97 protein-coding genes, 1 rRNA gene and 5 pseudogenes are annotated in these 114,554 nt (G+C 71.9%); 67 read left to right on the forward strand and 36 right to left on the reverse strand.

All coding sequences use genetic code 11. From position 1 onward, the window contains the following. Positions 1-210 precede the first annotated feature (210 nt). From rrf to ACIQNU_RS35920, 3 genes are all read left to right on the forward strand, one after another. A 5S ribosomal RNA gene (gene rrf, locus ACIQNU_RS35910) occupies positions 211-327 on the forward strand. Positions 328-557: 230 nt separating this feature from the next. Continuing rightward, complete coding sequence (locus tag ACIQNU_RS35915; RefSeq protein ID WP_401374765.1) at positions 558-1,664, forward strand: hypothetical protein; 1,107 nt, start codon at positions 558-560, stop codon at positions 1,662-1,664. After that, positions 1,643-2,440: a tetratricopeptide repeat protein gene (locus ACIQNU_RS35920; RefSeq protein ID WP_401374755.1), complete on the forward strand. Its 798-nt coding sequence runs from the start codon at positions 1,643-1,645 to the stop codon at positions 2,438-2,440. Before ACIQNU_RS35915 ends, ACIQNU_RS35920 begins: the two co-directional genes overlap by 22 nt. 3 nt (positions 2,441-2,443) lie before the next feature. Here the strand turns inward: ACIQNU_RS35920 and ACIQNU_RS35925 are convergent, their stop codons facing one another. Then, positions 2,444-3,757 carry a DUF1015 family protein gene (locus tag ACIQNU_RS35925; RefSeq protein ID WP_401374496.1) on the reverse strand — a complete coding sequence of 438 codons (1,314 nt, stop codon included), beginning with the start codon at positions 3,755-3,757 and terminating at the stop codon, positions 2,444-2,446. A gap of 124 nt (positions 3,758-3,881) precedes the next feature. On the opposite strand from ACIQNU_RS35925, the gene ACIQNU_RS35930 reads away from it, so the two are divergent. Further along, on the forward strand, positions 3,882-4,910 hold the full coding sequence (locus tag ACIQNU_RS35930) for an HAD hydrolase-like protein (protein ID WP_401374499.1): 1,029 nt from the start codon (positions 3,882-3,884) through the stop codon (positions 4,908-4,910). Between the two features lie 210 nt (positions 4,911-5,120). Here ACIQNU_RS35930 and ACIQNU_RS35935 read toward each other — a convergent pair whose 3' ends face one another. After that, positions 5,121-5,468 carry an SCP2 sterol-binding domain-containing protein gene (locus tag ACIQNU_RS35935; protein WP_401374501.1) on the reverse strand — a complete coding sequence of 116 codons (348 nt, stop codon included), beginning with the start codon at positions 5,466-5,468 and terminating at the stop codon, positions 5,121-5,123. Positions 5,469-5,510: 42 nt separating this feature from the next. Between ACIQNU_RS35935 and ACIQNU_RS35940 the strand changes: the two genes are divergently transcribed. The 5 genes from ACIQNU_RS35940 to ACIQNU_RS35960 all read left to right on the forward strand — a co-directional run bounded on the left by ACIQNU_RS35940 (position 5,511) and on the right by ACIQNU_RS35960 (position 11,103). Further along, positions 5,511-5,918, forward strand: coding sequence for a hypothetical protein (locus ACIQNU_RS35940; RefSeq protein WP_401374503.1), 408 nt, complete (start codon positions 5,511-5,513; stop codon positions 5,916-5,918). Between the two features lie 7 nt (positions 5,919-5,925). Then, the gene (locus ACIQNU_RS35945) at positions 5,926-6,741 is read left to right on the forward strand and encodes a TlyA family RNA methyltransferase (protein ID WP_401374506.1); all 816 of its coding nucleotides are present in this window, start codon (positions 5,926-5,928) and stop codon (positions 6,739-6,741) included. Continuing rightward, positions 6,738-7,646 (forward strand): NAD kinase, encoded by a 909-nt coding sequence (locus tag ACIQNU_RS35950; RefSeq protein ID WP_401374509.1) that lies wholly within the window; start codon positions 6,738-6,740, stop codon positions 7,644-7,646. The genes ACIQNU_RS35945 and ACIQNU_RS35950 overlap by 4 nt, the downstream gene beginning before the upstream one ends. Before the next feature lie 290 nt (positions 7,647-7,936). After that, the gene (recN, locus tag ACIQNU_RS35955; protein WP_401374511.1) at positions 7,937-9,682 is read left to right on the forward strand and encodes a DNA repair protein RecN; all 1,746 of its coding nucleotides are present in this window, start codon (positions 7,937-7,939) and stop codon (positions 9,680-9,682) included. A 296-nt stretch (positions 9,683-9,978) separates the two neighbouring features. Further along, the gene (locus tag ACIQNU_RS35960) at positions 9,979-11,103 is read left to right on the forward strand and encodes a glycosyltransferase family 4 protein (RefSeq protein WP_401374514.1); all 1,125 of its coding nucleotides are present in this window, start codon (positions 9,979-9,981) and stop codon (positions 11,101-11,103) included. 347 nt (positions 11,104-11,450) lie between these two features. On the opposite strand, the gene ACIQNU_RS35965 is transcribed toward ACIQNU_RS35960, so the two are convergent. The 3 genes from ACIQNU_RS35965 to ACIQNU_RS35975 form a co-directional block, all read right to left on the reverse strand. Further along, on the reverse strand, positions 11,451-13,088 hold the full coding sequence (locus tag ACIQNU_RS35965) for a PucR family transcriptional regulator (protein ID WP_401374516.1): 1,638 nt from the start codon (positions 13,086-13,088) through the stop codon (positions 11,451-11,453). 81 nt (positions 13,089-13,169) lie between these two features. Next, positions 13,170-13,385 carry a DUF6243 family protein gene (locus ACIQNU_RS35970; RefSeq protein WP_401374518.1) on the reverse strand — a complete coding sequence of 72 codons (216 nt, stop codon included), beginning with the start codon at positions 13,383-13,385 and terminating at the stop codon, positions 13,170-13,172. 61 nt (positions 13,386-13,446) lie between these two features. Next, on the reverse strand, positions 13,447-15,255 hold the full coding sequence (locus tag ACIQNU_RS35975; RefSeq protein ID WP_401374757.1) for a glycoside hydrolase family 15 protein: 1,809 nt from the start codon (positions 15,253-15,255) through the stop codon (positions 13,447-13,449). Between the two features lie 470 nt (positions 15,256-15,725). Here ACIQNU_RS35975 and ACIQNU_RS35980 point away from each other — a divergent pair, with 470 nt between their 5' ends. From ACIQNU_RS35980 to ACIQNU_RS36040, 13 genes are all read left to right on the forward strand, one after another. Then, positions 15,726-17,384 carry a CTP synthase gene (locus ACIQNU_RS35980; protein WP_401374521.1) on the forward strand — a complete coding sequence of 553 codons (1,659 nt, stop codon included), beginning with the start codon at positions 15,726-15,728 and terminating at the stop codon, positions 17,382-17,384. A 99-nt stretch (positions 17,385-17,483) separates the two neighbouring features. After that, entirely contained in the window at positions 17,484-18,110 is a 627-nt protein-coding gene (locus ACIQNU_RS35985; protein ID WP_401374524.1) for an NUDIX domain-containing protein, read from the forward strand. Positions 18,111-18,304: 194 nt separating this feature from the next. Continuing rightward, on the forward strand, positions 18,305-20,422 hold the full coding sequence (locus tag ACIQNU_RS35990; protein ID WP_401374526.1) for a tetratricopeptide repeat protein: 2,118 nt from the start codon (positions 18,305-18,307) through the stop codon (positions 20,420-20,422). 144 nt (positions 20,423-20,566) lie between these two features. After that, entirely contained in the window at positions 20,567-21,682 is a 1,116-nt protein-coding gene (ald, locus tag ACIQNU_RS35995) for an alanine dehydrogenase (protein ID WP_401374529.1), read from the forward strand. Between the two features lie 364 nt (positions 21,683-22,046). Continuing rightward, complete coding sequence (locus ACIQNU_RS36000; RefSeq protein WP_401374531.1) at positions 22,047-23,213, forward strand: ParA family protein; 1,167 nt, start codon at positions 22,047-22,049, stop codon at positions 23,211-23,213. Beyond that, complete coding sequence (locus ACIQNU_RS36005; RefSeq protein WP_401374534.1) at positions 23,198-23,842, forward strand: hypothetical protein; 645 nt, start codon at positions 23,198-23,200, stop codon at positions 23,840-23,842. Before ACIQNU_RS36000 ends, ACIQNU_RS36005 begins: the two co-directional genes overlap by 16 nt. A 49-nt stretch (positions 23,843-23,891) precedes the next feature. Further along, positions 23,892-24,821 carry a segregation and condensation protein A gene (locus ACIQNU_RS36010; RefSeq protein ID WP_401374536.1) on the forward strand — a complete coding sequence of 310 codons (930 nt, stop codon included), beginning with the start codon at positions 23,892-23,894 and terminating at the stop codon, positions 24,819-24,821. Positions 24,822-24,853: 32 nt separating this feature from the next. Continuing rightward, on the forward strand, positions 24,854-25,522 hold the full coding sequence (scpB, locus tag ACIQNU_RS36015) for an SMC-Scp complex subunit ScpB (protein ID WP_401374759.1): 669 nt from the start codon (positions 24,854-24,856) through the stop codon (positions 25,520-25,522). Then, positions 25,522-26,691, forward strand: a complete 1,170-nt coding sequence (locus ACIQNU_RS36020) for a pseudouridine synthase (RefSeq protein ID WP_401374539.1) — start codon at positions 25,522-25,524, stop codon at positions 26,689-26,691. Before scpB ends, ACIQNU_RS36020 begins: the two co-directional genes overlap by 1 nt. Before the next feature lie 130 nt (positions 26,692-26,821). After that, positions 26,822-27,550: a maleylpyruvate isomerase family mycothiol-dependent enzyme gene (locus tag ACIQNU_RS36025; RefSeq protein WP_401374542.1), complete on the forward strand. Its 729-nt coding sequence runs from the start codon at positions 26,822-26,824 to the stop codon at positions 27,548-27,550. 255 nt (positions 27,551-27,805) lie between these two features. Beyond that, positions 27,806-28,585, forward strand: coding sequence for an NUDIX hydrolase (locus ACIQNU_RS36030; protein ID WP_401374545.1), 780 nt, complete (start codon positions 27,806-27,808; stop codon positions 28,583-28,585). Beyond that, positions 28,582-29,631: an ADP-ribosylglycohydrolase family protein gene (locus ACIQNU_RS36035; protein WP_401374547.1), complete on the forward strand. Its 1,050-nt coding sequence runs from the start codon at positions 28,582-28,584 to the stop codon at positions 29,629-29,631. Before ACIQNU_RS36030 ends, ACIQNU_RS36035 begins: the two co-directional genes overlap by 4 nt. Beyond that, positions 29,628-30,413: a DNA polymerase beta superfamily protein gene (locus tag ACIQNU_RS36040; protein WP_401374550.1), complete on the forward strand. Its 786-nt coding sequence runs from the start codon at positions 29,628-29,630 to the stop codon at positions 30,411-30,413. The genes ACIQNU_RS36035 and ACIQNU_RS36040 overlap by 4 nt, the downstream gene beginning before the upstream one ends. Here the strand turns inward: ACIQNU_RS36040 and ACIQNU_RS36045 are convergent. Next, positions 30,391-31,104 carry a DNA polymerase beta superfamily protein gene (locus ACIQNU_RS36045; protein WP_401374552.1) on the reverse strand — a complete coding sequence of 238 codons (714 nt, stop codon included), beginning with the start codon at positions 31,102-31,104 and terminating at the stop codon, positions 30,391-30,393. The genes ACIQNU_RS36040 and ACIQNU_RS36045 overlap by 23 nt on opposite strands. Before the next feature lie 165 nt (positions 31,105-31,269). On the opposite strand from ACIQNU_RS36045, the pseudogene ACIQNU_RS36050 reads away from it, so the two are divergent. The 6 genes and pseudogenes from ACIQNU_RS36050 to der all read left to right on the forward strand — a co-directional run. Next, positions 31,270-31,719 (forward strand): annotated as a pseudogene (locus tag ACIQNU_RS36050) (YidB family protein); the annotation flags it as partial. 187 nt (positions 31,720-31,906) lie between these two features. After that, positions 31,907-32,269 carry a chorismate mutase gene (gene aroH, locus ACIQNU_RS36055; protein ID WP_401374554.1) on the forward strand — a complete coding sequence of 121 codons (363 nt, stop codon included), beginning with the start codon at positions 31,907-31,909 and terminating at the stop codon, positions 32,267-32,269. Continuing rightward, the gene (locus ACIQNU_RS36060) at positions 32,266-33,351 is read left to right on the forward strand and encodes a prephenate dehydrogenase (protein ID WP_401374556.1); all 1,086 of its coding nucleotides are present in this window, start codon (positions 32,266-32,268) and stop codon (positions 33,349-33,351) included. The genes aroH and ACIQNU_RS36060 overlap by 4 nt, the downstream gene beginning before the upstream one ends. Before the next feature lie 246 nt (positions 33,352-33,597). Continuing rightward, positions 33,598-34,290 (forward strand): (d)CMP kinase, encoded by a 693-nt coding sequence (cmk, locus tag ACIQNU_RS36065; protein WP_401374558.1) that lies wholly within the window; start codon positions 33,598-33,600, stop codon positions 34,288-34,290. Further along, positions 34,287-34,958 (forward strand): lysophospholipid acyltransferase family protein, encoded by a 672-nt coding sequence (locus tag ACIQNU_RS36070; protein ID WP_401374561.1) that lies wholly within the window; start codon positions 34,287-34,289, stop codon positions 34,956-34,958. The genes cmk and ACIQNU_RS36070 overlap by 4 nt, the downstream gene beginning before the upstream one ends. A gap of 95 nt (positions 34,959-35,053) precedes the next feature. Beyond that, complete coding sequence (gene der, locus ACIQNU_RS36075; protein ID WP_401374564.1) at positions 35,054-36,529, forward strand: ribosome biogenesis GTPase Der; 1,476 nt, start codon at positions 35,054-35,056, stop codon at positions 36,527-36,529. Between the two features lie 52 nt (positions 36,530-36,581). On the opposite strand, the gene ACIQNU_RS36080 is transcribed toward der, so the two are convergent. Beyond that, a complete protein-coding gene (locus ACIQNU_RS36080) occupies positions 36,582-37,013 on the reverse strand; it encodes a hypothetical protein (RefSeq protein WP_401374566.1) in 432 nt (143 codons plus the stop codon). Between the two features lie 143 nt (positions 37,014-37,156). Further along, positions 37,157-37,942: a hypothetical protein gene (locus ACIQNU_RS36085; protein ID WP_401374568.1), complete on the reverse strand. Its 786-nt coding sequence runs from the start codon at positions 37,940-37,942 to the stop codon at positions 37,157-37,159. Between the two features lie 435 nt (positions 37,943-38,377). On the opposite strand from ACIQNU_RS36085, the gene ACIQNU_RS36090 reads away from it, so the two are divergent. The 3 genes and pseudogenes from ACIQNU_RS36090 (at position 38,378) to ACIQNU_RS36100 (ending at position 41,697) form a co-directional block, all read left to right on the forward strand. Then, positions 38,378-39,652: a glycosyltransferase family 4 protein gene (locus tag ACIQNU_RS36090; RefSeq protein ID WP_401374570.1), complete on the forward strand. Its 1,275-nt coding sequence runs from the start codon at positions 38,378-38,380 to the stop codon at positions 39,650-39,652. Beyond that, positions 39,649-40,557 carry a hypothetical protein gene (locus ACIQNU_RS36095; RefSeq protein WP_401374572.1) on the forward strand — a complete coding sequence of 303 codons (909 nt, stop codon included), beginning with the start codon at positions 39,649-39,651 and terminating at the stop codon, positions 40,555-40,557. Before ACIQNU_RS36090 ends, ACIQNU_RS36095 begins: the two co-directional genes overlap by 4 nt. Positions 40,558-40,647: 90 nt before the next feature. Then, positions 40,648-41,697, forward strand: a pseudogene (locus tag ACIQNU_RS36100) (helix-turn-helix transcriptional regulator). A 46-nt stretch (positions 41,698-41,743) separates the two neighbouring features. On the opposite strand, the pseudogene ACIQNU_RS36105 reads toward ACIQNU_RS36100, so the two are convergent. Beyond that, positions 41,744-43,318, reverse strand: a pseudogene (locus tag ACIQNU_RS36105) (cbb3-type cytochrome c oxidase subunit I); the annotation flags it as partial. A gap of 458 nt (positions 43,319-43,776) precedes the next feature. Here ACIQNU_RS36105 and ACIQNU_RS36110 point away from each other — a divergent pair. Next, complete coding sequence (locus ACIQNU_RS36110; protein ID WP_401374574.1) at positions 43,777-43,992, forward strand: I78 family peptidase inhibitor; 216 nt, start codon at positions 43,777-43,779, stop codon at positions 43,990-43,992. A gap of 124 nt (positions 43,993-44,116) precedes the next feature. Here ACIQNU_RS36110 and ACIQNU_RS36115 read toward each other — a convergent pair whose 3' ends face one another. Continuing rightward, on the reverse strand, positions 44,117-45,133 hold the full coding sequence (locus ACIQNU_RS36115; protein ID WP_401374576.1) for a phosphatase PAP2 family protein: 1,017 nt from the start codon (positions 45,131-45,133) through the stop codon (positions 44,117-44,119). Between the two features lie 541 nt (positions 45,134-45,674). Here ACIQNU_RS36115 and ACIQNU_RS36120 point away from each other — a divergent pair. Then, positions 45,675-47,378, forward strand: coding sequence for an MFS transporter (locus tag ACIQNU_RS36120; RefSeq protein WP_401374579.1), 1,704 nt, complete (start codon positions 45,675-45,677; stop codon positions 47,376-47,378). A 498-nt stretch (positions 47,379-47,876) separates the two neighbouring features. Here ACIQNU_RS36120 and ACIQNU_RS36125 read toward each other — a convergent pair whose 3' ends face one another. Next, positions 47,877-48,320 carry a cell division protein SepF gene (locus ACIQNU_RS36125; protein WP_401374581.1) on the reverse strand — a complete coding sequence of 148 codons (444 nt, stop codon included), beginning with the start codon at positions 48,318-48,320 and terminating at the stop codon, positions 47,877-47,879. A gap of 290 nt (positions 48,321-48,610) precedes the next feature. On the opposite strand from ACIQNU_RS36125, the gene ACIQNU_RS36130 reads away from it, so the two are divergent. The 7 genes from ACIQNU_RS36130 to ACIQNU_RS36160 all read left to right on the forward strand — a co-directional run bounded on the left by ACIQNU_RS36130 (position 48,611) and on the right by ACIQNU_RS36160 (position 57,841). After that, positions 48,611-49,792, forward strand: coding sequence for a DUF5685 family protein (locus ACIQNU_RS36130; RefSeq protein ID WP_401374583.1), 1,182 nt, complete (start codon positions 48,611-48,613; stop codon positions 49,790-49,792). Between the two features lie 506 nt (positions 49,793-50,298). Then, on the forward strand, positions 50,299-52,074 hold the full coding sequence (locus ACIQNU_RS36135) for an FAD/NAD(P)-binding protein (RefSeq protein WP_401374585.1): 1,776 nt from the start codon (positions 50,299-50,301) through the stop codon (positions 52,072-52,074). 73 nt (positions 52,075-52,147) lie between these two features. After that, positions 52,148-53,236, forward strand: coding sequence for an LLM class flavin-dependent oxidoreductase (locus ACIQNU_RS36140; RefSeq protein WP_401374587.1), 1,089 nt, complete (start codon positions 52,148-52,150; stop codon positions 53,234-53,236). Positions 53,237-53,711: 475 nt separating this feature from the next. Continuing rightward, complete coding sequence (locus tag ACIQNU_RS36145) at positions 53,712-54,611, forward strand: S1 family peptidase (RefSeq protein WP_401374589.1); 900 nt, start codon at positions 53,712-53,714, stop codon at positions 54,609-54,611. A 104-nt stretch (positions 54,612-54,715) separates the two neighbouring features. Next, the gene (locus ACIQNU_RS36150; protein ID WP_401374592.1) at positions 54,716-55,357 is read left to right on the forward strand and encodes a hypothetical protein; all 642 of its coding nucleotides are present in this window, start codon (positions 54,716-54,718) and stop codon (positions 55,355-55,357) included. Between the two features lie 114 nt (positions 55,358-55,471). After that, positions 55,472-56,461, forward strand: a complete 990-nt coding sequence (locus ACIQNU_RS36155; protein ID WP_401374594.1) for a slipin family protein — start codon at positions 55,472-55,474, stop codon at positions 56,459-56,461. Positions 56,462-56,758: 297 nt separating this feature from the next. Continuing rightward, positions 56,759-57,841, forward strand: a complete 1,083-nt coding sequence (locus ACIQNU_RS36160; protein WP_401374597.1) for a S1 family peptidase — start codon at positions 56,759-56,761, stop codon at positions 57,839-57,841. A 310-nt stretch (positions 57,842-58,151) separates the two neighbouring features. Here ACIQNU_RS36160 and ACIQNU_RS36165 read toward each other — a convergent pair whose 3' ends face one another. Further along, positions 58,152-59,195: a DUF3533 domain-containing protein gene (locus tag ACIQNU_RS36165; RefSeq protein ID WP_401374599.1), complete on the reverse strand. Its 1,044-nt coding sequence runs from the start codon at positions 59,193-59,195 to the stop codon at positions 58,152-58,154. Positions 59,196-59,383: 188 nt separating this feature from the next. Here ACIQNU_RS36165 and ACIQNU_RS36170 point away from each other — a divergent pair, with 188 nt between their 5' ends. Then, positions 59,384-62,932, forward strand: a complete 3,549-nt coding sequence (locus tag ACIQNU_RS36170) for a DNA polymerase III subunit alpha (RefSeq protein ID WP_401374602.1) — start codon at positions 59,384-59,386, stop codon at positions 62,930-62,932. Next, positions 62,929-63,903: a hypothetical protein gene (locus tag ACIQNU_RS36175; protein ID WP_401374605.1), complete on the forward strand. Its 975-nt coding sequence runs from the start codon at positions 62,929-62,931 to the stop codon at positions 63,901-63,903. The genes ACIQNU_RS36170 and ACIQNU_RS36175 overlap by 4 nt, the downstream gene beginning before the upstream one ends. Positions 63,904-63,925: 22 nt before the next feature. Here ACIQNU_RS36175 and ACIQNU_RS36180 read toward each other — a convergent pair whose 3' ends face one another. After that, complete coding sequence (locus ACIQNU_RS36180) at positions 63,926-64,300, reverse strand: cupin domain-containing protein (RefSeq protein WP_401374607.1); 375 nt, start codon at positions 64,298-64,300, stop codon at positions 63,926-63,928. A 153-nt stretch (positions 64,301-64,453) separates the two neighbouring features. Between ACIQNU_RS36180 and ACIQNU_RS36185 the strand changes: the two genes are divergently transcribed. Together ACIQNU_RS36185 and ACIQNU_RS36190 are read left to right on the forward strand one after the other, a co-directional pair. Further along, a complete protein-coding gene (locus tag ACIQNU_RS36185) occupies positions 64,454-64,882 on the forward strand; it encodes a MarR family winged helix-turn-helix transcriptional regulator (protein ID WP_401374761.1) in 429 nt (142 codons plus the stop codon). A 181-nt stretch (positions 64,883-65,063) separates the two neighbouring features. Further along, positions 65,064-65,924 (forward strand): esterase/lipase family protein, encoded by an 861-nt coding sequence (locus ACIQNU_RS36190; protein ID WP_401374610.1) that lies wholly within the window; start codon positions 65,064-65,066, stop codon positions 65,922-65,924. A gap of 22 nt (positions 65,925-65,946) precedes the next feature. Here ACIQNU_RS36190 and ACIQNU_RS36195 read toward each other — a convergent pair whose 3' ends face one another. Together ACIQNU_RS36195 and ACIQNU_RS36200 are read right to left on the reverse strand one after the other, a co-directional pair. Beyond that, positions 65,947-67,005 carry a lytic polysaccharide monooxygenase gene (locus tag ACIQNU_RS36195; protein WP_401374611.1) on the reverse strand — a complete coding sequence of 353 codons (1,059 nt, stop codon included), beginning with the start codon at positions 67,003-67,005 and terminating at the stop codon, positions 65,947-65,949. A gap of 156 nt (positions 67,006-67,161) precedes the next feature. After that, positions 67,162-67,869: a response regulator gene (locus ACIQNU_RS36200; protein WP_401374613.1), complete on the reverse strand. Its 708-nt coding sequence runs from the start codon at positions 67,867-67,869 to the stop codon at positions 67,162-67,164. 159 nt (positions 67,870-68,028) lie between these two features. Between ACIQNU_RS36200 and ACIQNU_RS36205 the strand changes: the two genes are divergently transcribed. From ACIQNU_RS36205 to ACIQNU_RS36220, 4 genes are read left to right on the forward strand one after another with little or no spacing between them, the layout of a single operon-like run. Further along, positions 68,029-69,012 carry a Bug family tripartite tricarboxylate transporter substrate binding protein gene (locus ACIQNU_RS36205; protein WP_401374615.1) on the forward strand — a complete coding sequence of 328 codons (984 nt, stop codon included), beginning with the start codon at positions 68,029-68,031 and terminating at the stop codon, positions 69,010-69,012. Beyond that, on the forward strand, positions 69,009-69,542 hold the full coding sequence (locus tag ACIQNU_RS36210) for a tripartite tricarboxylate transporter TctB family protein (RefSeq protein ID WP_401374618.1): 534 nt from the start codon (positions 69,009-69,011) through the stop codon (positions 69,540-69,542). The genes ACIQNU_RS36205 and ACIQNU_RS36210 overlap by 4 nt, the downstream gene beginning before the upstream one ends. Next, the gene (locus ACIQNU_RS36215) at positions 69,543-71,039 is read left to right on the forward strand and encodes a tripartite tricarboxylate transporter permease (RefSeq protein ID WP_401374621.1); all 1,497 of its coding nucleotides are present in this window, start codon (positions 69,543-69,545) and stop codon (positions 71,037-71,039) included. It abuts the gene before it with no gap. Next, positions 71,036-71,503 carry a GNAT family N-acetyltransferase gene (locus tag ACIQNU_RS36220; RefSeq protein ID WP_401374624.1) on the forward strand — a complete coding sequence of 156 codons (468 nt, stop codon included), beginning with the start codon at positions 71,036-71,038 and terminating at the stop codon, positions 71,501-71,503. Before ACIQNU_RS36215 ends, ACIQNU_RS36220 begins: the two co-directional genes overlap by 4 nt. 52 nt (positions 71,504-71,555) lie before the next feature. On the opposite strand, the gene ACIQNU_RS36225 is transcribed toward ACIQNU_RS36220, so the two are convergent. Then, positions 71,556-71,699, reverse strand: coding sequence for a hypothetical protein (locus ACIQNU_RS36225; RefSeq protein ID WP_401374626.1), 144 nt, complete (start codon positions 71,697-71,699; stop codon positions 71,556-71,558). Between the two features lie 108 nt (positions 71,700-71,807). Between ACIQNU_RS36225 and ACIQNU_RS36230 the strand changes: the two genes are divergently transcribed. Then, positions 71,808-73,358 carry a trifunctional class I SAM-dependent methyltransferase/NUDIX hydrolase/VOC family protein gene (locus ACIQNU_RS36230; RefSeq protein ID WP_401374628.1) on the forward strand — a complete coding sequence of 517 codons (1,551 nt, stop codon included), beginning with the start codon at positions 71,808-71,810 and terminating at the stop codon, positions 73,356-73,358. A 28-nt stretch (positions 73,359-73,386) separates the two neighbouring features. On the opposite strand, the gene ACIQNU_RS36235 is transcribed toward ACIQNU_RS36230, so the two are convergent. Next, entirely contained in the window at positions 73,387-73,908 is a 522-nt protein-coding gene (locus ACIQNU_RS36235; protein WP_401374631.1) for a DUF402 domain-containing protein, read from the reverse strand. Next, on the reverse strand, positions 73,889-74,818 hold the full coding sequence (locus ACIQNU_RS36240; RefSeq protein ID WP_401374635.1) for a GNAT family N-acetyltransferase: 930 nt from the start codon (positions 74,816-74,818) through the stop codon (positions 73,889-73,891). Before ACIQNU_RS36240 ends, ACIQNU_RS36235 begins: the two co-directional genes overlap by 20 nt. Positions 74,819-74,888: 70 nt before the next feature. On the opposite strand from ACIQNU_RS36240, the gene ACIQNU_RS36245 reads away from it, so the two are divergent. Beyond that, positions 74,889-75,263 (forward strand): GntR family transcriptional regulator, encoded by a 375-nt coding sequence (locus ACIQNU_RS36245; RefSeq protein ID WP_401374637.1) that lies wholly within the window; start codon positions 74,889-74,891, stop codon positions 75,261-75,263. Between the two features lie 111 nt (positions 75,264-75,374). Here ACIQNU_RS36245 and ACIQNU_RS36250 read toward each other — a convergent pair whose 3' ends face one another. Then, a complete protein-coding gene (locus ACIQNU_RS36250) occupies positions 75,375-76,469 on the reverse strand; it encodes a DUF5925 domain-containing protein (RefSeq protein ID WP_401374640.1) in 1,095 nt (364 codons plus the stop codon). A 378-nt stretch (positions 76,470-76,847) separates the two neighbouring features. Beyond that, positions 76,848-78,059 (reverse strand): S8 family peptidase, encoded by a 1,212-nt coding sequence (locus tag ACIQNU_RS36255; RefSeq protein WP_401374643.1) that lies wholly within the window; start codon positions 78,057-78,059, stop codon positions 76,848-76,850. Between the two features lie 312 nt (positions 78,060-78,371). On the opposite strand from ACIQNU_RS36255, the gene ACIQNU_RS36260 reads away from it, so the two are divergent. Beyond that, entirely contained in the window at positions 78,372-79,181 is an 810-nt protein-coding gene (locus tag ACIQNU_RS36260) for an SGNH/GDSL hydrolase family protein (RefSeq protein ID WP_401374645.1), read from the forward strand. A gap of 19 nt (positions 79,182-79,200) precedes the next feature. Here ACIQNU_RS36260 and ACIQNU_RS36265 read toward each other — a convergent pair whose 3' ends face one another. Further along, the gene (locus tag ACIQNU_RS36265; protein WP_401374648.1) at positions 79,201-80,919 is read right to left on the reverse strand and encodes a serine/threonine-protein kinase; all 1,719 of its coding nucleotides are present in this window, start codon (positions 80,917-80,919) and stop codon (positions 79,201-79,203) included. A 333-nt stretch (positions 80,920-81,252) separates the two neighbouring features. Here ACIQNU_RS36265 and ACIQNU_RS36270 point away from each other — a divergent pair, with 333 nt between their 5' ends. Beyond that, positions 81,253-81,522 (forward strand): hypothetical protein, encoded by a 270-nt coding sequence (locus ACIQNU_RS36270; protein WP_401374651.1) that lies wholly within the window; start codon positions 81,253-81,255, stop codon positions 81,520-81,522. 225 nt (positions 81,523-81,747) lie between these two features. On the opposite strand, the pseudogene ACIQNU_RS36275 reads toward ACIQNU_RS36270, so the two are convergent. The 3 genes and pseudogenes from ACIQNU_RS36275 to ACIQNU_RS36285 all read right to left on the reverse strand — a co-directional run. Continuing rightward, positions 81,748-82,158, reverse strand: a pseudogene (locus ACIQNU_RS36275) (ABC transporter permease); the annotation flags it as partial. A gap of 186 nt (positions 82,159-82,344) precedes the next feature. Continuing rightward, positions 82,345-82,734: pseudogene (locus ACIQNU_RS36280) on the reverse strand (ABC transporter permease); the annotation flags it as partial. Continuing rightward, positions 82,731-83,705 (reverse strand): ATP-binding cassette domain-containing protein, encoded by a 975-nt coding sequence (locus ACIQNU_RS36285; RefSeq protein WP_401374653.1) that lies wholly within the window; start codon positions 83,703-83,705, stop codon positions 82,731-82,733. The gene ACIQNU_RS36285 and the pseudogene ACIQNU_RS36280, both read right to left, overlap by 4 nt. A gap of 63 nt (positions 83,706-83,768) precedes the next feature. On the opposite strand from ACIQNU_RS36285, the gene ACIQNU_RS36290 reads away from it, so the two are divergent. Further along, positions 83,769-84,473, forward strand: coding sequence for a TetR/AcrR family transcriptional regulator (locus tag ACIQNU_RS36290; RefSeq protein WP_401374655.1), 705 nt, complete (start codon positions 83,769-83,771; stop codon positions 84,471-84,473). Positions 84,474-84,539: 66 nt separating this feature from the next. Here ACIQNU_RS36290 and ACIQNU_RS36295 read toward each other — a convergent pair whose 3' ends face one another. The 3 genes from ACIQNU_RS36295 to hmgA all read right to left on the reverse strand — a co-directional run bounded on the left by ACIQNU_RS36295 (position 84,540) and on the right by hmgA (position 87,969). Next, positions 84,540-85,763 carry a type ISP restriction/modification enzyme gene (locus ACIQNU_RS36295; protein ID WP_401374658.1) on the reverse strand — a complete coding sequence of 408 codons (1,224 nt, stop codon included), beginning with the start codon at positions 85,761-85,763 and terminating at the stop codon, positions 84,540-84,542. 62 nt (positions 85,764-85,825) lie between these two features. Further along, positions 85,826-86,575, reverse strand: a complete 750-nt coding sequence (locus ACIQNU_RS36300; RefSeq protein WP_401374661.1) for a GntR family transcriptional regulator — start codon at positions 86,573-86,575, stop codon at positions 85,826-85,828. A 65-nt stretch (positions 86,576-86,640) separates the two neighbouring features. Next, the gene (gene hmgA / locus ACIQNU_RS36305) at positions 86,641-87,969 is read right to left on the reverse strand and encodes a homogentisate 1,2-dioxygenase (protein WP_401374662.1); all 1,329 of its coding nucleotides are present in this window, start codon (positions 87,967-87,969) and stop codon (positions 86,641-86,643) included. Positions 87,970-88,075: 106 nt separating this feature from the next. Here hmgA and ACIQNU_RS36310 point away from each other — a divergent pair, with 106 nt between their 5' ends. From ACIQNU_RS36310 to ACIQNU_RS36340, 7 genes are all read left to right on the forward strand, one after another. Continuing rightward, positions 88,076-88,615 (forward strand): hypothetical protein, encoded by a 540-nt coding sequence (locus tag ACIQNU_RS36310; RefSeq protein WP_401374665.1) that lies wholly within the window; start codon positions 88,076-88,078, stop codon positions 88,613-88,615. 173 nt (positions 88,616-88,788) lie between these two features. Continuing rightward, positions 88,789-89,454, forward strand: coding sequence for a TetR family transcriptional regulator (locus tag ACIQNU_RS36315; protein ID WP_401374666.1), 666 nt, complete (start codon positions 88,789-88,791; stop codon positions 89,452-89,454). Between the two features lie 93 nt (positions 89,455-89,547). Further along, a complete protein-coding gene (locus tag ACIQNU_RS36320) occupies positions 89,548-91,872 on the forward strand; it encodes a molybdopterin oxidoreductase family protein (protein ID WP_401374669.1) in 2,325 nt (774 codons plus the stop codon). Between the two features lie 122 nt (positions 91,873-91,994). Continuing rightward, positions 91,995-93,488, forward strand: a complete 1,494-nt coding sequence (locus tag ACIQNU_RS36325; protein WP_401374671.1) for a CitMHS family transporter — start codon at positions 91,995-91,997, stop codon at positions 93,486-93,488. 3 nt (positions 93,489-93,491) lie between these two features. Then, positions 93,492-94,865, forward strand: coding sequence for an MFS transporter (locus ACIQNU_RS36330; protein WP_401374674.1), 1,374 nt, complete (start codon positions 93,492-93,494; stop codon positions 94,863-94,865). Then, positions 94,862-96,250 carry an aldehyde dehydrogenase family protein gene (locus ACIQNU_RS36335; RefSeq protein WP_401374677.1) on the forward strand — a complete coding sequence of 463 codons (1,389 nt, stop codon included), beginning with the start codon at positions 94,862-94,864 and terminating at the stop codon, positions 96,248-96,250. Before ACIQNU_RS36330 ends, ACIQNU_RS36335 begins: the two co-directional genes overlap by 4 nt. Before the next feature lie 32 nt (positions 96,251-96,282). After that, on the forward strand, positions 96,283-97,383 hold the full coding sequence (locus tag ACIQNU_RS36340; RefSeq protein ID WP_401374679.1) for a Zn-dependent alcohol dehydrogenase: 1,101 nt from the start codon (positions 96,283-96,285) through the stop codon (positions 97,381-97,383). Between the two features lie 313 nt (positions 97,384-97,696). Here ACIQNU_RS36340 and ACIQNU_RS36345 read toward each other — a convergent pair whose 3' ends face one another. The 3 genes from ACIQNU_RS36345 to ACIQNU_RS36355 form a co-directional block, all read right to left on the reverse strand. Next, on the reverse strand, positions 97,697-98,755 hold the full coding sequence (locus ACIQNU_RS36345; RefSeq protein ID WP_401374682.1) for a DMT family transporter: 1,059 nt from the start codon (positions 98,753-98,755) through the stop codon (positions 97,697-97,699). Positions 98,756-98,834: 79 nt separating this feature from the next. Next, positions 98,835-99,578 carry an ArsR/SmtB family transcription factor gene (locus ACIQNU_RS36350; protein WP_401374685.1) on the reverse strand — a complete coding sequence of 248 codons (744 nt, stop codon included), beginning with the start codon at positions 99,576-99,578 and terminating at the stop codon, positions 98,835-98,837. Between the two features lie 72 nt (positions 99,579-99,650). After that, the gene (locus ACIQNU_RS36355; protein WP_401374687.1) at positions 99,651-100,295 is read right to left on the reverse strand and encodes a TetR/AcrR family transcriptional regulator; all 645 of its coding nucleotides are present in this window, start codon (positions 100,293-100,295) and stop codon (positions 99,651-99,653) included. Between the two features lie 83 nt (positions 100,296-100,378). Here ACIQNU_RS36355 and ACIQNU_RS36360 point away from each other — a divergent pair, with 83 nt between their 5' ends. From ACIQNU_RS36360 to ACIQNU_RS36370, 3 genes are all read left to right on the forward strand, one after another. Then, positions 100,379-101,530 (forward strand): acyl-CoA dehydrogenase family protein, encoded by a 1,152-nt coding sequence (locus ACIQNU_RS36360; protein WP_401374690.1) that lies wholly within the window; start codon positions 100,379-100,381, stop codon positions 101,528-101,530. A gap of 108 nt (positions 101,531-101,638) precedes the next feature. Continuing rightward, positions 101,639-101,944 (forward strand): YiaA/YiaB family inner membrane protein, encoded by a 306-nt coding sequence (locus tag ACIQNU_RS36365; RefSeq protein ID WP_401374692.1) that lies wholly within the window; start codon positions 101,639-101,641, stop codon positions 101,942-101,944. Between the two features lie 58 nt (positions 101,945-102,002). Further along, complete coding sequence (locus ACIQNU_RS36370; RefSeq protein WP_401374695.1) at positions 102,003-102,653, forward strand: TetR/AcrR family transcriptional regulator; 651 nt, start codon at positions 102,003-102,005, stop codon at positions 102,651-102,653. Between the two features lie 10 nt (positions 102,654-102,663). Here ACIQNU_RS36370 and ACIQNU_RS36375 read toward each other — a convergent pair whose 3' ends face one another. Then, positions 102,664-103,125, reverse strand: a complete 462-nt coding sequence (locus tag ACIQNU_RS36375) for a MaoC family dehydratase (protein WP_401374698.1) — start codon at positions 103,123-103,125, stop codon at positions 102,664-102,666. 152 nt (positions 103,126-103,277) lie between these two features. On the opposite strand from ACIQNU_RS36375, the gene soxR reads away from it, so the two are divergent. After that, positions 103,278-103,802, forward strand: a complete 525-nt coding sequence (gene soxR, locus ACIQNU_RS36380) for a redox-sensitive transcriptional activator SoxR (RefSeq protein ID WP_401374700.1) — start codon at positions 103,278-103,280, stop codon at positions 103,800-103,802. Between the two features lie 98 nt (positions 103,803-103,900). Here the strand turns inward: soxR and ACIQNU_RS36385 are convergent, their stop codons facing one another. Further along, positions 103,901-104,497 carry a hypothetical protein gene (locus ACIQNU_RS36385; RefSeq protein ID WP_401374703.1) on the reverse strand — a complete coding sequence of 199 codons (597 nt, stop codon included), beginning with the start codon at positions 104,495-104,497 and terminating at the stop codon, positions 103,901-103,903. A gap of 289 nt (positions 104,498-104,786) precedes the next feature. Between ACIQNU_RS36385 and ACIQNU_RS36390 the strand changes: the two genes are divergently transcribed. After that, positions 104,787-107,699 (forward strand): penicillin acylase family protein, encoded by a 2,913-nt coding sequence (locus ACIQNU_RS36390; RefSeq protein ID WP_401374705.1) that lies wholly within the window; start codon positions 104,787-104,789, stop codon positions 107,697-107,699. Positions 107,700-107,756: 57 nt separating this feature from the next. Here the strand turns inward: ACIQNU_RS36390 and ACIQNU_RS36395 are convergent, their stop codons facing one another. Further along, a complete protein-coding gene (locus ACIQNU_RS36395; protein ID WP_401374708.1) occupies positions 107,757-108,995 on the reverse strand; it encodes an exo-beta-N-acetylmuramidase NamZ domain-containing protein in 1,239 nt (412 codons plus the stop codon). A gap of 1,209 nt (positions 108,996-110,204) precedes the next feature. Here ACIQNU_RS36395 and ACIQNU_RS36400 point away from each other — a divergent pair. Together ACIQNU_RS36400 and ACIQNU_RS36405 are read left to right on the forward strand one after the other, a co-directional pair. After that, the gene (locus tag ACIQNU_RS36400) at positions 110,205-110,978 is read left to right on the forward strand and encodes an SDR family oxidoreductase (protein WP_401374710.1); all 774 of its coding nucleotides are present in this window, start codon (positions 110,205-110,207) and stop codon (positions 110,976-110,978) included. Positions 110,979-111,144: 166 nt separating this feature from the next. Further along, a complete protein-coding gene (locus ACIQNU_RS36405) occupies positions 111,145-111,738 on the forward strand; it encodes a TetR/AcrR family transcriptional regulator (protein ID WP_401374713.1) in 594 nt (197 codons plus the stop codon). A 14-nt stretch (positions 111,739-111,752) separates the two neighbouring features. On the opposite strand, the gene ACIQNU_RS36410 is transcribed toward ACIQNU_RS36405, so the two are convergent. The 3 genes from ACIQNU_RS36410 to ACIQNU_RS36420 form a co-directional block, all read right to left on the reverse strand. Next, positions 111,753-112,982 carry an acyl-CoA dehydrogenase family protein gene (locus ACIQNU_RS36410; RefSeq protein WP_401374715.1) on the reverse strand — a complete coding sequence of 410 codons (1,230 nt, stop codon included), beginning with the start codon at positions 112,980-112,982 and terminating at the stop codon, positions 111,753-111,755. Positions 112,983-112,988: 6 nt separating this feature from the next. Beyond that, the gene (locus ACIQNU_RS36415) at positions 112,989-114,020 is read right to left on the reverse strand and encodes a phosphotransferase family protein (RefSeq protein ID WP_401374717.1); all 1,032 of its coding nucleotides are present in this window, start codon (positions 114,018-114,020) and stop codon (positions 112,989-112,991) included. Between the two features lie 158 nt (positions 114,021-114,178). Then, positions 114,179-114,475, reverse strand: coding sequence for a hypothetical protein (locus ACIQNU_RS36420; protein WP_401374720.1), 297 nt, complete (start codon positions 114,473-114,475; stop codon positions 114,179-114,181). Between the last annotated feature and the right edge of the window lie 79 nt (positions 114,476-114,554).

The raw sequence follows: 114,554 nt of genomic DNA on the forward strand, positions 1-114,554 counted from the left end.
GTTGATAGGCCAGATCTGGAAGCCCTGTAAGGGGTGGAGGTGACTGGTACTAATAGGCCGAGGGCTTGTCCTCAGTTGCTCGCGTCCACTGTGTTTGTTCTCAGACAACGAACAGTTGTGCTGGCTGAACAGTTTCACTACTTAATTGAAGAGTGTGCTTGTTCGCTGCCCTGTTCAAACCCCGTTGAAAAACGGGGCGACTGATAGGGTTTCGGTGGTCATAGCGTAAGGGAAACGCCCGGTTACATTCCGAACCCGGAAGCTAAGCCTTTCAGCGCCGATGGTACTGCAGGGGGGACCCTGTGGGAGAGTAGGACGCCGCCGAACAATTTTTGAGGACCTCTGGTCCCAGCGTTCATGCTGGGGCCAGAGGTCCTTTTTTGTTTTGCCAAGGCGCGCCGGGTACCCGGCTGCGTAAGAATGACTGCGGTACCTAAGACAGGAGTCACCCATGTCCACCAACTCTCCCGACGACCGACCCGAGCGCGAGCAGCGCCGGCGGGACAGCGGTGACCGCGGGGGATACCGAGGGGGACCGCGTCGCGACAACGACCGTGGTGGGTACGGCCGTTCAGACGATCGAGGCCGCGATGACCGTGGCCGTGACAACCGTGGTCGGGACGATCGCGGGCGTGATGATCGTGGTCGGGACGATCGCGGTCGTGGGCGTGACGGTGACCGGGATCGCGGCAGCCGGCCCTCTGGTGACCGCCGTGACAGTGGGGACCGTGGTGGGCGCCCGCCGTTCCGACGTGATGATCGGCCGAGCGGGCCGCGCCGCGATGACCGGTCGAGTGGACCTCGGCGGGACGACCGCCGGGACGATCGTGACCGTGGCTTCCGCAGGGACGGCGACCGGCCGACCTATCGACGTGACGACCGTCGCGATGACCGGCGTACCGATGATCGCCGCTCCGATGACCGCCGTACTGACGATCGGCGTGGGGGTGACCGTCCCGGGTTCCGGCGTGACGGTGATCGGCCTCCGTTCCGGCGCGATGACCGTCGGGATGACCGGCGTGACGGCGATCGCGGTGGGTTCCGGCGGGACAACGATCGTCGGGATGACCGGCGCGATGGTGATCGTGGTGGGTTCCGGCGGGACGACAGTCGTGGCGGTGGTGGGGATCGTCCGGGGTTCCGGCGTGACGGTGACCGGCCCACGTACCGGCGGGATGACCGGCGGGATGACCGCCGTACCGATGACCGGCGTGATGGTGATCGGCCTCCGTTCCGGCGTGATGACCGTCGGGATGACCGGCGTGACGGTGACCGTGGTGGGTTCCGGCGGGACAACGATCGTCGGGATGATCGGCGCGATGGTGATCGTGGTGGGTTCCGGCGGGACGACAGCCGTGGGGGTGGTGGGGATCGTCCGGGGTTCCGGCGTGACGGTGACCGGCCCACGTATCGGCGTACCGACGATCGGCGTGACGGCGATCGGGGTGGGTTCCGGCGGGATGACAGTCGCGGCGGTGGCGGTGGCTATCGCGGGCGGGACGATCGTGGGCCTCGGCGTGATGACAGCCGTGGGCGGCCCGGTGGGTTCCGGGGCCGGGACGACCGGCACGGTGGTGACGAGCGACGCGGTGGCGGGCGGTTCCGCGATGAGCGGGAGCGTGACCGTGAGCCCATCAAGCGGCTGCCGATCCCGGAGGACGTGACGGGCGAGGAGATCGACCGTGACGTACGGCAGGAGCTGCAGAGCCTGCCCAAGACGCTCGCCGAGGACGTCGCCAAGAACCTGGTGATGGTGGCGCGGCTCATCGACGAGGACCCCGAAGGCGCGTACGGATACGCCAAGGTCGCCCTGCGGCTCGCCTCGCGCGTCGCGGCCGTACGGGAAGCCACCGGCTTCGCCGCGTACGCGACCCAGAAGTACAGCGAAGCGCTCGCCGAGTTCCGGGCCGCACGGCGCATGACCGGCGGTGTCGAGTTGTGGCCCCTGATGGCGGACTGCGAGCGAGGGCTCGGGCGACCCGAGAAGGCACTCGACATGGCCGGCGCGCCCGAGGTGCAGAAGCTCGACAAGGCCGGACAGGTCGAGATGCGGCTCGTGACGGCCGGGGCCCGGCGTGACCTGGGGCAACTCGAAGCCGCCATCGTCACGCTCCAGAGCCCCGAGCTGGCGTCGAACTCGATCCAGCCGTGGACCGCGCGCCTGCGGTACGCCTACGCCGACGCACTGTTGGAGGCGGGGCGTGAGGACGAGGCACGTGAGTGGTTCGCCAAGGCTGTCGAGTCCGACAAGGACGGCAGCACGGACGCCTCCGACCGGCTCGCCGAGATGGACGGTGTCGAGTTCGTCGATGCGCTGGGCGAGGACGAGGACGGCCCCGTGGGCGCCCACGACGACGACGTTTCAGATGACGACGGTGACAAAGGCGATCACGATGAGGATGATGACGACGAGGACGGCGGGGAGCGTCGCGGCGTCTGACCGTCATCCGGCGAGGCTGCGCAGGACCAGACCCGTCGCCGGCTTCGGGCCGAACGACGTGGACTTGCGCGGCATCGTCACCCCCTGACGAGCCAGGTCCCGTACGACCTCCTCGCGCACCGGGTGCAGCAGCACGGCCGTGCCACCGTCGCGTTCCGCCTTCGCGACGGTGGCCGCGGTGTCGTGGATGTAGGCGATCTGGTCCGGCGTATCAGGAATGTGCCAGACATGGTCGAGCAGCGTGCTGTGCAGCACAGTCGCGTCCAGCGTGCGCCACGCGCGCGGGCGGTCCTGCGGGACGGTACCCGCCAGCAGGTCGGGCGCCGGACGGTCGACCAGGTGGAACCCGCCGTCGCCCGCCAGAACGAACGCGTTCCCTTCGGCGGCTGCCTCTCCAAGACGCTCCAACGCGCGCGTAAGAGGGCCTTCCACCGTACGGACGCGGAACAGGCCGTCGAGCGCCATCAGCGCCTTGGGGACGGGCAGCCGGTGCAGGAGACGGTGGATCGCGCGGACGCGGAGCGGGTAGCGGGCCGTGTCGACCAGGAGGACCAGACCGTAGTCCCACGGGCTCGGTGAACGGTGTTCCGTGCGCAGCCGCAGGTAGGTCGCCCAGCGGTGGTGGCCGTCCGCGATGAGCGCCTGGTGGCGGGCGAGGTCCGTCCGGATCTCGGTGACCTCCGCCGGGTCCGTCACGGCCCACAGGCGGTGATGGAAGCCGTCCTCCGTGGTCGTCGCCAGCAGTGGCGTACGGAGCACGGTGCGCTCGATGACTGCGGCGGCTGTTGGCTTCGCCGTACCCGCGGCCTCGTTCTCGCTGCGGTACGTCAGCAGCAGTGGCTCCAGATTGGCTGCCGTCGCCCGCATCAGGGCCGCGCGGTCGGCGACCACGGGCGGCATGACGTCCTCATGCGGCAGGACCACCCCCTCCTCGGCCTCCGAGAGGCGCAGGGCACCGATGACGCCGCGCTGAAGCATGTCTCCCTGGCTCTGCTCGTACACGTACAGGCCCGGCTCGGCGTCCGGCGCGAGGATTCCTTCCGACAGCCACCTGCCCAGCGTGTCCGCCGCCAGCTCGGTGCGGGCGGTCGGCGAGGTGGCCTGCGGAAGGATCAGACGGACGATGTTGTACGGATCCGCCGACTCCAGATGCAGCAGACCGTCCGGCCGTACCACCACGTCGTACGGCGGTGACGTCACCGCGGAGAGGCTGCCGACCCGCTCGGGGACATACCGCACGCCTTGGAACGGGGCCAGATCCAGGCCCTGGCCTGCGGGTTCGTGTGCACGATTGTCCGCGGTACCTGCGTCATCCATTGAGGCATCGTATGTGTGTCAGTGCCGTGCGGGATGATCGGGAGTGGCGAGGAACGCCGACTAGCGCCGACGGGTGCCGACGAGTGCCGACGAGCGAGTGTCGACCAGCAAGGAGCACAGCGTAATGACCCAGACCGTCAGGACACGGCCCGAGGGCAGCGAGCGTGCGCTGAGCACGGCGTACGACACGGCACTGCTCGACCTGGACGGTGTGGTGTACGCGGGAGGGAACGCCATCGCGCACGCCGTCGACTCACTCGGCACGGCACACGCGCAGGGCATGCGACTCGCCTACGTCACCAACAACGCGTTCCGGACTCCGGACGTCGTGGCCGCGCACCTCACCGAGCTGGGTATACCGACGGGTGCTTCGGACGTCATCACGTCGGCGCAGGCCGTGGCTCGGCTCATCAGCGAGCAAGTGCCTGCGGGCGCACGCGTGTTGGTCATCGGCGGGGAAGGGCTACGGGTCGCTCTGCGGGAGCGCGGGCTGACACCCGTCGAGTCGGCCGACGACGATCCGGCGGCGGTCGCGCAGGGGTACGGGGGGTTGGAGCTGCCGTGGGGACGGTTCGCGGAGGCGGGTTACGCCATCGCGCGCGGGGTGCCCTGGTTCGCGTCCAACACCGATCTGACGATTCCCAGCGGCCGGGGGATCGCGCCCGGGAACGGGGCTGCCGTCGAGGTCGTACGGATCGCCACTGGTGCCGAGCCGCAGGTCGCGGGGAAGCCGCTGCCTCCGATGCATCGGGAGACGATTCTGCGGACCGGTGCGGTTCGGCCGATTGTCGTGGGGGATCGGTTGGACACTGATATCGAGGGTGCTTTCAACGGGGGTGTCGATTCGCTGCTCGTTCTGACCGGGGTCACCGATGCCTTGCGGTTGCTTGGCGCGGCGCCTGAGCATCGGCCGACCTATGTTGACGCGGATCTGCGGGGGTTGTTGACCGGGCAGCCTGATGTGGTGGCGGAGGGTGGGGGGTTCCGGTGTGGCGGGTGGACGGCGACCGCTGGGGAGGAGGGGCTGGAGCTTGAGGGGGGCGGGGAGGCGCTTGATGGGTTGCGGGCGTTGTGTGGGGCGGCTTGGACGGCTGGTGGGGGGCGGGGGTGCCTGTTGGATGGGGGGAAGGCTGTGGGGCGGTTGGGGTTGTAGGGGGTGCAGGGGGGTGTGTAGGGGGGTGTCCGTGGGGGGTCTGCGGGGGCTTGCGGGGGCGGGCGCCTGCCGCGTGCGGGTGCCGGCGCTTGCCGTGTTGGCGTCCGCGTCCGCGTCGGGGGGGGAGGGGTTCGAAATGCGCGAGGTTGTGCGGGGCGCACAAGGGGCGTGCGGGGGGCGCGCGTACCGAGGGTGGTACGGAGAGGGAGGTCAGAGGAGGGTTCTGAGGCGGAACAAATCGCGAAGGCTCGCCTCCAGGCGGACCCGGCCCGAACCCCACGCCTTCGCGAAGTTCAGGTCCCCGTCGACCAGAGAGACCAAGTCGTCACCGGTCATCGCCAACCGGATTTCCGCCCTCTCCGGCGGCGGCCCCTGCACGGTGTCGAGCACCCTGATCCGGCCATCCTTGAGACGGCCGAGGATCGTCACGTCCAGGTCGGTGATACGGCAGCTCAACGAACGGTCCAGCGCCGCCGCGCTGCGTACGTCGCCTTCAGCGGTGGCCAGACTGTCCGAGAGTTTGTCGAGTGCGGCGCGGCACTCATCCAAGGTCGCCATCGCGACCGACGGTACCCCAGTGCTTCGGGGTAGCGTCGGGGCATGAGCAGCGACTCCCCGTGGGCCCCGGAACCCCACACACCGGAGCCCAGCGGTCCGCCCGACGCCGTACGGGCCGCTTCCGGCTTCGCCGAGGCCGGCGGGCTTTCGGCCGGCGACGAGACACAGAGCAGGGGGGAGGCCCCGCCCCCGCCCCCGCCCCCTCCCCCCTCCCCCTCCGCCCCCTCCCCGCTTCAGATCGAACGTGTCCCCACCGGCAGTGCCGACGTCGATGTGCAGCTCGGGCGGCTTGCTGATGCCGATCATCTCGCCACGGACGGGCACATCGAGGTGTACGAGGATGTGCACCGAGGGCTGCGGGACACGCTCACCGCGCTGGATTCCCGGCCCGGCCCTTCCGCGCCCGTGCCTCAGCGGGCGCCGTCATCTTCGTACGACCACAGGAGCTGAACCCAACGTGGCAGGAGTGGCACGCCGCCGCCTCGACGCCGAACTCGTCCGCAGGAAGCTCGCCCGCTCCCGTGAGCAGGCCGGTCAGCTGATCGCCGCCGGACGGGTGACCGTCGGCGGGAGCACCGCGAGCAAGTCCGCGACCCAGGTCGAGACCAGCGCCGCCATCGTCGTCACGCCCGACGACAACGACCCCGACTACGTCTCCCGCGGCGGGCACAAGCTCGCCGGTGCCCTCGCTGTCTTCGTACCGCGGGGGCTGCGGGTCGAAGGGCGGCGTGCCCTGGACGCGGGTGCCTCCACGGGGGGCTTCACCGATGTGCTGCTGCGGGCCGGCGCGAGCCGGGTCGTCGCCGTCGACGTCGGGTACGGGCAACTCGCCTGGTCTCTCCAGAGCGATGAACGCGTCACCGTCAAGGACCGTACGAACGTACGCGAGTTGACGTTGGAGGCGATCGACGGAGTGCCGGTGGATCTGGTCGTCGGGGATCTCTCCTTCATTCCGCTGGGGCTGGTGCTGCCCGCTCTTGTCCGCTGTGCCGCGCCGGACGCGGATCTGGTGATGATGGTCAAGCCGCAGTTCGAGGTGGGTAAGGAACGTCTGGGCAGCGGTGGTGTCGTCCGCAGCCCCGAACTGCGGGCCGAGGCCGTGCGCGGTGTCGCCCGGCAGGCCGCCGGTCTGGGGCTGGGAGTGGAGGGCGTCACCGCCAGTCCGCTGCCCGGACCGTCCGGAAATGTCGAGTACTTTCTGTGGCTGCGGGCCGGGGCACCGGACCTCGATCCCGCGGATGTTGACCGTGCAGTGGCGGAGGGGCCGCGTTGACACAGACCCAAGCTCGTACCGTTTTCCTCCTTGCGCACACCGGACGGCCGGCGGCCATCCGCAGTGCCGAACTCGTCGTTCAAGGGCTCCTCCGCTGTGGTCTCGGGGTACGGGTTCTGGAGGCGGAGGCGACCGATCTGCCTCTGCCGCCGTCCGTCGAACTGGTCCAGGAGGCGACCCCCGAATCCCTCGACGGATGCGAACTGCTCATCGTGCTCGGCGGTGACGGGACGCTGTTGCGCGGCGCCGAGTTCGCCCGCGCATCCGGGGTGCCGATGCTCGGTGTCAACCTCGGCCGGGTCGGCTTCCTCGCGGAGGCCGAGCGGGACGACCTCGACAAGGTCGTCGACCGGGTCGTGACCCGCTCGTACGAGGTCGAGGAGCGGATGACCGTCGATGTCGTCGTGCACCGCAACGGCGATGTCGTGCACACCGACTGGGCCCTCAACGAGGCCGCCGTGCAGAAGGTGTCACCCGAGCGGATGCTCGAAGTGGTCCTGGAGGTCGACGGCCGGCCGGTGACGGGCTTCGGCTGTGACGGCATCGTGTGCGCGACGCCCACCGGCTCCACCGCGTATGCCTTCTCGTCCGGGGGACCCGTCGTGTGGCCCGAGGTCGAGGCGCTGCTGATGGTGCCGATCAGTGCGCACGCCCTGTTCGCCAAGCCGTTGGTCACGTCGCCGGACTCCGTGCTCGCCGTGGAGGTGCAGCCGCACACGCCGCACGGGGTGCTGTGGTGCGACGGCCGGCGGACGGTGGAGCTGCCCGCCGGGGCGCGGGTGGAGGTCCGCAGAGGTGCGGTGCCGGTGCGGCTGGCGCGGCTGCACCATGCGTCGTTCACGGATCGGCTCGTCGCCAAGTTCGCGCTGCCGGTGTCCGGGTGGCGGGGGGCGCCGCAGCACTGAGGGAGCGGGGGCAGGGGGTGTCGGGTGGGGTGTGGGGTTCGTGGGGTTCGTGGTCATGTGTCCACGGTGGGGGGTCGGGGTGGGGTGGGACCATGAGGTGGGCCGCAATGTTGGATTGTGGAAAACCTCAGTGACGACCACAGCGGAGGTCGCGGTCGGCTCCTTGCATCCCCTCGTCCCCGGGCCCACCCCAGCGGGTGACAGCGGGTCCGGGGTGGCGTCCGTCACCTGCGTCTTCGTGGAAGTGGGGCAGGGGCCGTCGCACACCGGGGCCGTGACCTCGTAAGGTCATGTCCGTGTTGGAGGAGATGCGGATACGGTCGCTCGGAGTCATCGACGACGCGGTCGTGGAGCTGTCGCCAGGCTTCACCGCCGTGACCGGTGAGACCGGTGCGGGCAAGACGATGGTGGTCACCAGCCTCGGCCTGCTGCTCGGCGGGCGCGCGGACCCGGCCCTGGTACGGATCGGCGCCAGGGCGGCGGTCGTGGAGGGGCGGATCAGTGTGCCCCCGGGCGCCTCCGCGGTGGTCCGGGCGGAGGAGGCGGGCGCCGAGCTGGACGACGGTGCGCTGCTGATCAGCCGTACCGTTTCCGCCGAAGGGCGCTCCCGTGCGCACCTCGGGGGGCGTTCGGTGCCCGTCGGGCTGCTCGCGGAACTCGCCGAGGACCTGATCGCGGTGCACGGCCAGACCGACCAGCAGGGGCTGCTCAAGCTCACCCGGCAGCGCCAGGCGCTCGACCGGTACGCGGGGGACGCGGTGTCCGTGCCGCTCGCGAAGTACGCCGCCGCCTACCGCAGGCTGCGCAAGCTGACGAACGAACTCGACGAGATCACCACGCGCGCGCGGGAGCGTGCGCAGGAAGCGGATCTGCTGCGGTTCGGTCTGGACGAGATCGCCGCCGTCGAGCCGCGCGCGGGCGAGGACGTGGAACTCGCCGCCGAGGCCGAACGCCTCGGACACGCCGAAGCCCTGGCGTCCGCCGCCACGGTCGCCCACGCGGCGCTCGCCGGGAACCCGGAGGACCCCGAGGGCATCGACGCGGCGACGCTCGTCGCGGGCGCGCATCGCGCGCTGGAGGCGGTCCGTTCGCACGACACGGCGCTGGCCGCGCTCGCCGAGCGGATCGGTGAGGTCGGGATCCTGCTGGGTGATGTGGCGGGCGAGCTGGCCGGTTACGCCGACGACCTGGACGCCGATCCGCTGCGGCTGGCCGCCATCGAGGAGCGGCGCGCCGCGCTGACCCAGCTGACCCGCAAGTACGGCGGTGACGCGCAGGACAGCGCGTCGGTGCTCGCCTGGGCCGAGCAGGGCTCCGTGCGGCTCCTCGAACTCGACGGCGACGACGAGCGCATCGGCGAACTCACCGCCGAGCGTGACGCGTTGCGCGGGGAACTCTCCGGGCTCGCGCAGGCGCTCACCGACGCGCGCGTGGAGGCCGCCTCACGGTTCGCCGCCGCCGTCACCGAGGAGCTGGCCTCCCTCGCGATGCCCCACGCGCGCGTGACGATCGACATCCGCCAGAACGACGACCCCGACGGCGTCGAGGCCGGTGGGCGGACCGTCGCGTACGGGCCGACAGGTGTCGACGAGGTCGAGCTGCTGCTCGCGCCCCACCCGGGGGCGCCGCCGCGGCCCATCGCCAAGGGCGCGTCCGGCGGTGAGCTGTCGCGGGTGATGCTCGCCGTGGAGGTCGTCTTCGCGGGCACCGACCCCGTGCCGACGTACCTGTTCGACGAGGTCGACGCGGGGGTCGGCGGCAAGGCGGCCGTCGAGATCGGGCGCCGTCTCGCCAGGCTCGCCAGGTCCGCGCAGGTCGTCGTCGTCACCCACCTTCCGCAGGTCGCGGCGTTCGCCGACCGGCAACTGCTCGTCGAGAAGACCAACGACGGTTCGGTGACCAGGTCGGGTGTGAAGGTCCTGGAGGGCGAGGACCGCATCCGTGAGCTGTCCCGGATGCTCGCGGGCCAGGAGGACTCGCAGACGGCGCGCGCGCACGCGGAGGAACTTCTCGCCACGGCACGGGCCGACCACTGAACCTCGGTGCCGGAGTGTGTCGTACCTGAGGTGTGTCGTACCTGAGGCGTAGGAGGCAGTGGACGTACGGGGGATCGGGGGCGGGTTTTCGCGGGCAGTGATCGGTGTGTTCTCTCACTCAAGTGGGTGATCGACCGTGGCATGTCCCCCGTGCCTTGCCGCGTCCGGGCCGTGCGCGGTGCCGGAACGCCCGTACGGAATGGCATCCTTGGCGCGACACTTCTTCCGGTCTTCCGGTACGACTTGCTGTACGTTCCTTCGCGACCGTCCCCCGCCGAAACAGGAGTTCCGTCCCCGTGAGCAGCCATGTGCCGCACGGCCAGACGCCGTTGCGTACCGTGCAAGTGCTCGGCGGTGGCAGCGCGGGCAGCAGCGCGCATGTGAGGTCGCTGGCCGCCGGGCTCGTCGCCCGGGGTGTACGCGTCACCGTGTGCGCCCCCTCCGACGTGGGACGCGCGTACGGATTCGGTGACGTCGGGGCCCGGCACGTGCCCGTGGCGCGGCGCAGCGACCCCACCACCGTCGCGGCGCTCCGCGCGATCTGCGCCGACGCGGACGTGGTGCACGCGCACGGGCTGAACGCGGCCGTCCGCGCCGTTCTCGCGCTCAGTGGGCGACGCGTCCCGCTGGTCGTGACCTGGCACACGCGCATGCCGGTCGACGGCGCACGCGCGCGGGTGGTGCGGCTGCTCGAACGCCGTGTGGCACGGACCGCGACCGTGGTGCTCGGTACCTCGTCCGACCTGGTCGACCGGGCCCGCAGCCAGGGCGCGCGTGACGCACGGCTCGCCGCCGTCGCGCTGCCCGCGTCGCGGGTGCCCGTCGCCGAGCCCGAAGGCGGCGGTCCCGATCGGCTGCACCACAAGGCCCGTGCCGACCTCGGTGCCATCGGCCGGCCCCTGCTGATGGCCGTCGGATCGCTGGACGAGCACCGGGGCTACGAGACGCTTCTGGACGCCGCGCGCGCGTGGCGGGGGCTCGACCCCGCGCCGCTGCTCGTCATCGCGGGAGAGGGGCCGTTACGGGGCCTGCTCCAGCGGCGTATCGAGGACGAGGAGCTGCCGGTGCGGCTCGTGGGGCGGCGGGACGATGTGTCCGAGCTGCTTGCCGTCGCCGATGTCGCCGTCGTGGCGAGCCGGTGGGAGTCGCGGTCGGTGCTCGCGCAGGAGGCGTTGCGTGCGGGGGTGCCGCTCGTCGCTTGTGCGGTGGGGGGTACGCCCGAGGTGGTGGGCGACGCGGCCGAGTTGGTGCCGTACGGGGACGCGGAGGCGTTGGCCGAGGCGGTGGAGCGGGTGTTGGTGGTGCCGGGGCGGAGGGAGTGGCTGCGTGAGCGGGGCCTTGCGCAGGCGGCGTCGTGGCCCAGTGAGGATGAGACGGTGGCGCAGGTGCTGAGCGTGTACGACGAGTTGACGCAGACCTGAGGATCGACCTCGCCGGTCGGGCCTCCTGCCCCCGTGCCTTGGGCTGGGTTCTCTGTCCGGGGCGCCGGTGTGTGGGGCTGTGCCCACCCGTTCCGCCGTGCGGAACGCCTGCCCACAGCGGGAGCGGGTGGCTCCATAGCGGGAGCGGGGCGGGGGCCGGTGCGTGGAGTGGGTGGGGATTCGGCGTGCGGAACGCCTGTCCGCAGCGGGGGTGGGGTGGCTCTGTAGCGGGGGCGGGGCGATGTGTGGGGTGGGGGTTCGTCGTGGGGAACGGCTGCCCACGGCAGGTCGGGCGGGGACTGTTGCCAACGGATGCGCCAGTGGCTGGGGACGGCCTGCCAGTTGGCTCAGGACGGTTCAGACGTGTGGCGTTGGGCTCTCAGGGCCAGGCTCAGGGCCAGGACCGTCTGGGGGTCGTCCAGGTCGGTGCCCAGGAGGTCGCCGATTCTGGCTAGGCGGTTGTAGAGGGTTTGTCGGTTCAGGTGGAGTTCGCGGGCCGTTTCCGCCTTGCGGCCCGCGTGTGCCAGGTAGGTCCGCAGCGTCGGCAGCAGCGGCGGCTTCGAGCGCCGGTCGTGGTCCCGCAGGGGGCCGATCGCGCGGTCCACGAAGGCCGCCAGGTCCGGATGGTCCCGTAGCCGCCACAGCAGCAGGTCGATGTCGAGGCGCCGCGCGTCGTACCAGGGGCGGTCCGTCAGGCCCTGGGCCGCTGTCGCCGTCTCCGCCGCGTGCCGCAGTCCGGCGGAGGCCGCCGCCCAGCCGCCGGGGACGCCGACGACGACGATGGGGGGCTGGGCGCCGGGGCGCTGCATGCCGGCGCGTTCCACACCGGCCCGCAGGGCCGCCGCGACCCGGTCGGCGACCGCTGTGCGTTCGGTCTCCGAGCGGAGGCCGAGGAGGAGCGGTACGCGGCCCTCCACGGGCCGTACGCCCAGGAGGACGGGTACGCCCACCGAGGCGAGTTCCTCGGCGACGGCGCGGGCGAGGACGGCCCAGCCGCCGCCCGCCGACAGGCCGCTGCCCTCCGGCAGCCGCATGACGACGGGCAGCAGCGGTGTGGCGCCCGGTTTGAAGCCGAGTACGCGCGCCTGCGCGGGCGCGTCGTCGGCGGCGATGCGGCCCTCGGCGAGGTCGGTGAGGAAGTCGCCGCGGCCCCGCGCCGCCAACTCCTCCTCCTGGCGGGCCTGCATGAGCACCACGGCGAGACTGCTCGCCGCCCGTTCCGCCGCGATCCGGTGCACCGGCGCCAGCGGGGCGGCGACCGGGAGGAGCACCATACGCGCGCGTACCGAACCGGTGCCGGGGCCGCCGCCGGGTACGTCGACCAGGAGGGTGCCCGCGGGAGGGCCCTCCTCGCGCGCGGGGCGCCCGCCGCGCAGCCCCTCCCAGATCTGCAAGGGGTCGGCGCCCTCGGTGCCCGCGCCCGCCGCGTACAGGAGCTGGCCGTCCGGGGTCTCCAGGAACACCGGGTTGCCGCTGAACTCCGCGAGGACGGCGAGGACCTGCGGTACCCCGCCGCCGCCGAGCAGCGCCTGGGTGCAGCGCCGGTGGACCTCCTCGGCGCGCTGCAACAGCGCGTAGTGGCCGTTGACGATCTCGGTGTGGATCTCCTCGGTGACGGTGACGAACGCCACTTCGCGGTGCAGTTGCACCAGCGGCAGCCCGGCCGCCCGCGCGGTCTCGACGAGCGCGGCGGGCAGCCGGGTGAAGCGCGGGCCGAGTTCGACGACGAGGGCGGCGATCCCGCGCTCGGCGAGCTTGCGGACGAAGGCGCGCTGGTCGGCGGGGCGGGTACCGAGGCCGAGGCCCGTGGTGAGCAGCAGCTCGCCGCCCTTGAGGAGCGACGCGATGTTCGGTACCTCGCCCGCGTGCACCCACCGCACCGTGCGCTGAAGCCGGTCCGCGCCCGCGACGACCTCCGGGAGGCCGCCGCGCAGCCCCGGCAGCTCCAGCGCCCGCTGTACGGTGATTCCGCCCTGAGTGTCCATGGTGGGGACGCTACCTTTCCGGGCGCCGGCCCGTGTCACCGCAGGTCACACCCGCCGCGTCAGCCCTGCGGCGGCGGTGCGTCAGCTCTGCGCGGTGCCGTCGCCCGTCTGCCCGGCGTCCTCAGCCGCGCCTGCTTTCTCGCGCATCTTGCGCACCAGCTCCGCCTTCCGGTCGGCCGCACCCTGGCGGTCGAGGTTGCGGTGCGGGCCGTGGTTCTGCCGTTCGGCGCGGGACAGCTTCTTGCGCTGGCCGCCGCCCATGCCCACGGGGTTGTTGATGTTCTTGCTCACGGTCACGGATTCTCCGGTAATGGTGTGAAGTGGTCCACGGATTCAGCGGTGGGGGACGGGGCAGGTCCTACCCCCCGTACGCCCCCGACGCCGTCAGCCGCAGCGCGGTGTCGATCAGGGGGACGTGGCTGAAGGCCTGCGGGAAGTTGCCGACCTGGCGCTGGAGGCGCGGGTCCCACTCCTCGGCGAGCAGCCCGAGGTCGTTGCGCAGGCTCAGCAGCTTCTCGAACAGTTTGCGGGCCTCGTCGACGCGGCCGATCATCGCGAGGTCGTCGGCGAGCCAGAACGAGCAGGCGAGGAACGCGCCCTCGTCGCCCTCCAGGCCGTCCACGCCCGCGTGCTCGCCTGCCGTCGGATAGCGCAGGATGAAACCGTCCGACGTCGACAGCTCCCGCTGGATCGCCTCGATGGTGCCGATGACGCGTTTGTCGTCGGGCGGCAGGAAACCCATCTGCGGGATCAGCAAAAGCGACGCGTCCAGCTCCTTGGAGCCGTAGGACTGCGTGAACGTGTTGCGTTCCTTGTCGTAGCCCTTCTCGCACACGTCGCGGTGGATGTCGTCGCGCATCTCGCGCCACTTCTCCAGCGGGCCGTCCGCGTCACCGGACTCGATGAGCTTGATGGTGCGGTCCACGGCGACCCAGGCCATCACCTTGGAGTGCACGAAGTGGCGGCGCGGGCCGCGGACCTCCCAGATGCCCTCGTCGGGCTGGTCCCAGTGGTCCTCCAGGTACTGGATCAGCCGGAGCTGGAGCAGCGACGCGTAGTCGTTGCGGGCCAGGCCCGTCATATGGGCGAGGTGCAGGGCCTCGGTGACCTCGCCGTAGACGTCGAGCTGGAGCTGGTGGGCGGCGCCGTTGCCGACGCGTACGGGCGTCGAGTTCTCGTAGCCCGGCAGCCAGTCCAGCTCGCTCTCGCCGAGTTCCCGTTCGCCCGCGATGCCGTACATGATCTGCAGGTTCTCGGGGTCGCCCGCGACGGCGCGCAGCAGCCACTCGCGCCAGGCGCGGGCCTCCTCGCGGTAGCCGGTGCGCAGCAGCGACGACAGGGTGATCGCGGCGTCCCGCAGCCAGGTGAAGCGGTAGTCCCAGTTGCGGACGCCGCCGATCTCCTCCGGCAGGGACGTCGTCGGCGCCGCGACGATGCCGCCGGTCGGCGCGTACGTCAGCGCCTTCAGCGTGATCAGGGAGCGGACGACGGCCTCCCGGTAGGGGCCGTGGTACGTACAGTGCTCGACCCATTCGCGCCAGAAGTCCTGCGTCGCCTCCAGGGACTGCTCCGGCTCGGGGAGTGCCGGCTGGTCCTTGTGCGAGGGCTGCCAGGAGATCGTGAACGCGATGCGGTCGCCGGGCGCGACGGTGAAGTCGGAGTACGTCGTCAGGTCCTTGCCGTAGGTGTCGACGTCGGTGTCCAGCCACACCGAGTCGGGTCCCGCGACGGCGACCGTACGGCCGTCGACCTTGTGCACCCACGGCACGATCCGGCCGTAGGAGAACCGCATCCGCAGGGCCGAGCGCATCGGCACCCGGCCGCTGACGCCCTCCACGATGCGGATGACCTGCGGCGCCCCGTCACGCGGGGGCATGAAATCGGTCACACGGACGGTGCCGCGGGGGGTGTCCCACTCGGATTCGAGGATGAGTGAGTCACCGCGGTAGGTGCGCCGGTTCGCGGCGGGCGGCTGCGAGCCCGCGGGATGCGCCGGCCCGATCCGCCAGAAACCGTGTTCCTCGGTGCCCAGGAGGCCCGCGAAGATGGCGTGGGAGTCGAAGCGGGGAAGGCACAGCCAGTCGACCGTGCCGTCCCGGCAGACCAGGGCAGCGGTCTGCATGTCTCCGATGAGTGCGTAGTCCTCGATGCGCCCGGCCACGAGCATCTCCAGTCGAACGGCCGCCACGTCGCCCCTGCTGAGGGGGTCCGATGTGCGGTCAGGGGATCCAAATCAAAACGTGCCGACGGGCTCGTGTCACCGGGCGGACGGGCGGGAGTGGTGCCGTTTGCCGGCCTGGCTCGGCAGCAAGTGTCCGAGCAGGATACGACGCGTTCAGGTGATCCGTGCGCCCCTCCCGGCAACCTGCCTGCGCCGAACGGGTGAGCACCGGGTGAGCTGCGTGAACAGCGTGTATCGCTCCCGTGTGCCTTCTGTGGCGGCCCGTGGACGGAGCGTGGCCGGAAGCGGTCTCGCTGTGGCGCTGATACCCTGGTAGCCCGTGGACCGGTGGGCTCCCAGGCGTCGCAGCCGACAGAGCCGGGACCCCCGAACCGCAGCGAAGGCGCCGCCGGATTATCCGGTTCCGGCGCCAACCTCGCACCTCAGACCGCGACCACGGGAGCCCCGTCTTGGCCATGCCGAACCGATCCGCGACATCCTCGACGACCAAGCACATCTTCGTCACCGGAGGTGTCGCCTCTTCCCTCGGCAAGGGCCTGACGGCCTCCAGCCTGGGTGCGCTTCTCAAGGCGCGGGGTCTGCGGGTCACCATGCAGAAGCTCGACCCGTATCTGAACGTCGACCCGGGCACGATGAACCCGTTCCAGCACGGTGAGGTGTTCGTCACCAACGACGGCGCCGAGACCGACCTGGACATCGGGCACTACGAGCGGTTCCTCGACGTCGACCTCGACGGCTCCGCCAACGTCACGACCGGCCAGGTGTACTCGCAGGTCATCGCCAAGGAGCGGCGCGGCGAGTACCTCGGCGACACGGTCCAGGTGATCCCGCACATCACCAACGAGATCAAGCACCGTATCCGCCGCATGGCCGCCGACGACGTCGACGTCGTCATCACCGAGGTCGGCGGCACCGTCGGCGACATCGAGTCGCTGCCGTTCCTGGAGACGGTCCGCCAGGTCCGCCACGAGGTCGGCCGGGACAACGTGTTCGTGGTGCACATCTCGCTGCTGCCGTACATCGGCCCGTCCGGCGAGCTGAAGACCAAGCCGACGCAGCACTCGGTGGCCGCGCTGCGCAACATCGGTATCCAGCCCGACGCGATCGTGCTGCGCGCCGACCGTGAGGTGCCGATCGCGATCAAGCGGAAGATCTCGCTGATGTGCGACGTCGACGAGGCCGCGGTGGTTGCCGCGATCGACGCCAAGTCGATCTACGACATCCCGAAGGTCCTGCACACCGAGGGCCTCGACGCGTATGTCGTCCGCAAGCTGGACCTGCCGTTCCGTGATGTGGACTGGACGATCTGGGACGACCTGCTCGACCGCGTCCACAACCCGGACCACGAGGTCACCGTCGCGCTCGTCGGCAAGTACATCGACCTGCCCGACGCCTATCTCTCCGTCACCGAGGCGCTGCGCGCGGGCGGCTTCGCCAACAAGGCCCGCGTGAAGATCAAGTGGGTCACGTCGGACGACTGCCGGACCCCGGCCGGCGCCGCGCAGCAGCTGTCCGACGTGGACGCCGTGTGCGTGCCCGGAGGCTTCGGTGACCGCGGTGTCAGCGGCAAGGTCGGTGCCATCCAGTACGCGCGCGAGAACCGTGTCCCGCTGCTCGGCCTGTGCCTCGGCCTCCAGTGCATCGTCATCGAGGCCGCCCGCAACCTCGCGGACATCCCCGACGCCAACTCCACCGAGTTCGACGCCGCGACCGGCCACCCCGTGATCTCCACCATGGCCGAACAGCTCGACATCGTCGCCGGCGAGGGCGACATGGGCGGCACCATGCGGCTGGGCATGTACCCGGCGAAGCTGGCCGACGGGTCGATCGTGCGGGAGGTCTACGACGGCAAGGAGTACGTCGAGGAGCGCCACCGCCACCGGTACGAGGTGAACAACGCCTACCGCGCCGAACTGGAGAAGAAGGCCGGACTCCAGTTCTCCGGCACCTCGCCCGACGGCAAGCTCGTCGAGTACGTCGAGTACCCGCGCGACGTCCACCCCTACCTGGTCGCGACGCAGGCGCACCCCGAGCTGCGCTCCCGGCCCACCCGCCCGCACCCGCTGTTCGCGGGCCTGGTCAAGGCCGCCGTGCAGCGCAGGACGGCCGGATGATCCGCCGGTGACCGGCAGACGATACGGTGACCGGGGTACGTGCCCTTTGTGGGTGCGTGCCCCGGTTTCTGTTGGCGTGCGCGGGAGGAGCAGGGCGACATGACGATCAGGGACACCCCCGAGGAGTGGGAGATCCGGGCGACCGCGACCCCGTTCACCGGCAACAAGACCTCCGTCCGCACCGACGACGTCGTGATGCCCGACGGCACGGTCGCCCGCCGCGACTACCAGGTCCACCCCGGCTCCGTCGCCGTCCTCGCACTCGACGAGCAGGACCGCGTCCTGGTGATCCACCAGTACCGTCACCCCGTACGGCAGCGGCTCTGGGAGATCCCCGCCGGGCTCCTCGACATCCCCGGCGAGAACCCGCTGCACGCCGCGCAGCGCGAACTCTACGAAGAGGCGCACGTCAAGGCCGAGGACTGGCGGGTGCTGACCGACGTGTACACGACGCCCGGCGGCTGCGACGAAGCCGTACGGATCTTCCTCGCCCGGGACCTGTCCGAGGCGGAGGGCGAGCGGTTCGCCGTCGAGGACGAGGAGGGCGACATGGAGATCGCCCGTGTGCCCCTCGGTGACCTGGTGCGGGGCGCGCTCGCCGGACGGCTGCACAACAACTGCCTCGTCGTCGGCGCACTGTCCCTCGTTGCCGCCCGGGACGGCGACGGACTCGACGCGCTGCGCCCCGCCGACGCGCCCTGGCCGGCCCGGCCCTTCGACCACTGACACCCGCCTCTGACGCCCGGCGCTGTGAGGCACCGTCACGCACCACGTCATTGGTCGGACGATCTGCTGATCCGATCGGGCGACGTGCCCGCCACGCTCCGCCCGATTCGTCGCAGAGCGTGAACTAGGCTCGGGAAACGCCCCGACCGGAGTCCCGGCGGGCGCCGGCTCGCAGTTGGACGGGAGCGTGGCCCGTGACGGATCAGGCGGTGGACACCAACGGCACGCAGCTGTCCGGTGACGGACGGCCAGGCGCCGGGGGAGCCGCTCCTACGGACAGTCAGTTCCTCGGCCGCACACGAGAGTTGAAGGAACTCCGGGCGGACATCGAGCGGGCCGGACTCGACACCATCGCCGGCCGCAAGGCCCCCCGCGCGCGCGTCCTGCTCATCGCGGGCCGCCCCGGATCCGGCCGCACCGCCCTCGCCGAGGAGCTGGTACGCGGCGTTGCGCACCGTTACCCCGACGGAATCCTGCGCACCCGCCTCACCGAACCCGACGGCACCCCCGTCCCCACCGACCGCGCCGCCCGCGAACTCCTCGGCGCCCTCGACCTGCCCGCACCCCCCGGCGCCACCGACGACGATCTCACCGCGGACCTGCGCGCCGCGCTCGCCGACCGGGGCGCCCTGCTCCTCCTCGACGGCGCCACCGACGCCGAACAGGTCGACATGCTGCTGCCCGAGACCCCGGACTGCCTCGTCGTCGCCGTCGCCGAAGGACCCCTGACCGGGATCCCCGACGTCCGCCCCTGCACCCTCGGCGGCCTCGACACCAAGTCCGCCGTCGAACTCCTCGGCCGCTTCACCGGCTCCGTCCGCATCACCTGCGACCCGCGCGCCGCCGAAGGGCTCGTCGAGGAGTGCGCCGCGCAGCCCGCCGCGCTCGTCATCGCCGGCGGCTGGCTCGCCACGCGCCCCGAGAAATCCGTCGCCGACCTGCGCAAACGCCTGCGCGCCCTGCCCGACGAAGGCCCCGCGCTCGCCCGCGTCTTCCAGCACACCTACCAGTCGCTGCCCTCACCCGCCGGCCGGATACTGCGCCTGCTCTCCCTCGCCCCCGCCGGACTCGCCGACCCGCACACCGCGTCCGCGCTCGCCGGCTGCTCGGTCTCCGCGGCCCGCACCACCCTGGACGACTTCGCCGCCCTCGGACTCGTACGGACCCTGGAACCCCCGGACTCACCGCTGCCCCGGTACGAGGTGCCCGACTGCCTCATGCCGCTGCTCCGCGGCCTCACCGAGACCCAGGACCGCCCCGCCGAGATCCAGCTCGCCCGCGCCCGCATGCTGGAGCGGACCGTACGGCTCCTCCAGTCCTGCCGCGCCATCACCGAGACCGACAGCTCGCCCGCCCGCCGCAAACTCGCCGGACTGCCCCGCGCGCTCCGCTTCCCCGACCCGCGTACCGCCGCCGAGTGGCTCACCGTCCAGCAGCCCGCGCTGCTCGCCGCCGCCCGCACCGCCGTCGCCGACGGCCAGCTGGACACCCTCGCCCGCCGCCTGATGGCCGCCCTCGTCCGGGCTCTGGTCGCGCACCGCGGGACCGAGGCCGCGGCGCCCGAGCTGTACGGGATCCACCAGCTCGTCCTCGATGTCGCCGAGCGCCGTGACCTGCCCCGTGAGAAGGCTGCGGCGCTGCTGAACCTCGCCGACCTCGACGCCAGGACCGGCCGCACCGGGGAAGCCCTCGTCCGCTACCGGGCCGCGCTGGACGCCGGACGCGCGGCGAAGGACCCGTACGCCACCGGCCGCGCGATGGAATCCGTAGGCGGCGCCCACCAGGAGCTGGGGGACTGGCAGCGGGCCGCCGACTGGTTCGGGCGGGCACTCGCCCAGCGGCTCGCCCGCGACGAGATCGCGGACGCGGCCCGGCTGCACGGCCGCATCGCCGGAGTCCAGACCTACGCGGGCCGCTACGGCGACGCACTGCGCAGCTGGCGCTCCGCGATCGCCGGCCACCGCAGGACCGGCGACGTGCCCGCCGTGGCGCGGGCGCTGAGTGAACTGGCCCGGGTGCAGGAGTACGCGGGACGCCCCGACGAATCGCTGCGCACCTGCCACGAAGCCGTCGACTGGGCCCGCCGCGCCGACGACGTACGCCTCCAGGCCGCCCTCCAGGTCCGGCTCGCGGACACCCTCGACCGGCTCGGCGACCCGGCCGCCGCCCGGCTGCACCGGGCCGCCGCGGAACGCATGCTCGGCGACGAGCTGGCCGGGGAAGAAACGGACCCGGAGGCTCCGGTGGCTGGGAAAGACCCCGGAACGCCGTCATCCACCTACGAAATCCGTAGTGCACCGGAAGAAGATTGAAGTATTGAAAGGCTAGACAGCTAGAAGTCCTTCATTAGAATGGCTCCGCCGCGTCCTTTCGTGGTGCCTCCGATGCGCCCCCGTGCGTCCGGGTGCGTAGTGCGTTGCCCCGAAAAGCCCCTGAGCCAAGGACCGTGATCGACGATGAAGGTCGGCATCCCCCGCGAGGTCAAGAACAACGAGTTCCGGGTGGCCATCACCCCCGCCGGCGTGCACGAGCTGGTGCGCCAGGGCCACCAGGTCTTCATCGAGCAGAACGCCGGCGCCGGCTCGTCGATCACGGACGAGGAGTACGTCTCGGCCGGTGCGAGCATCCTCGCCACCGCCGACGAGGTCTGGGCCACCACCGACCTGCTCCTCAAGGTCAAGGAGCCCATCGCCGAGGAGTACCACCGCCTCCGCAAGGACCAGACGCTCTTCACCTACCTGCACCTCGCCGCTTCCAAGGAGTGCACGGACGCCCTCATCGAGTCCGGCACCACCGCCATCGCGTACGAGACCGTCGAACTGCCCGGCCGCGCGCTGCCGCTGCTCGCCCCGATGTCCGAGGTCGCGGGCCGGCTCGCCCCGCAGGTCGGCGCCTACCACCTGATGCGCCCGGCCGGCGGACGCGGCGTGCTGCCCGGCGGTGTCCCGGGCGTCGCGGCGGGCAGGGCGGTCGTCATCGGCGGCGGCGTCTCCGGCTGGAACGCCGCACAGATCGCCATCGGCATGGGCTTCCACGTGACCCTGCTCGACCGCGACCTCAACAAGCTCAAGGAAGCCGACAAGATCTTCGGTACGAAGATCCAGACCGTCGTCTCCAACTCCTTCGAGCTGGAGAAGGCGTGCCTGGAGGCCGACCTCGTCATCGGCGCCGTCCTCATCCCCGGCGCCAAGGCCCCCAAGCTCGTCACCAACGAGCTGGTCTCTCGGATGAAGCCGGGAAGTGTCCTTGTCGACATCGCGATCGATCAGGGCGGCTGCTTCGAGGACTCGCGCGCCACCACGCACGCCGAGCCGACCTTCCCGGTCCACCAGTCGGTCTTCTACTGCGTCGCCAACATGCCCGGCGCGGTGCCCCACACCTCCACCTACGCGCTCACCAACGCGACGCTGCCCTACATCGTCGAGCTGGCCAACCGCGGCTGGGCCGACGCGCTGCGCCGCGATCCCGCGCTCGCCAAGGGCCTCAACACCCATGACGGCAAGGTCGTTTACCGCGAGGTCGCCGAGGCGCACGGCCTTGACCACGTGGAACTCGACTCACTGCTCGGCTGAGCCGTCAACCCACGACGTCAACATCGCGCCTGCGGCCGGACCTTGCGGACAAGGTCCGGCCGTATCCGTACGGGCATTCCGATGTGGATCGCGCCACTGTGCGAACCCCCTCGCGGTGTTCGCTCTCGGCTTGTTCAACTCGCCTCGAACGTAACCCTTTAACCGATTCGCACACCCGCGAAACGTGGCGACCGACCGTCGTACACCCTTGACAGAGGGGTGTTCCGTTGCCGACACATCGGGCCGGGTCCGGCGGATTGTGTTGCTGCGGACCGGTGACACGCCATAGAGTCGCCAACCGTCGGCATGGTGCCACGCTGACCTATCTAGAAGTTTCCTGGTCACCAAGGAGGTAAGACGACTTGTGAATGAGTCGACATTTACTCCCGGGGGTGGTCAACCAGGAACGCCTGTGCGGGGCCAGGGCCCCACAGGGCTCCAGGCTGTCGGCTCCGTCGCTGTCCGCACCTTCGCAGCCCACCAGAGTCCCGAGCGGACTCAGACAGCACACCAGAGCATGGATGGCCATCACGTGAACGCCATGGCCGGCGACCGAAGTGGAGACAATCACAGCCACTTCGCCGACTACGACCTGCCCGAGGGGCACTTCTACGACCCCGACGCCGAGTACGAGCCCGATCCGGAGTACGCGGCCACGCTCGCGCCCGACGCGGCCCGTCAGCGCCGTGAGCGCATCGGCCCGACCGGGCGCCCGCTCCCGTACTTCCCGATCCCGGGCCCCCTGACCGACCACGGGCCCGCGAAGATCATCGCGATGTGCAACCAGAAGGGCGGCGTCGGCAAGACCACGTCGACCATCAACCTGGGTGCCGCGCTCGCGGAGTACGGACGCCGGGTGCTGCTCGTCGACTTCGACCCGCAGGGCGCGCTCTCGGTCGGCCTCGGCGTCAACCCGATGGAACTCGACCTCACGGTCTACAACCTGCTCATGGAGCGGGGCATGGCCGCCGACGAGGTCCTCCTGAAGACCGCCGTGCCCAACATGGACCTGCTGCCGAGCAACATCGACCTCTCGGCCGCCGAGGTGCAACTCGTCAGCGAGGTCGCGCGCGAGTCCACGCTCCAGCGCGCCCTGAAGCCGCTGATGGCCGACTACGACTACATCGTGATCGACTGCCAGCCCTCGCTCGGCCTGCTCACCGTGAACGCGCTCACGGCCGCCCACAAGGTGATCGTGCCCCTGGAGTGCGAGTTCTTCGCGCTGCGCGGTGTCGCCCTGCTCACCGAGACCATCGAGAAGGTCCAGGAACGGCTCAACCCCGAACTGGAACTCGACGGCATCCTCGCCACGATGTACGACTCGCGCACGGTGCACAGCCGCGAGGTCCTCGCGCGCGTGGTCGAGGCGTTCGACGACCACGTCTACCACACCGTGATCGGCCGGACCGTCCGCTTCCCCGAGACCACCGTCGCGGGCGAGCCCATCACCACCTACGCGTCCAACTCCGTCGGCGCCGCCGCCTATCGCCAGCTCGCCAGGGAGGTGCTCGCCCGGTGTCACGCCGAGTGAGTCTGCCGGGGGCCGACGAACTGTTCCGTACGACCGGGGGAATGGCGCTCCAGGCGTCCACCCCCCGGCGCCCGCAGGGCGGCGAACCACGGGTGCCCGCACCGGCGGGCGACAGCGACGACGCCGCCGCGGAGGACACGTCGCAGCGGACCGGGGGACCGCACGACGACGGCGCCGGCGCCGAACACACCACGGCGGACGCCGAACCCGGCACCGAGTCGCGCACCCACACGCCGGACCGCGCCGCCGACCGGGGCGACGACGACACGGCCCCCGCGCGCGCGGGGCGACGCCAGCTCCAGGACGGGTCCGCGAACGGCGCCACGGTCGCACCCGCCGGCGCGCAGTCCGGACGGCCCGCCAACGCCCCTTCGGGCCAGTCGCGGCGCCGTGGACGCGGCTCCGGGCGGCGGCCCAGCGGACGTGAGCGGCACGACGAGAAAATCACCGTGTACGTGTCCGCCGAGGAATTGATGGACCTCGAACACGCGCGGCTCGTGCTGCGCGGGGAGCACGGACTCGCCGTGGACCGGGGGCGGATCGTACGGGAGGCCGTCGCCGTCGTCCTCGCCGATCTGGAGTCGCGGGGGGACGCGAGCATTCTTGTGCGGCGGCTTCGTGGGCGGTAGCCCTGGGCGGGGGCGACGGGTATTGGGGCGGGGGCCGGAACCGGAGCTTATGGAGCCGGAACCGGTGGTGGCTGAGTCGGCGGTAGCTGAGCCGGTGGTGCCTGAACCGGTGGTGGCTGAGCCGGCGGCTCCCGAGTCCACCGACGACGGTGTTTTCAAGGTGCGGCTCGCCAACTTCGAGGGGCCCTTCGATCTGCTGCTTCAGTTGATCTCCAAGCACAAGATGGACGTCACCGAGGTCGCGCTGTCGAAGGTCACCGACGAGTTCATGGCGTACATCCGCGGCATGGGGCCCGACTGGGACCTCGACCAGACCACCGAGTTCCTGGTCGTCGCCGCGACCCTGCTCGATCTGAAGGCCGCCCGGCTGCTGCCCACCGCCGAGGTCGAGGACGAGGCCGACCTCGCGCTTCTGGAGGCCCGGGACCTGCTCTTCGCACGGCTGCTCCAGTACCGCGCGTACAAGCAGATCGCCGACATCTTCACCGCCCGCCTCGACGAGGAAGCCCGCCGCTACCCCCGTACCGTCGGACTCGAACCGCACCACGCCGAGCTGCTGCCCGAGGTCGTCATCAGCATCGGCGCCGAGGGGTTCGCCAGGCTCGCCGTGAAGGCGATGCAGCCCCGGCCCAAGCCGCAGGTCTACGTCGACCACATCCACGCCCCCCTCGTCAGCGTCCGCGAACAGGCCGGGATCGTGGTCGCGCTGCTGCGGGAACGGGGCGAGGTGAGCTTCCGGGTGCTCGTCGAGGACGCGGGGGACACCCTCACCGTCGTCGCCCGCTTCCTCGCGCTTCTGGAGCTGTACCGCGAGAAGGCCGTCGCGCTCGACCAGGAGGACGCGCTCGGTGAACTCCTGGTCCGCTGGACCGGCGGGGACGGCGACGAGCAGCCGAGGGTCACCGACGAGTTCGACCGGCCCCCCGAGAACCCCGACAAGCCCGACAAGCCCGGGAACAGGGCGGAGGAGAGCGTGTGAGCGAGGACACGGCGGTGGAGGCCGCACCTGCGGTGGGTCCGGAATCGACCGGTCCGGCCGGGCTGCGTGACGTCGCCGGGCTCGACCTGAAGCCCGCCCTGGAAGCCGTCCTCATGGTCGTCGACGAACCGGCCACCGAGGAACACCTCGCGAAGATCCTCCAGCGGCCCCGGCGGCAGATCGCCGACGCCCTGCGCGCACTCGCCGACGAGTACACCGTCCAGCGCCGAGGCTTCGAACTGCGCCTCGTCGCCGGCGGCTGGCGCTACTACACCCGGCCCGAGTACGCGCCCGCCGTCGAAGGCTTCGTCCTCGACGGACAGCACGCCCGGCTCACCCAGGCCGCCCTCGAAACCCTCGCCGTCGTCGCGTACCGGCAGCCCGTCAGCCGCTCACGGGTCTCCGCCGTGCGCGGCGTGAACTGCGACGGCGTGATGCGCACCCTCCTCCAGCGCGGTCTGGTCGAGGAGGCGGGCGCGGAACCCGAAACAGGTGCGATCCTGTACAGGACGACGAACTACTTCCTGGAGCGGATGGGCCTGCGCGGTCTGGACGAGCTGCCTGAGCTGGCGCCCTTCCTCCCGGAGGCCGAGGCGATCGAGGCCGAGACGCAGGAAGGCGTGCCGTCGTTCGATCCGGACGCACCGGATCCCGGGAGTGCCGAGCACTTCGGACCAGCAGACGACAAGACGGAACTTTGATGCGAAGCAGTGGTAGCGGCAGGAACAGCGGGCGCGGGAACCACCGGGGAGCCGGTAACGACCGCGACGACAAGCAGAAGCGCTCGGACCGGCCCCGTCCGGAGGAGCGCCGCTACACCGCGGGCGGTTCCGGCGGGTCGGGTGGATCGGGTGGCTCCGGGGGCGCGGGGCGCGGGGGCGGTGGCGGCAGGTCCGGCGGTTCCGGCTCCGGGTCCGGCGGGTCCGGTTCAGGCTCCGGCTCCCGATCCGGTGAGGGCGCGGCGCGTGGGCGCGGTGCCGCCGCGCGCGGAGGCGCCAAGGGCGGCCCGAAGCAGGCCCCCGCACGCGGGGGCCGTACGGCACCGGCGCGGTCCCGCGAGTACGAGACGCGGACCGAGGAGCGCAACCGTGAGCGGTACGCGGAGCGCAAGGAGATCAAGCTCCCCAAGACGTTCCCCGGCGCCGAGCAGGAGGGCGAGCGGCTGCAGAAGGTCCTCGCGCGCGCGGGCTACGGTTCGCGGCGGTCCTGCGAGGAGCTGATCGAGCAGGCCCGTGTCGAGGTCAACGGCGAGATCGTCGTAGAGCAGGGCCTGCGGGTCGACCCCGAGAACGACGAGATCAAGGTCGACGGGCTGACCGTGGCCACCCAGTCGTACCAGTTCTTCTCGCTGAACAAGCCCGCTGGTGTCGTCTCCACGATGGAGGACCCGGAGGGGCGGCAGTGCCTCGGCGACTACGTGACCAACCGTGAGACGCGGCTCTTCCACGTCGGGCGCCTCGACACCGAGACCGAGGGCGTCATCCTGCTCACCAACCACGGCGAGCTGGCCCACCGCCTCACGCACCCCAAGTACGGCGTGAAGAAGACCTATCTCGCGCACATCGTGGGCCCCATCCCGCGCGACCTGGGCAAGCGCCTCAAGGACGGCATTCAGCTAGACGACGGCTACGCGCGCGCGGACCACTTCCGCGTCGTCGAACAGACCGGCAAGAACTACCTGGTCGAGGTCACCCTGCACGAGGGCCGCAAGCACATCGTGCGGCGGATGCTCGCCGAGGCCGGGTTCCCCGTCGACAAGCTGGTCCGGGTTTCCTTCGGGCCGATCACGCTCGGCGATCAGAAGTCCGGCTGGCTGCGCAGGCTGTCCAACACCGAGGTGGGCATGCTCATGCAGGAAGTCGAGCTGTAGCCGACACCCGCTCATCCCAACGGCCGGTCCCGGAAATCCGGGGCCGGCCGATGTGTTTCCGCCCTCCGCCCGGTCTGTACCGGTGAACGTCCGCACGGACCTTCACACCCGGCGAGCGGAGGGTACGGCGATGACACGCACCGTGGACCGGCGGGAGTACGCACCCGTCCCTCCCGACGACCTCCTGGAACGCGCGCTCGCCTACGCGCGCGGGTGCGTCGCGGCCGTGCCCGTCGCCGCCGGACCGGACTGGCCGGCGGCTCCGACGCCCTGCGCGGGCTGGGACCTGGGCGCGCTCCTCGACCACCTCAACGACTCGCTGGCGGCACTGCGGGAGGGGATCGGCGGGGGACACATCGCACCCGCACGGACGGCCGCCGACCCCGTACCTCCCGCAGAGCCGGTCGCGCCCACCGACCCCGTCACCGGCCTCGACAACCCCGTCACCGACCCCGTCCTCGGCTTCCGTGATCGCGCGAGCGCCCTTCTCGGCGCCTGGGCGGCCCTCTCCGGGTCTCCCGGGCCCGCCGGGGCGTCCGGGGCCCCGAGAGCCCCACGGACCGTCCTGGTGGCGGACAGGCCGCTCGCCGCGACGCTGGTGGCCGCCGTCGGCGCTGTCGAGATCGCCGTGCACGGCTGGGACATCGGCCGGGCGTGCGGACTGCGGCGGCCGATACCGCCCGGACTCGCCGGCGCGCTGCTGCCGGTGGCCCACTGCTTCGTCGAGGACGCCGACCGGGGCCAGTTGTTCGCCGCGCCCGTGCCCGTACCGCCCGACGCCTGCCCCGGGGACCGGCTCGTCGCCTTTCTCGGGAGGAGCCCCGGTCTCCCGGGAGGAGTCCCGGGGACCGGCGATTAGTTTCCGGCGCGGGGCCGGTCTGCCTGGGTGAGGGGGGAGGAGCGGGCCGAAACCGGCGCTCTGGAAAGGGCTTTCGGAAAAGTCTTGTGAAATCCCACCCGGGCTCTTTATAGTCGGGGTGACTATTAAGGGTCTTCACCGCCCTCGTCGCGTACGGCATGGTGGACCTGGGCCCACGGGGGTGGTCCGGGCTCCGCCGCACACCGCACCCGGCGAGGGCGGTGAGCACAGCTCGCCCGCCCTCCCGGAGACACGATGAACGCGCGCGTTGAGGACGCGGGGGCTTCCGACGCCCGCGCGGCGGGCGCCCAGGCACCCGACGGCTACGACAAGTACGCCTTCGAGCCCTTCGCCGTCACCGTCGACCTCGCCGTGTTCACCGTCCGCGGCGGCACCCTCCAAGTCCTCCTCGTCGAACGGGGACAGGAGCCGTACGTGGGCCACTGGGCGCTGCCCGGCGGCTTCGTGCTGCCCCGGGAGTCCGCCGAGACCGCCGCCCGGCGCGAACTCGCCGAGGAGACCGGGCTGTCCGGCAACACCTGCGCCGCGCTCCACCTCGAACAGCTGCGGACCTACAGCGCGCCGGACCGCGACCCGAGGATGCGGGTCGTCTCGGTCGCCTTCACCGCGCTCGTGCCCGATCTGCCCGAACCGCGCGGCGGCGGCGACGCGGCGCACGCCCAGTGGCTGCCCTGCGACGGCGTCGGACCGCTCGCCTTCGACCACGACCTGATCCTCGCCGACGCCCGCGAGCGCGTCGGGGCCAAGCTCGAATACACCTGCCTCGCCACATCGTTCTGCCCGCCCGAGTTCACCCTCGGCGAGCTGCAACAGGTCTACGAGACCGTGTGGGGCACGGCTCTCGACCGGCCCAACTTCCGGCGCAAGGTCCTCGCGACCCCCGGATTCGTCGAGCCGGTGCCCGGCGCCGCGCGGCTCACCGGAGGGCGCGGCAAACCCGCGGCCCTGCACCGCGCGGGGACCGCCACCGCCCTGCACCCACCTCTCCTGCGACCGGAAGGACGGCCCTCATGACCACGGCTCCGACACCCGCACACCGGACGGCTCCCGTGAAACGCGCCGCCACCGGCTCCCTCGTCGGACTCGCACTCGGGGACGCGCTCGGCTTCCCCACCGAGTTCAACGACGTGCCGTCCATCCTCGCCAAGTGCGGGCCCTGGCGGGAGATGGCGCTGCCCAAGCCCGCGATCGTCACCGACGACACCCAGATGACACTCGCCCTCGCGCGCGGGATGCGCACCGCGATGGACCGGGGTGTGCTCGGGCCTTTGCGCATGGAGCGGCCCGTACGCGAGGAGTTTGTCGACTGGTACCAGTCGCCCGAGAACAACCGGGCGCCCGGCAACACCTGCCTCAAGGCGTGCCACCTCCTCAAGACCGAGGACCGCCCCTGGCAGGACGCCAGCCAGATCGGTTCCAAGGGCTGCGGCGCCAACATGCGGGTCGCGCCCGTCGGCCTCGCGCCGGGGCTCAGCGACGAACAGCGCGCGGGTGCCGCCCAGCTCCAGGCCGGGCTCACCCACGGCCACCCCACCGCGCTCGCCGCCTCCGACCTCACCGCACACGCCGTACGGCTGCTCGCCCAGGGCGCCGAACCGACGGGACTCGTCGGACAACTGCGGTCGTACGCGTACGACAACCGGGGCCGCTACCACGAGCGGTGGCTCGGTGACCTGTGGAGCCGGGCCGCCGATCCGACGCCCGAGCACTTCATCGCGCGCGGGTGGGACGACTGCCTCGCTGTGCTCGACCGCCTCCAGGAGGCGCTGCGCGTGCCGTCGCCCGAGACGGACCCCTGCCTGGCCACCGGCGCCGGCTGGATCGCCGAGGAAGCACTCGCCACCGGCCTGCTGTGCTTCCTGCTCTTCGTCGACGAACCCGTCACCGCGCTGCGCCGCGCCGCCTGCACCTCCGGCGACTCCGACTCGATCGCCTGCCTCGCCGGCGCGTTCGCGGGCGCCCACCTAGGCGCCGACGCCTGGCCCACCGAGTGGGCCGACCGCATCGAGTACGGGAGCGAGCTGCAGTCCTTCGGCGCGCTCTGGGACGCGTGGGGATGACCGGCGAACGGGGAGTCGAACCGGGAGTCGAACCGGGAGCCGACCTGGGCGTGGACCTGGCCGCCGTCGTCGCGGAGCAGCCCGATCCGCTGCTGTTCGCGACGGTCTCCGGCGCGCACCTGTACGGCTTCCCGTCACGCGACTCCGACGTGGACGTGCGCGGCGCGCACCTGCTGCCCGTGGACGCCCTCGTCGGCCTGCGCGAACCCGACGAGACACGGTCGCGGACATGGGTGCGGGACGGCGTCGAGATCGACCTCGTGACGCACGACCTGCGCAAGTTCGTACGCCTCCTGCTCCGGCGCAACGGCTACGTCCTCGAACAGCTCCTGTCCCCGCTCGTCGCGCACACCACGCCCACACACGCCGAACTCGTCGCCCTGGCCCCCGCCACCGTCACCAGCCACCACGCCCACCACTACCGCGGATTCGCCGGCACCCAATGGCGCCTGTTCGAGAAGACAGGCGAGCTGAAGCCGCTGCTGTACACGTTCCGCGCCCTGCTCACCGGCGTCCGCCTCACGCGCGGAGGCGGCCTCTGCGCCCATCTCCCCACCCTCGCGGACGATGCCGGGGCGCCGGACTACCTGCCCGACCTGATCGCCGCCAAGGCGGAACGGGAACACGCCGCCGCCGACGTCGCCCCCGCGCGCGTACGCGACGACATCGACCGCCTGCACACCGCGCTGGACCGCGCCCAGGACACCTCCCCGCTGCCCGCAGCCCCGACGGCGCACGACGCCCTGAACGACCTCCTGATCAGGGCCCGTCTGACGCGGTGAGGCGGCCGGTTCGGGCTGCCGAGCGGCGGCGGGCGGCGGTCAGGAACGCCTCCACCCGGCGGTGGTCCGGCTCCGGCGGGAGAGGGCTGGTGTGCGACGCCCGGTCCGCCTCGTCGGCGAGGCGGACCATGCGGGACTCGATCTCCGGCCAGGGGACCTCGCCGCGCTTGACCGCCAGGAGCGGTTCCCGGGCCGCGCCGACGTCCAGGGTCAGTTCGCCGGTACGCAGCAGATCGCGGCAGCTCGTCAGAAGCCGCAGCAGATGCATCGCGTGCTTCCAGCGCGGGGCGCCGTGCTGCCGTACGTCCGCCTCCAGCTTCTTGCGCTGCCCCAACGCGTAGCGCGCGAAGGTCGCATGGGCCTGCCGGGACAGGAACGCGTCGCGCAGGGCGAGGAGTTCACGGCCCGTGTCGTCCACGTACTCCACGAGCGGCGAGTGCAGACACTCCAGGATGTTCGGATTGGCCCGCAGCGCCAGCGCGCAGAACCGCTCCACCTCCCAGCTGAACTGCTCGTCGGCGGGCCCCTCGACATGCGTCGGCGGCTTCTCGAACCGCCAGAACAGTTCGGTCGGCGCCTGGAACACACCGCGCCGGTCCGTGTCGCTGCCGTCCGTCGCCAGGCCGAACGCGCGCGAGCCCATCACACACGCGTACACCGTGTGGTCGCGGACAAGATCCTCGGGAAGCATCCCGCGAGCCTACGGGGCGCGGCGGTCACAGGTTGATGACCGTGCGTGAGCGCCCTCACGCCAAGTGGCGGGGCTCGGTGATCGGGGTCACATTGGCAGGGTCCGAGGCCGACGCGCCCCACAGGGCCCGGCCCCCACCCCCGGACCCCCCCGGATCTCTCGAAAGGCATCACCATGGCGGGTAACGATCTCGGCAGCCTGCTCGGTAAATTCCTCGGTGGAGGCGGCCAGAGCGGCTCCTCCGGCGGAAGCAACATCCTCGGCTCGCTGCTCCAGAACATCACCAAGGGCGGATCGGGCGGCGCCTCCGGAGCCTCGGGCGGGAGCAACCCGCTCAGCGGGCTGATGGAGATGCTCAACAAGTCGGGCCTCGGCTCGCAGGCCAAGTCCTGGGTCGGCCACGGCGACAACCAGCCGGTGACCGGCGCCCAGGTCAAGGACGCCCTCCCGGACGAGACCCTGCAGAAGGTCGCCGACCAGGCCGGCGTCAGCCCCGACCGCGCCGCCGACCAGATCGCCCAGAACCTGCCGCAGGCCGTCGACAAGCTCACCCCCGAGGGCCAGGTCCCCAGCGGCTCCCTTGAGGACATCATCAAGCGGCAGCAGCAGCTCTGACGGCCGGACCGTCCCGACCGTCCCCTGCGCGGCGTCCCGTCTCGGCAGACGGGCGCCGCGCACCCCGCCGTCCGGGCCTGACTACGATCGGCGCGTAAGGCTTGTACGGGCCTGAAGGGTCTTGTAGGGCCTTGAAGGGCCTGTGAAGCGTTGTGAGGGCTTACGTGAGCGAGCGAGGAGCAGCACCGTGGCGGTACGAGCGGTCCGGGGCGCCGTCCAACTGGAACGGGACGCCGCCGACCACATGGATCAGCAGGTCGGCCTGCTGCTCACGGCGGTCCTGGAGCGCAACGCCCTCACCGCCGACGATCTGATCAGTATCTGGTTCACCGCAACGCCCGACCTGCACAGCGGCTTCCCGGCCGCCGCCGCCCGCAACCTCGGCATCGTCGACGTCCCCCTGATCTGCGCCCAGGAACTCGACATCGAGGGCGCCATGCCCCGTGTCGTCCGCGTCCTCGCCCACATCGAGTCCGACCTGCCCCGCTCCGGGATCACGCACGTCTACCTCGGCGCCGCGGCGGCACTCCGCAAGGACATCGCCCAGTGAGAACCGCACTCGTCGTCGGCACCGGCCTCATCGGCACCTCCGCCGCCCTCGCCCTCGTGGCCCGCGGAGTCACCGTGTACCTCGCCGACCACGACCCGCAGCAGGCCCGTACCGCCGCCGCGCTCGGCGCCGGCACCGACGAGGAGCCTCCCGGCCCCGTCGACCTCGCGATCGTCGCCGTACCGCCCGCCCACGTCGCCACGGCCCTCGCCGACGCGATGGGGCGCCGGGCCGCCCGCGGGTACCTCGACGTCGCCAGCGTCAAGGGCGGACCCCGCCGCGAACTGGAGAGCCTCGGGCTCGACCTCACCGAGTACATCGGCACCCACCCCATGGCGGGCCTGGAGAAGTCCGGCCCGCTCGCCGGCACCGCCGACCTCTTCGAGGGGCGGCCCTGGGTGCTGACACCGACCCGGGACACCACCACGGACGTCCTCAACCTCGCCCTGGAACTCGTCGCCCTCTGCCGTGCCGTCCCCGTCGTCATGGACGCCGACGCCCACGACCGGGCCGTCGCCCTCGTCTCGCACATGCCGCACCTGGTGTCCAGCATGGTCGCCGCCCGCCTGGAGCACGCCGAGGAGGCCGCCGTACGCCTGTGCGGGCAGGGCATCCGTGACGTGACCCGGATCGCCGGGTCCGATCCGCGGATGTGGATCGACATCCTCTCGGCCAACCCCGGGCCCGTCGCCGACCTGCTCTCCTCCGTCGCCGCCGACCTCGACGAGACCGTCCAGGCGCTGCGCGCCCTCCAGTCGTCCGACGACGCCAAGCGGCGCGAGGGTGCCTCCGGCATAGAGGGTGTGCTGCGGCGCGGGAACGCCGGGCAGGTGCGGGTGCCCGGCAAGCACGGGGCGGCGCCCACCGTGTACGAGAGTGTCGTCGTCCTCATCGACGACCAGCCGGGGCAGTTGGCGCGGATCTTCGCCGATGCCGGGCTGGCCGGGGTCAACATCGAGGACGTGCGGATCGAGCATGCGGCGGGGCAGACGGCCGGGCTGGTGCAGTTGTCGGTGGTTCCTTCGGCTGCGCCCGTGCTTGTAGCTGCGCTGCGTGAGCGGGGGTGGGGGATTCGGCAGTAGGGGGGTGCCGGTGCATCGGCGGCTGCGCCGCCTCGGCCTCAAACGCCGGCCGGGCTGGATCCTTGCGGGTGGGCGTCGGATCCGGCACCGTCAGCGGCTGCGCCGGCTTGGCCTCAAGCGCCGGCCGGGCTGGATTGTTGCCTGCTGTGCTTGAAAGAGGGCACCGGGCTGCGCTGTCCGGGTGACCTTCCGGAGACAGTAACCTTATTGCCGTTCCCGTTTCGTCTCAGGAAGGTGTCCTTCGCCGTGGAAATCGCCGACCGGACCGCTCCGGCCGTGATCGTCGCCATTGACGGGCCCTCCGGCACCGGCAAGTCGAGCACGTCCAAGGCCGTCGCCGTGCAGCTCGGGCTGAGCTATCTGGACACCGGGGCGCAGTACCGGGCGATCACCTGGTGGATGGTGCACAACGGCATCGACACCGACGACGCGTCCGCGATCGCCGCGGCGGCCGGCAAGCCCGACATCGTCTCCGGTACGGACCCGGCCGGTCCGACGATCACCGTCGACGGTACGGATGTCGCGGGGCCCATCCGGACCGCCGAGGTCACCGCCAAGGTCAGCGCCGTCAGCGCGGTGCCGGAGGTGCGGGCGCGGATCACGGAGTTGCAGCGGGCGCTGGCCCGTGAGGCGGTCGGCGGGATCGTCGTCGAAGGGCGGGACATCGGGACGACCGTGCTGCCCGACGCCGATCTGAAGGTGTTCCTCACCGCGTCCCCCGAGGCCCGCGCCGCGCGCCGCAGCGGAGAGCTGAAGGGCTCCGACGTACACGCCACCCGTGAGGCCCTGGTCAAGCGGGACGCGGCCGACTCCAGCCGCAAGACCTCGCCCCTCGCCAAGGCGGACGACGCCGTCGAGGTCGACACCACCGACCTCACGCTCCAGCAGGTCATCGAGTGCGTCGTCACCCTGGTCGGGGAGAAGCGGGCCGGACAGTGACCACACCGACCGACGTGCCCTCGGTCCGGGGCGCCGAGGTCGGCCGCCGTATCGGGGTCGGCCTCATGTACGGGCTGTGGAAGCCCCGCGTACTGGGCGCCTGGCGGGTCCCCGCGACCGGCCCGGTGATCCTGGCCGTCAACCACTCGCACTTCATCGACGGCCCCATGCTGATGGGCACGGCGCCCCGGCCGGTGCACTTCCTGATCAAGAAGGAAGCGTTCATCGGGCCGCTCGACCCGTTCCTGCTCGGCATCGGCCAGCTCAAGGTCGACCGCTCGACCGCCGACCGTACGGCCATCACCCGCGCCCTCGGTGTCCTGGAGCACGGTGGCGTCCTCGGGATCTTTCCCGAGGGCACCCGGGGCGAGGGCGACTTCGCGTCGCTGCGCGCCGGGCTCGCGTACTTCGCGGTCCGCTCCGGCGCCCCGATCGTGCCCGTCGCCGTGCTGGGAAGCACCGAGCGCCGTGGCCGGTTGATACGGGGGCTGCCTCCGCTGCGCGGCCGGGTCGACGTCGTCTTCGGCGACCCCTTCCAGGCGGGCGACGGCAGCGGACGACGCACCCGCACGGCCCTGGACCAGGCGACCGTCCGCATCCAGGAGCACCTGACCACGCACCTGGAGCACGCCAGGCGCCTCACCGGGCGCCGCGCGACACTCAAGTAGGGCACCGAAGCAGGCACCGAAGCAGGCACCCAAGTAGTGGATTGGGCGGCAACCGCCGATCCACCGATCACCACGATGAACGAGGTACGGACTTCATGAACGACCAGAACCACTCCGACGGCGCCGGGCACGAGCCCGAACACGGGGCGCTCGGCGACGCCGAGTTCGCGGAGTTCATGGAGCTGGCCGGCGAAGAGGGCTTCGACCTGGAGGACGTGGAGGGCGCGCTCGACGAGGCCGGACACGGCCCGCTGCCGGTCCTCGCCGTCGTCGGCCGCCCGAATGTCGGCAAGTCGACCCTGGTGAACCGGATCATCGGCCGCCGCGAGGCCGTCGTCGAGGACAAGCCGGGCGTCACCCGCGACCGCGTCACCTACGAGGCCGAATGGGCGGGCCGCCGCTTCAAGGTGGTCGACACCGGCGGCTGGGAGCAGGACGTCCTCGGCATCGACGCGTCCGTCGCCGCGCAGGCCGAGTTCGCGATCGAGGCCGCCGACGCGGTCGTCTTCGTCGTGGACGCCACCGTCGGCGTCACCGACACCGACGAGGCCGTCGTCCGGCTGCTGCGCAAGGCCAACAAGCCCGTGGTGCTCTGCGCCAACAAGGTCGACGGCCCCAGCGGCGAGGCCGACGCGACGGCCCTGTGGTCCCTCGGCATCGGCGAGCCGCACCCGGTGTCCTCGCTGCACGGCCGTGGCACCGGCGACATGCTCGACGCCGTCCTGGAGGCGCTGCCCGAGGCGCCCGCGCAGACCTTCGGCACCGCCGTCGGCGGCCCCCGCCGGATCGCCCTCATCGGCCGCCCGAATGTCGGCAAGTCGTCCCTGCTGAACAAGGTGGCGAACGAGGATCGGGTCGTCGTCAACGAACTCGCGGGCACCACCCGCGACCCGGTGGACGAGATCATCGAACTCGGCGGCATCACCTGGAAGTTCGTGGACACCGCCGGTATCCGCAAGCGCGTCCACCTCCAGCAGGGCGCCGACTACTACGCCTCGCTGCGGACCGCTGCCGCCGTCGAGAAGGCCGAGGTCGCCGTCATCCTCGTCGACGCGTCCGAGCCCATCAGCATCCAGGACCAGCGCATCGTCACGATGGCCGTCGAGGCGGGCCGCGCGATCGTCCTCGCGTACAACAAGTGGGACACCCTCGACGAGGAGCGCCGCTACTACCTGGAGCGGGAGATCGAGACCGAGCTGGCGCAGGTCGCGTGGGCGCCGAGGGTCAATGTGTCGGCGCGCACCGGGCGGCACATGGAGAAGCTGGTCCCCGCGATCGAGACGGCCCTGGAGGGCTGGGAGACCCGGGTTCCCACGGGCCGTCTGAACGCGTTCCTCGGCGAGCTGGTCGCCTCGCACCCGCACCCGATCCGCGGCGGCAAGCAGCCCCGCATCCTGTTCGGCACCCAGGCGGGCACCAGGCCGCCCCGGTTCGTGCTCTTCGCGTCCGGCTTCATCGAGCACGGCTACCGGCGCTATGTGGAGCGCCGGCTGCGGGAGGAGTTCGGCTTCGAGGGCACGCCGATCCACATCTCGGTACGGGTGCGGGAGAAGCGCGGCCGGAAGAAGTAGCCTCCGCCGACGACAAGAGGGCCGAGAGGGCCAAGGGGTAGCCGCGGGTGGGTCAGGACTCGCGGCGTGGCGCGGGCGGCAGCGCCGCCGGGACCCAGTTGCCGGTGTTCGCGGTGTTTGCCGTGGTTGCCGTGTTTCCGGCGGTCCCGGAGTGCTGCCGCCCGTTGTGCTGAGCGGAGCCGCCGTCCCGGGGCGCCGGGGTCGGGGTGGCCGGCTGGCCGAGCCGGGGGTCGTGGAAGGCGATGCCGTGGTGCGTGGCGCCGTACTGGAGGGATCCGTACGACCCGGCGCCGAGCGGCGGGAGGCCGTGCCGGATCTCCGGGCGGCTGCCGTAGGGGCCCGTACTGAACGACGTGAACCCCAGGTCCTCCTCGCCGGTACGGTCGCCCGGCAGGGTCCGGAACAGCCTGCGGTACTCGGCGCACAGCGCGTCGTAGATCGGCGTGGCCCCGGCGCTGCCCGGCACGTCCTGCGCGGGGCGCATGGACGGGATGGCGCGCTGGTACGTCGGGCGGAGGGTCGGTTCGTAAGTGTGCACGTATGTGCCAACGACCCGGGGGCCCGGCGGATGCGGCCACCGCGTGCGAATCAGCAGGTCGCGGTGGCCGCCCGGTATCCCGTCGGGGGTCAGGTGCCCGCGAGGGGCATCGCGCAGGCGACGAGCCTGCCGTTCGCCGCAGCCTTGTCGAGGGCGTCGCGCAGCAGGTCCTCGCGGGGCTGGCGGCCGATCGAGCCGACCGGGGCCGCGAAGACCAGGACCTGCTGGAGCTTGTTCGCGGCGGCCCGCCAGCCCTCGGTGACCTGGAGCGGCTGGTGCGCCTGCCACCAGGCGACCGGCTGACCGGAGCCGCCGGTGCCCGGCTGGAGCACGGCGTGGAGCTGGCCCATGGCGAGCAGGACCGACCAGCCGTGCAGGACGGGCGGCACCCAGGTGACCCCGGGGACCGGCAGGAAGCCCTGCTCGATCAGGAGGGGCAGGAACTCGTCGCTTTCCCCGTCGGTGCCGGGGCGTGCGATCGGACCGGTGGGCTCCACGACGAGCGCGGGGTGCAGCTCGCCCTCGATGAGGACGAGACCGCTGGTGATGCCGAGCACGGCCTGCTCGGGGGCGCCCGGAGCGGCGGACTGCTCGCCGCCGTCCCCGGTGATGGAGCGGACGGCTCCCTGGAGTTGCTCCTCACTGACCTGGACGACCTGCGAGGGCAGGCAGCCGGCGTGGGCGAAGGCGAGGACGGCGGTCTCGTCGCCGATGAACAGGACGGTGCTGGTGCGTTCCTGCTCCGAGTCGCCCGGGGTGCGGCAGGACGTGCAGTCGTAACTTCCCGGGGCGTTCTCTCCGGCGAGCAGCCGGTCGGCTTCTGCGTCGCCGATCTCGGCGCGGACGGCCTCGCTGACGTCGAGCATGCGCGGCACGGTGGGCTCCTCGGTCGATGCGTGCGGCGCCGGGTGTCTCCCGGCTCGTGCCGGGTGGATCCCGGCGCTTGGGCCGGGTCTCCGGCTCATGCAGAGCACAACGGCGATCCGTGGACGGAGTCACGCCCGGAAGCGAACGGAATCGAACCGTCCGACCCGGCGGGTGAACCGATGGGCGGTTGTGGTCACAAGGCGTCAACTGCGGTGGGCATAGGTCGAATTCGCTCGCCGCACCGCCCTGCCTGCCCTGATGGTCAGGGCGGGGAAAAGGTTGCCCGGCGACCGCTTTCGATCGGGCAACCGTTGCGGCACAAGATGATGATGCCGTCCAACCGATCGCCGGGCCGACTGGTCTAACGGTATGAGGACCGGACGAGACGGACTGTCCTCACAGACCATGGGAAATACGGGGATTACGTCGGAATACGGGGCCGCATGCACATCTCTTTCTTGATCCACAACGCTTATGGAATCGGGGGGACCATCCGGACGACGTACAACCTCGCGGGCACGCTCGCCGAGCAGCACGACGTCGAGATCGTCTCCGTGTTCCGCCACCGCGACACCCCGGTGTTCGAGCCGGCCCGGGGCGTCCGGCTGCGCCACCTGGTCGACCTGCGCCAGGACACGCCGGGTTACGAGGGCGACGACCCCCGGATGCAGGCCCCCGCGTCGGCCTTCCCGCACGCGGAGGGCCGCTACCGGCAGTACAGCGCGCTGACCGACGAGCGGATCGCCGCGCATCTGGCGAGTGTCGACGCGGACGTCGTCGTCGGCACCCGGCCCGGTCTGAACGTCCAGCTCGCCCGCCAGACCAGGCGCGGCCCCGTACGCGTGGGGCAGGAACACCTCACGCTCGACAGCCACTCCGACGCCCTGCGGCGGGTGCTGCGCGGCGCCTACCCGCGCCTGGACGCCGTCACCACCACCACCGAGGCCGACGCGCAGGCGTACCGCACGAAGATGCGGCTGCCCGGGGTGCGGATCGGGGGTGTGCCCAATCCGGTGCCCGCGCCGCGCGTCGAGCCCGCCGACGGGTCCGGGAAGTGGGTCGTGGCGGCCGGGCGGCTCGCCCCCGTGAAGCGGTACGACCTGCTGATCAAGGCGTTCGACCAGGTCCGCGCCGAACGGCCCGACTGGCGGCTGCGGATCTACGGCGGCGGCAAGCAGAAGGACAAGCTGCGCGCCCTTGTCGACCGGCTCGGCCTCTACAACCACGTCTTCCTGATGGGCCCCGCCCACCCCATCGAACCGGAGTGGGCCAAGGGCTCCATCGGCGCCGTGACCTCCAGCCTGGAGTCGTTCGGCATGACCATCGTCGAGGCGATGCGCTGCGGCCTGCCCGTGGTCTCCACGAACTGTCCGCACGGCCCCCGCGAGATCATCGACAACGGTGTCGACGGCCGCCTGGTCAAGGTCGGCGACGTCGGCGCCATCGCGGGCGGACTCCTCGAACTGATCAACGACGACGAACTGCGGCAGCGGATGGCGGCGGCGGCGCTCAAGGACTCGGAGCGCTTCGACCCGGCCCGGATCGCCGAGCGCCACGAGACGCTGTTCGCCGACCTCACCGCCCGTCGTGGCGGCACCACCACGTTCGGGGGCCGGATGCGCGGCTCCCTGCACCGCACGCGCGGCGCACTGCTCGGCGGCGCCTACGCCGTACGGGACGCCGGCCGTACCGCCCTGAGGAAGGGACGCCCCGCATGACGACCCTGATCCGCGCAGACCCGGCCGACCAGCCCGCCGAACCCACCGGAGACGTCACGGACACCACACCCCGCGCCGACTGCACCGCCGACTCCGCGGGCGGCCTGACCTTCGACGTCACCGACCACGGCGCGTCCGGCGCGGCCCATCTGGTGCTGCGCCGCAGACCCACCGAATCGCAGCCCGGCGACAGCGACAGCAGCGGTGACGGCAAGGGCGACGGTGACGACGAGCTGCGGCTGCCCCTCAGCCCAGCCGCCGACGGCAGCCTGCGGGCCGCGCTGCCCAGCAGCGTCGAGCTGGCCGAGGGCCGCTGGGACGTGTACGCGCAACTGGCGGGCGAGAAGCCCCAGCGCCTCGCACCCGGCCTCAACGATCTGCGGTCCCTGGTCGACCGGGTGCCGAGCGGCGCCCGGGGCCATGTCGCGGTCCGCATCCCGTACGCCACCCAGCACGGCAACCTCACGGTCCGCAGTTGGTGGCGCGCGCCGCACGCGGAGGCCGGGGAACTCCTCATCGACGGTACGGAGCTGACGGTGCACGGCCGGGTCTACGGCACCGGGCTCACCGACGGCGCGTACGCCGAGCTGAGCGGGCGGCGGGGGACGGCGCCCGCCGTGCGCGCCGAGGTGACCGTACGGGAGAGCGGGTTCGTGTTCACCGTGGCGTACGCGGACCTCGTGGAGGCCGGTGGCGGTCCCGGTGTGTGGGACCTGTGGCTGCGGCCCACCGGCGACACCGGCCCCCGGGTGCGGCTGGCCCGGCTCCTGGACGACGTGGCGGACAAACAGCCGATCTTCACCTATCCGGCGACCCGGATGGAGACGGAGCACGGGACGGCCGACGCCGGGCCGTACTACACCCTCGACAACGACCTGTCGGTACGGGTGGCCCTGCCCTCCTGAGCACGGATTCACGGATTCACGGATTCACGGATTCAGGGTTTCGCGGATCGCGGACCGTACCTGTCCGCGACCGCTGGCAGACTCGGCTCCATGGTGGAGACATCGGCACGGTTGCTGCGCCTGCTCTCGCTGCTCCAGGCGCACCGCGAATGGTCCGGCGCCGAGCTGGCCGACCGGCTCGGCGTCACGGCGCGCACGGTCCGCCGTGACGTGGACCGGCTGCGCGACCTCGGCTACCCGGTCAACGCCAGCCCCGGCACGGGCGGCGGCTACCAGCTCGGCGTGGGGGCCCGGCTGCCGCCGCTGCTCCTCGACGACGACGAGGCCGTCGCGGTCGCCGTGGGGCTGCGGACGGCCGCGGGCCAGGGCATCGACGGCATCGACGAGAGCTCCGTACGCGCCCTCGCCAAGCTGGAGCAGGTCCTGCCGCACCGGCTGCGCCACCGGGTCACCACCCTGACCTCGGTCACCGTGCCGATGCTGCGCGATGCCGGCGGCTCCCCGGTCGACCCCTCCGTGCTCACCGAACTCGCGGGCGCCTGCCGGGACTCCGAGCTGCTGCGTTTCGCGTACCGCGACCACGAGGGCTCCTCGTCCCGGCGCACCGTCGAACCGCACCGCCTGGTCTGCACCGAACACCGCTGGTACCTGGTCGCCTGGGACGTGGACCGTGCGGACTGGCGTACCTTCCGCGTCGACCGCATCACCCCCGCACCGCCGCACGGCCCCCGCTTCGCCCCCCGCACCCCGCCCGCCGACGACCTCGCCGCCTATGTCTCCCGAGGGGTCTCGACGCGGGTGTACGCGACGCAGGCCGTGGTGCGGCTCCTGGTGCCGTACGAGGAGGCCGCCGAGCGCGTCTCGCCGTCGGCCGGCGTCCTGGAGGCCGAGGGGCCCGGGAGCTGTCTGCTGCGCACCGGGGCCGCGACCCTCGATGTGATGGTGATCCATGTGGTGCTGCTGGGCTTCGCGTTCGAGGTGCTGGAGCCGGACGGGCTGACCGATGTCGTCAGACGGACCCGGGATCTGCTGTCCCGGGCGCTGGAGCGGCCCGGGGACGGGTCCTGACCCCCGTAGCGTGCTCCGGATGGCGCAGGTCGAACGCCGGGGACTCCGAGCGGATCGGGGGCAGCGTGGTGAAGTTGTGCCGGGGCGGCGGGCAGGCCGTCGCCCACTCCAGCGAACGCCCGAACCCCCACGGGTCGTCGACCTGGACCTTCTCGCCGTAGCGCGCGGTTTTCCAGACGTTGTAGAGGAACGGCAGCGTCGACAGGCCGAGCAGGAACGCCCCGATGGTCGACACCGTGTTGAGCGCCGTGAAGCCGTCGGCGGCGAGATAGTCCGCGTACCGCCGGGGCATGCCCTCCGCGCCGAGCCAGTGCTGGACGAGGAACGTCGTGTGGAAGCCGGTGAAGAGCGTCCAGAAGTGGATCTTGCCGAGCCGTTCGTCCAGCATCCTGCCGGTGAACTTGGGCCACCAGAAGGAGAATCCGGCGAAGGTCGCGAAGACGACCGTGCCGAACACGACGTAGTGGAAGTGCGCGACGACGAAGTACGAGTCGGTGACGTGGAAGTCCATCGGCGGGGACGCCAGGATCACCCCGGTCAGGCCGCCGAACAGGAACGACACCAGGAAGCCCACCGCCCACAGCATCGGCGTCTCGAAGGACAGCGAGCCCTTGATCATGGTGCCGGTCCAGTTGAAGAACTTCACGCCCGTGGGCACCGCGATGAGGAACGACAGGAGCGAGAAGAACGGCAGCAGCACCGCGCCCGTCGCGAACATGTGGTGCGCCCACACGACCACCGACAGGCCCGTGATGGTCATCGTCGCGCCGACCAGCGTCAGATAGCCGAAGATCGGCTTCCTGCTGAACACCGGGATGATCTCCGTGATGATCCCGAAGAACGGCAGCGCGATGATGTAGACCTCGGGATGCCCGAAGAACCAGAACAGGTGCTGCCACAGCAGCGCGCCGCCGTTGGCCGCGTCGAACACCACCGAGCCGAAGCGCCGGTCGGCCTCCAGGACCAGCAGGGACGCGGCGAGCACCGGGAACGCGATCAGGACGAGGATCGACGTGAACAGCACGTTCCAGGTGAAGATCGGCAGCCGGAACATCGTCATCCCGGGTGCGCGCATCGCGATGATCGTGGTCAGGAAGTTCACCGAGCCGAGGATCGTGCCGAACCCGGAGAGCGCGAGCCCCATGATCCACATGTCGGCGCCGATGCCGGGCGAGTGCTCCGGGCCGTTGAGCGGGGCGTACGCGAACCAGCCGAAGTCGGCCGGGCCGTCCGGCAGCGCCAGCGAGGCCAGCACGATCAGGCCGCCGAACAGGAACATCCAGTACGCGAGCATGTTCAGCCGGGGGAACGCCACATCGGGGGCGCCGATCTGGAGCGGCATGATCTCGTTGGCGAACCCGGCGAACGTCGGCGTCGCGAAGAGCAGCAGCATGATCGTGCCGTGCAGCGTGAACGCCTGGTTGAACTGCTCGGCGCTGACCAGTTGGAGCCCGGGGCGCGCGAGTTCGGCGCGCATCACCAGGGCGAGGAGCCCGGCGACCAGGAAGAAGCCGAACGAGGTGATCAGATAGAGATGGCCGATCGTCTTGTGATCGGTCGTCGTGAGCCAGCCCACGACGAGCCGCCCGAGCCGTCTCCCGCGCACCGGCTCCACTCGCGCCCGAGCCGTCTCCGTCCCCATCGCGCGCCCCTTCGCCGCTTGCGTTCCGGGCCTGTCATGAGCACTCGCCATGATGCTCGGGCGCGGGGCGGCCCGCCGGGGGCGCCTTTGCGCATGATGTGGGGGAAGCGTGAATTTCCTATGTGCCGTCAGCCTTTCCGGCGGCCCGCGAATTGTTGTCCGCCGGGCGTGTCGGCACTCTCGCCCGGCCCGTGAATTCACCGTGCTTCCGACGCCTTCCGCGCATGTTCGGAATTTCTTCTGCGGTGCGAACCGGGAAGAGCGAAAGAACTGCGGAACCGCTCGAACGTGTGAGGGAGTTCGGCGAAACGGGCGTAGTGATCCTGTGACACAAGTGTGACCGCCTCAGTGCCGAGCGGCGCTCCGTTCCGGCTTCCTTACGGCCCGCTTACGACCCGAAGGAAGGCAGGCGGAAGGCGGGCGGAAGGGCGGAAGAGACCCGTAAGCCGCCTTCCATCCGGCTTCCTTCCGCCTTCCGTGAGTGGTCCGGGGCGCCTAACGTGGCGTTCATGGCACCTTTTTCCACCCCGGCCCCAGAGCCCCACGACAACCCCGAGACCTATGTGGGTCTCAGCGCCGACGCCGCCGAGCGACAGGCCCGTGAACGCGGCTGGACCACGGTCAGATCGCTGCCTCCGGGCGCGATCATCACCATGGAGTACCGCGCGGGCCGGCTGAACTTCGAGGTCGCGGACGGCACCGTACGCCGGTCCTGGAAGGGCTGAGTCCGCGCCTGCCGGGTCGGTGACACGACCGAGGCCCCGGTTCCCTCAGGGGAGCCGGGGCCTTCGTCCGCGGGGCCGTGGCTGTGCGTACCGGGCGGCCTCGCCGTCGTTGCGGGTCCGCCGGTCAGGGGCGGGCCGACGCCGTGCCGCGCTGGACGCGGTCCGGGTGCGGGGGCCGGCGGCTGCCGACCGGGGTGACAGGTGTCCGTTCCGCGCGCGTGGCGTGCGGTCCCGGCGCCAGATACGCGGGATGCGCGGCCGTCCGCGCCGAGCGCACGGCGGCGGGCTCGCGCACCGGTGGCTCCGCGTCCGCGGGCTGGTCGGCGGGCGTATGGCGGGGGAACACCGCCCCGGGCACCCCGCCGACGGGCGCCGTACGCGTGCGCCGCCCGCGCCAGGCGTCCCGCAGATCGAAGAGACGGTCCTCGACCCTGGCGATCAGCGGCTCGAACCAGGGCAGGGCCAGCAGGATCAGCAGGCCCGCCGCCCAACCGAGCAGGACGTCGCTCAGCCAGTGGGTGCCGAGGTAGACGGTGGTGAGGCCGACGCCGAGCGCGACCACGGCCGAGAGGGCCGACAGATAGCGGCGGGCTCGCGGGGTCGAGGCGAGATAGGCGAGGATTCCCCAGGTCACGACGGCGTTGGCGGTATGGCCCGAAGGAAATATATCGCCGCCCTGCCACATCTCGTTCGAGCCGATCACGGTCGCGTAGTGCGGTCCGAGACGGCCCATGCCGAGCTTGGCGGCGCCGACGGTGATGTTGAGCAGGAGCAGTGACGTACCGAGCGTCAGCAGCGGGCGGAGCGTGTGCTGCCGCCAGGACCGCCAGCCCAGCCAGGCCGCGATCATCACGGCGGTCGGGCCACGCTGACCCAGAACCACGTAGTAGTCGAGGAACGCGTGAATCTCCGGCCACTGCTGATAAGGCCGGAAGAACATGACCTGCCAGTCGAAGCGGACCAGCCAGGACGTGGACCACACCGCGACGACAATCGTCAGATAGAAGGCCAGAGTCGCGCCCAGGAGGACGACTCTGTGCCGGCTCATCCTCGGGACATCGAGGTGGGCCGGTCGTTCCGGCTCACGGTCCAGCCGGGCGAAGACCCGGTCCAGACGGGTGAGGTTTGGTTCGGTACGCACGGAATCGACGTTACAGCGAGTGAGCTGCGGGCCAGGCCGAATCTGTCGCTTTGTGATGACGATGTGATGTGGCATTGCTCTCAAGGGGGGTGGTAATACCCCGGATTCAGTAATCCAATGACGTGCGGCGATTAATTCGGCTGATCGTTTCCGATGACTGCTTTATGTCACGGTCGAATTCTGTTCACCAGAAGCTGGTACGCAATTTCCCGGGCGCTCATCAATGATCTTGTGGCGGACAGAAGTTGATCACGCTCCGATCACGCCCGCATCACGCCCTGTTCATGCGACGGGACCGGGCCCCGGGACTACGTAGCGGCAGGGCCTTGTGACGCTGGGCCCACGGGCGTGGCGCACGCCACACCGGACGGAACACCCCAGGAGAGGTCCGCCACCCACCACGCCCGAGGCGTCGCGTACGCTGGCCGCTCACTCGCCTAACGCTGCCGGGCCCGGAAGACGTCCCCACTTCCGCGCCGAAGCCGCGGGAAGCCCCTCCCGCAGGCCCGCCGTGTGCGAGCGACCAGCCGGGAGGTACCGCATGTCAGGGACGCCCACGGCCGCATCGCGCCGCCATCCGAGCGCCTCCCTCACCGGACTCCTCCGCAAGCGCGGCCCCGGCCCCTTCGGCACCGGCGCCGAACCCAACCGCTGGCTCGTCCTCGTCGTCCTCTGCGTCAGCCTGCTCCTCGTCGCCGTCGACGCGACCGTGCTGCACGTCGCCGTCCCCGCCGTCACGGAGGACCTGCGGCCCAGCGGGATGGAACTCCTCTGGATCGTCGACATCTACCCGCTCGTCTGCGCCTCGCTGCTGATCCTCTTCGGCACGCTCGGTGACCGCGTCGGGCGCCGCCGCGTCCTGCTCATGGGCTACGCCCTCTTCGGCATCGCCTCCGCCGTGGCCGCACTCGCCGACAACGCCCAGGTCCTGATCGCGGCCCGCGCCCTGCTCGGCGTCGGCGGCGCGATGATCATGCCCGCGACGCTGTCGATCCTGCGCCAGGTCTTCCCCGACCGGCGCGAGCGCGCTCTCGCGATCGGCCTGTGGAGCGCCGTCGCCGCGGTCGGCGCCGCCGCCGGACCGCTGCTCGGCGGATTCCTCCTGGAGCACTTCTGGTGGGGCTCCGTCTTCCTCGTCAACATCCCGCTGATGCTGGTCAGCCTCCCTGTCGGACGGCTGCTGCTGCCCGAGTCGACGGGGGACCGCGACGGGCCGTGGGACGTCGTCGGCGCGCTGATGGCCGCCGCCGGGCTGTTCGGTCTGGTCCTCGGCGTCAAACGGCTCGGCGGCGGCGAAACCGTGCTCGGTCCGCTGACCCTGCTGCCGCTGATCGGTGGCGCGGCGCTGCTGGTCGCCTTCGTCCGGCGGCAGCGCGGACGCGCCCGTCCGCTCGTCGATCTGAAGATGTTCGCCCGGCCCGCGTTCAGCACGTCCGTCGGCTGCATCGTCCTCGCGATGCTCGCGCTCGTCGGCCTTGAACTGATCGCCGCGCAGTACCTGCAACTCGTCCTCGGCCTCACGCCCCTGGAGACCGGGCTGCGGCTGCTCCCGCTGACCATCGCCGCGATGGCCGCCGGGCTCCTCGGCGCCCGGATGCTCCAGCGCTTCGGCCCGCGCACCATGGTCTCCCTCGGCTTCGTCCTCACCGCGATCGCCGTCCTGATGCTCACGCCCATGGGCGCCGGCGACAACACCGGTCTGCTCCTCGCGGGCTTCCTGCTCCTCGGCTTCGGCCTGGAGACCACGCTGTTCGGCGCGTACGAGTCGATGCTCAGCGAGGCCCCGCAGGACCAGGCGGGCGGCGCCGCCGCGATCGGCGAGACCTCGTACCAACTCGGCGCCGGTATCGGGATCGCCCTGCTCGGCAGCGTGATGAACGCCGCGTACGCGCCCGGCGTCTCGTCCGTGCCCGGGGTCGCGCCGGGCGCGCGGGCCGCGGCCGGGCACTCGCTCGGTGAGGCGTACGAGGTCTCCGACCGGATCGGCGGGCCGACCGGGGACGCGCTCCGGCACGCGGCACGGACCTCGTTCGTGCACGGGCTGCATGTGACGCTGCTCGTCAGTGCCGGGTTGCTGTTGCTCGGGGCGGTTGCCGCGCTGCGGTTGCCACGGGTGATGATGGCCGACGCGGCCGACGTGACCCGGGGTACCGGCGCCGGAGCCGGCGTCAAGGGCGCCGATGTTCCGCTGCCGCGGGGGGCGGCGGAGGGGCGTGCCTCTGCGGTGGCCTCGCGGCCTGCCTGACCGGTTTTTGGGTGAGGGTGGGGGCGGTTGGGGACCGCCGGGCCGGGGTGGTGCGGGGTTGCTTGGCACCGCCGGGCTGCGCCGCGGTGGCTGAGCGCCGTTGCGGCGGGATTGAAGAAGTGGGGGATTGTGCGGTGCGGGTGGCTTGGTGCCGCCGGGTTGCGCCGTGGTGGCTGAGCGTCGTTGCGGCGGGTTGAAGTGGCGGGGGAGTGGGGGTTCGTGCGGGGTGGGCTGGTGCCGCCGGGTTGCGCTGCGGTGGCTGAGGGCCGTTGCGGCGGGTTGAGGAGGCGGGGGGTGGGGGTTTGTGTGGCGTGGCTTGGTGCCGCCGGGCTGCGCTGCGGTGGCTTAGGGCCGTTGCGGCGGGTTGATGAGGCGGGGGAGTAAGGGTTCGAGCGGCTTGCGTCGGGGTTGACGCTGTTGGCGGTTGCCTGCGCCGCTGGGGCCGGGCAAGGCGCTCACCGGGTTGACGCCTTGTGGGTCGCCGGTGAGCGGCCTTGCTCAGCTCTGGTTGAAGAAGCCGTCGGTGGGGCGGCTCGCGGCCTCACCGCTGACGATCTCCGTGTGGGCGGGGGTCAGCAGGAAGACGCGGGTGGCCACGCGCTCGATGGAGCCGCGCAGACCGAAGGTCAGACCGGCCGCGAAGTCGACGACGCGCTTGGCGTCGGCGGCCTCCATGGCCGTGAGGTTGACGATGACGGGCACACCGTCCCGGAAGAGTTCACCGATACCGCGGGCGTCCCGGAAGCTGTCCGGCGTGACCGTGCCGATCCGCCGGCCGGTCTCCTCGGCCGACTCCGTCGCCACCTTCACGCGCGGGTCGGTCACCCAGGCGTCGCCGGGGCTCTCGGCAGCGTCGTCTTCGTAACCGTCGTAGTAACGCTCGTCATCGTTGTTGTCGTCGACGAGGCCAAGCCAGGCACTCGCCTTGCGCACCGATCCCATGGACGCCTCCTCTCACAGCGGTCTTTGCTGGTTCCGCGTGCCTATCGTCGTCCATGATGCTGATGACGCGCCAAGGGGATAGCCGCCGCGCGGGGTTTTCGTGACGGTACTGGTGCAGAGCAAAAGTGTTGAGGCTCCTTGTCTCCCAAGGGTCGTACCGGGCACCGCTGCTGACTGAGAGTGAAATATGATTTGCGGCGGCGTTCGGGTGACGGCCGGGGCGTCCGGGTGAACGACGGGGTGGTCAGCATGCCCCGCACAACGGCTTTCGACGCACGGGGGACGTGGTCATGTTCGGAATCGTCAGGCCCTGCCGGCACCGTCTCGGCGAACGGTTGGGCGCGGAATGGCTCGCCCACCTGTGCGGCCTGTGTCTCGCGCTGCGCGGCGACCACGGCCAGTTCGCGCGGCTCGTCACGAACTACGACGGGCTGCTCGTCTCGGTTCTGACGGAGGCTCAGGCGGACCGGGACGGCACCGGACGACGCACCGCCGGGCCCTGTCCGCTGCGCGGAATGCGCGGCGCGTCCGTCGCGCAGGGTGAGGGAGCGCGGCTCGCGGCGGCCGTTTCGCTCGTCCTGGCGTCGGCGAAGATGCGTGACCACATGCTGGACGGGGACGGGCTGTTGGCGCGCCGCCCGGTCGCGGTCGCGGCGCGCCGGGTGGCCGCGACGTGGGACAAAGCGGGCCATCGGACCGGCGCCGCCGTCGGGTTCGACACCGCCGTGCTCGTCCACGCCGTCGACCGGCAGTCGGACATCGAGGCCCTCGCGGGGCCCGGCACACCCCTGTTGACGGTCACCGAGCCCACCGAGACGGCCACCGCCGCGGCCTTCGCGCACACCGCCGTGCTGGCCGGCCGACCGGAGAACCGCGCCCCGCTCGCCGAGGCCGGCCGTCTCTTCGGGCGGCTCGCCCATCTCCTGGACGCCGTCGAGGACCAGGCGGCCGACGCCGCGTCCGGCGCCTGGAACCCGCTCACCGCCACCGGCACCGACCGCGCCGAGGCCCGCCGCCTCGCCGACGACGCGCTGCACGGGATACGCCTAGCGCTGCGCGACGCCGAGTTCACCGACGGCCGCCTCGCCCATGTCCTGCTCGCCCACGAACTGCGTACCTCGGTGGACCGTGCGTTCGGTACGAGCGCGTGCGCGCACCGGGCGCCCGAGGCGTACGGCCCGGCGCCCGGCGGACCGTACGCGCCCGGTGGGCCCGCGGGACCGCCACCCCTCCCGCCCGAACCGCCGCGCCGCGACCGCCGCGGACTGCTCGCGGGCTGCCTGGTGTGGGCGGGCCTCGCCTGTACGTGCCAGATGTGCTGCGGCACGTTCGAGGATCCGTGGAGCCGGGAGCGCAGGGAAGGGTTGTGCGGGCAGTGCGACTGCAGTGGGTGCGACGGGTGCTGCGACTGCTGTTCGTGCTGCGACGGGTGTGATGGGTGTGACGGTTGCGACTGCGGGTGCAGTTGCTGAGCCATCGTCAAACTGAGGGGAGGGGAAAGCGGGGGCGCGTGTGAAGGCGCGGGGGAAGAACGGCGCCCGACGGTGTGCGGCGCCCGGGAATGCACGGCGAACCCCGTCACGGTCACGACGGGCTCGGGCAGTGCAGGGGGTCAGCTCAACAGGACGCCGACCACACTCGACCGAAGTCGATGTGGGAGCGCGTGACCAGCCACTGCTGCGGATGCATGGGGCAAGTGGAACAGGCATCCGGTGTCGCGTCAACTGCCGTGAGACGGACCGCCCACAGTATGGACACCCTTGACAACGGGCGCGACGGCGCCCTTAGTCTCGGGGGTACGGACCGCTGCTGAGGGGCTCGGATCCGTATCTCCCGTGTGAAGGCAAGACCGTGCCGAATTCCCGTGCCCACGGAGCCTTCGCATGCCCTTGCAGCCACTTTTCGCACGACACCCACTGACACCTCGGACACCCCGGACACCCCGCGCCGGCGCCGCCCCGTGCCCGGGGTGCGCCCGATGAAGCCCGTCCTGGTGATCGTGGGAGGCGGGCCGCGGGGGACCGGACTCCTGGAGCGGATCGCCGCCAACGCGCCCGCGCTGTACGCCGGTCCGGGCCTCGACATCCACCTCGTCGACCCGCACCCGCCCGGCGGCGGCCGGATCTGGCGGCAGGACCAGTCACCGCTGCTGTGGATGAACTCCATGGCCGAGGACGTCACCATGTTCACCGACGACACCGTGCTGCTCGACGGGCCCGTCCAGCCCGGACCGACCCTCCACGAATGGGCGGGCCTCGACGGGCACACCTTCCCCGACCGGCGGCTCGGCGGCTCCTATCTGCGCTGGGTGTACGAGCGTGCGGTCGCCGCGCTGCCGTCCGGCACCACCGTCCACCACCACGCGCGGCGCGCCACCCGGGTCACCGGACCCCGCGCGGGCCGTCAGCGGGTCTGGCTCGAAGGCCGCACCGCCCCGCTCGTCGCCGACCTCGTCGTCCTCGCCCTCGGCCATCTCGACGCCGAACCCGACGCGGAACAGCGCCGGCTGACCGCGTACGCCACCCGGCACGGGCTCGTCCATCTGCCGCCCGGCTTCACCGCCGACGCCGACCTGTCCCCGCTCGCCCCCGGGGAACCCGTCCTCGTCCGCGGCTTCGGCCTCGCCTTCGTCGACCTGATGGTCCTGCTCACCGAGGGCCGCGGCGGACGCTACGAGCAGGGGCCCGGCGGCGCGCTGACGTACCGTCCGTCGGGGCGGGAGCCCGTGCTGCACGTCGGTTCGCGGCGCGGGGTTCCCTACCGCTCCAAGATCGGCTACGCCCTGGACGGTGAACGGCCGCCGCTGCCCCGGTTCTTCGGGCCCGCCGAGGTCGACGCGCTGCTCGCCCGAGGCGGTGGAGTCGACTTCCGCGAGGACATATGGCCACTCGTCGACAAAGAGCTGGGCTTCGCGCACTACCACCGCCTCTTCGCCGCCCACCCCGAACGCACCACGGCCACCTGGAGCGAGTTCGAGGAGAGGTACGCCGCCGCCCCGCCGCTCGGCTCCGCACTCCGCGCGCTGGTCGCGTCCGCCGTTCCCGACCCCGCCGACCGGCTCGACCTCGCCGCGCTCGACCGGCCGCTCGACGGCGTCCGGTTCGCGAGCCGCGACGCGCTCCAGGACGGGCTGCGCGCCCACATCACCCATGACCTGACACGCCGTCACGACCCGGCGCACAGCCCTGACCTGGCCGTCTTCCTCGGACTGCTCTCCGTGTACGGGCAGCTCGTGCGGCTCGGCGACATCGGCCCCTGGTGGCACGGCTTCTTCAGCTACCTCGCCTCCGGGCCGCCAGGACCCCGGCTGCGCCAGCTCCTCGCCCTCTCCCGGGCGGGCGTCGTCCGGTTCCTCGGTGCCGATGCGACCGTCACCGCCGAGGACGGGATCTTCCGCGCCACCGGGCCGTCCGTGCCCGGCGCCCGCGTCGACGCCCGCGCGCTCGTGGAGGCCAGGCTGCCGCTGCCCACGGTCGAGCACACCGACGATTCGCTGCTGCGGGAGCTGTACGCGGAAGGGGCCGCCGCGACCCCCGAGGGGCTGCTCGCCGTCGACCCCGGGGACGGCCGTGTCCTGGACCGCGCGGGGGCGCCGCACCCGCGTCGGTTCGCCCTCGGTCCGCACACCGACGCGCGCGGCTCGGGCGCCTTCACCCGGCCCCGTACCAACGGGCCCGCCTTCCGGCAGAACGACGCCACCGCGCGCGCGGTGCTCGCCTTTCTGCGCGACGTGTCCTGTCGCGCCGCCGCCTGACCGACGGCACGCACCGGCCCCCTGTCGAGGTGACCGGAGGACACCCGCCTTCCCGACAGAGAGGTTTGTCGACATGGACGTACTCCGGCCCCGGGGGCTGGTGCACATCGCCGCCGGGGTGGACCTCGGCGGGGTGCACGACGCAGGTCCCCATGTCGATTTGGCGCGGCTTGCCGAGCGCGGGGCGCTGGACTTCGTGACCCTCGGCGGCTCCTCCGGGCGGCCGGGGTTCGACGCGCTCGCCGTGCTGTCCCGGGCCGCGCAGGAGACCACGCGGATCGGACTCGTACCGGCCGTGACCGTCATCAACCGCAGCGATCCGTTCCGAGTCCAGGCCGCCGTCGCCGGTCTCGACCAGGTGAGCCGGGGCCGCGCGGGTTGGCGTATCGACGTGTCGACCGAGGCGGGTGACGCCCGGCCGCCCGAACAGCTGTGGCGGGACGCCGGTGCGGTCGCCGGTGCCTGTGTCCGGTGGTGGGACGGGGGCGGTGGGGACGGCCGGGACGGTCGCGATACGGCGACTGGTCGTTTGATCGACCCTGACATATCGCGCCTTGTCGACTTCGAGGGTGGCGTGTTCGAGGAGGGCATGTTCGAGGGCGGCTTCTCCGTGCGACGGCCTTCGGTCGCGGCCCGGCCTCCGCAGGGCCGTCCCGTCACGGTGGTCGACGCGACCGATCCGCACGCCAGGGACACCGCCGCCCGGTACGCGGACGTGGCGCTGGTCGCCGCACCCGGACCGGACCGTGCCGCCGCCGTACGGGCCGAACTGCGCGCGGCGGCCGGAGCGTACGGGCGGGACCCCGACACGCTCCGGGTCTTCGCCGCCCTCGCGGTCGACCTCGGCGGCGGCGAGTACGCGGCCGAGCCGGGCCACGGCGGCGGAGGACCGAGGCCGAGCCCGCGCGGACCCCTCTACCGGGGCGGCCCCGTCGACCTCGCCGAACTGATCGCCGCCTGGCACGACACCGGCGCGGCCGACGGCTTCCACCTCACCCCCGTCGAGCCGCGCCGCGACCTGGAACGGCTCGTCAACGGCACCGTGCCGCTGCTCCAGCACCGGGCCCTGTTCCGCTCGTTCTATCCGGGCGCCACGCTCCGGGAGCACCTGGATCTCGCGCGGCCCGCACGGCGTTACGCCCCGACAGGGGAGCAGGGCTGACCCGTCGCCCGCCCCTCCCGTCACATGTTCCGGACGGTCGAATTCCGGCCAAGCGGGGGCCGGGGATGTCGGGAGCCGGTGGCCGGGTCCGTCGCGGGCGGGTGCGCGGGCGGTGCCGTACGGCCTCCGTGTGCGCCCTGGTCGGGGGCGGGCCGTGCTGGACACACGGGTAAACGGAACCTCAAACGTCCTTGATCCGGAACCTGTTGGAACGTCTGTACGTCTTATGCCGTGAGTGGTGAGGCAAGCCCCGGTGGTCCACGCAAAAGCGCTGGAAAGGCCCCGGGGCTGCTCGGTGTACACGCGTAGACGGCCGAAAGGCGCCCTTGTGCCCGGCACCCGCGTGCCCGAATACTCCCGAGCAGCGCTTGTCAGGGACACGGCGTACCGGAATCCGGAACACCAGTCTCTGACTGCGCCTCACGGGCCCCGACCCCACGCGGGCCCCCGACTTCCCCATGGGAGGGAACGAGCAGTGAGGATCAAGCGCATGACCCCCCGCACCGGCATGTCGAGACGGAATCGGCTGATCGCCGTCACCACCGGACTCGTCGCCGCCGCCGCGTTCGCCGTACCCTCGGCCAACGCGGAGACCGCGCGCACCTACGACGCCGCGACGCTCGCCAAGGCGAGCACCTCGGTGCTCGACTCGGATGTCGCGGGCACCGCCTGGACCGTCGACCCCGCCACGAACCGGGTCGTCGTCACCGCGGACAGCACTGTCTCGCAGGCGGAGATCAACAAGATCAAGAAGGCGGCGGGCAACAGCGCCGACGCCATCACGGTGAAGCGCGTCAAGGGCGCGTTCAAACCGCTGATCTCCGGTGGTGACGCGATCTACGCGAGTAGCTGGCGTTGTTCGCTCGGCTTCAACGCCCACAGCGGCAGCACCTACTACTTCGTGACGGCCGGTCACTGCACCGACGGCGCGGGCACCTGGTGGTCGAACTCGGCGCACACCACCACCCTCGGCACCACGGCCGGATCCAGCTTCCCCACCAACGACTACGGCCTGGTCCGCTACACCAACACCTCGGTGAGCCACCCGAGCACGGTGGGCAGCCAGACGATCACGAGCGCGGCCACGCCGTCCGTGGGCACCACGGTCTACCGCCGCGGTTCCACCACCGGCACCCACAGCGGCCGGGTCACCGCCCTCAACGCCACCGTCAACTACGGCAACGGTGACATCGTCTACGGCATGATCCAGACCACGGTCTGCGCCGAGCCCGGTGACTCCGGCGGTTCGCTCTACGCCGGCACCACGGCGTACGGTCTGACCTCCGGCGGCAGCGGCAACTGCACCTCCGGCGGCACGACCTTCTTCCAGCCGGTCACCGAGGCGCTGAACGCCTACGGCCTGACCATCGGCTGACCTTCCGTATCACCGCGAACCCCCGTCCGGGCCGACCGGGCGGGGGTTCGTCGTGCGGCCGGGGGGAACCTCCGACAGAGACCGAATCGGACCCGGGGGGAACCATGGAGAACGACGCCCAACGCAGGGTGCGGCGCAGCCCGTTGCTGTTCACCGCGCCTCTGGTGCTGCTCGGCGCGCTGACGCTGATACTGGCGTGGGAGACGGTCCGTTCGAACGTCACCGGCGACCTGGCGGAGCAGTGGCCCTGGCGGCTGCGGCTGATGGACATGAGCCCGCTGGGCAGCCTGGTCGCGGTGGCCGCGGCGGCGGTCCTGGCCCGTGCGCAGTACGCGCGGACCGTACGGCCCGTCCTGGGCTGGCGGGCCTCCTGGTCGCTCGGCCCGCTCACCCCGCACAGCGCCGCCTGGACCGTGGGCATCCTCAACGGCGGGCAGCAGCACGCCGTGATCGAGCAGGTGGACTACCAGGTGGTGCTCACGGGCGGCGAAGCCCGGCCCTGGTACGGACACGCCGGGACGCAGGGGGAGTTGCGTGCGGTGGGCCTGGAGTTCGGCACCGACTACCTCCTTGAGCTGTACGCCCCCGGCTTCCCGCTCGCCGGCGGCAGCGGCACCGTGCAGACGGGGCTCTTCACCCGCCGGTTCGTCGAGCGGGTCGACGCGCTGCGGATGCGCGTGCGCGTGGTGGACTCGGTGGGCGACAGCCATGAACGGGTGATGGACCTCATGCGCGGGGCGCGATAGGCGTTCGGGGCCCCCGGTTGTTTCGGTCGTGACCGGTCCCTCCCCCTTCCTGTGGTGGGGAGTTACCTTCGAAGGACACGCCTGAAGCGTCGACTCGGGACCCTGGGGGCCGTCATGGTCGAGGAGTTGGTGGTGGCGGGCATCGCCGTCCTGTCCGCCGGAGCCGTCACCGCGATGGCGGCGGCCCATGTCGTCAAACAGTACGAACGCGGGGTCGTCTTCCGGCTCGGGCGGCTCAAGTCCCAGGTGCGCGGGCCGGGGTTCACCATGATCGTTCCGTTCGTCGACCGGATGCGTAAGGTCAACATGCAGATCGTGACGATGCCGGTGCCCGCCCAGGAAGGCATCACCCGGGACAACGTGACGGTACGGGTCGACGCGGTCGTCTACTTCAAGGTGGTCGACGCCGCCGAGGCGGTCGTACGGGTCGAGGACTACCGTTTCGCGGTCTCGCAGATGGCGCAGACGTCCTTGCGGTCCATCATCGGAAAGAGCGACCTGGACGATCTGCTGTCCAACCGGGAAAAGCTCAACCAGGGCCTTGAGCTGATGATCGACAGCCCGGCCATCGGCTGGGGCGTCCAGATCGACCGCGTGGAGATCAAGGACGTCTCCCTGCCCGAGACGATGAAACGGTCGATGGCCCGCCAGGCCGAGGCCGACCGTGAGCGCCGCGCCCGCGTCATCAACGCCGACGCCGAACTCCAGGCGTCCAAGAAGCTCGCCGAGGCCGCCGCGCAGATGTCCGAGCAGCCCGCGGCCCTCCAGCTCCGGCTGCTCCAGACCGTGGTCGCGGTCGCCGCCGAGAAGAACTCGACGCTGGTGCTGCCGTTCCCCGTCGAACTGCTCCGGTTCCTTGAGCGGGCGGCACCGACGCCTGCATCGGCACCGACACCGGCACCGACACCGGCGACCGTGGACGTGGCGCGTGAGGAGGAGCCCGTGCCGTCGTCCCAGGAGACCGCCGAGACTCTGGCCCGCGCGGTCGTGGAAGCCCTCGCCCGGGGGGTCGGTGGCCCGGAGGTCCGGGGGATCGAGGCGGGCGACGCGGATGAGGTGGCGTCCGATTCCGGTCCCGGAGGGGCGAGAACAGGACAGGACTAGTCCTCACAGGCTGCCGAAGGGCCGATTGCAGGCGGTGTTTGCAACGGGAACCGGGAGGGCGTGACCGGGGGCGCCCGTGGCGTGGGGCGCGTACGGCCGGGTTCGTGCGCGCGTCCTGAAGTCGACCTTGTGTGCTACCGATCGGTATCGGAATAGTGGTCGCCGTCCACGGGTGTGGACGCCGATTTCGACTGTCCCGTACGTATTCTGACGGTCTGTCGAGTCCGTGCCCAACGCCTTCTGGTCCCGGTGACCCCCCACACGATCCGGGACCGGCCCCCCACAGGAGGACATGAGTTGAAGCACCGACGTATACACAGGCGGCGGGCCGCCCTGGCAGGTGCGGGTATCGCCGCGCTGGTCGCCGCGGGCGTCACCTTCCAGACTGCGAACGCGAGCACCGAGACCCCCGCGCCGACCCCCGAGACCCTCTCGGTGGCCAAGGCCGGAAAGCTCGCCTCGACCCTCGTCAAGGACCTCGGTACGGACGCCGCCGGCTCGTACTACGACGCCCAGGCCAGGAACCTGGTCGTCAACGTCCTGGACGAGGCGTCCGCGAAAGCGGTCGAGGCCGCCGGGGCGCGGGCCAGAATCGTCGAGAACTCCCTCGCCGAGCTGAAGAGCGCCCGCGCCACGCTCCAGGACGAGGCGACCATCCCGGGTACGTCCTGGGCGGTCGACCCGGCCACCAACAAGGTCGTCGTCACGGCGGACCGTACGGTCGACGGCGACCGGCTGAAGAAGCTGACGGGCGTCGTCAAGAGTCTCGGCGCCACCGCCGAACTCCAGCGCAGCAAGGGGGAGTTCCGGCCCTACATCGCGGGCGGTGACGCCATCACCGGCGGCGGCGGGCGCTGCTCGCTCGGCTTCAACGTGGTCAAGGACGGTCAGCCGTACTTCCTCACGGCCGGGCACTGCACCGAGGCGATCTCGACCTGGTCGGACTCCTCGGGGCAGCAGATCGGGCAGAACGCGGGCTCCAGCTTCCCGGACAACGACTACGGGATCGTCCAGTACACCGCGGACGTGCCGCACCCGAGCGAGGTCGACCTCTACAACGGCAGCGCGCAGCAGATCACCCAGGCCGGCGACGCCACCGTCGGTATGCGGGTGACGCGCAGCGGCTCCACCACACAGGTGCACGACGGGTCGGTCACCGGCCTGGACGCCACCGTCAACTACGGCAACGGCGACATCGTCAACGGGCTCATCCAGACCGACGTGTGCGCCGAGCCCGGCGACAGCGGTGGCTCGCTGTTCTCCGGCAGCACCGCGATCGGGCTCACCTCGGGCGGCAGCGGCAACTGCACCTCGGGCGGGGTGACGTTCTTCCAGCCCGTACCGGAGGCGCTGGCCGCTTATGGGGCGGAGATCGGCTGACGGTTCGATCGGTGGCACCGGAAGGTCCGTTCCCGCTGCGCGGGGCCGGGCCTTCCGTCGTCCGCCGGCGCGGGCTTGCGTTCCGCTGCGCGGGGCTTCCGGCTGCCGCCGGGGCTTGGCGTTCCGCCTCGTCGGCGGGGGAGTTTCGCTTGCGCGGGGCCGGGGGGCGGCTTGGCACCGCCGGGACGCGCCGTGGGGGTTGAACGCCGTTGCGGCGGATACAAAGGTCGGCGACTTTGTGGCAGACGGATTGACTTGGCGCCGGGGAGAAGGCGCCGTTGCGGCGGACCGAAATTCAGGGACCCGAGCCCTACGCGGGAAGTGGTGGCTTCTCAAGCCGGGGTTCGGGACGGGGTTCGGGGCCGGGTTTCCCGCGCAACGACGTCAGAAGGGTCACGGCTGTGCCTCCCACCGCCCAGGCCGACAGGGTCAGGAGGGGTGCGGTCAGGGCGTTGCCGTGGAAGTAGGCGATCGAGCGGGCCGACCAGGTGCCCGCGCCCGGCGGGAGCGCCGGGCCGATCGCGCGCCAGAACGGCGGCAGCATCGGCAGCGGGAAGGCGCCGCCCGCGCTCGGGTTGCCCGCGATCACCACGATCAGGATGGCGAGCCCGATGCCCACGATCCCGGTGAGCCCCTGGAGCGCGAGCGTCGTCGCACCCACCGCGAAGGTGATCAGCGCCCCCAGACCCCACAGCGCCAGGACACTCCCGGGCAGCGCCCCGAGGATCGGCCCGACGATCACCGCGCCGCCGATTCCGCCGGCGACCGAGGCGAGCGCCATCGCCCCCAGCCGGATCACCGCCCGCTGCGGATTCGCCGGCCGCGCGCCCGCGCTGATCGCCAGGATCGACGCGCACAGATAGCCGCCGACGCACCAGCCGACCACCAGATAGAAGGAGGTGAGGCCGTTGAAATCGCTCCGCGACGCGGGGGCCACGTCCTCCGTCCGTACCGTGCGCCCCTGCTGGGTCTCCAGGCCGGTGACGAGCCCGGTCAGCGTCGCGGAGAGCACGGTTCCGCCGCCGGACGCGACCAGCAGGGTGTCCGTGGGCGCGGCCGGGTCGACCACCAGGACGCCGTCGAGTTCACGGTTCATGATCTTCTGCCGCGCCTCGGCCCGGTCCTTCACCGCGCGCGGCGCCAGCGGCATACCGGGCAGCGCCCCCAGTTGGTCGACCGTCTGCCCGAGCACCTGCGGCGGCGCCACCACACCGAACGGGACGTCCGTCGGCTTCGGATGGTGCAGGGCACCTACGTACGAGGCGATGAAGAGGAGTTGCAGGGCGACCACGCCCACGACCAGCACCGCCGCCCGTGGCGTCACCGCGCTCTTCACCTCGTCCAGGAAACGCATGCCCTCACCGTCCGGCGCGTGAGGTGTTCACGCAGGCGGGCCGGGTCCGAATGGCGTACTCCCCGCCGAGCACCCGCCGACCCCGGCCGTACTCGTACGAGTGTTCGAAAGTGGTCTATGGTGGAGAAGGGGAGGTCGAGAACGGATCACTTCGGAAGCTCGGAAGCTCGGAAGCCAGGGAGGTGCGTGTGCCGGGGTTCACGCATCTGCGTACCGTTTCCGGATTCTCCCTGCGCTACGGCGCCTCGCACCCGGAGCGGCTGGCCGAGCGCGCCGCCGAGCGGGGCATGGACGCCCTCGCCCTCACCGACCGGAACACCCTCGCGGGCGCCGTCCGCTTCGCCAAGGCGTGCGAGAAGGCGGGCATCCGCCCCCTGTTCGGTACGGAACTCGCGGTCGCCGAGCAGGAGCGCCCCCGCCCCGGGGCGTCCGGCGTACGGCGCCGCACCCCGGTGCGGGGCGGCGCCTTCCTCGACGAGTCCACGCCCCGGGTCACCTTCCTCGCCCGCGCGGGCGCCACCGCCTGGGCCGAGCTGTGCCGGCTGGTCACCGCCGCGCACACCGCCGAAGGAGACCCCCGGCTCTCCTGGTCCGCGCTCCCCGCCGAAGGGCTGACCGTGCTGCTCGGACCCGAGTCCGACGTGGGCCGCGCACTCGCCGCCGGGCGCCCCGACCGCGCCGCGCGCCTCCTCGCACCCTGGCGGGACGTCTACGGCGACGACCTGCGCCTCGAAGCCCTCTGGCACGGCCGCGCGGGCACCGGCCCCGGCTCCCTGCGCCTCGCCGCCCGTACCGTCGGCTTCGCCGCCGAACAGGGGGTGCGCCCGGTCCTCAGCAACGCCGTCCGGTACGCCGATCCGGGCATGGGCCCGATCGCGGACGTACTCGACGCGGCCCGCCGGCTGGTGCCGGTCGGCGCCCGGGGCGAGCTGGACAGTGGGGAGCGCTGGCTCAAGGGTGCGGACCTGATGCTGCACGGCGCCGAGCGGATCGTGGAGGCCGCTGGCTTCCGCCGCGACACCGCGCACCGCCTGCTCGAACAGACCCGGGCCGTCGCCGCCGCGTGTCTGGTCGACCCCGAGGACGACCTCGGCATGAACACGCTGCACTTCCCCGAGCCGTATCTCGTCGGCGCCGGGCGCCGCACCGCGCCCCGGGTCCTCGCGTCCCGCGCGGCGGCGGGCATGGTGCTGCGCGGCTACGACCGGCGGCCCGACGCCCGGACGTACTGGGAGCGGGTCCACCACGAGCTGGACATCATCGACCACCAGGGCTTCGCCTCGTACTTCCTCACGGTCGCCCAGGTCGTCGACGACGTACGCGCCATGGGGGTACGGGTCGCCGCGCGCGGCTCCGGCGCGGGCTCGCTCGTCACCCATCTGCTCGGCATCGCCCACGCCGACCCGGTCGAGCAGAACCTCCTGATGGAACGTTTCCTCTCCAAGCGCCGGTTCGTGCTGCCCGATATCGACATCGACGTGGAGTCGGCCCGCCGCCACGACGTCTACCGCGCGATCATCGGCCGCTTCGGCACCGAGCGGGTCGCGACCGTCGCGATGCCCGAGACCTACCGGGTGCGGCACGCGATCCGGGACGTGGGCGCCGCGCTCTCGTTCGACCCGGCCGAGACCGACCGGCTCGCCAAGTCCTTCCCGCACATCCGCGCCCGGGACGCCCGCGCCGCCCTGGACGAGCTGCCGGAGCTGCGCGACCTGGCCAAGGAGCAGCGCAGACTCGCCGAACAGGGCCGGTCGGGCGGGCGGTACGGGCGGTTCTGGGAGCTGGTCGAAGGGCTGGACGCACTGCCGCGCGGGATCGCCATGCACCCGTGCGGGGTGCTGCTGTCGGACGCCTCACTGCTCGCCCGCACCCCGGTGGTGCCGACCAGCGGGGAAGGGTTCCCGATGTCGCAGTTCGACAAGGAGGACGTCGAGGACCTCGGGCTGCTCAAGCTCGATGTGCTGGGTGTACGGATGCAGTCGGCGATGGCGCACGCGGTCGCCGAGGTCGAACGGGCCACCGGCGCCCGCGTCGACCTGGACGACCCGGCGCAGGTACCGCAGGGCGACCCGGCGACGTACCGGATGATCCAGGAGGCGGACACTCTCGGGTGCTTCCAGATCGAGTCGCCGGGGCAGCGCGATCTCGTCGGGCGGCTGCGGCCCGCGACCTTCCACGACCTGGTGGTCGACATCTCGCTGTTCCGTCCCGGGCCGGTCGCCGCCGACATGGTGCGGCCGTTCATCGAGGCGCGGCACGGCCGGGCGCCGGTCCGCTATCCGCACCCGGACCTGGAGAAACCGCTCAAGGAGACCTACGGCGTGGTGGTCTTCCACGAGCAGATCATCGACATCGTGGACATCATGACCGGCTGCGGACGCGGCGAGGCGGACCGGGTGCGCCGGGGCCTGTCCCACCCGGACGAGCAGGGACGCATCCGGGTCTGGTTCGCCCAGAACGCCGCCGCGCGCGGATACGACGCCGACACGATCGCCCGTACCTGGAAGATCATCGAGGCGTTCGGCTCCTACGGCTTCTGCAAGGCGCACGCGGTGGCCTTCGCCGTGCCGACGTACCAGTCCGCGTGGCTGAAGGCCCATCACCCGGCCGCCTTCTACGCCGGGTTGCTCACGCACGACCCCGGGATGTACCCGAAGCGGCTGCTGCTCGCGGACGCCCGGCGGCACGGGGTGCCGATCCTGCCGCTGGACGTGAACCGGTCCGGGGTCGCTCACCGTATCGAACTGGTGTCCGAGAAGGGGAGGGAATCGTGGGGTCTGCGGCTCGCGCTCAGCGATGTGCACGGCATCAGCGAGGCCGAGGCGGCACGGATCGCGGCCGGACAGCCGTACGCCTCGCTCCTCGACTTCTGGGAGCGGGGCCGGCCGAGCAAGCCGCTCGCGCAGCGGCTCGCGCAGGTCGGCGCGCTCGACGCGTTCGGCGGCAACCGCCGGGACCTCCAACTGCACCTCACCGAACTGCACCGGGGCGCCCGTGGCTCGTACGGGGCGCAGCTCCCGCTCGCCGACGGGCGGCGGACCGCGCCGGCCGGGCTGCCCGACCTGGACGACACCGAACGGCTCAGCGCCGAGCTGGGCGTCCTGTCCATGGACGCGTCACGCCATCTGATGGATGATCACCGCGCCTTCCTGGACGAGCTGGGCGTGGTGTCCGCGCGGCGGCTGCGCGCGGCGCGGCACGGCGACACGGTGCTGGTCGCGGGCGCCAAGGCGGCCACCCAGACCCCGCCGATCCGCTCCGGCAAGCGGGTCATCTTCACCACCCTGGACGACGGTACGGGCCTGGTCGACCTGGCCTTCTTCGACGACTCCCACGAGGCGTGCGCGCACACCGTCTTCCACGGCTGGCTGCTGCTGGTGCGCGGGGTGGTCCAGCGCCGGGGCCCGCGCAGCCTCAGCGTGGTCGGCTCCGCCGCCTGGAACCTCGCCGAGCTGATGGAGCTGCGGGACGAGGGCGGTCTCGACGCGGTGGCGCGGCGGCTGGCGGAGTCCGATGAGGCGGCGGTCCCCGACGAGGCTGGTTCCGGCGGCTCCGGTTCCGGTGGTTCCGGCGACGGCGATTCCGGTTCCGGTTCCGGTGATTCGGCGGGTGACCGGCGGATCCGGATGTCCACGGGGTACGAGATGCACCCCTGGGCGGATCTGCGCCCGGCGGGCGAGGGCGCCAAGAGCACCACCAAGAAGCTGTGGCACCAGAGTCCGGGGAGCGCGGGATGACCATTCTCTTCGTACGGTTCGGACTGTCCCCGGTGCGCGAGGCGCGGCTGCCGGCCCTTCTCGCGCTGCTCGGGGAGTTCACGCCCCTCGTGGAGGCGGCGCCGCCCGATGCCGCGTTCGCCGATCTGGGCGGCGCGGAGCGGTACTTCGGGCGCGACCCCGTCGAACTGGCCCGGGTGATCCGGGTCCGGGCGCTGGCGCTGCACGGCGTCGAGTGCGTGATCGGGGCGGGTCCCGGTCCGATGCTGGCGCGGATGGCCGCGCGCGGCGCCGGCCCCGGGGCGACCCGGGTGGTGCCCGACGACCCGGGCGCCGTCGCGCAGTTCCTCGCGGACCGTCCGGTCGGCGACCTCCCCGGGGTCGGCCCGGCGACCGCCCGCACCCTCTGCTCGTACGGCCTGGACACCGTCGGTCTGGTCGCCGCCGCGCCGCCGGCCACCCTGCACCGGCTGATCGGCGCCCGCCCGGCGCGGGAGCTGGGCGAGAAGGCGCGCGGTGTCGACCGCACCCGGGTGGTGCCGAACGCGGCGTCCCGGTCCCTGGCCGCCGACCGCGCCTTCGCCCAGGACGAGTTGGACCCCTTCCGGCACCGGCGCGCCCTCCTCTCGCTCACCGAGGAGCTGGGTGTCCGGCTGCGCGCCGAGAAGCAGGTGTGCCGCTCGCTGACCCTCACCGTGCGGTACGCGGACCGGTCCACGACCCTGCGGACCCGCACCCTGTCCGAGCCCACCGCCCATGCGGCGGCGCTCACCGATGCCGCGTACCGGATGTACCGGGCGCTCGGTCTGCAACGGGCCCGGGTGCGCGGGGTCGCCCTGCGGGCCGAGGGGCTCGGGCCCGCCGAGCGCGCGTCCCGGCAGCTCAGCTTCGACCCGGTGGACGAGAAGGCCCGCCGGATCGAGGAGACCGCGGACCGGATCCGGGCGAAGTTCGGGCCGCAGGCGGTGAAGCCGGGGTCCTTGGCGGCGTAGACGGAGATCCGTCAGACACGGCCTAACTCGCCCACGGCGGGCTGATCACCGTGCCGTCCGGCAGGCGGGCCGTCAGGCCGAGGGTCGTGGTGACCCAGGTGGTGGCCGGTTCCGGGGTCGGGTTCTCGACCGCGAGGGTGGCGCCCGCCGGGACGATCGCCGTGTCCCCCGCGGTGAGCGACGCGGCGTGGCCGTCGAGGGTGATCAGCAGCGAGCCGGTGAGCAGATGAAGGATCTCCTCCCTGCTGACGGTGTGCGCCGGGGCCTTCGTGCCGGCGGGGATCTCGCCCCGCCACGCGCACAGTTCGGCACTGCCGGACGCGGACGAGGCGTACGAGACGAAGCGGGCGCCGTGCATCTCGTGCACGACGGCGTCGGAGGAGCGGACGACGGGCATGGCGGTCTCCTGGGTACGCGGGATGATCAAGGGTGATCAAGGGTGGGAAGAGATGGTCAAGCGGCTTGACCGTTTTATAGTCAAGCCGCTTGACCATGAAGTCAAGGGTGTTTCAATGCTCCCGTGCCTCACGACTCGCGGAATCCCGACGCCATGGCCCTGTCCGCCGCGCTGCTGTCCGTCGCCGGTGAGCTGACGCGCCGTATCCATGAGGGCGTTGTCGCGCGCGGTTTCGACGGGCTGCGACCGGTGCACGGGTTCGCCTTCGCGCGGCTCGCGCCCTCGGGGGCGACGGTCACCCAGCTCGCCGCCCACCTGGGCGTGACCAAGCAGGCCGCGAGCCAACTGGTGGACGAGATCGTGCGCAAGGGGTACGCGGAGCGCCGCCCGCACCCCGACGACGCCCGCGCCCGGCTGGTCGTCCTCACCGCCACCGGGCGGGCGTGCACGCGGGCCGCCGACGAGGCCGCCGCGGAGGCCGTCGCACCCTGGGCCGAACTGCTGGGGGAGCGTCAGCTCCGGGTGCTGCGCGACGGGTTGCTGCGTATCGCTCCCGGCGGTCCCGTACGACCCGTTTGGTGATGCTTCGTCACCTCGCGGGCGGGGGTGGCGAACGCTGTCAATGGACGCCGGAACTTTTTACCGACGCGTAACTTCACTCTTTTACTACTCGCCCGTAGCTTGGCATGAGCATCCCACTCCCGTGATCCGGATCACAGGGCCCCCACATCGCACATCCCTTGAGCCGCAAGGAGATCACCCGATGCTGCCCTGGAAGAAACGCCTGCTCAGATCGTTCGCCGCCGCGCTCATGCTGGGTGCGACGCTCACCGTCTCCGCCCACGCGGACGCGTCCTCGGCCCCCAGTCGGGGCTGGAACGATTACACGTGCAAGCCGTCCGCCGCACACCCCCGCCCGGTCGTCCTCGTCCACGGGACGTTCGGCAACGCGGTCGACAACTGGCTCTCCCTCGCGCCCTATCTGGAGAAGCGCGGCTACTGCGTCTACTCGCTCGACTACGGCCAACTGCCCGGCGTGCCGTTCTTCTACGGCCTCGGCCCCATCGACAAGTCGGCCGAGCAGCTGAGTACCTTCGTCGACAAGGTGCTCTCCTCGACCGGCGCCGCGAAGGCGGACGTCGTCGGGCACTCGCAGGGCGGGATGATGCCGCGCTACTACCTCAAGTTCCTCGGCGGCGCCGCCAAGGTGAACGCGCTGGTCGGTCTCGCGCCCGACAACCACGGCACCACCCTGTCCGGGCTCACCGCGCTCCTGCCGTACTTCCCGGGCGTGAAGGACCTGCTCACCACGGCGACTCCGGGGCTCGCCGACCAGATCGCCGGCTCGGCCTTCCTGACCAAGCTGAACGCGGGCGGCGACACCGTCCCCGGAGTGCGCTACACCGTCATCGCGACCAAGTACGACGAGGTCGTCACGCCCTATCGCTCGCAGTACCTCAGCGGGCCCGACGTGCGCAATGTCCTGCTCCAGGACCTGTGCGCCGTCGACCTGTCCGAGCATGTGGCGATCGGCATCATCGACCGGATCGCCTTCCACGAGGTGGCGAACGCCCTCGACCCGGCGAACGCCACCCCGACGACCTGCGCCTCCGTGTTCAGCTAGCCCATGAACGGGTGCGGGTAGCTCATGAGTTGTTACGGGCGCCCGCCCGGCGGCGTACCGAGGCGAACAGCGTCGCCGCGCCCAGCGCGAGTGCGGCGGCGCCGCCGACCGCGATCGACGTCGTGGCGCCGTCGCCACCGGTCTCCGCGAGGTTCTCGGTGGCGGCGGCGGGCTTCACGGCGGAGCCGTTGGCCTCGGGAGCGTTCGCCTGCGACGCGTCGGTCCTGGACGTGTCGTCCGCCTTGGTGCCGTCGCCCGCCGGAGTCTTCGCGGTATCGGCGTCGCCCCCGTGGCCGTCGTGGTCCACCGTCGACTGCTCCGCGCCCTTCTCGATCTCCTTGTCGCTCGGCGCCGAAGCGGTCGGCGCCGCGCCCGCGCCCGCCCCCGCACCCCCGGTGTCCTGGCCGAAGACGACGTCCGAGCAGGTGTAGAACGCCTCGGGGGAGTCCGAGCGCTGCCAGATCGAGAAGATCAGATGCCGTCCCGTACGCGCCGGAATGTTCCCGTCGAAGACATAGGAGCCGTTCACCAGGCTGGGGTTGGTCACCTTCGTGAACGGCTGCGCCTCCAGGTCCGACCACTTCAGCGGCTTCGCCGGGTCGTAGCCCGGCTTCGTGAGGTACAGCTCCCAGGTGCCGACGTGCGGTGCGGTCGCCCGGTACCGGAAGGTGTGCGGGCCCGCCGTCAGGGCGGACGAGGGCCAGTCGGCGCGCGCCGCGTCCAGGCCCGCGTACTTCGCACGGTTCGCGCTGCACAGCCTGCCGTCCGGGATGAGCTGCCGGTGCTGACCGGCCGCGTTCGCGATGTTCACCTCGTTCCAGTCGTACAGCGGCTGCGTGCCGCCCGCCGCGACCAGCGCCTTGCAGGCGGCCGAGTCGGGGCTCTCCGGACCCTCGGCGAAACACGCCGAGATCCGGCTCACCGGGTCCGTCATCGAACCGTGCGCCACCGCGGGCGCGGCGGCCAGCGCGGTGAGCGCGAGCGGCGCGACAGCGGCGGCGGCGACCACGGCCACCGCCCTGCGGCGGGGCGTCGCGGCGGTACGGGGGGTCCGTGCGGTCGGGTCGGTCGTGGCCGTCATCCGGGATCTCCTCAACATGCGTGCGGGGGGACCCGGGAGGGGGTGCGGAACGTCCCGGGCGAGCAGCAAACTAGCCCGGCGCGGAGGTGATTTCGGCTGCTCGGAGCCGCTGAAGAAGATCCTTATGGCGCCGTTAAGGGGGACATCGGACTGCGCTCAGGTCCGGCCCCGTACCGCGTGGTCGATCCAGCGGTACCGACGCTCCGGGCGGCCCGTACCCCCGTACCGCAGTGTCACCTCCGCGCGGCCCGTCTCGGCGAAGTACTCCAGATAGCGCCGGGCGCTGACCCGGGACAGGGAACCGGCGAGGGCGCACTCCGTCGCGGACAGGCCGTCCGGGTGGGCGCGCAGGGTGCGTTCGACCAGATCGGCGGTGGGCACGGCGAGTCCCTTGGGCAGCTCGCGTGAGCCGGGCGGGCGGGTGCCGAAGAGCTGGTCGACGTCCTCCTGCCGGGCCTCGCCCAGCTCGTCCAGGCGGGCCCGTACCGCCGCCACATGCCGCAACTGCTCCTGGAGAGCGGCCCGTTCGAAAGGCTTCATCAGATAGTGCAGCGCCCCCGCGCGCAGCGCGGCCCGTACCAGCTCCGCGTCCCGTGCCGCCGTGACGAACAGGACGTCCACCGGCGCCCGCGCCGGGTCCCGTTCCTCGGCGGCCCGCAGCTCCCGCAGCACACCGATGCCGTCCATGTCCGGCAGATAGACATCGAGCAGCACCACATCGGGGCGTAGCCGCCCCACCGCGTCCAGCGCCTGAGCGCCACTGTGCGCCACGCCCACCACCGTGAACCCGTCCATCGCGGACACATACCGGCTGTGCAGCTTGGCGACCATGAAGTCGTCGTCCACGACCAGCACCTTCGTCACGGCCGCAGGCTAAACGTGTGACCACAAGGACCACAACGTCCGTTGCTTGCGGAAGAGAGACAGGCCGTTAACACCCGGGCAACATGTGGGCCACCTCACAGCTTGTACCGCTCTTGATCTCTTCATGGGCTCCCCTTGACCGAACAGGTGGTGGCACACGTGCGCCTGCGCACTCCCCTCGCCCTGCTCGGGGCCGCCGTGCTCGTCCTCGCGGGACCGCCGCTGCTCACCACGGGCAGCGGCGCCGAGACGGGCACGCAGATCCCCGGGCTGCGCATCATGGTCCCCAACACCCCGGGCGGCGGATACGACATCACGGCCCGCACCGCCGCCAAGAACGCCGAGGACGCCGGACTCACCCACAACATCGAGGTGTTCAACCTGCCGGGCGCCGGCGGCACCGTCGGCCTGACCCGGCTCGTCGGCGAACACGGCAACGGCAAGCTCGCGATGTCCATGGGCCTTGGTGTGGTCGGCGCCGCCCGCTCCAACCACGCGCCGAAGACGCTCGCCGACACCACGCCCATCGCCCGGCTCACGGAGGAGCCCGATGTGGTCGTGGTCGGCAAGGACTCCCCGTACCAGGACATCCGGCAACTCGTCGACGCCTGGAAGGCGAACCCGGGCAAGCTGCCCGTCGGCGGCGGCTCCTCGCCCGGCGGCCCCGACCATCTCGCGCCGATGCTGATGGCGCGCGCCGCCGGGATCGCCCCGAAGGACGTCAACTACGTGCCCTTCGACGGCGGCGGCGAACTGCTCGCGTCGATCCTCGGCAACAAGGTCGCCTTCGGGGTCTCCGGGGTCGGCGAGTACCTCGACCAGATCAGGTCGGGCGAGCTGCGGCTGCTCGCCGTGACCGGGCCCGAACGCGTCCCGGGCGTCGACGGGCCCACGCTCAAGGAGTCCGGCTACGACGTCGACTTCACCAACTGGCGCGGCATCGTCGCCCCGCCGGGGATCTCGGACGCCGAGCGCACCAAACTCACCCGTCTCGTCGAGGAGCTGCACGCGTCCGACGAGTGGCAGAAGTCGCTGAAGAAGAACGGCTGGCACGACGCCTTCCTCACCGGTGACGCCTTCGGGTCCTTCCTCGACGCCCAGGACAAGCGCGTCGTCTCCGTACTGAAGGAGCTGGGACTGTGACCGCCGCCCCCGAACCACCCCGCACGCGGACATCGCGCGCCGCCTGGCTGCGGGACCACTCCGAACTCGGCGTCTGCGCCCTGCTCCTCGCCCTCGGCGTCCTCGTCCTCACCGACGCGCTCACCATGGACGTCGACCTCACCCAGCGCGGACCCGTCGGTCCCCGCACCGTCCCGCTCGTCGTCGGCGGCGCTCTGCTCGTCGTGGCCGTGCTGCTCGCCGTCGACGTGCTGCGCGGCGGTCGCGGCGAGGCCGAGGGCGGCGAGGACATCGACCTCGCCGAACCCGCCGACTGGCGCACCGTCCTGCTGCTCACCGGCGTCTTCCTCGCCACCGCCGTCCTCATCGACCCGCTCGGCTTCCCCGTCGCGGGCGCCCTCCTCTTCTGGGGTGCCGCCTTCGCACTCGGCAGCCGCCGCCTCGACCGTGACCCCCTGATAGCGGCCGTCCTCGCGCTGCTCACCTTCATCGTCTTCGACCGGCTGCTCGGCGTGCCCCTGCCGGGCGGCCCGCTGATGGGAGTGCTGTAGATGAACTCCTTCTCCTCCCTGATCGACGGGTTCGGCACCGCGCTCACCCCGGTCAATCTGCTCTGGGCCGCCCTGGGCGTGCTCCTCGGCACCGCCATCGGGGTGCTCCCGGGCATCGGCCCCGCCATGGCCGTCGCCCTGCTGCTGCCGGTGACCTACGGGCTCGACCCCACGGGCGCGTTCATCATGTTCGCCGGGATCTACTACGGCGCGATGTTCGGCGGGTCCACCACCTCGATCCTGCTCAACACCCCGGGCGAGAGCGCCGCCGTCGTCGCCGCGATGGAAGGCAACCCGATGGCCAAGGCGGGGCGCGGCGCGCAGGCGCTCGCGGCAGCCGCCATCGGCCACTTCGCGGGCGGCATGATCGGCACGATCCTGCTCGTCGCGCTCGCCCCCACCGTCGCCGACCTCGCCGTCGACATCGGCGCGCCCGACTACCTCGCCATCATGGTGCTCGCCTTCATCGCGGTCACCTCTGTCCTCGGCTCGTCCCGGATCCGCGGCCTCGCGTCGCTGCTCATCGGGCTCACCATCGGGCTCGTCGGCCTCGACCAGATGACCGGCCAGCAGCGGCTCACCTTCGGCTCCCTCCAACTCGCCGACGGCATCGACGTGGTGATCGTCGCCGTCGGGCTCTTCGCGATCGGCGAAGCCCTGTGGGTCGCCGCGCATCTGCGGCGCACCACCGGCGAGGCGATACCCGTCGGCGTGCCGTGGCTCGGCCGCGAGGACGTGAAGCGCACGTGGAAGTCGTGGCTGCGCGGCCCGTTCATCGGGTTCCCGTTCGGCGCGATCCCGGCGGGCGGCGCGGAGATCCCCACCTTCCTGTCGTACGTCACCGAGAAGCGCCTTTCGAAGAACAAGGACCAGTGGGGCAAGGGCGCCATCGAGGGCGTCGCGGGGCCCGAGTCGGCGGCCTCCGCCTCCGCCGCCGGCACCCTCGTCTCGATGCTCACGCTCGGCCTGCCCACGACCGCCGTCGCCGCCGTGATGCTCGCCGCCTTCCAGCAGTACGGCATCCAGCCGGGCCCGCTCCTCTTCGAACGGGAACCCGAACTGGTGTGGGGCCTGATCGCCTCGCTGTTCGTCGGCATGGTGCTGCTGCTCGCCCTCAACCTGCCGCTGGCCCCGCTGTGGGCGAAGCTCCTGCGCATCCCGAGGCCCTACCTCTACGCGGGCATCATGTTCTTCGCCGCGGTCGGCGCCTACGCGGTCGGCGGCGAATCGCTCGACCTCGTGATCCTGCTGATCATCGGCCTGATCGGCTTCGGCATGCGGCGGTACGGGCTGCCCGTGCTGCCCGCCGTCATCGGGGTCATCCTCGGCCCCAGCGCCGAACAACAACTGCGGCGCGCTCTGCAGATCAGCGACGGCAGCGTCACGGGCCTCGTCAACACGCCCTTCTCGGTGACCGTGTACGCGGTGATCGCGCTGATCGTGGCGTGGCCACTGCTGAAGAAGGTGCTGAGGAGGTTCCGTACCGTGTCGTCATGAGCGAAAACGACCTCCCCGCGCGCGAGGACATCCGCCCGGCCACGGCCGCCGACGTACCCGCCGTGAAGGCGGTGACCGACGCCGCCTTCACGCCCTACATCGAGCGGATCGGCCTGGTACCGGCCCCCATGGAGGCCGACCACGCGGCGGAGGTCGCCCTCGGGCAGGTCTTCGTGACCGGCGACCCGGTGATCGGACTGGTGGTCCTCGTCCCGCACGAGGACCACCTCTACCTCGACAACATCTCCGTCCACCCGGACGCGCACGGGCAGGGCGTGGGCCGACGCCTTCTGCACTTCGTGGACGCCCGCGCGCGGGAACTCGGACTGCCCGAGGTGCGGCTGCTCACCAACGCGAAGATGTGGGAGAACCAGAAGATCTACCCGCGCTACGGCTACGAGCTGGTGGAGCGGCGCATGGAGGGTCCGTACGACCGCCTGCACTACCGCAAGACGCTGCCGTAGAGACGCTGCCGTAGAGACGCTTCCGTGGAGGCGCTGCCGTGGACGAGGGCGGTCAGCTCTCGGGCCACCAGGTCCGGCGGATGTCCTCGCGGACCTCCGGACGGTCCCTGGCGCGGTCGTCGGCCTCGTCCCGCCGCACCCGCTCACGGCGGACGGCGGGCCTCATCGGCGTCTTCTGCACAGTCGTACGGCGCATACGGCCTCCTTGTGCTGACCGGGTCGGTACTCCCACGGAGGTGGACCCGTGGAGGGAGGGTTACTCATCGCGCGCCCGTTGTCAGTGGCGGGTGTCACGATCGACGGCATGACTTTCCTTCCCGAGAGCCTTGACGACGACACCAGGCGAGCGGCCGGACACGGTCCGTGCGACACCGACTGGGACGCGGCGGCGGGGACATTCGACGACGAACCGGACCACGGACTGCGGGACCCGACCGTGCGGGGCGCCTGGGCCGACCGGCTGCGCGACTGGCTGCCCCGGGAGCCGTCCGACGTCCTCGACCTGGGCTGCGGCACCGGAAGCCTCAGCCTCCTCGCCGCCGAGCAGGGACACCGGGTCACCGGGGTCGATCTCGCGCCGCGCATGGTGGAGCGGGCGCGCGCGAAGCTCGCGGCGGGGGCGCCCGGCTCGGGTGCGGAGATCCTGACCGGTGACGCGGCGGATCCCCCGGTGGGGAAGCGCCTGTTCGACGTCGTGCTCGCCCGCCATGTGCTGTGGATCCTGCCCGACCCGGAGGCCACCCTGCGGCACTGGTGCTCCCTGCTGCGCCCCGGCGGCCGGCTCGTCCTGGTCGAGGGCGTGTGGGGCGACCTCAGCCCGGTCGGCCTGCCCGCCCGCCGGCTGACCGCCGCGCTCGGCCCGCTGGTCACCCGGCTGCACACCGAGGACCTGACGGGGGACGCGCGCCTGTGGGGCAAGGAGGTCACGGACGCGCGGTACGCGCTGGTGGGCACCCGCGCCGACGCGTCCCGGCACACCGAGGTCGTCGACGTCCATCTGCTGCTGCGCCGGGGCGACGAGATCCTGCTCGCCCGCCGCGCGGGCACCGGCTATGCCGACGGTCTGCTGCACGCGCCGTCGGGCCACGTCGAGGACGGCGAGGACGTCCGCGCCGCACTGATCCGCGAGGCCCACGAGGAGACCGGCCTCACCCTCACCCCCGACGACCTCCGCGTCGCCGTCGTCATGCAGCACCGAGGCCCCGGCGGACGCCCGCGCGTGGGCTGGTTCTTCGAGGCGGAGTACGGAGCGGGCGGCGAACCGTACAACGCGGAACCGCACAAATGCGCGGAGCTGGTGTGGTCCCCGCTGAACGCCCTCCCGGACGACATGGTGGCGTACAGCCGAGCCGCGCTGGAGGCCTACCGCAGGGGAGACCATTTCGTACTCCACTGGCACAGGGACGAGGACCCGATCACCTATGACGCAAGCGCCGACCGCGCCGTCCACCTCCCGGCGACCCCGCCGACCGGAGGCGTCCACCACGTCGAGCTGTGGGTGCCCGACCTGATGTCCGCCGAGGCGTCCTGGCACTGGCTGCTGAGCCGGCTCGGCCATGTTCCGTACCAGAGCTGGGAGCACGGGCGCAGTTGGCGGCGGGGCGGGAGCTATGTGGTGATCGAGCAGTCGCCCGCGCTCACCGGCGACGTACACGACCGTTCCCGCCCCGGGCTCAACCACCTCGCCCTGCACGCCGACAGCAGGGCCGCCGTGGACACTCTGGTGCGCGAGGCCCCGGGGCACGGCTGGACACTGCTCTTCCCGGACCGCCATCCGTACGCGGGCGGGGAGGGCCACTACGCCGCCTATCTGACCGATCGCCAGGGGTACGAGGTGGAGGTGGTGGCGCGCTGACCGCGCTCCCGGGCGGTGCGGATGCCCCTCATGCGGCGGGCGCCGTCAGTTCTGTGAGGCCGGTGGTACGGGCGATGTGTTCCAGGTCGTCCAGGGCGTGGGTCGCCCGGGTGGCTGCTTCCGGGTCGGTCGTGGGCAGGTCGCTTGCTGCGAACTCGTCCTCGTCCAGGCGCAGTACCTGGGTTCCGTCCGCCGAGACCCACAGGTCGAGGTCCAGGTCTTCCACGAGGAGGTCGGTGCCGGAGCGTACGGCGGGGCGGGTCACGTCGCAGTACCAGCCCTTCAGCGCGCCGTCCGGCGCCCGGACCTCCTTGACGGCGTACCAGCGGGTCCGCCAGTAGTGCTCCGTGAACACGTCGCCCGGCTCGAAGCGGACGAAGCCGAAGTCCCGTACGCCGTCGCCGGCCCAGGGCGCGCGGACGGTGACGCGGTCGCCGTCGTCCGCGAGGAGCCGGGCCGCGTAGCGGATCTTCGTGCGGCCCGCCTTGACGAGGTGCACGTGGACCAGGTCGGCGCCGGTCGCGGGCGGTTCAGCCGAGGGCGCGGACATGACGTACCTCCGTCGCGCCGATCTCGTAGCCGAACCACTTGTTGACCGCCAGCATCGGCGCGTTCTCCGCGTCGTTCCCGGTGAACGCCTCCCGGAAGCCGGCCGCGCGGGCGCGGTGCAGCGAGTCGTTCTTGACGAGCTTCGCCAGCCCACGCCCCCGGTACGACCGAGCCGTACCGGTCATCCCCGTCGCATACCGGGTACCGCCGTCCGTGCGGGCCGCCGTGAACGCCACCGGCCGGCCGTCGACCACCGCGACCGTCGTCAGCTCGCGGTTCAGAAGAGGGTGGTTCCAGGTCTCGTTCAGCCAGTGCTCGTAGTCCGTGAACTCCGACGCGATGTCGCTCGGTTCGTCCGAGACCGTCTCCGCGTCCAGCTCGAACAGGGGCCGCGGGTCGTCCGCGAAGCCTGCCGCCGTACGCAACTCGACGTCCGGCGGGGTCGGCCGCAGCGCAGGCAGCGTGCCGTGCGCCAGATCGAGACGGAGGAAATGCGCCGACCGGCTCGGACGGTACCCCCGCTTCTCCGCGAACGCCCGGTTCGCCGGCTCGTCGAACACCCACGAGTACACCGTGCGCGCGCCCAGGTCCGCGAGGCGCTCCTCGGCGGTCCGCACGATCAGCGAACCCGCGCCCCGGCCGCGCCGCTCGGGGTGCACATAGACGTTCGCGAAGCCCTGGCCAGGCTCCGGGCTGTCGTACGCGATGCCCATCTGGGCGGTCCCGATGATCTCGCCGTCCTCCTCGGCGACCAGCGGCCGGTAGTGGGCGTCTGGATGGGCCCGCGCCACATCGAAACGCACCGATTCGGCGGTGGCCAGCATGAACGGCACGGCGGCGCGGCGGACCCGGGCGAAGCCCTCCGCGTCCGCGGGGTTCTCGGGACGGACATCACGAACGATCACTGTCATGGAACCGCACGCTACGGGTGACCCGTGCCGCGATGCCTCCTATTTTCCGGCGGTGCGGGACAATCGGCGGGTGACCTTGCAGATCGACATCGATCACGGCGCCGCCGCCGCGCCCTACGAGCAGCTTCGCGCCCAGATCTCCGCACAGGCCCGTTCGGGTGTGCTGCCCGTGGGCTACCGGCTGCCGACCGTCCGGGGGCTCGCCGAGACGCTCGGGCTCGCCGCCAACACCGTCGCCAAGGCGTATCGGGCGCTGGAGGCGGACGGGGTGATCGAGACGCGGGGGCGCAACGGAACGTTTGTTGCTCCCGCGAGAGATGCCGCGGCCCGGGGGGCCGCGACTGCGGCGCAGTTGTACGCGGATACCGTTCGGCGGCTGGGGTTGGGGGAGGGGGCTGCGCTGGGGGCGGTTCGGGATGCCCTGCGGGCGGCTTACTCGGACTGAAGAGGAGTGGAATTGTGCTCGGGCGGGGGTGGGTTCGGCACCGCCGGGATGCGTCGTTGTGGCTGAGCGCCGCCGCGGCGGAGAAGTAATTCGGCTGCGCCGGGGCGGGGGCTACAGATACAGACCCGCGTCCGTGTCCCCCCGGGGGTCCGGGACCGACGTCGGGGTCGTGCCTCTTCGGAGTGCGTACAGTTCTGCCAGCGTCGCGCCCTCCCGGCCCACTCCGCGCTCCGTGCCGAGCCAGGTCACCGCCTCCGGGCGGGTGAGCGGGCCGACCTCGATGCGGGCCAGGCAGCGGCCGGGGCGGACCACGGCGGGGTGCAGCCGCTCCAGGTCCTCGTTGGTCGTCACGCCCACCAGGACGTTGCGGCCCTGGCCCAGTAGGCCGTCCGTCAGATTCAGGAGGCGGGAGAGCGCCTGGCCCGCTGTGTGTTTGGCCTCGCCCCTGATCAGCTCGTCGCAGTCCTCAAGCAGCAGCAGCCGCCAGCGGCCCTTCGCCGTGCCGTCGTCCTCGCCGATCGCGATGTCCATCAGATAGCCGACGTCGGAGAACAGCCGCTCCGGGTCCAGGACGCAGTCCACCTGGCACCAGTCGCGCCACGATCGCGCCAGCGTCCGCAGCGCCGACGTCTTCCCCGTACCCGGCGGCCCGTGCAGCAGCAGGAGCCGGCCCGCGATGTCCTCGGGCACCGTCTTCATCAGCCCGTCCATCGCGTCGGCGACCGGCGCGGTGTAGTTCTCCCGGACCTCCTCCCACGTACCGGCCGAGATCTGCCGGGTCGTCCGGTACGGGCCGCGGCGCGGCGACACGTACCAGAAACCCATCGTCACGTTGTCCGGCTGGGGTTCCGGTTCGTCCTGGGCGCCGTCCGTGGCCTGTTTCAGGACCTTCTCCGCGAGGTCCGCCGATGTCGCGGTCACGGTGACGTCGGCGCCCCGATTCCAGCGGGAGACCAGCAGGGTCCAGCCGTCGCCCTCGGCGAGCGTCGCGCTGCGGTCGTCGTCCCGCGCGGACCGCAGCACGGAGGCCCCGGGCGGCAGCAGCGTGGCACCGGAACGCACCCGGTCGATGTTGGAGCTGTGCGAGAACGGCTGCTCACCCGTCGCGAAGCGGCCGAGGAACAGCGCGTCGACGACATCCGAAGGCGAGTCGCTGTCGTCGACGTTGAGCCGGATCGGCAGCGCATCGTGTGGGTTCGCAGACATGCCGCCATGATCCGGCACACCGGGGCCCCGTGCATCCAGGTTTCCGTAGTGCGTCCGGTGCGTCCCGGAACCGAGCCGTCCGGCCGGAACCCGTCCTACCGCCGTGCGCCGCCGATACGCTTGTCCCTGATGGCACGTCATGGGTGGAATGCGGGGGCGGTGCGGGGGCGGCTCGCCGTGCTGCTCGGAGTCGGCGTCGTGGTGCCGGCGGCGGCACCCCCGTCATCACCCTGTGCTGTGCGCCCGACTGGATGAAGGGCGGCAAGCCGGGCGCCGGCAACACCGACTGGAGCCAGGCGTCCCGGGATGTTCCCCGGAGGCCGCCGGGCCCCCGGGGAACTCACGTCCGTACAGGGCGTGTTGACGCTGTCCGTGACGTTACGGAACGAGCCTCAGCAGCCGGTTGGGGGAGCCGGTGCCGGGGCTGGTGACGACCCCGGTCGTGGCGCCGTTCACCAGGGCCGTGCCGACCTGCGCGGGCGTCGCGGTGGTGTGGCCCGCGAGGTAGACGGCCGCGGCGCCCGCGACGTGCGGGGTGGCCATCGAGGTGCCCGAGATGGTGTTCGTCGCGGTGTCGCTGGTGTTCCAGCCCGCCGTGATCGAGACACCGGGTGCGAACAGGTCGAGCGAGGTGCCGAAGTTCGACCAACTGGCCTTGGCGTCGTTGCTGCCGGTGGCGCCGACGGTGATGGCCTCGGCGACCCGCGCGGGCGAGTAGGAGGAGGCGTTGAGCCCGTTGTTGCCCGCCGCGACCGCGTAGGTCACCCCGCTGGCGATGGAGTTGCGCACCGCCGTGTCGAGCGTGGCGCTGGCGCCGCCGCCGAGCGACATGTTGGCGACCGAGGGACCGCTGTGGTTCCGTGTCACCCAGTCGATGCCCGCGATGACGCCGGCGGTGGTGCCGGAGCCGTTGTTGTCGAGCACGCGGACGGCCACGATCCGGGCGCTCTTGGCGACGCCGTAGGTCGTACCGGCGATCGTCGTGGCCACATGGGTGCCGTGGCCGTTGCCGTCCTGGGCGACGTTGTCGCCGTCGACGGCGTCGTAGCCGTTGAAGGCCCGGCCCGCGATCTCGGTGTGCGTGATCCGTACGCCCGTGTCGATGACGTACGCCGTCACGCCGCTGCCCGCGGAGTCCGGGTAGGTGTAGGTGCCGGACAGCGGAAGGGCGGCCTGGTCGATCCGGTCCAGGCCCCATGGGGCGTTGTTCTGGGTGGCGTCGGCCTGGACGCGCTGGTTCTGCTCGACGGAGGCCACCGCGGGGTCGGCGGCCAGTCTCCGGGCCTCGGTCGCCGAGAGGGTGGCCGCGTAGCCGTTGAGCGCGGTGCCGAAGGTCTTCTTCACCGTGCCGCCGTACTTGGATATGAGGCCCTTGGCCTCGGGGGTGGCCGCACGCAGGCCCGCGCTCTTCTTCAGGGTGACGAGGTAGCTGCCGGCGATGGCGTCCGGCGAGCCGGCCGCGAGCACCGTGCCCTCGGCGGGCGCCGCCTGAGCGGGCAGGGCGGTGACGGTGCCGAGCAGCCCCGCCGCGGTCGCCACGGAGATCGCGACCGCGAGGCGGGTCTTGGTGGAAGTGCGCTGGTGTGCCATGTAGAGGGGTCCTCCTCTAGGCGGGCGCGCCGTGGGGGGCGCGCTCTGTGGGGGGACGTGCGCGTGTTCGCGGCACGTTCACAAGCGGACCCGGATCGATGAGTTCCGTTCCGGGCATGCTCAGCAGAGTGAACTGTCTACGGGCGTAGCTCAAGAGTCTTGACGCTTTGTCACGCCCCTGACATGCGAACGCAATCGAACGTGGGACGAACGAGGCGGGTGTGTCCGGGAAAGACTTGGCATGAACACTTCAGTTCAACTCGCGTGCGTGGTACCACAGTTGAGGCAGAGATCCTGCTAAAGGGAGGTTCCATGAGACGTTTCCGAATTTCCGCCTACATGACCTCGCTCCTCCTCGCCGCTTCGTTCGCCCTCACCGGGGCGGCGACGGCGAGCGCATCCGAACAGGCCGCTCCCACCGGGTACGTGGCGCTGGGGGACTCCTACTCCTCGGGTGTCGGGGCCGGCGCGTACGACAGCTCCAGCGGCGACTGCAAGCGCACCCCCCGCGCCTATCCCGCCCTCTGGGCAGCCGCCCACTCACCCTCGTCGTTCAACTTCACCGCTTGCTCGGGCGCTCGTACGGGTGATGTCCTGGCGAACCAGATGGGTCCCCTGGGCTCCAACACGGGGCTCGTCAGCATCTCCGTCGGGGGCAACGACGCGGGGTTCTCGGACGTCATGACGACCTGTGTGCTCAATTCCGAGGCCACCTGTCTGGCCCGTATCAACACCGCGCGGACCTACGTCAGCAACACGCTGCCCGGTCTGCTCGACAACGTGTACTCGACGATCAGCGCCAAAGCCCCGGCCGCCCATGTGGTCGTGGTCGGATACCCCCGCTTCTACAAGATCGGCGGCAGCTGCGTCGTCGGTCTCTCCGACACCGTGCGGTCCGCCATCAACTCGGCGGCCGACCTCCTCAACGACGTCACCGCCAAGCGCGCCGCCGACCACGGCTTCAGCTTCGGCAATGTGACCTCACGCTTCACCGGGCACGAGATCTGCTCAGGGGACGCCTGGCTGCACAGCGTCAACTGGCTCAACATCGGCGAGTCGTACCACCCGACGGCCGCCGGTCACTCCGGGGGCTATCTCCCGGTGTTCACCTCGGCCGCCTGACCTGCCCTAGGTCCGTCGGTCACGCATCAGGTGTGGAGGAGACCCCGCCCGTCGGGGTCTCCGTCCGGCAGGTCACCGAGAACGCCACCAGGTTCGACGTCACCCGGACCGGACCGCGCACCTCCACACCGATCTCGTTCTCGTACGCGGCGTCCGCCGTGTAGCTCAGCTCGACATGGGTGACCTGCTTGCTCTTTCCGCCGCCCGAGGGGAACGACAGCGTCTTCCAGCCCGGGTCCGACGCCTCACCCGACCGCGTCACCCAGCGGTACTCGACGTCGACCGGGACCCGGCCCACCGTGAACGCCGCCGTGAACGAGGGCGCCTCCGCCGACGGCGGCGGACAACTGCCGGTGTACGTGGAGCGGTCCGCCGTGACGGTCACCCGTACGGACTGCGCGGGCGTCGTGTGCCCGCCCCCGGCCGCCCCGCCCGTCTTCCCGCTCCCGCTGCTCGCGCTCGCCCCGCCGCTCGTACTCGGGCCGGGGCTCTTCGCGCTCGACTCCCCGGCGGAACCGCTCACCACGGGGGCGCCAGTGTCCGTCTGCCCGCCGCCCGCGCCGGTGTTCCCGTCGCCCCCGTCGTCACGGTTGAGCAGGGCGTAGGTGAGGCCGCCCAGCGCCAGCGCCAGGACGGCCACCGCGGCGGCGACGGCGAGGGCGGTGCGGCGGGGGCGGCGGGTGCCGGGGTCGGTGGTGGAGGGGGCGGGGTACGGGGACGGCAGCGGGGGAGTGGGGGACGATCCCCGTCCCGGCTGCCCGTGTCGCGAACCCGGCCCCGGGTCCATCGGGGCGACCACCGTGGGGAGTTGGGAGGGGTGGAGCGGTCCGCCGGCCACGGTCTGCGGCGCCGTGCCGCCCGCCGCGACGAGCCGCAGCGCGCGCTCGGCCTCGTCGGCCGGCATCCGGTCCGCCGGATCCTTGCGCAGCAGCCCTTCGATCACCGGCGCCAGCGGGCCCGCGAAACGGGACGGCGGCAGCGCCTCGTCGACCACCGCCCGCAAGGTGTTGAGGGGCGTCTCCTGGCGGAACGGAGACTGGCCCTCCACCGCCGCGTACAGCAGCACACCCAGCGACCACAGGTCGGACTCGGGGCCCGGACGTCGGCCCAACGCCCGTTCCGGAGCGAGGAATTCGGGAGAGCCGATCACCTCGCCCGTCATGGTGAGCGCCGAGGTGCCCTCGACCGTCGCGATCCCGAAGTCGGTGAGGACGATGCGGCCGTCGTTCGCGACGAGGACATTGCCCGGCTTCACATCGCGGTGCAGCACGCCCGCCTCGTGCGCCGCCCGCAGCGCGGCCAGGACCTCGGCGCCCACCTCGGCGGCGCGGCGCGCGGGCATCGGGCCCTCGGCGTCGAGCACGTCCGACAGGGAGAGGCCCCGGACGAGTTCCATCACGATCCAGGGGCGACCGCCCTCGGCCGCCACGTCGTACACGGTGACCACATTGCGGTGCGCGACGCGGGCGGCGGCCCAGGCCTCGCGCTCCAGACGCGCGTACAGCCGCTCGACGTCCGGCTGCGGCAGCCCGGCCGGGGCGCGGACCTCCTTGACGGCGACCTCGCGGTGCAGCACCTCGTCGAAGGCGCGCCACACGGTGCCCATGCCGCCCTCGCCCAGCGGAGAGGTGAGGCGGTAGCGGTCCCCGATCAGCCGGGGGCCGCCGGGTGGCTCGCTGCCGTGACTCCCGTCACCTTCCGCGGGGCCGTGGCCCTCACTGCTCGGGTCCTGCTCCACCGGCGTTCCCCCCTCCGCGACGGTGCGAACTGTTCACAAAACTAGCTCAATCCGGCGCGATTGCCGCCCTGTCGGCGGTCATCGAGGACGGCGGACGCGGCGGACAGGTCGTCCGATCCGGACGAGATGGCCAGATGGTTGCGCTTCGCTGCCATCCGGTCATTCCGTGCGGCGATCTGTCCAACTCGCCCTGAATTCAGGTGGATTCGGAGGGTGTCGGTCAACACCCTTACCGGGAAGGTGAATCCTGAAGGCGGGATACACGAGTGTCACGAGGGGGCGATAGGGTTAACCTGCCCTGGGCCGGGTGCCCTCGTACGGGTGGGGAGTGACATGGAACAGATAACGGTGCGCAGCAGGGCTCGTGTCCCTGCGATCACGTGTGGGAGCAGTGCGACCAGCTCGCGCCTCGACCGCCATCTCGCGGTGCTCGGCGGTCCGCCGGTCGCCCAGCGGGAGACGGCGGAGGCGACCTCGCTGATGCGTGAACTCACGTCGCGTGACGTGGCGCACGACCGCAGCAGCAGGGGCGCGCGCGTGCGACGCGTCTCGCTCTTCGCACCGCTGCGCCGCCTGCGCCGCTCGCTCTTCGGCGGGCGCTGAGGCGCGGCGGACCGTCCCGGCGCGACGCCGCGCACTTACGCGACCGTCATCCCCACGGCACGCGGCGCCGCCCCGGAACGGCCGAGCGAACCCCGGCCCCGACGCCCCTCCCTCCGCCGCACCCGCCCCCGGCACCCCGACCGACGGCACCAACGCGCCCGGCGCCCCCGCACCCGACGGCACCCGACCCGGCCTCCCCACCGCGTCACCCCGCCGCCACCCGATTCACCCCTCCGCCCTCGCGCAGCGCCGCACCGCGAGCGGCACGAACACCACCAGCAGCACCCCGCACCACGCGAGTGAGCCCGCCACCGGATGCGCCACCGGCCAGGCGGCGCCCTCCGGCACCGTCGCGTTGCCGAACAGCTCCCGTACCGCCGTCGCCACCGCGCTGATCGGATTCCACTCCGCGACCGTGCGCAGCCCGCCCGGCAGATTGTCCGTCGGGATGTACGCGTTCGACAGCAGCGGCAGGACGAACGTCGCCCCGCCGAGCTGCCCCGCCGCCTCCTCACTGCGCGTCAGCAGCCCCAGGAACACCCCGATCCAGCAGGTCGCCACCCGCAGCAGCAGCAACAGGCCCACGGCGCCCAGCGCGCCGAGCGCGTCTCCCTCGATCCGCCAGCCCACCGCTAGGGCCTGTCCGGCGGATCAGGTCGGAGGAATGCAACGGAGCTTTCCGGCGCCGGTGAGCGGGGTCTGGTGCGTGCAGATGCAAGGCGGAGGAGGGCGGCGACGCGGCGCGTCGGCAACCGACGACAACGCCACAGATGTGCGTGCCAGACCCCGCGTCTCCGACATGATCCGCCGGACAGGCCCTAGACCCACCAGCATCAGCGGGACCAGACCGGCCGCCGTCAGCAGCAGATCCGACGCCACCTGACCGAGCGGCACCGCCGCGCGGCTCATCGGCAGCGAGCGGAACCGGTCCATGACACCCCGGTGGGAGTCCTGGGCGGCCTGGAACATGCCCGACATCACGCCGTTCGCCGCCGTCGCCACCAGCAGGCCCGGCACCAGGAACGACCGGTACTCCTGCCCCGGCACGGCGAGCGTGCTGCCGAAGACATAGCCGAAGAACAGCAGCATCGTGATCGGCATCGTCTGCGTGAGGATCAGCAGCCCCGGGTTGTGCCGGACCCGCCGCAGATGCCGGCCGAGTACCGCGGCGCCGTCGTACGCGAGAGACGTCCCGCCGGTCGTGAGGCTCATGCCACCAGGTCCTTCCGGTCGGCCGTCCGTCCGGTCAGCCGGAGGAAGGCGTCGTCGAGGGTCGGCGGGCGCAGGCTCGCGTCGAGCAACGGCACACCCGCGGCGTCCAGTTCACGCACCAGCCGGGGCAGCGTCAGCGTCGGATCGGTGGTGGTGGCGCCCACCGTGTACCGCTCCCGGTCCAGGACCGGTTCCGTGCCGGTCAGCCGGTCGAGCACCCCGGCGGCCGGGACCAGCGCGTCCGCGTGCGCGACGACCACCTCGGCGTACGCGCCGACGAGCGCCTTCAGCTCGGCGGGGCTGCCCTGGTGCGCCACGCGGCCCCGGTCCACCACGACGACGGTGTCCGCGAGCCGGTCCGCCTCCTCCAGGTACTGCGTCGTCAGCAGCACCGTCGTCCCGTCCGCCGCCAGATCGCGCACCGCCCGCCAGATCTGGTTGCGGCTCGCCGGGTCGAGACCCGTCGTCGGCTCGTCCAGGAACAGCACCGCAGGCGGCGTGATCAGGCTCGCGGCCAGATCGAGCCGGCGGCGCATCCCCCCCGACCAGCCCGAGACCGGACGGTCCGCCGCGTCCGCCAGGCCGAAGCGGTCGAGCAGATCGTCGGCGCGGGCCCGGCCCGCCGCGCCCCGCACCCGGCGCAGCCGGGCGAACAGCCGCAGATTCTCGCGGCCCGTGAGATCGCCGTCCACCGAGGCGTACTGGCCGGTCACGCCGATCGCCGCGCGGACCGCGTGCGGCGCCCGCACCAGATCGTGCCCCGCGACCCGCGCCGAGCCCGCGTCGGGCCGCAGCAGCGTCGCCAGGACCCGCACCACCGTGGTCTTGCCCGCGCCGTTCGGCCCGAGCAGCCCGCAGACCGACCCGTCGGCGACCGCGAGATCCAGCCCGCGCAGCGCGTGCACGGTCCCGCCACGGGAACGGAACCGCTTCTCCAGTCCTTCACTAAGTACAGCGTACGTAGTAGTCATGGGGTGAGCATAGCTGACTACGTACGACGTACGTAACTACGATGGTGGCGAGGTGATCGACAGATGGCAGGGCGCAAGGGCGTACCCGAAGTGATCTGGGCCCGTGCCGAGCGCACGGGGCGGGGGCCCCGGCCCGCCTACAGCCGTGCGGACATCGCCGCGGCGGCGGTGCGGATCGCCGACGAGGGCGGGATCGACGCGGTGTCGATGCGCCGGGTCGCCGCCGAACTGGGCTGCGGCACCATGTCGCTCTACAACTACGTGCCGCGCAAGGAGGATCTGTACGAGCTGATGGTCGACGCCGTCAGCGCGGAGTACGACCTCACGGCGCCGACCGGGGACTGGCGCGCCGATCTGATCGGCATGGCCCACCAGATGCGGGCCCTGATGCACCGCCACCCCTGGATGCCCCGGCTGATGTCACCGGTCTACGGCTTCAGCCCGCACGCCTTGGACTTCCTGGAGCACTGTCTGACCTGCCTCGACCCGCTCGACGCGCCGCCGGGCACGAAGGTGGAACTCTTCGCCATGGTCACCGGCGCGGTGACGACGTATGTGTCCAGCGAACTCGCCGCGGGAGAGCGCGTGCGGTCCCTGGCCTGGTCCGAGGCCGAGGAGAGCGCGGCGCGCGCCGCCTATCTGGGCAGCCGGCTGGCGACCGGCGCCTATCCGCGGCTGGCCGCCGCCTTCACCCAGGACGCGGGCTCCACCGACCTGGACGCGGTGTTCGAACGGATGCTGCACCGGGTCGTGGACGGGTTCGCGTAGCCAGAAGTCCACCGGAGGTCCACGGGAGGTCCACGGGGGTTACATCGGCGGCCTCCAGGCCGCCGCCTACAGCAGCGCGAACTGCCCCTCGGGTCCCTCTTCCGGGTGGTCCAGGACCGAGGCCGGGCGGCGGGCCGCGTCCGGGGGCGGGACGACGCCCGTGCGGCGCAGCTCTGTTCGGGTCACGGGTGCGGACGGGTCCGCCAGTTCCGGCCGGACGGCTTCGAGTTCGGCGAGCAGGGCCAGGACCGTGACGAGTTCCAGCAGGTCCGAGGTCCAGGGCTGCGGCCAGGCCGCCGGGCGGATCGCTTCGAGGGTGCCCGGTCCGGCCGGCTCCACGCGCCGCGCGAACCACGCCTCGACGACCCGGACCCCGCCCACCTGGAAGTCCCACGCGTCGGCGGGCACCGGCGCGATCCGGCCCTCGCCGAGGAGTAGGGCCTCCTCGTCGCGGTCGTAAAGGAGTTCGACGGGGCGGGCGGGCAGCGGGGCGCGGACGTACGGGCGCCGCCCGCCCGGCAGCTTCGGCCGCTCCCCGTCGCCGCGCCGCATCAGCCGCAGCATCCGGTGCCCCGCCGCGATGCCCCGGGCCCACGCGTCGGCGTCCCCGGTGAGCGGTACGGCACAGCCGTCGGGGCCCGGCCGGGCCGCGGCCACGATCCACGCCAGCAGATCGAGCGGCGCGGGGGAGTGGCCCAGGCGTCCGGCGAGGTGGTCGATGAGGCCCGGCGCCAGATTCGGTTCGGCGCCGCCGGGCCGCCGGAACAGCGGCCGGACCCGTCCGGTGCGGGGCGCCGGGGCGCGGCCGGGGGCCGGCTTCGGCTGCGGGGCGGCGAGCGGCAGCAGCGACGAGACGAGCAGGACCGGGCCGGTCGCGTCGGGGGCGCCCGGCTGCTCGACGGCGAAGACCTGGTGCGCGTCCGCGACCCGCCACAACTCGGGGCGTGCCGCGTCGATCAGCCGGTGATCGGGGATGAGCCACTGCTCGTCGAACGGCCCGTACAGCACCCGTACGGGTTCGGCGCAGGGCCCCGACTCGCGGGAGATGCGACCCGTTCCGGTGGTCTGGCCCGGGAGTTGGGCGACGGCGGAGTGCGGGGTGCGGGACCGGGTCACCCCGAACAGCGCCTCACGGTCCGGCCCTTCGGCCTTCATCAGCGCGTCCCAGCGGGCCTTCAGGGACGCGGGGTCGGGGGCGATGGGCCAGCCCCGGCCCGGCCGTGGCGCTGCGACGGACCACGGCATGAGGTCCGCGAGCAGCGGGGCGTCGTCGTGCGTCACGCCCGGCATCGTACGACGTGCCCCGCATGCGCCGAAGTGGGCCGGTGCCCGGTCGGTGGGCGTCGGCCCGGTCAGTGGGCGTCGAGGGTGACCGTGAACGAGAAGCGGTCGCCCCGGTAGTGGATCACCGCGACGTCCAGGGCGCGGCCGTCCTCGTCGTACGTGACGCCCGTGTAGTGCAGGATCGGGCTCAGCAGCGGGACTTCGAGGAGGCGGGCCGTCTCGGGGTCGGCGAGGCGGGCCTCGACGGTGTCCGTGATCCGGCTGATCCGGACACCGACGACATCCCGCAGGACCTTCGTCATCGGCCAGCGTTCGAGATCCGCCGGGTCGACGCGCGCCGCGATCTCGGGGCGCACGAGGTTGCGGGCGTGGTTGGTCGGCTCGCCGGTCTTCTCGTCACTGCGCAGCCGGTGGTACATCGCCACCTCGGTCACGTCCGGGAAGTGCTCCGCGAGTTCGGGCGGCACCGGCACCGTCCCCTGGTCGAGCAGCCGGGTCACCATCCCCGACTGCTGCGCCACGATCGCGTCGACCGACCCGAGCAACCGCACCGGCGCCCCGCGCCGCACCGCGGGCTCGATGAAGGTGCCCCGGCGCCGGTGCCGGGTGATCAGACCCTCGTCCTCCAGCTCCTTGAGCGCCTGCCGCATGGTCAGCACACTCACCCCGTAGTGCCCCGCCAACTGCTCCTCGGTGGGCAGCCGCAGCGGGGCCTCGGGCGAACGCCCCAGTATCGAGGCGCGCAGCGACTGCGACACCTGGTACCACAGCGGCAGTTTTCGATTCAGGACGATCGAGTCCGGTGCGAAAGCGGTCACGACATCTCCCGGATCGGTTCCTCGGCACGCCCCCACCCGGTACGCGCCCGGCTCGCGCCCCCGCGCTACGCCTGCCTGAAATGGCGCTCCAGACCTTGCCACACATCGTCGTAACGCGGCTGAAGATGGTCCGCCCCGGCCGCCTGCGCGGTCGCCACGACCGGCCAGCGGGTCTCGAACATGAAGGCGAGCCCGTCGTCGATCCGCTGCGGGCGCAGCTCGGCGGCGCTCGCCTTCTCGAAGGTGTCCCGGTCCGGACCGTGCGCCGACATCATGTTGTGCAGGGAGCCGCCGCCCGGCACGAAGCCGCCCTTGCCCGCGGTCTTCGCGTCGTACGCGCCCTCGATCAGGCCCATGTACTCGCTCATCACGTTCCGGTGGAAGTAGGGCGGCCGGAAGGTGTTCTCGCCGACCAGCCAGCGCGGCGCGAACACCACGAAGTCGGCGCCCGCGAGACCCGGGGTGTCCGAAGGCGAGGTCAGGACCGTGAAGATCGACGGGTCCGGATGGTCGTAGCTGATCGAGCCGATGACATTGAAGGTGTGCAGGTCGTACACGTACGGCGTGAGGTTGCCGTGCCAGGCGACCACGTCGAGCGGGGAGTGGTCGTAGGTCGCGGTCCAGAGGTTGCCGCAGAACTTGTTGACGACCTCGACCGGGCCCTCGGTCTCCTCGTACGCGGCCACGGGCGCCCGGAAGTCCCGGGCGTTCGCCAGACCGTTGGCGCCGATCGGGCCGCGCTCCGGGAGCTGGAACGGCTGCCCGTAGTTCTCGCAGACATAGCCGCGCGCGGCACCGTCCAGCAGTTCGACCCGGAAGCGGACACCGCGCGGGACCAGCGCGACCTCGCCGGGGCGCGCCGCGAGCAGGCCCAGCTCGGTGCGGAGCAGCAGCCCGCCCCGCTCGGGCACGATCAGCAACTCGCCGTCGGCGTCGCTGAAGACGCGGTCCGTCATGGACGCGGTCGCGTGGTAGAGGTGCACCGCCATGCCGCCGCGCTGCGCCGCGTCGCCGTTCCCGCCGAGCGTCCACAGGCCCGCCAGGAAGTCCGTACCGGCGGGCGGCTCGGGCAGCGGGTCCCAGCGCAGCCGGTTCGGGTCCGGAGTGGTCTCGGTGAAGGGCGCGGTGCGCAGCGCGCCGTTGTCCGTGCGGACGAACGCCGGGTGTGCCGCCGAGGGGCGGATCCGGTACAGCCATGAGCGGCGGTTCTGTGCCCGGGGCTCGGTGAACGCGGTGCCGCTCAGCTGCTCCGCGTAGAGCCCGAGCGGGGCGCGCTGCGGCGAGTTGCGGCCGTGCGGGAGCGCTCCCGGTACCGCCTCGGTGCTGTGCTCGTTCCCGAACCCCGAGAGGTAGGTCAGGCCCTCGGCGGTCTTCCGGGTGTCCTCGCCGCTCATCGTCGCTCCTCGTCCCCTCGCCAGCATTCCTATGCTTCACCATAGGATTCGGTTTTTCCTGGCGCAAGGGGCGCCGTGAAGGTGAGCGGTCCTCTACTCTCCGGGCATGGCGACACCTCGGCGATCACGTACCGCACGCGGACCCGGCCTCGCGATTCGCGCCCTGCTCGCGGGCATGGTGGTGACCACGGCGGTCGCCTGCGGCGGCGGCACCGACGACCCGGCGCCCGACTCCACCCCCTTGGTGACCCCGGTCGGCAAGCTCCTCGACGACACCGACGAGCAGGGGCGCCGGTACCGCGAGATCGACGAGGACGAGGCGCCCGCGATCGGTATGGCCGTACGCCCCGACGCCTCCGACGACGGCTGGCGCGTCCGGCTGACCGTCCACCGCTTCCGGTTCGCGCCGCCGGGCACCGCCCCCGTCGCCGTTCCCGGACGCGGCTATGTGCTCCTCTTCCTGGACGGCCGCCCGCTCGACCGGCTGCGCGGCCCCGACTTCCACCTGCCGGGCTCCCGTCTCTCGCGGGGTACGCACGCCCTCACCGCGCGGCTCTACGCGGACGACGGCACGGTGTGGGCGGTCAAGGGCAAACCGGTCGAGGGCACCGCCGACCTCACGGTCGAGCCCCGGGAGACTCCGTGACCGGGCGCCGGTCCCTCGTGACGCGACCCCGGGTGCGCGCCCGAACACCCACGGTTCGCCGCCCGTCCACTTCCGTGAGGCACCCTCTCCCCTTCCGTCCTTGAGTCCTTCCGTACGGAACAACCCGCCCTCCGTCCGTGCGGAGCCCCGTCCCCTTCCGCGAGAAAGGCACCATGAAGACCGAGCCCGACGAGACCCCGCTGTCCGGCCCGACCCCCACCGGCGGCCCGGACCCCCGCGTCACCCCGCTGCGCCGCGCCCCCGTCCAGCAGCGCAGCGCAGAGCGGCTCAGCCGGATCCTCGACGCCTGCGCGGATCTGCTGGACGAGGTCGGCTTCGACGAGTTGAGCACCCGGAGCGTGGCGCAGCGCGCGGGCGTGCCGATCGGGTCGGTGTACCGCTTCTTCGACAACAAGCGCGCGATGGCCGCCGCCCTCGCCGAACGCAACCTCCGGCACTACGCCGAGCGCGTCACCCTGCGGACGGCCGCGATCCCCGCCGGGGACTGGCGCGGAGTCGTGGACGCCGTGCTCGACGAGTACCTGGCCATGAAGCGGACGGTCGCCGGATTCGCGCTGGTCGACTTCGGCAACCAGATCCCCGTCGGAGCGCCCGACGCGGTCCCCAACACCCGGGTCGCCGACCGCCTCGCGGAACTCCTGGCCGGACACCTCGGGCGCACGCCCGACCCGTCGCTGAAGCTCACCTTCCTGGTCGCCGTCGAGTCCGCCGACGCGCTGGTCCGGCTCGCGTTCCGGATGGACCCGGCAGGCGACGAGCGGATCATCGAGGAGACGAGGGCGCTGCTGCGGGCGTATGTGGCGCGGACCCTCGACTGAGGAGCCGGTCGGCACCTCCCGCAGGGGCATACCGCTCGGTATGCTCGGACGACCGGCGCGTCAGCGCTGCCGCCGCCGCACCCGGGAGTGCCCATGCCAGCAGCACCGGAAGCCGCCCGTACCGCCGACTCCGTCCGCACCGCACCCCGCATCTGCCCCCTCTGTGAAGCCACCTGCGGGCTCACGCTCACCATCGAGGGGACCAGGGTCACCGGTGCGCGCGGGGACCGTGACGACGTGTTCAGCCGCGGCTTCATCTGCCCGAAGGGCGCGTCCTTCGGGACGGTCGACGGCGACCCGGACCGGCTGACCGGACCCTTGGTGCGCCGGGACGGGGTCCTGCGCGAGGCCACCTGGGAGGAGGCGTTCGACGCGGTCGCCGCCGGGCTGCGGGGTGTCGTGGACGCGTACGGGCCGCACGCGGTCGGTGTCGTCCTCGGCAATCCGAACGTGCACACCATGGCGGGCGCCCTCTACCCGCCGCTGCTGCTCGCCGCACTCGGCACCCGCAGCCTGTTCACGGCCAGTACGGTCGACCAGATGCCCAAGCACGTCTCCAGCGGACTCCTCTTCGGCGACGCGCACGCCATCCCCGTACCGGATCTGGACCACACCGACCATCTGCTGCTTCTGGGCGCCAACCCGGTGGAGTCCAACGGCAGTCTGTGCACCGCGCCCGACTTCCCCGGCAAGCTCAAGGCCCTGCGCGCCCGGGGCGGCACGCTGACCGTGGTCGATCCGCGCCGCACCCGTACGGCCAGGCTCGCCGACCGCCATCTCGCGATCCGCCCCGGCACCGACGCGCTGCTGCTCGCCGCCATGGCGCAGGTCCTGTTCGAGGAGAAGCTGACCGCTCTCGGCGCCCTCACCGACCAGGTGGAAGGGCTCGACGAACTGCGGTCCGCCGTACGGGAGTTCACGCCCGAGGCGGTCACCGGCGCCTGCGACGTGCCGGCCGGCACCATCCGGGAGCTGGCCAGGGAGCTGGCCGCCGCGCCGACCGCCGCCGTGTACGGCCGGATCGGCAGCAGCACCGTCTCCTTCGGCACCCTCGCGAGCTGGCTGGTCGACGTCCTGAACATCCTCACCGGCAACCTCGACCGCCCCGGCGGCGCCCTGTTCCCGCAGTCGGCGACCGACAAGGCACCCCGGCCCGCCGGGCCCGGCAAGGGGTTCGCGCTCGGCCGCTGGCGTTCCCGGGCCGGTGGCCACCCGGAGGCCAAGGGCGAACTGCCGCTCGCCGCGCTCGCCGAGGAGATCGACACCCCGGGCGAGGGCGGACCCGGCGCCCTCACCGACGGGCCGATCCGCGCCGTGATCGCGATCGCCGCCAACCCGGTGCTGTCCGCGCCGGACGGAGACCGTCTCGACCGGGCCCTGGAATCCCTCGACTTCATGGTCAGCGTCGACCCGTACCTGAACGAGACCTCGCGCCACGCGCACGTGGTGCTGCCCCCGCCGCCGCCCTCACGCAGCGCGCACTACGACTTCGCGTTCAACATGTTCGCGGTGCGCAACCAGGCCCGCTACACGCCCGCCGCCGTCCCGCTCGACCCGGGCGCGATGGACGAGACGGAGATCCACGCCCGGCTGATCCTCGCCGCGTCCGGGATGCACGGCGCCGATCCGTCCGCCGTGGACGCCCTCGCCGTCGACAGCACGCTCGGCAAGGCCGTCGCGGACCCGCACGGACCGGTGCACGGCCGCGATCCGAAGGAACTGGCCGCGCTGCTCACCGGCGCGTCGGGGCCCGAGCGGCGCCTCGACATGATGCTGCGCCTGGGCCCGTACGGCGACGGCTTCGGCGCCCGGCCCGGCGGGCTCGGCCTGGACCGGCTCCTCGCGCACCCGCACGGGGTGGACCTCGGCCCGCTGCGCCCCCGCCTGCCGCAGCCGCTGAAGACCCGCAGCGGCCGGATCGAGCTGCTGCCCGCGCCGCTCGCGGGCGACCTTCCCCGGCTGGCCCGCGCCCTGCGAGAGGGGAGAGAGGGGACCGACAGGACGGGCGGGCTCGTCCTTGTCGGCCGCCGCCATCTGCGCTCCAACAACAGCTGGATGCACAACGTGCCTGCCCTGAGGGGCGGTTCCAACCGCTGCACTCTCCAGATCCACCCCGCCGACGCCGACCGGCTCGGGGTCACGGACGGCGCCCCGGTCCGGATCAAGGGCGCCGGGGGAGAGGTCGAGGCGCCCGCCGAGGTCACCGCGTCCGTACGGCCCGGCGTCGTGAGCCTGCCGCACGGCTGGGGCCACCACCGGCCGGGCACCCGGCTGCGGGTCGCCGCCGCCGACCCCGGGGTCAACGTGAACCAGCTACTCGACGGCACCCTGCTGGACCCGCTGTCGGGCACCGCCGTGCTCAACGGCATCCCCGTGGAGGTCACGGCGGCGACCGCGCCGACCATCACAACCCTGTGACCTGGAGTTTTGCGCTTATTGCTCGCGTGTCAACATCTTGTTAACGCTGAGATGCGGGCCCTAACGTCTCGCTGACCGCCGGCCCTGGTGGGAGTTCAAGGGCGAACGTTAGGTATCCACTCATGCTGACTATCCTCGGCTTCGCCATGATCGCGACCTTCCTGGTCCTGATCATGATGAAGAAGGTGTCGCCGATCGCGGCGCTGGTTCTGATCCCCGCACTGTTCTGTGTGTTCGTGGGGAAGGGGGCGCACCTCGGCGACTACGTCATCGACGGCATCGGCGCGCTCGCGCCCACCGCCGCGATGCTCATGTTCGCGATCGTCTACTTCGGCGTCATGATCGACGTCGGGCTCTTCGACCCGATCGTGCGGCTCATCCTCCGCTTCGCCAAGGCGGACCCGGTGCGGATCGTCGTCGGTACGGCCGTGCTCGCCGCGATCGTCTCGCTCGACGGCGACGGCTCGACCACCTTCATGATCACCGTCTCGGCGATGTACCCGCTGTACAAGCGCCTGAAGATGAGCCTGGTCGTGATGACCGGTGTCGCCGCGACCGCGAACGGCGTGATGAACACCCTTCCGTGGGGCGGCCCGACGGCCCGCGCGGCCACCGCGCTGAAGCTCGACGCCAGCGACATCTTCGTCCCGATGATCCCCGCGCTCGGCGTCGGCCTCCTCGCCGTCTTCGCCCTCTCGTACGTCCTCGGCCGCCGCGAGCGCAAGCGGCTCGGGTACCTGTCCCTGGACGAGATCATCGAGACGGACACCGTGACGGACTCCGTGACGGCGGGTGCCGGCGTCGGCGTCGGCGAGAAGGTGCTGGTCGGGGCCGGTGGCAAGGGTTCCGCCGGTGGTGCGAGTGGTGCGGCAGGTACCGGCTCGGCGGGTGGCGGGACGGACGCCGACTCCGACACCAACTCCGGCAAGGGCTCCGGCAAGGGCTCCGGCGAGGACGACTCCCCGGACCGGAACTTCGACGTCCTCGACCCGAACCGCCCCACCCTGCGCCCCAAGCTGTACTGGTTCAACGCGCTCCTCACGGTGACCCTCCTGACCGCGATGATCATGGAGTGGCTGCCGATCCCGGTGCTGTTCATCCTCGGCGCCGCCCTCGCGCTGACGGTCAACTTCCCGCACATGCCCGACCAGAAGGCCCGGATCGCCGCGCACGCCGAGAACGTCCTCAACGTCTCCGGCATGGTCTTCGCCGCCGCCGTCTTCACCGGCGTCCTCCAGGGCACCGGCATGGTCGACCACATGGCCAAGGCCGTCGTTTCCGGCATCCCGGACTGGATGGGCCCGCACATGGCGCTCGCGACCGGTGTCCTGTCCATCCCGTTCACGTACTTCATGTCCAACGACGGCTTCTACTTCGGCATCCTGCCGGTGCTCGCCGAAGCCGGTAACGCCCACGGGGTCTCCTCGCTGGAGATCGCCCGCGCGTCCCTGATCGGCCAGCCGCTGCACATGTCGAGCCCGCTGGTGCCCGCCGTCTACGTCCTCGTCGGCATGGCGAAGGTCGAATTCGGCGACCACACCAGGTTCACCGTCAAATGGGCCGCGCTCACCTCGCTGGTGGTGCTCGGCGCCGGATTCCTCTTCGGCATCCTCTGAGCCATGACCTTTCCGTCTCGTAAGGACGGCACATCGGACGGCACAACAGGCGGCATATCAGGGCCCGGTGGCAACCGGCGCTGGCTGCTCCGTCTCGTCATCGCCTTCAGCTTCGCGCAGGGGGCGGTGTCGATGGCGCGGCCCGCCGTCTCCTACCGGGCCCTGTCGCTCGGCGCGGACGAACGCGCCATCGGTGTCATCGCCGGCGTGTACGCGCTGCTCCCGCTGTTCGCCGCCGTCCCGCTGGGCCGCCGTACCGACCACGGCCGGTGCGCGCCGCTGCTGCCCGCCGGGGTGGTCCTGATCTCCGGTGGCTGCGCGCTCAGCGGTACGGCGGGCTCGCTGCCCGCGCTCGCGGTGTGGAGCGGACTGATGGGGATCGGGCACCTCAGCTTCGTGATCGGCGCCCAGTCGATCGTCGCCCGGCAGTCCGCACCGGCCGAACAGGACCGCAACTTCGGCCACTTCACGATCGGCGCCTCGCTCGGCCAGCTCGTCGGACCCGTCGCGGCCGGGCTGCTGATCTCCGAGCACGCGGGAGCCATGGCGCGTACCAGCGCGCTCGCGCTCCTCGTGTCGGCCGGGGTCTGCGCGGTGGCGTTCACGGCGCTGTGGCGCATCGAGCACCGGACACCACCCGGTCGGCGCGGTCGGGGGAGCGCCCCCGACCGGGTCCCCGTCCTGCGTATCCTGCGCGCCCGGGGTGTGCCCGGCGGCATCTTCATCAGCCTCGCCGTGCTGTCGGCGACCGACATCCTCACCGCGTACCTCCCGGTCGTCGGCGAACACCGGGGCATCACCCCGGCCGTCGTGGGGCTGCTGCTCAGTCTGCGGGCCGCCGCGACCGTCGCCTGCCGACTGGTGATGACCCCGATGATCCGGCTCGTCGGCCGTACCGCGCTGCTCGTGACGACCTGTCTGCTCGCGGGCCTGCTGTGCGTCGGCATCGCGCTGCCGGTGCCCGTGTGGGCGCTCGCCCTGATGCTCGCCGTGCTCGGCTTCTGCCTCGGCGTCGGCCAGCCGCTGTCCATGACGACCGTCGTCCGCGCGGCCCCCGCCGACGCCCGTTCCACCGCCCTCGCGCTGCGCCTCACCGGCAACCGGCTCGGACAGGTCGCCGCGCCCGCGTCGGCCGGACTCGTCGCGGGCGTCGCCGGGACGGCCGCCCCCTTCGCGATGCTCGGGGCGCTGCTGTTCGCGGCGGCCTGTCTCGGCATACGGACAGGCGGTACGGGGCAGGAACCCCCTTCACCACTTTCACCCGCCGGAACACGCCAAGGTCCGCCGGGGGCGCAGGGACCCCCTGGCGCCCCGGAAACTAACAGCGCTAGTTTGGGGGGTGCACGCGAGCCGCACGCCCGGGAGGAAACGCCATGAAGGTCCATGACGGCCTGTACATCGACGGAGCGTGGCGCCCGGCGGAGGGCACCGGCACGATCACGGTCGTGAACCCGGCCGACGAGGAGGAGATCGGCCGGGTCCCGGCCGGTAACGCCCTGGACGTCGACACCGCCGTACGGGCCGCCCGCGCCGCCTTCCCCGGCTGGGCCGCCACCCCGCCCGCCGAGCGCGCGGCCCGGCTCACCGCCCTGCGCGACACGCTCGCCGCCCGCCAGGAGGAGATCGCCGAGACAGTCACGGCGGAGCTGGGCTCACCGCTGTCCTTCTCGCGCGCCGTCCACGTGGGCGCCCCCCTGCTGGTCGCCGGTTCCTACGCGGACCTCGCCGCGACCCACGCCTTCGAGGAGCGGATCGGCAACTCGACCGTCTTCCTCGAACCGGTCGGTGTGGTCGGCGCGATCACGCCCTGGAACTACCCGCTGCACCAGATCGTCGCCAAGGTCGCCCCCGCGCTCGCCGCCGGCTGCACGGTCGTCCTGAAGCCCGCCGAGGACACCCCGCTCACCGCCCAGCTCTTCGCCGAGGCCGTCCATGAGGCGGGCGTACCCGCGGGTGTGTTCAACCTCGTCACGGGGCTCGGCCCGGTCGCCGGGCAGGCGCTCGCCGAACACCCGGGCGTCGACCTCGTCTCCTTCACCGGCTCCACCGCCGTCGGCCGCCGGATCGGCGCCGTGGCGGGCGCGGCCGTCAAGCGGGTGGCCCTCGAACTCGGCGGCAAGTCCGCGAACGTCGTCCTGCCGAGCGCCGACCTCGCCAAGGCGGTCAATGTCGGCGTGGCGAACGTCATGTCCAACTCCGGCCAGACGTGCAGCGCCTGGACCCGCATGCTGATCCACCGGGACCGGTACGAGGAGGCCGTCGCACTCGCCGCGACGGCCGCCGTGAAGTACGGCGACCGGATCGGGCCCGTCGTCAACGCCCGCCAGCACGAACGCGTCCGCGGCTACATCCGTACCGGGCTCGCGGAGGGCGCCCGTCTGGTCGCGGGCGGCCCCGACGCGCCCCGCGCGCGCGGCTACTACGTCAGCCCCACCGTCTTCGCGGACGTCACGCCCGGGATGACGATCGCCCAGGAGGAGATCTTCGGGCCTGTCCTGTCGCTCCTCGCCTACGAGGACGAGGACGACGCCCTGCGCATCGCCAACGGCACCGTCTACGGCCTCGCGGGCGCCGTCTGGGCCGCCGACGACGCCGAGGCGGTCGCCTTCGCGCGGCGCATGGACACCGGGCAGGTCGACATCAACGGCGGGCGCTTCAACCCGCTGGCACCGTTCGGCGGGTACAAGCAGTCCGGCGTGGGACGGGAACTCGGGGCGCACGGTCTGAGCGAATACCTCCAGACGAAGTCGCTCCAGTTCTGAACCCGAGCACCCCGTACCGCACTCAAGGAGTAATGACCGTGGTCCGCGCCGCCGTTCTGCCCGCCGTCGGATCTCCCCTGGAGATCACGGAGATCGACCTGCCCGAGCCGGGCCCCGGCCAGGTCAGGGTCCGTCTCGCCGCCGCCGGGGTCTGCCACTCCGACCTGTCCCTGATGAACGGCACCCTGCGCGTCCCGGTCCCCGCCGTCCTCGGCCACGAGGGCGCCGGAACCGTCGTCGCCACTGGCGAGGGCGTCACCCATGTCGCGCCCGGCGACGGGGTCGTCCTCAACTGGGCGCCCTCCTGCGGCCGTTGCCCCGCCTGCGCACGCGGCGAGGTCTGGCTGTGCGCCGACGCCCTCACCGGTGCCGGCGCGGTCTACGCCCGAACGGCCGCCGGTACGGACCTCCACCCCGGTCTGAACGTCGCCGCGTTCGCCGAGGAGACCGTCGTCGCCGCCTCCTGCGTCCTGCCCGTACCCGACGGCGTCCCGCTCGCCGAGGCCGCCCTCCTCGGCTGCGCGGTCCTCACCGGATACGGAGCCGTCCACCACGCCGCGCAGGTCCGCGAGGGCGAGTCGGTCGCCGTGTTCGGGGTCGGCGGTGTCGGCCTCGCGGCGCTCCAGGCGGCCCGGATCGCGGGCGCGTCCACCGTCGTCGCCGTGGACGTCACCCCGGAGAAGGAGACCCTGGCACGGCGGGCCGGGGCCACCGAGTACGTCGTCGCCTCACCGGCCACCGCGAAGGAGATCCGCGCCCTGACCGGCGGCCAGGGAGCCGACGTCGCCGTCGAGTGCGTGGGGCGCGCGACGACCATCCGTACCGCCTGGGACTCCACCCGGCGCGGCGGCAGGACCACGGTCGTAGGTATCGGCGGCAAGGACGAGCAGGTCACCTTCAACGCCCTGGAGATCTTCCACTGGGGCCGCACCCTGTCCGGCTGCGTCTACGGCAACAGCGACCCGGAGAAGGACCTTCCGGTACTGGCCGGGCACATCAGGGCGGGCCGGCTGGACTTGAGCACATTGGTGACGGAACACATCGGACTGGAGGACATCCCGGGGGCGTTCGAGAACATGGTGGCGGGGAGGGGCGGGAGGGCACTGGTCCGCTTCGACCAGGCAGAGTTGTAGTCCGGCGGGGCGGGGCGGTTCTTGGCTGTGGCGGGGCGGGGCGCCTCTCGGCTGTAGCCCGGCGCCACGCTTCTCGGTTGTGGTTCGGTGGCGTGCCTTTCGGTTGTGGCTCCGGGCCGCGCTTTTCGGCTGTGGCCCGGCGCCACGCTTCTCGGTTGTGGCTTGGCGCCGCACTTCTCGGCTGTGGTTCGCCGTCACGCATTTCAGCTGTGGCTCAGTGGTCGCGATCTCGGCTGTGGCTCGACGGCGAAAAATTCAGCCCGTCCGGCGTTTGAGGACGTTTTTCAGCCTGTCCGGCGTTTGAGGACAGTCTTCAGCCCGTCCGGCGTTTGAGGACAAGGGACACCGGGGTCCGGGGGCGGCGCCCCCGGGAGCCGCCCGCAGGGCCCGACGGCGAGCGACGTGAACGGGACACCGCCACACCGGCAAGACACAACACACCCCCGCCAAGCGTCAACACCCCCGGCACCTCATCAAGCACCGCCCACGACATCAGCACCACCACCGCCGGCACCGCGTACGTCGTGGCGCCCATCCGGCTCGCCGTGGTCCGGGCCAGCGCGTACGCCCAGGTCGTGAAGGCGAGGGCGGTCGGGAACACACCCAGATAGACCATGTTGAGCGTCGCGGAGACCGGCGCGTGGGCGGCGTCCCGTACCAACTGCCCCGCGAACGGCAGACAGGCGACCGCGCCCACCAGACAGCCGAACGTCGTCACCTGGAGAGCACTGCCATGGCCGAGGGCGGGCTTCTGCGCCACCACCCCGCAGGCGTACCCGACCGCCGCGAGCAGGCAGAGGGCGACCCCGAGTACGGACGAGCCGCCGGAGCCCGACATCGAGATCCCGACGAGGATCGCGCCCGCGAAGGACACCCCCATGCCGGCGAGGAGCCTCGGCGGCAGCGGGTCACCGAGGACCCGGGACGCGAGCAGCGCCATCAGGATCGGGCCGATGTTCACCAGGAGCGCGGCCGTGCCCGCGTCGACCTCCTGCTCGCCCCAGTTGAGGGCGACCATGTAGAAGCCGAACCAGAGCAGCCCGGAGACCGCGATCCCCGGCCAGGCCGCGCGCGACGGCCACCCCTCCCGGCGTATCAGGCACAGCGCGCCGAGGGCCACGGCCCCGGCGAGCAGCCGTCCGAGTGCGAGGGCCCCGGGCGCGTACGCCTCGCCCGCACTGCGGATCGCCACGAACGCGGAGGCCCACAGCACGACGGTGACGGCGGCGGCGCCCGTGGCCAGCCGCCGTGAGCGGCGGCTCGACGCGGGTGCCTGGTCGGGTGCGGGGGTGGAGACCGCGCCAGGTGCGTGAGGTGTCGCGCCGGGCGTCGTGTCGGATTCCGGTGCGATCCGGGATGCGGGGTCGGTCATGGGCGCGAGGCTATGACCTGGACGCTTCGGCGGTCACCGCAATATCGCGGGGCCCGTGGCGCGCGGCCCCGGTGCCGGATCACGCCAGGTCCGGTGGGGCGATGTCCAACAGGTCCCGGAGCGCGGTCCGCCCGGTGCCGGTCACCCGTACGGCCCGCTCCGACCCGATCCGTTCGCACCAGCCCGCCGTCAGGGCGTGCCGACACAGGGCGGCGCCCGCGACGCCGGCGAGATGCGGCCGGCGTTCCGTCCAGTCCAGGCAGGCGCGGGCGAGAGGCCGACGGCCGCCGCGCTCCAGGGCGATCCCGGTATCGGCGAACCACCGCACCCCGGCGTCGGTCAGCGCGAACCCGTTGTCCTGGCACAGCAGTTCACGACGGGTCAGCGCGTCCGCCAGGGCGATCCCGAGCCGCCCGGCCAGATGGTCGTAGCAGGTGCGGCCCCGCGCCATGGCGCTGCCCGCCCCCGCGGCCCCCAGGGTCCGGGGCCGCTCGGCGGGGGGCACGGGACCGGCCCGCGCGGCCAGGTCCTCGACGAGCTGGGCGACCCCGCCGTCGGCGAGACGTACGTACCGGTGGCGGCCCTGCCGTTCCTCGGTGAGCAGCCCGCCCGCGACCAGCTTGCCCAGGTGCTCGCTCGCCGTGGACGCGGCGACCCCGGTGTACCGGGCCAGTTCGCCGGCCGTCCACGCCCGTCCGTCGAGCAGCGCCAGCACGCACGCGGCGCGGGTCTCGTCGGCGAGCAGCCCGGCTAGGGCGGCCAGCCGGGGCGCCCCCGACGCGCCGATACCGAAGGTCCTTCGCGCGGTCATGTGTCCCAGCATGCGCCCGGAACCGTTCGGCGGTCACCGAAGTGTCGCCGAACCGTTCCGTTCCGGTGGCTCGTTGACGGCGTCTCACACGGTCCGTGACGTCACTTGCTCGTACTGCCGCGAGAGCCCGTCGAGGAGCGCGGTCAGGCCGGTCTCGAAGGCCCGTTCGTCGATCTTCTGCTGGCGCTCGGCGAGCAGATGCGCCTGGCCGAGATGCGGGTAGTCGGCCGGGTCGTACGCCGTCTCGTCGTCCACGAAGCCGCCCGCGAAGGAGCCGAGCGCCGACCCCATCACGTAGTACCGCATCAGCGCGCCGATCGAGGTGGCCTGCGCGGCCGGCCAGCCCGCCGCGACCATCGCGCCGAACACCGCGTCCGCGAGCCGCAGCCCCGAGGGCCGGCGGCCGGGACCGTGGGCGAGCAGCGGTACGACGTGGGGGTGCGCGGTGAGCGCCGCGCGGTACGACACGGCCCAGTCGCGCAGCGCGGTACGCCAGTCCCGGCCGTCCTCGAACATCGACAGGTCGACCTGCGCGCTCACCGAGTCGGCGACCGCCTCCAGGATCTGGTCCTTGGTCCGGAAGTGGTTGTACAGCGAGGGGCCGCTCACCCCGAGCTCCGCCGCGAGCCGCCGCGTCGACAGCGCCCCGAGCCCTTCCGCGTCCACCAGCGCGCGGGCCGTGTCCACGATGAGGGCTCGGCTGAGGAGGGGCTTGCGCGGTCGGGCCATGCCGCACATAGTAGGGCTACCGGGCGTAAACTAGCGCTGGTAGTTTACGCTGTTCCGGCCCGCGACGACGAGGAGTCCCGCCCGTGAACCTGGAGCTGAGCGAGGAGCAGACCGCCGTCCGCCGGCTGGCCGAGGACTTCGTCGCGCGCGAGATCACCCCGTACGCCGCCGAGTGGGACCGGGTGGAGTCCATGGACCGTTCGATTGTCAGGAAACTCGGCGATGTCGGCTTCCTCGGGCTGACCGTGGCCGAGGAGTACGGCGGCTCGGGCGGCGACCATCTCGCGTACTGCCTGGTGACCGAGGAGCTGGGGCGCGGCGACTCCTCCGTGCGCGGCATCGTCTCCGTCTCGCTCGGTCTGGTCGCCAAGAGCATCGCGCACTGGGGCGGTGAGGAGCAGAAGCGGCGGTGGCTGCCGGGGCTGACCTCCGGCGAACTGCTGGGCTGCTTCGGCCTCACCGAACCGGGCACCGGATCCGACGCGGGCAACCTGACCACGCGCGCGGTCCGTGACGGCGGCGACTATCTGCTGTCCGGTACCAAGATGTTCATCACCAACGGCACCTGGGCCGATGTCGTCCTGCTCTTCGCCCGCACGGGCGGCGAGCCGGGGCACAAGGGCGTCTCCGCCTTCCTCGTCCCCGCCGACAGCCCCGGTCTGACCCGCCGCACCCTGCACGGCAAGCTCGGTCTGCGCGGACAGGCGACCGCCGAGCTGGTCTTCGAGGACGTCCGCGTCCCGGCCGCCGCGCTGCTCGGGCCCGAGGGCAAGGGGTTCTCGGTGGCCATGTCCGCGCTCGCCAAGGGCCGGATGTCGGTGGCGGCCGGCTGCGTCGGTATCGGGAGGGCCGCGCTGGACGCCGCCGTGCGGTACGCGGCCGAGCGCGAGCAGTTCGGCCGGCCCATCGCCCAGCACCAGCTCGTGCAGGAGCTGATCAGCGACATCGCGGTGGACGTCGACGCGGCCCGGCTCCTCACCTGGCGCGTCGCCGACCTGATCGACCGGGGCGAGCCCTTCGCCACCGAGTCCTCGAAGGCGAAGCTCTTCGCGTCCGAGGCCGCCGTGCGCGCCGCGAACAACGCCCTCCAGGTCTTCGGCGGCTACGGCTACATCGACGAGTACCCGGCGGGCAAACTGCTGCGCGACGCCCGCGTCATGACCCTCTACGAGGGCACCAGCCAGATCCAGAAACTCCTCATCGGCCGCGCGCTGACGGGCGTATCGGCGTTCTGACCGCCCATGCCTCCTGTCGGCCGTCCGCGTGGCCCGAGTATCCGCGCCCGCCGTGTCTGAGTACGCCGACGGATGTGCGGGCCGCCGTCCGGCGCCGATCGTGGGCGCATGAGTGAGCCAGCGGTCAAGCAGCAGTCCACGACGGCCTTCTACGGACAGGCCGTGGCGTCCTTCGCCGTCGCACTCGGTGCCACGGCGGCCGGGATCTTCAACCTGGACACGGACGCCTGGGTCCGGGCCTTCCTGGGGATCGCCGTGCTGTACCTCGTGACGTCCTCCTTCACCCTCGCCAAGGTCATCCGGGACCGGCAGGAGGCCGGAGAGTTGGTGAGCAGGGTCGACCAGGCCCGGGTGGAGAACCTGCTCGTCCGGCATGATCCCTTCCAGAAGGAGGGGCGCCCGCCCCACGGCTAAGCGCTTGCTCAGCTTCGGGGGTATGGTGGCCTCTCGACCAGGCGGAGAGGAGTGCGCGATGACTGCGGCGCAGGAGACCGGTGGCGAGACGCAGCCGTGGGGCGAGGTCAGCCCGGACGCGGCCAGGCGACTGCTCGTGGCCGCCGTGCAGGCCTTCGCCGAGCGCGGGTACCACGCGACGACGACCCGGGACATCGCGGGCCGCGCGGGGATGAGCCCCGCCGCGCTCTACATCCACTACAAGACCAAGGAAGAGCTGCTCCACCGGATCAGCAGGATCGGCCACGACAAGGCCCTCTCCGTCCTGCGGACGGCCGCCGACGGCGACGGCACCGTCGCCGAACGGCTCGCCGACGCCGTGCGCTCCTTCGTCCGCTGGCACGCCGAGCAGAGCACCACCGCGCGGGTCGTCCAGTACGAGCTGGAGGCGCTCGGACCCGAAGCGCGCGCGGAGATCGTCGCGCTGCGCCGCCGTACCGACGCCGTCGTACGGGAACTCATCGACGACGGCGTACGGGCCGGGGAGTTCGAGGTACCGGACGCCTCCGGCACCACGGTCGCCATTCTGTCGCTGTGCATCGACGTGGCCCGCTGGTTCAACATCGCGGGCCGGCGCACCCCTGACGAGATCGGGTTGCTGTACGCGGACCTGGTGCTGCGGATGGTCGGCCACACCGGGGACACGGCGGCGGTCCTGGCCCGGAAGTAGTGGTCCCGGCTCAGAAGTAGTAGCGGGACACCGACTCGGCGACGCACACCGGCTTGTCGCCGCCCTCGCGCTCGACCGTGACCGCCGCCGTGACCTGGACGCCGCCGCCCGCCTCCGTGACCTCGGTGAGGGTGGCGGTGGCGCGCAGCCGGGAGCCGACCGGTACGGGGGAGGGGAAACGGACCTTGTTGGTGCCGTAGTTGATGCCCATCTTCATGCCCTCGACCCGCATGACCTGCGGGACCAGCGTGGGCAGCAGGGACAGCGTGAGATAGCCGTGCGCGATGGTCGTGCCGAAGGGGCCCGACGCCGCCTTCTCCGGGTCCACATGGATCCACTGGTGATCGCCCGTGGCGTCCGCGAACAGGTCGATCCGCTTCTGGTCGATCTCCAGCCAGTCGCTGTGGCCCAACTGCTCGCCGACGGCGGCCCGCAGCTCGTCGGCGGACGTGAAGATCCTCGGCTCTGCCATCCCTGGTCTCCCCTGCGTCATTGTCTAAGCGCTTGCTCAGCATGGTCGGGTACGGGGGCGATGTCAACGGACGACCCCGTGAGGATGCCCCGTGGGGACGCCCGTGAGGACGCCCGGCGAGGTCGGTGCGCGGGGTGGGTAAGGTCGGAAGGGTGCCTCAGATCCCGGAGAAGATCCACGAACTCACGGTCGGACAGCTCTCCGCCCGCAGCGGTGTCGCGGTGTCGGCCCTGCACTTCTACGAGTCCAAGGGGCTGATCCACAGCCGCAGGACCTCGGGGAACCAGCGCCGCTACCACCGGGACACCCTGCGCCGGGTCGCGTTCGTGCGGGCGGCGCAGCGGGTCGGGATCCCGCTCGCCACGATCCGTGACGCGCTGGCGGAGCTGCCGGAGGAGCGGACGCCGACGCGGGCGGACTGGGCGCGGCTGTCCGAGACGTGGCGCTCCGAACTCGACGAGCGGATCAAGCAGTTGGGCTGGCTGCGCGACCACCTCACGGACTGCATCGGCTGTGGCTGCCTGTCCCTGGAGAACTGTGTCCTGTCCAACCCGAACGACACCTTCGGCGAGACCCAGACCGGATCCCGCCTGCTGCCGAGGCGCCTCAGGGAAACCCCGGCACCGGACGCGGCGCGCCCGTCCCCCGTTCCGCCGGAGTCCCCCAGTTGCCGCTGAACGCCGCGGCGGCGGACGGCCGTCGCGGCGCATGGCCCGCACGGTGATCGGCCGAGGATGCGGTCTCGCCTCCGCACCCGCACGGCCCGGTCACCGGTTCACGCCGACAGGGGAACCAGGATCGCGCTCTGCCGTACTCGCTGAAGTGCCGCCGGGGTCAGGACGGGCCGTGGGACCACGATGCCGCAGGTCCGGCAGGTCGGGCCCGCGTCCGGGTCGGGCTTCCAGGTCAGATCGGAGCGGGTGCACACCGGGCACACGTCCCGGGGCTCGCGCTCCAGCGCCGCGATGAGCCGGCGCAGCACATCCGCGAGTGCCCCCTCCGGATGGACGCGGGGGTCGTCGCACCAGGCGACTCCGAAGCCGCCCCAGGTCAGCCGGTGCCAGTCGTCCACGCTCCCGGGGCTGCGCAGCCCGTCGTGCTTCTCGCGCCGCCTGCGCTCCGCGAACTGCGCCTCGTACGCGAGCCAGACCGCCCGCGCCGCCTCCAACTCGTCCAGCGCGGCCACCAGCCGCGCCGGGTCGGGTGACCGGTCCTCGGGGTCGAACCCCGCCCGGGAGCAGAGATGGTCCCAGGTCGCCCGATGCCCATAAGGGGCAAACCTCTCCAGGCACTTACGCAGTGAATACCGCCGTAGCGCCAGATCGTTGCGCGGATCGCGCACCTGTCTCGCGAGACTCCGGAATCCGGCCATCTCCCAGCACCTCCGTCACCTGTACCTCTGTTACTCATCCATACGTCCCGGCCCGCGCGATCGTTCGCGGCCGTCTCCGTACCGACGTTGACGAATAGACGTATGAGCCCCCGATTCGGCTCCCGTCGATCGGGGGACCTGCACCAGTTGGCCGGAAATGGCCGTCGAGGCCCCGGTCGCCGCGACGGAAGCCCTCGGGCCACCCCGTAAAAAAGTTGACGCATGTTCATCTTCACGGGCCGACCTACCGGCGGTAACCTCCGGCTCACCAATGTCGGGAGGAGCAGGAATGCCACCGCGCACGCTCAGAACCACCCTCGGCACCACCCCCCACGGCCCCCGCGGCCCCCTCCGCCGTACCGTCCGCGGCACCGTGCGGGCGCTCGCCGCCACCGCCGTGTTCGTCCTCGGCGCGGGGCTGCTGTCCCCGGCGTCCCAGGCGACGGCCGCCGCCCCGCCGCCGAACGACGACTACTGCCTCGGCCAGTGCTCGGACATCCTGCCGCCCGGGGCCAACGGCAACGCCACCCTCGTGGAGATACTCGGGCACCAGATATTCGGCACCCAGCCGGCGCACGCCGACGACCAGCTCGGCCCCTACGACGCCCTGTCGTCCGGCTACCCGTCCCTCACCGACGACGCGCTGAACACCTACTTCAACGACGCCTCCTTCGGCGTCCCCTCCGGCCAGGTCGCCTCCGTCACCCGCCCCCGCGACGACGTCACGATCACCCGCGACAAGAAGTACGGCATCCCCCACATCAAGGGCACCACGCGCTACGGCACCGAGTTCGGCGCGGGCTACGCGGCCGGGCAGGACCGGATGTGGCTGATCGACCTGTTCCGGCACATCGGGCGCGGCGAGCTGACCTCCTTCGCGGGCGGCGCCCTCGCCAACCAGGGCCTTGAGCAGGAGTTCTGGCCTCAGGCCCCGTACACCGAGGAAGACCTCCAGCGGCAGGTCGACTACCTCAGGGAGCGGGCAGGGGCGCGCGGCGAGCAGGCCATGGCGGACGCACAGGCGTACATCGACGGCCTCAACGCCTACCGCACGCAGTCCAAGAACGGCCGGTACTTCCCCGGCGAGTACGTCCTCACCGGCAAGATCGACTCGATCACCAACGTCGGCGAGATCCAACCCTTCAAAATCACCGACATGATCGCCCTCGCCTCGGTCGTCGGCGGGCTGTTCGGCAACGGCGGCGGGGGAGAGGTCGACGCCGCGCTGTCCCTGCTCAAGGCGCAGGAGACGTACGGCGTCCAGGAGGGCACCCGGATCTGGGAGTCGTTCCGCCAGCGCAACGACCCCGAGACCGTGCTGACGATCACCGACGGCACCGCCTTCCCGTACGCGGAGAAACCGGCGAACGCGCGCGGCGCGGCGATGCCGGACCCGGGTTCGGTGGAGCGGGAACAGCTCGTGTACGACCGCACGGGCTCCGCGAAGTCCGCCGCCGCGGCCACCCCGACGGCCGCCGGGAAGTCGCTGCCCAAGACGCCCGTCAAGACGTCCGGCAGCCTTAAGCGCGTGCAGGGCATCTTCGACGACGGGGTGCTGCCCGCCGACATGTTCAGCGGCGGCGCCGCCAAGAAGGGCATGTCCAACGCCCTGCTCGTGTCCGGGAAGAACACCGCCAGCGGGAACCCGGTCGCCGTGTTCGGCCCGCAGACCGGGTACTTCGCGCCCCAGTTGCTGATGATGCAGGAGCTTCAGGGCCCCGGTATCAGCGCGCACGGTGTCTCGTTCGCCGGTGTCGGCATGTACATCCAGCTCGGCCGGGGCCAGGACTACGCCTGGTCGGCGACCTCCGCCGGACAGGACATCACCGACACCTACGCCGTCCCGCTCTGCGAGCCCGGCGGCTCGGCGCCCACCAAGCAGTCCACGCACTACCTCTACCGGGGCACCTGCACCCCGATGGAGAAGCTGGAGAAGCGCAACGCCTGGAAGCCGTCGGTCGCCGACTCCACGGCCGAGGGCTCGTACCGGATGCAGGTCTTCCGGACCCAGTACGGCGTGGTGACGCACCGCGCGACCGTCGACGGCAAACCGGTCGCGTACGTCTCGCTGCGCTCCACCTACCGCCACGAGGCCGACTCCATCATCGGCTTCCAGATGCTCAACGACCCCGCGGCCGTCAAGGACGCCCAGGGCTTCGCCGAGGCGGCCCAGCACATCAGCTACGCCTTCAACTGGTTCTACGCCGACTCACGGGACATCGCCTACTACAACAGCGGCGCCAACCCGGTGCGCGCGGCCGACGTCGACCCGTCGTTCCCGGTGAAGGCCGAGCCGGCCTACGAATGGCGTGGATTCGACCCCACCGACAACACATCGGCGCAGACCCCGCCCGCCGAACACCCCCAGTCGGTCAACCAGGACTACTACATCTCCTGGAACAACAAACAGGCCGAGCGGTACAGCTCGTCCAACTTCAGCCTGGGCGCCGTGCACCGCGGTGACCTCCTCGACGGCCGGGTGAAGAAGCTCGTAGCCGCCGGCGGGGTCACCCGGGCCTCGCTCACGCAGGCGATGGCGGAGGCCGCCGTCACCGATCTGCGCGCGGAACAGGTCCTGCCGGAGATCCTGAAGGTGCTGCGCAGCAAGCCGATCACGGACCCCGCGCTCACCAAGGCCGTGCAGCAGTTGGAGGCGTGGCGTACGGCGGGCTCCCAGCGCAAGGAGACGTCGGCCGGGTCGCGCACCTACGCCCACTCCGACGCCATCCGCATCCTGGACGCCTGGTGGCCGAAGCTGGTCGAGGCCGCGTTCAAACCGGGCCTCGGACAAGGGCTGTGGGACGCGCTGACCGCGCAGCTCGGCGTCGACGAGTCACCGTCGTCGGCCCATGGCCCCACCGGCGCGCACGCGGGCTCCGCCTTCCAGTACGGCTGGTGGGGCTATGTCGACAAGGATCTGCGGTCGGTGCTCGGCCAGTCCGTGAAGGGTCCGCTGGGCCGCACGTACTGCGGCGCCGGTGATCTCGGCGCCTGCCGGGACGCCCTCCTGAGCACCCTGAAGACGGCGGCGGCCGTGCCCGCCGCCACGGTCTACCCCGGCGACGCGAGCTGTGCGGCGGGCAACCAGTGGTGCGCCGACGCGATCGTGCAGCGCGCGCTCGGCGGGATCACGCACCGCGCGATCCAGTGGCAGAACAGGCCCACGTACCAGCAGGTCGTGGAGTTCCCCTCGCACCGCTGACGGTGGTGCCCCGACCGGTGACCCGTCCCTCGGGTCACCGGTTGTGGGGCGGCCGGGTCAGCGGTATGCGAGGTACCTCTTGCGGGTCGCGCGGAAGGCGGCGAGTTCGCCCTGCCAGGCGCCGACCACCTCGTCCGTGCCCGCTCCCGCGTCGATCATCGTGCGGACCTGGGTCGACCCCGTCAGCTTGTCGATCCAGTTGTCCGACCGCCAGGCGAAGCCGCTCCAGGTCTGCTTCGCCGTGACGAGCAGCGCGATGCCGGTGCGTACGGGGTCGAACGCGGCCCGGTCGGCGAGGTGGATCTGCACCCCGCCGACCGTCTTCCCCTGGAACTTGGAGAACGTCGGCGCGAAGTACGCCTCGCGGAAGTGCACGCCGGGCAGGGCGAGTCCGTTCACGGCGGCGGCCCACCGCTGGTCGATGCCCTCCGCGCCGAGCAGTTCGAAGGGGCGGGTCGTGCCGCGCCCCTCGGAGAGATTGGTGCCCTCGAACAGACAGGTACCGGAGTAGACGAGCGCGGTGTCGGTCGTCGGCATGTTCGGGCTCGGCGGCACCCACGGCAGCCCCGACGTCTCGTAGAAGTCGGACCGCTTCCAGCCGCTCATCAGGACGGTGTCGAGGCGTACGGGCTTCGCCAGGAACTCGTGGTTGAACAGCCGCGCCAGCTCGGCCACCGTCATCCCGTGGGCCTGCGCGATGGGCTGCCGCCCGACGAACGTCGCGAACTCCTTGTGCAGCACCGGTCCGTACGCGCCCCGACCCGTCACCGGATTGGGCCGGTCCAGCACCACGAACCGCTTGCCCGCGAGCTGCGCGGCCTCCATGCAGTCGAACAGGGTCCAGATGTACGTGTAGAACCGGGCGCCGACGTCCTGGATGTCGAAGACGACCGTGTCCACGCCCGACGCCGTGAAGATGTCGGCGAGCGGCTGCCCGCTCTTGAGGTACGTGTCGTAGACGGGCAGCCCGGTCGCCGGGTCGTCGTACCGGCCCTCGGACCCGCCCGCCTGCGCCGTCCCCCGGAACCCGTGCTCCGGCCCGAACACCGCCACCAGGTCCACCCGGTCGTCCGCGTGCATCACGTCCACGAGGTGCCGGACGTCCCGGGTGACCCCGGTCGGGTTGGTGACGACGCCGACCTTGTCACCGGACAGCAGCCCGTACCCGTCGGCGACGAGCCGTTCGAACCCGGTCCGCGGGCGGCTGCCGCCGTGACCGGAGGCGGAGGCCGGGGTGGCGGCCAGGGCGGTGGTGGCGGTGGTGGCGGCGAGCAGACTCCGTCTGGACAGGTGCATGGGCAGACCTCCGGAAGATCGCAAACCTGACATGAGCACGGAGGCAAGTATGGGGTGCGGGTGTACTGAACGGGGTGCGAGTCGTGGGGTGCGGGCGAACTGAACGGGGCGCGATGCCGCGCCCCGATACCCCACCCGGCCGGTTCGGCACCGCCGGCCACCGCCGTGGGGCGACTCGCCGTCGCGGCGGAGACATTTTCCGGCTGCGCCGGGCGGTGCGGCTTCGCCGACGGGGGTGGGGGCAGGTTCGGCACCGTCGGCTACCGCCGTGGGGCGGTTCGCTGTCGCGGCGGAAACATATTTCGGCAGCGCCGGGGCGGTGTGGCTTCGCGGGTGGGGGTGGGGAGCTTCGCCGGTGGGGTGTGTCGTGGTGCCCTGCCCCCACCTGGCCGGTTCGGCGCCGCCGGCTGCCGCCGTGGGGCGGTTCGCTGTCGCGGTGGAGACATTTTCCGGCTGCGCAGGGGCGGCGTGGCTTCGCGGGTGGAGGTGGGGGGCTTCGTCGGCGGGGCGTGTCGTGGGGCCCAGGTTGGGCACCGTCGGCCACCGCCGTGAGGCGGTTCGCCGTTGCGGCGGAGAGATTTTCCGGGTGCGCCGGGGCGGTGTGGCTTCGCCGATGGGGCGGGGGGCTTCGCCGGTGGGGTGTGTCGTGGTGCCCTGCCCCCACCTGGCCGGTTCGGCGCCGTCGGCTGCCGCCGTGGGGCGGCTCGCCGTGGCACGAAGCCGCACCCCCCACCATCGCCCCCGACAAAGCCACACCGCCCCGGCCCAGCCGGAATGCCGCTCTGCCGCGACGGCGACTCCCCCCCCCACAGCGCGCCCGGCGAAGCCGCACAGTTCCGGCGCAGCCGGAATGACTTCCCGCCGCGACGGCGAGTCCCCCCACGGTGGTGGTCGGCGGTGCCGAACGGGCCGGGCGGGAGCAGGCGCCCACCCCCATCGGCGAAGCCGCACCGCCCGACGCACCCGGAAAATCTCTCCGCCGCGACAGCGAGCCGTCCCACGGTGGTGGTCGGCGGTGTCGAACCGGCCGGGCGGGAGCAGGGCACCACGACACGCCCCACCCACGAAGCCACCACCCCGCACCCGCACCAGCGAAGCCGCACCGCCCCGGCGCAGCCGGAAATGTTTCCACCGCGGGTCTCGGGTGTGGGGTTTCCCCGTGGTGACCGACTGCTTAGTCTGTTGTTGAGGTGTCCAGTCTCAGGGAGTGTGGTTGTGGAGAGTTTGCGTGGGGTCGGTGTTGTTGTCACCGGGGCCGGGGGTGGGATCGGGGCCGCGCTTGCTCGGCGGTTTGCGTCCGTCGGTGCTCGGGTTGTTGTCAATGATCTGGATGCCGCCAGAGCCGAGGCCGTGGCCGGGGAGATCGGGGGTGTTGCCGTGGTCGGTGATGCCTCGGGGATCGTGGGCCAGGCTCGGGACGCGCTCGGTGGTGTTGTCGATGTGTACTGCGCGAATGCGGGGCTCGGGGCCGGCGGCAGTGAGAGTACGGACGACGACATGTGGGACGCGGCCTGGGACGTCAATGTGATGGCCCATGTCCGGGCGGCCCGCGCCCTGCTGCCCGACTGGCTGGAGCGCGGCAGCGGCCGGTTCGTCTCCACCGTCTCGGCCGCCGGACTGCTCACCATGATCGGCGCGGCGCCCTACAGCGTCACCAAACACGGCGCGTATGCCTTCGCCGAGTGGCTGTCGCTGACGTACCGCCACCGCGGCCTCAAGGTCCACGCCATCTGCCCGCAGGGCGTCCGTACCGACATGCTCGCGGCGACCGGTTCGGCGGGCGAGCTGGTCCTCGTGCCCACCGCCATCGAACCCGAGACGGTCGCGGACGCCCTCTTCGCCGGTATCGCACAGGACCGCTTCCTGATCCTGCCGCACCCCGAGGTCGCCGAGTACTACCGGGTACGCGCCACCGACCCCGACACCTGGCTCACCGGCATGAACCACCTTCAGCGGAAGTGGGAAGGGATGCCTGCCAACTGACGGAATCCCGCAAGAAACGGCCCGCCGCTTTCACATCCGCGCGCGAGAACGAGATCCTGTCGGACTTGCCGAGAACGCGCAGTGAGAAGATCCTCCGGCAGGAGCCGCGTTCTGCGCGCGGAGACCGGCAGCGACGAGGCGTGACGACGGAAGGTGGGTGGGCGCGGTGCCCAGGACGACGGACGGCGACGGAGTACCCGTACCGCAGCGGCTGCTGGCTGCCGCCACCCGCCTCTTCGCCGGACAGGGCTACGACCGCACCTCGGTCCAGGAGATCGTCGAGGCGGCAGGCGTCACCAAGGGCGCGCTGTACCACTACTTCGGCTCCAAGGAGGATCTCCTCCAGGAGATCTACGCCCGGATGCTGCGCCTTCAGCAGGACCGCCTCGACGGCTTCGCCGACGCCGAGGCGCCGGTCGAGCGGCGGCTGCGCGACGCGGCGGCCGACGTCGTCGTCACGACCATCGAGAACCTGGACGACGCGGCGATCTTCCAGCGGTCCATGCACCAGCTGAGCCCCGAGAAGAACAAGCAGGTACGTGCCGAGCGGCGCCGCTACCACGAGCGCTTCCGCGCCCTGGTCGAGGAGGGGCAGGCGGCCGGTGTCTTCTCCACCGCCACGCCCGCCGACCTCGTCGTCGACTACCACTTCGGCTCGGTGCACCATCTGCCGACCTGGTACCGCGCGGACGGCCCGCTCACCCCGCAGGAGATCGCCGACCACCTCGCCGACCTGCTGCTACGCGCCTTGCGCCCATAACGCGCGCGTACCCGTCAGCCTTTCGGCCCGGACAGATACGGCTTCAACTCCCGCCGTGCCAGCGAACGCTGATGCACCTCGTCCGGCCCGTCCGCCAGCCGCAGCGTCCGCGCCCCGGCCCACAGCTCGGCCAGCGGAAAGTCCTGGCTGACCCCGCCCGCGCCATGCAACTGCACCGCCCGGTCGAGGATGTCGACGACCGTCCTCGGCGTCGCAATCTTGATGGCCTGGATCTCGGTGTGCGCGCCTTTGTTGCCGACCGTGTCCATCAGCCACGCCGTCTTCAGCACCAGCAGCCGCAGTTGCTCCACGGCGACCCGCGCGTCCGCGATCCACTCCTGCACGACACCCTGCTGGGCCAGCGGTTTGCCGAACGCGGTACGGGCCACCGCCCGCCGGCACATCAGCTCGATCGCCCGCTCGGCGACCCCGATCAGCCGCATGCAGTGATGGATACGGCCGGGCCCGAGCCGCGCCTGCGAGATCGCGAAGCCGCCGCCCTCCTCACCGATCAGGTTCGCCACCGGCACCCGCACCCGGTCGAAGACGACCTCCGCGTGCCCGCCGTGCCCGTGGTCCTCGTACCCGTACACCCGCATCGCGCGCCGCACCTCGACGCCCGGGGTGTCCCGGGGGACCAGGACCATCGACTGCTGGCGGCGGATGTCAGGGCCGTCCGGGTCGGTCTTGCCCATCACGATGAAGATCTCGCACCGAGGGTTCATCGCGCCGGAGATGTACCACTTGCGGCCCGAGACGACATACGCGTCACCGTCCCGCTCGATCCGCGTGGTGATGTTGGTCGCGTCGGACGAGGCCACCTCGGGCTCCGTCATCGCGAACGCCGACCGGATCTCGCCGTCGAGCAGCGGGCGCAGCCACTGCTTGCGCTGCGCCTCGGTGCCGAACTGCGCCAGCACCTCCATGTTGCCGGTGTCCGGGGCCGCGCAGTTCAGGGCGGTCGGGGCCAGGTCGGGCGAGCGGCCGGTGATCTCGGCGAGCGGCGCGTACTGGACGTTGGTCAGCCCGGCGCCGTACTCCGTGTCCGGCAGGAACAGGTTCCACAGCCCCTGCCGGCGGGCCTCGGCCTTCAACTCTTCCACGACCGCCGGGGTTTCCCACGGCGAGGCGAGCCGGGCGCGCTGCTCCCGCGCGACCTCCTCGGCCGGGTAGACGTACGCGTCCATGAACGCGAGGAGCCTGTCGCGGAGTTCCTCGGTCCGGGCGTCGAATGCGAAGTCCATGGGGGATCAGCCCTCCTGAAGGGTGGTCAGGGTGGTCAGGCCATGGTCGATGAAGACGGGCACCAGGGGCCCCATCCGGTCGAAGCCCGCGCCGACGGTCCGGCCCAGTGTGTAGCGGTAGTGGATGCCTTCGAGGATCACGGCGAGCTTGAACCAGGCGAACGCCGTGTACCAGGACACCGCCGAAACGTCCCGCCCCGAGCGCTCCGCGTACCGCTCGACCAGCTCGGCAGGGGACGGGTGTCCGGGCGCGGACGCCGTCGTGCTGATCGGCGAGTCCGGCACATCGAGCCGGGCGCTGTACATCGCAAGCAGGCCCAGGTCGGTCAGCGGGTCGCCGAGCGTCGACATCTCCCAGTCGAGCACCGCCGTGATCCGGTCGCCGTCGCCGAGCAGGACGTTGTCGAGGCGGTAGTCGCCGTGCACGACCGTCGGCGCGGGGGAGTGCGGCAGGGCGCGGCCGAGCGCCGCGTGCAGCTCGTCGATGCCGGGCAGCTCGCGGTTGCGGGACGCGTCGAGCTGCTTGCCCCAGCGGCGCAACTGCCGGTCGAGGAAGCCGTCGGGGCGCCCGAAGTCCGCGAGCCCGACGGCCGCCGGGTCCACCGCGTGCAGGTCGACCAGCGTGTCCACGAGGGCGAGAACGGCGGCCCTGGTCCGCTCGGCGCCCAGCGGGACGAGCTGGTCGGAGGTCCGGTAGGGCGTGCCGTCCACGAACTCCATCACGTAGAACGGCGCCCCGAGCACGTCCTCGTCCGCACAGAGCAGCAGCGTCTCCGGTACGGGGACGGCCGTGGGGTGCAGCGCCTCGATCACGCGGTGCTCGCGCCGCATGTCGTGCGCGGTGGCCAGCACATGGCCGAGCGGGGGACGGCGTACGACCCAGCGCGCGGTGCCGTCGGTCACGGCGTACGTGAGGTTCGACCGCCCGCCCTCGATCAGGCGCCCGGTCAGCGGACCGCTGAGCAGACCCGGCCGCGCATGGTCCAGATGGGCCCGCAGCCGATCGAGATCGAGCCCTGGTGGGTGGCCTGTGGGCATACGTACGTCACTCCCTCGCGTGTGAACTTTGGTCAACATCATGCCGACCAGTCGGTATGTACGTCCAGAGGGCAAAGAAGACCGCCGTACCCCGGCAGGGTAGGTGCCCTGGCGGGGTACGGCGGGATCCGTGACGGGTGCTTCGCGGGTGCTGGTGCCTAATGGTCGTCCCAGTGGCCGTTGTGCGCCGCGTGCCGGTGGCCCTCGTGGACGTAGTCGACGTGGTCCCCGTGGCGTACCGAGGGGTGCCCGCACCCTTCCCCGTGCTGGTGCTCGTGCCCCGCGTGCGTCGTGTGCCCCGACGGCTCGCACTCGTCCCAGTGCTGCGCGTGCCTGCGGTGCAGATGGCCGTCGTGGGCGTAGTCGACATGGTCCCCGTGCGGGACCTCGGGGTGGCCGCAGTCCGGGCCGTGCGTGTGCTCGTGGACGGGGTGCTCATGGTGGAGGGTGCTCATGAAGCTCACCTTCGGGGTGCGGGATCCGGTGCCGGCGCGGACGCGGAAGCGTGGGTCCCGGCGCGGGCACGGTGACGCG

Source organism: Streptomyces sp. NPDC091292, assembly GCF_044757265.1.
In the GTDB taxonomy this organism is placed as follows: Bacteria; Actinomycetota; Actinomycetes; order Streptomycetales; family Streptomycetaceae; genus Streptomyces.

Coding starts and splice junctions, on each gene's coding strand:
- ACIQNU_RS35925 (WP_401374496.1), bottom strand. CDS start 3,757: ATGGATGACGCAGGTACCGCGGACAATCGTGCACACGAACCCGCAGGC.
- ACIQNU_RS35930 (WP_401374499.1), top strand. CDS start 3,882: ATGACCCAGACCGTCAGGACACGGCCCGAGGGCAGCGAGCGTGCGCTG.
- ACIQNU_RS35935 (WP_401374501.1), bottom strand. CDS start 5,468: ATGGCGACCTTGGATGAGTGCCGCGCCGCACTCGACAAACTCTCGGAC.
- ACIQNU_RS35940 (WP_401374503.1), top strand. CDS start 5,511: ATGAGCAGCGACTCCCCGTGGGCCCCGGAACCCCACACACCGGAGCCC.
- recN (WP_401374511.1), top strand. CDS start 7,937: ATGTCCGTGTTGGAGGAGATGCGGATACGGTCGCTCGGAGTCATCGAC.
- ACIQNU_RS35965 (WP_401374516.1), bottom strand. CDS start 13,088: ATGGACACTCAGGGCGGAATCACCGTACAGCGGGCGCTGGAGCTGCCG.
- ACIQNU_RS35975 (WP_401374757.1), bottom strand. CDS start 15,255: ATGCTCGTGGCCGGGCGCATCGAGGACTACGCACTCATCGGAGACATG.
- ACIQNU_RS35980 (WP_401374521.1), top strand. CDS start 15,726: ATGCCGAACCGATCCGCGACATCCTCGACGACCAAGCACATCTTCGTC.
- ACIQNU_RS35985 (WP_401374524.1), top strand. CDS start 17,484: ATGACGATCAGGGACACCCCCGAGGAGTGGGAGATCCGGGCGACCGCG.
- ald (WP_401374529.1), top strand. CDS start 20,567: ATGAAGGTCGGCATCCCCCGCGAGGTCAAGAACAACGAGTTCCGGGTG.
- ACIQNU_RS36010 (WP_401374536.1), top strand. CDS start 23,892: ATGGAGCCGGAACCGGTGGTGGCTGAGTCGGCGGTAGCTGAGCCGGTG.
- ACIQNU_RS36020 (WP_401374539.1), top strand. CDS start 25,522: ATGCGAAGCAGTGGTAGCGGCAGGAACAGCGGGCGCGGGAACCACCGG.
- ACIQNU_RS36025 (WP_401374542.1), top strand. CDS start 26,822: ATGACACGCACCGTGGACCGGCGGGAGTACGCACCCGTCCCTCCCGAC.
- ACIQNU_RS36030 (WP_401374545.1), top strand. CDS start 27,806: ATGAACGCGCGCGTTGAGGACGCGGGGGCTTCCGACGCCCGCGCGGCG.
- ACIQNU_RS36035 (WP_401374547.1), top strand. CDS start 28,582: ATGACCACGGCTCCGACACCCGCACACCGGACGGCTCCCGTGAAACGC.
- ACIQNU_RS36040 (WP_401374550.1), top strand. CDS start 29,628: ATGACCGGCGAACGGGGAGTCGAACCGGGAGTCGAACCGGGAGCCGAC.
- ACIQNU_RS36045 (WP_401374552.1), bottom strand. CDS start 31,104: ATGCTTCCCGAGGATCTTGTCCGCGACCACACGGTGTACGCGTGTGTG.
- der (WP_401374564.1), top strand. CDS start 35,054: ATGAACGACCAGAACCACTCCGACGGCGCCGGGCACGAGCCCGAACAC.
- ACIQNU_RS36080 (WP_401374566.1), bottom strand. CDS start 37,013: ATGCGCCCCGCGCAGGACGTGCCGGGCAGCGCCGGGGCCACGCCGATC.
- ACIQNU_RS36090 (WP_401374570.1), top strand. CDS start 38,378: ATGCACATCTCTTTCTTGATCCACAACGCTTATGGAATCGGGGGGACC.
- ACIQNU_RS36095 (WP_401374572.1), top strand. CDS start 39,649: ATGACGACCCTGATCCGCGCAGACCCGGCCGACCAGCCCGCCGAACCC.
- ACIQNU_RS36110 (WP_401374574.1), top strand. CDS start 43,777: ATGGCACCTTTTTCCACCCCGGCCCCAGAGCCCCACGACAACCCCGAG.
- ACIQNU_RS36120 (WP_401374579.1), top strand. CDS start 45,675: ATGTCAGGGACGCCCACGGCCGCATCGCGCCGCCATCCGAGCGCCTCC.
- ACIQNU_RS36125 (WP_401374581.1), bottom strand. CDS start 48,320: ATGGGATCGGTGCGCAAGGCGAGTGCCTGGCTTGGCCTCGTCGACGAC.
- ACIQNU_RS36130 (WP_401374583.1), top strand. CDS start 48,611: ATGTTCGGAATCGTCAGGCCCTGCCGGCACCGTCTCGGCGAACGGTTG.
- ACIQNU_RS36135 (WP_401374585.1), top strand. CDS start 50,299: ATGAAGCCCGTCCTGGTGATCGTGGGAGGCGGGCCGCGGGGGACCGGA.
- ACIQNU_RS36140 (WP_401374587.1), top strand. CDS start 52,148: ATGGACGTACTCCGGCCCCGGGGGCTGGTGCACATCGCCGCCGGGGTG.
- ACIQNU_RS36150 (WP_401374592.1), top strand. CDS start 54,716: ATGGAGAACGACGCCCAACGCAGGGTGCGGCGCAGCCCGTTGCTGTTC.
- ACIQNU_RS36155 (WP_401374594.1), top strand. CDS start 55,472: ATGGTCGAGGAGTTGGTGGTGGCGGGCATCGCCGTCCTGTCCGCCGGA.
- ACIQNU_RS36165 (WP_401374599.1), bottom strand. CDS start 59,195: ATGCGTTTCCTGGACGAGGTGAAGAGCGCGGTGACGCCACGGGCGGCG.
- ACIQNU_RS36175 (WP_401374605.1), top strand. CDS start 62,929: ATGACCATTCTCTTCGTACGGTTCGGACTGTCCCCGGTGCGCGAGGCG.
- ACIQNU_RS36180 (WP_401374607.1), bottom strand. CDS start 64,300: ATGCCCGTCGTCCGCTCCTCCGACGCCGTCGTGCACGAGATGCACGGC.
- ACIQNU_RS36185 (WP_401374761.1), top strand. CDS start 64,454: ATGGCCCTGTCCGCCGCGCTGCTGTCCGTCGCCGGTGAGCTGACGCGC.
- ACIQNU_RS36190 (WP_401374610.1), top strand. CDS start 65,064: ATGCTGCCCTGGAAGAAACGCCTGCTCAGATCGTTCGCCGCCGCGCTC.
- ACIQNU_RS36195 (WP_401374611.1), bottom strand. CDS start 67,005: ATGACGGCCACGACCGACCCGACCGCACGGACCCCCCGTACCGCCGCG.
- ACIQNU_RS36215 (WP_401374621.1), top strand. CDS start 69,543: ATGAACTCCTTCTCCTCCCTGATCGACGGGTTCGGCACCGCGCTCACC.
- ACIQNU_RS36220 (WP_401374624.1), top strand. CDS start 71,036: ATGAGCGAAAACGACCTCCCCGCGCGCGAGGACATCCGCCCGGCCACG.
- ACIQNU_RS36225 (WP_401374626.1), bottom strand. CDS start 71,699: ATGCGCCGTACGACTGTGCAGAAGACGCCGATGAGGCCCGCCGTCCGC.
- ACIQNU_RS36230 (WP_401374628.1), top strand. CDS start 71,808: ATGACTTTCCTTCCCGAGAGCCTTGACGACGACACCAGGCGAGCGGCC.
- ACIQNU_RS36235 (WP_401374631.1), bottom strand. CDS start 73,908: ATGTCCGCGCCCTCGGCTGAACCGCCCGCGACCGGCGCCGACCTGGTC.
- ACIQNU_RS36240 (WP_401374635.1), bottom strand. CDS start 74,818: ATGACAGTGATCGTTCGTGATGTCCGTCCCGAGAACCCCGCGGACGCG.
- ACIQNU_RS36250 (WP_401374640.1), bottom strand. CDS start 76,469: ATGTCTGCGAACCCACACGATGCGCTGCCGATCCGGCTCAACGTCGAC.
- ACIQNU_RS36255 (WP_401374643.1), bottom strand. CDS start 78,059: ATGGCACACCAGCGCACTTCCACCAAGACCCGCCTCGCGGTCGCGATC.
- ACIQNU_RS36260 (WP_401374645.1), top strand. CDS start 78,372: ATGAGACGTTTCCGAATTTCCGCCTACATGACCTCGCTCCTCCTCGCC.
- ACIQNU_RS36270 (WP_401374651.1), top strand. CDS start 81,253: ATGGAACAGATAACGGTGCGCAGCAGGGCTCGTGTCCCTGCGATCACG.
- ACIQNU_RS36285 (WP_401374653.1), bottom strand. CDS start 83,705: ATGACTACTACGTACGCTGTACTTAGTGAAGGACTGGAGAAGCGGTTC.
- ACIQNU_RS36290 (WP_401374655.1), top strand. CDS start 83,769: ATGGCAGGGCGCAAGGGCGTACCCGAAGTGATCTGGGCCCGTGCCGAG.
- ACIQNU_RS36295 (WP_401374658.1), bottom strand. CDS start 85,763: ATGCCGGGCGTGACGCACGACGACGCCCCGCTGCTCGCGGACCTCATG.
- hmgA (WP_401374662.1), bottom strand. CDS start 87,969: ATGAGCGGCGAGGACACCCGGAAGACCGCCGAGGGCCTGACCTACCTC.
- ACIQNU_RS36310 (WP_401374665.1), top strand. CDS start 88,076: ATGGCGACACCTCGGCGATCACGTACCGCACGCGGACCCGGCCTCGCG.
- ACIQNU_RS36315 (WP_401374666.1), top strand. CDS start 88,789: ATGAAGACCGAGCCCGACGAGACCCCGCTGTCCGGCCCGACCCCCACC.
- ACIQNU_RS36320 (WP_401374669.1), top strand. CDS start 89,548: ATGCCAGCAGCACCGGAAGCCGCCCGTACCGCCGACTCCGTCCGCACC.
- ACIQNU_RS36325 (WP_401374671.1), top strand. CDS start 91,995: ATGCTGACTATCCTCGGCTTCGCCATGATCGCGACCTTCCTGGTCCTG.
- ACIQNU_RS36330 (WP_401374674.1), top strand. CDS start 93,492: ATGACCTTTCCGTCTCGTAAGGACGGCACATCGGACGGCACAACAGGC.
- ACIQNU_RS36335 (WP_401374677.1), top strand. CDS start 94,862: ATGAAGGTCCATGACGGCCTGTACATCGACGGAGCGTGGCGCCCGGCG.
- ACIQNU_RS36340 (WP_401374679.1), top strand. CDS start 96,283: ATGACCGTGGTCCGCGCCGCCGTTCTGCCCGCCGTCGGATCTCCCCTG.
- ACIQNU_RS36345 (WP_401374682.1), bottom strand. CDS start 98,755: ATGACCGACCCCGCATCCCGGATCGCACCGGAATCCGACACGACGCCC.
- ACIQNU_RS36350 (WP_401374685.1), bottom strand. CDS start 99,578: ATGCTGGGACACATGACCGCGCGAAGGACCTTCGGTATCGGCGCGTCG.
- ACIQNU_RS36355 (WP_401374687.1), bottom strand. CDS start 100,295: ATGGCCCGACCGCGCAAGCCCCTCCTCAGCCGAGCCCTCATCGTGGAC.
- ACIQNU_RS36365 (WP_401374692.1), top strand. CDS start 101,639: ATGAGTGAGCCAGCGGTCAAGCAGCAGTCCACGACGGCCTTCTACGGA.
- ACIQNU_RS36370 (WP_401374695.1), top strand. CDS start 102,003: ATGACTGCGGCGCAGGAGACCGGTGGCGAGACGCAGCCGTGGGGCGAG.
- ACIQNU_RS36375 (WP_401374698.1), bottom strand. CDS start 103,125: ATGGCAGAGCCGAGGATCTTCACGTCCGCCGACGAGCTGCGGGCCGCC.
- ACIQNU_RS36385 (WP_401374703.1), bottom strand. CDS start 104,497: ATGGCCGGATTCCGGAGTCTCGCGAGACAGGTGCGCGATCCGCGCAAC.
- ACIQNU_RS36390 (WP_401374705.1), top strand. CDS start 104,787: ATGCCACCGCGCACGCTCAGAACCACCCTCGGCACCACCCCCCACGGC.
- ACIQNU_RS36395 (WP_401374708.1), bottom strand. CDS start 108,995: ATGCACCTGTCCAGACGGAGTCTGCTCGCCGCCACCACCGCCACCACC.
- ACIQNU_RS36410 (WP_401374715.1), bottom strand. CDS start 112,982: ATGGACTTCGCATTCGACGCCCGGACCGAGGAACTCCGCGACAGGCTC.
- ACIQNU_RS36415 (WP_401374717.1), bottom strand. CDS start 114,020: ATGCCCACAGGCCACCCACCAGGGCTCGATCTCGATCGGCTGCGGGCC.
- ACIQNU_RS36420 (WP_401374720.1), bottom strand. CDS start 114,475: ATGAGCACCCTCCACCATGAGCACCCCGTCCACGAGCACACGCACGGC.